The sequence below is a fragment of the Peptococcus simiae genome, from assembly GCF_046097595.1.
In the GTDB taxonomy this organism is placed as follows: Bacteria; Bacillota; Peptococcia; order Peptococcales; family Peptococcaceae; genus Peptococcus; species Peptococcus simiae.
Genome location: NZ_JBJUVG010000004.1, coordinates 1 through 115343 on the forward strand (window position 1 = coordinate 1; position 115343 = coordinate 115343).

At 53.7% G+C, this 115343-nt stretch carries 109 protein-coding genes, 3 tRNA genes and 1 CRISPR repeat array (1 of these 113 running past the window's edge); of the genes, 93 read left to right on the forward strand and 19 right to left on the reverse strand.

The genetic code is table 11. The annotated features are described in order from the left end of the window. The 8 genes from ACKQTC_RS03870 to ACKQTC_RS03905 form a co-directional block, all read left to right on the forward strand. A partial coding sequence (locus tag ACKQTC_RS03870; protein WP_408977118.1) for a copper amine oxidase N-terminal domain-containing protein occupies positions 1-936 on the forward strand: 936 nt, incomplete at its 5' end. A 257-nt stretch (positions 937-1193) separates the two neighbouring features. Next, positions 1194-1607, forward strand: coding sequence for a hypothetical protein (locus ACKQTC_RS03875; protein WP_408977119.1), 414 nt, complete (start codon positions 1194-1196; stop codon positions 1605-1607). Between the two features lie 101 nt (positions 1608-1708). Further along, the gene (locus ACKQTC_RS03880; RefSeq protein WP_408977120.1) at positions 1709-2077 is read left to right on the forward strand and encodes a hypothetical protein; all 369 of its coding nucleotides are present in this window, start codon (positions 1709-1711) and stop codon (positions 2075-2077) included. Between the two features lie 10 nt (positions 2078-2087). Continuing rightward, positions 2088-2819, forward strand: coding sequence for a LytR/AlgR family response regulator transcription factor (locus tag ACKQTC_RS03885; RefSeq protein ID WP_408977121.1), 732 nt, complete (start codon positions 2088-2090; stop codon positions 2817-2819). Continuing rightward, positions 2804-4087 carry a GHKL domain-containing protein gene (locus ACKQTC_RS03890; protein WP_408977122.1) on the forward strand — a complete coding sequence of 428 codons (1284 nt, stop codon included), beginning with the start codon at positions 2804-2806 and terminating at the stop codon, positions 4085-4087. Before ACKQTC_RS03885 ends, ACKQTC_RS03890 begins: the two co-directional genes overlap by 16 nt. A gap of 238 nt (positions 4088-4325) precedes the next feature. Next, positions 4326-4754 carry a hypothetical protein gene (locus tag ACKQTC_RS03895; protein ID WP_408977123.1) on the forward strand — a complete coding sequence of 143 codons (429 nt, stop codon included), beginning with the start codon at positions 4326-4328 and terminating at the stop codon, positions 4752-4754. A 331-nt stretch (positions 4755-5085) separates the two neighbouring features. After that, positions 5086-6324, forward strand: a complete 1239-nt coding sequence (locus ACKQTC_RS03900) for a WG repeat-containing protein (RefSeq protein WP_408977124.1) — start codon at positions 5086-5088, stop codon at positions 6322-6324. Between the two features lie 77 nt (positions 6325-6401). Next, complete coding sequence (locus ACKQTC_RS03905) at positions 6402-6944, forward strand: hypothetical protein (protein WP_408977125.1); 543 nt, start codon at positions 6402-6404, stop codon at positions 6942-6944. A gap of 139 nt (positions 6945-7083) precedes the next feature. Here the strand turns inward: ACKQTC_RS03905 and ACKQTC_RS03910 are convergent, their stop codons facing one another. Genes ACKQTC_RS03910 through ACKQTC_RS03925 form a run of 4 tightly spaced genes read right to left on the reverse strand, consistent with a single transcriptional unit; the run spans position 7084 to position 9970 of the window. Then, positions 7084-7599, reverse strand: a complete 516-nt coding sequence (locus ACKQTC_RS03910; RefSeq protein WP_408977126.1) for an NUDIX hydrolase — start codon at positions 7597-7599, stop codon at positions 7084-7086. 3 nt (positions 7600-7602) lie between these two features. Then, positions 7603-8856, reverse strand: a complete 1254-nt coding sequence (locus ACKQTC_RS03915; protein ID WP_408977127.1) for a DEAD/DEAH box helicase — start codon at positions 8854-8856, stop codon at positions 7603-7605. Next, a complete protein-coding gene (locus ACKQTC_RS03920; protein ID WP_408977128.1) occupies positions 8856-9689 on the reverse strand; it encodes an MBL fold metallo-hydrolase in 834 nt (277 codons plus the stop codon). Before ACKQTC_RS03920 ends, ACKQTC_RS03915 begins: the two co-directional genes overlap by 1 nt. Further along, a complete protein-coding gene (locus tag ACKQTC_RS03925) occupies positions 9677-9970 on the reverse strand; it encodes a hypothetical protein (RefSeq protein WP_408977129.1) in 294 nt (97 codons plus the stop codon). The genes ACKQTC_RS03920 and ACKQTC_RS03925 overlap by 13 nt, the downstream gene beginning before the upstream one ends. An 87-nt stretch (positions 9971-10057) precedes the next feature. Between ACKQTC_RS03925 and ACKQTC_RS03930 the strand changes: the two genes are divergently transcribed. Then, a complete protein-coding gene (locus tag ACKQTC_RS03930) occupies positions 10058-10783 on the forward strand; it encodes a class B sortase (protein WP_408977130.1) in 726 nt (241 codons plus the stop codon). 462 nt (positions 10784-11245) lie between these two features. Here the strand turns inward: ACKQTC_RS03930 and ACKQTC_RS03935 are convergent, their stop codons facing one another. Further along, complete coding sequence (locus ACKQTC_RS03935) at positions 11246-14080, reverse strand: heavy metal translocating P-type ATPase (protein WP_408977131.1); 2835 nt, start codon at positions 14078-14080, stop codon at positions 11246-11248. A gap of 190 nt (positions 14081-14270) precedes the next feature. On the opposite strand from ACKQTC_RS03935, the gene ACKQTC_RS03940 reads away from it, so the two are divergent. The 27 genes from ACKQTC_RS03940 to ACKQTC_RS04070 all read left to right on the forward strand — a co-directional run bounded on the left by ACKQTC_RS03940 (position 14271) and on the right by ACKQTC_RS04070 (position 42984). Continuing rightward, positions 14271-15050, forward strand: a complete 780-nt coding sequence (locus ACKQTC_RS03940; RefSeq protein ID WP_408977132.1) for a TrmH family RNA methyltransferase — start codon at positions 14271-14273, stop codon at positions 15048-15050. A 1-nt stretch (position 15051) separates the two neighbouring features. Beyond that, positions 15052-15435, forward strand: a complete 384-nt coding sequence (locus ACKQTC_RS03945; RefSeq protein WP_408977133.1) for a hypothetical protein — start codon at positions 15052-15054, stop codon at positions 15433-15435. A gap of 21 nt (positions 15436-15456) precedes the next feature. Beyond that, positions 15457-15867 (forward strand): hypothetical protein, encoded by a 411-nt coding sequence (locus ACKQTC_RS03950; RefSeq protein WP_408977134.1) that lies wholly within the window; start codon positions 15457-15459, stop codon positions 15865-15867. Between the two features lie 91 nt (positions 15868-15958). Beyond that, complete coding sequence (gene ade, locus ACKQTC_RS03955; protein WP_408977135.1) at positions 15959-17773, forward strand: adenine deaminase; 1815 nt, start codon at positions 15959-15961, stop codon at positions 17771-17773. Positions 17774-17918: 145 nt separating this feature from the next. Next, positions 17919-18230, forward strand: coding sequence for a 50S ribosomal protein L21 (gene rplU, locus ACKQTC_RS03960; protein WP_408977136.1), 312 nt, complete (start codon positions 17919-17921; stop codon positions 18228-18230). Next, positions 18230-18562 (forward strand): ribosomal-processing cysteine protease Prp, encoded by a 333-nt coding sequence (locus ACKQTC_RS03965; RefSeq protein ID WP_408977137.1) that lies wholly within the window; start codon positions 18230-18232, stop codon positions 18560-18562. The genes rplU and ACKQTC_RS03965 overlap by 1 nt, the downstream gene beginning before the upstream one ends. Before the next feature lie 12 nt (positions 18563-18574). Beyond that, complete coding sequence (rpmA, locus tag ACKQTC_RS03970; protein ID WP_408977138.1) at positions 18575-18853, forward strand: 50S ribosomal protein L27; 279 nt, start codon at positions 18575-18577, stop codon at positions 18851-18853. Positions 18854-18919: 66 nt separating this feature from the next. After that, positions 18920-20740 carry a MutS-related protein gene (locus ACKQTC_RS03975; RefSeq protein ID WP_408977139.1) on the forward strand — a complete coding sequence of 607 codons (1821 nt, stop codon included), beginning with the start codon at positions 18920-18922 and terminating at the stop codon, positions 20738-20740. Beyond that, a complete protein-coding gene (gene obgE, locus ACKQTC_RS03980) occupies positions 20730-22010 on the forward strand; it encodes a GTPase ObgE (RefSeq protein WP_408977140.1) in 1281 nt (426 codons plus the stop codon). Before ACKQTC_RS03975 ends, obgE begins: the two co-directional genes overlap by 11 nt. Further along, complete coding sequence (locus tag ACKQTC_RS03985) at positions 22007-22558, forward strand: hypothetical protein (protein ID WP_408977141.1); 552 nt, start codon at positions 22007-22009, stop codon at positions 22556-22558. The genes obgE and ACKQTC_RS03985 overlap by 4 nt, the downstream gene beginning before the upstream one ends. A gap of 130 nt (positions 22559-22688) precedes the next feature. Continuing rightward, positions 22689-23690, forward strand: a complete 1002-nt coding sequence (locus ACKQTC_RS03990) for a PhoH family protein (RefSeq protein WP_458295183.1) — start codon at positions 22689-22691, stop codon at positions 23688-23690. After that, the gene (locus ACKQTC_RS03995; RefSeq protein ID WP_408977143.1) at positions 23656-25803 is read left to right on the forward strand and encodes an HD family phosphohydrolase; all 2148 of its coding nucleotides are present in this window, start codon (positions 23656-23658) and stop codon (positions 25801-25803) included. The genes ACKQTC_RS03990 and ACKQTC_RS03995 overlap by 35 nt, the downstream gene beginning before the upstream one ends. Continuing rightward, positions 25803-26708, forward strand: coding sequence for an rRNA maturation RNase YbeY (ybeY, locus tag ACKQTC_RS04000; RefSeq protein WP_408977144.1), 906 nt, complete (start codon positions 25803-25805; stop codon positions 26706-26708). Before ACKQTC_RS03995 ends, ybeY begins: the two co-directional genes overlap by 1 nt. Then, the gene (gene era / locus ACKQTC_RS04005) at positions 26705-27595 is read left to right on the forward strand and encodes a GTPase Era (protein WP_408977145.1); all 891 of its coding nucleotides are present in this window, start codon (positions 26705-26707) and stop codon (positions 27593-27595) included. Before ybeY ends, era begins: the two co-directional genes overlap by 4 nt. 120 nt (positions 27596-27715) lie before the next feature. Further along, a complete protein-coding gene (gene mgtE, locus ACKQTC_RS04010) occupies positions 27716-29047 on the forward strand; it encodes a magnesium transporter (RefSeq protein WP_408977146.1) in 1332 nt (443 codons plus the stop codon). A gap of 60 nt (positions 29048-29107) precedes the next feature. Beyond that, positions 29108-29785 carry a CPBP family intramembrane glutamic endopeptidase gene (locus ACKQTC_RS04015; RefSeq protein WP_408977147.1) on the forward strand — a complete coding sequence of 226 codons (678 nt, stop codon included), beginning with the start codon at positions 29108-29110 and terminating at the stop codon, positions 29783-29785. A gap of 50 nt (positions 29786-29835) precedes the next feature. Further along, positions 29836-31158 carry a 23S rRNA (uracil(1939)-C(5))-methyltransferase RlmD gene (rlmD, locus tag ACKQTC_RS04020; RefSeq protein WP_408977148.1) on the forward strand — a complete coding sequence of 441 codons (1323 nt, stop codon included), beginning with the start codon at positions 29836-29838 and terminating at the stop codon, positions 31156-31158. Between the two features lie 862 nt (positions 31159-32020). After that, the gene (locus tag ACKQTC_RS04025) at positions 32021-32224 is read left to right on the forward strand and encodes a helix-turn-helix transcriptional regulator (protein ID WP_408977149.1); all 204 of its coding nucleotides are present in this window, start codon (positions 32021-32023) and stop codon (positions 32222-32224) included. An 11-nt stretch (positions 32225-32235) separates the two neighbouring features. Beyond that, positions 32236-32658, forward strand: coding sequence for a histidine kinase (locus ACKQTC_RS04030; protein WP_408977150.1), 423 nt, complete (start codon positions 32236-32238; stop codon positions 32656-32658). A gap of 207 nt (positions 32659-32865) precedes the next feature. Next, the gene (locus ACKQTC_RS04035) at positions 32866-33438 is read left to right on the forward strand and encodes a helix-turn-helix domain-containing protein (RefSeq protein WP_408977151.1); all 573 of its coding nucleotides are present in this window, start codon (positions 32866-32868) and stop codon (positions 33436-33438) included. A 147-nt stretch (positions 33439-33585) separates the two neighbouring features. Beyond that, positions 33586-34074, forward strand: a complete 489-nt coding sequence (locus ACKQTC_RS04040; protein WP_408977152.1) for a GNAT family N-acetyltransferase — start codon at positions 33586-33588, stop codon at positions 34072-34074. A gap of 281 nt (positions 34075-34355) precedes the next feature. Continuing rightward, positions 34356-35288 (forward strand): alpha/beta hydrolase, encoded by a 933-nt coding sequence (locus tag ACKQTC_RS04045; protein WP_408977153.1) that lies wholly within the window; start codon positions 34356-34358, stop codon positions 35286-35288. A 111-nt stretch (positions 35289-35399) separates the two neighbouring features. After that, positions 35400-35888, forward strand: coding sequence for an NAD(P)H-dependent oxidoreductase (locus tag ACKQTC_RS04050; RefSeq protein WP_408977154.1), 489 nt, complete (start codon positions 35400-35402; stop codon positions 35886-35888). Then, positions 35888-36640 carry a hypothetical protein gene (locus ACKQTC_RS04055; protein WP_408977155.1) on the forward strand — a complete coding sequence of 251 codons (753 nt, stop codon included), beginning with the start codon at positions 35888-35890 and terminating at the stop codon, positions 36638-36640. The genes ACKQTC_RS04050 and ACKQTC_RS04055 overlap by 1 nt, the downstream gene beginning before the upstream one ends. A 54-nt stretch (positions 36641-36694) precedes the next feature. Next, positions 36695-37417, forward strand: a complete 723-nt coding sequence (locus ACKQTC_RS04060) for a CPBP family intramembrane glutamic endopeptidase (protein WP_408977156.1) — start codon at positions 36695-36697, stop codon at positions 37415-37417. Positions 37418-37851: 434 nt separating this feature from the next. Continuing rightward, positions 37852-39030, forward strand: coding sequence for a hypothetical protein (locus tag ACKQTC_RS04065; protein ID WP_408977157.1), 1179 nt, complete (start codon positions 37852-37854; stop codon positions 39028-39030). Between the two features lie 288 nt (positions 39031-39318). Beyond that, on the forward strand, positions 39319-42984 hold the full coding sequence (locus ACKQTC_RS04070; protein WP_408977158.1) for an SHIRT domain-containing protein: 3666 nt from the start codon (positions 39319-39321) through the stop codon (positions 42982-42984). 112 nt (positions 42985-43096) lie between these two features. Here ACKQTC_RS04070 and ACKQTC_RS04075 read toward each other — a convergent pair whose 3' ends face one another. Genes ACKQTC_RS04075 through ACKQTC_RS04090 form a run of 4 tightly spaced genes read right to left on the reverse strand, consistent with a single transcriptional unit; the run spans position 43097 to position 46002 of the window. Then, positions 43097-43816 carry a dihydrofolate reductase family protein gene (locus tag ACKQTC_RS04075; protein WP_408977159.1) on the reverse strand — a complete coding sequence of 240 codons (720 nt, stop codon included), beginning with the start codon at positions 43814-43816 and terminating at the stop codon, positions 43097-43099. 54 nt (positions 43817-43870) lie between these two features. After that, positions 43871-44653: a carboxymuconolactone decarboxylase family protein gene (locus ACKQTC_RS04080; RefSeq protein ID WP_408977160.1), complete on the reverse strand. Its 783-nt coding sequence runs from the start codon at positions 44651-44653 to the stop codon at positions 43871-43873. 6 nt (positions 44654-44659) lie between these two features. Next, complete coding sequence (locus tag ACKQTC_RS04085; protein WP_408977161.1) at positions 44660-45130, reverse strand: flavodoxin; 471 nt, start codon at positions 45128-45130, stop codon at positions 44660-44662. A gap of 20 nt (positions 45131-45150) precedes the next feature. Beyond that, a complete protein-coding gene (locus ACKQTC_RS04090; protein ID WP_408977162.1) occupies positions 45151-46002 on the reverse strand; it encodes an aldo/keto reductase in 852 nt (283 codons plus the stop codon). A 124-nt stretch (positions 46003-46126) separates the two neighbouring features. On the opposite strand from ACKQTC_RS04090, the gene ACKQTC_RS04095 reads away from it, so the two are divergent. The 3 genes from ACKQTC_RS04095 to ACKQTC_RS04105 all read left to right on the forward strand — a co-directional run bounded on the left by ACKQTC_RS04095 (position 46127) and on the right by ACKQTC_RS04105 (position 49326). Beyond that, positions 46127-47017 (forward strand): LysR family transcriptional regulator, encoded by an 891-nt coding sequence (locus ACKQTC_RS04095; RefSeq protein WP_408977163.1) that lies wholly within the window; start codon positions 46127-46129, stop codon positions 47015-47017. Between the two features lie 51 nt (positions 47018-47068). After that, positions 47069-48622 (forward strand): hypothetical protein, encoded by a 1554-nt coding sequence (locus tag ACKQTC_RS04100; protein WP_408977164.1) that lies wholly within the window; start codon positions 47069-47071, stop codon positions 48620-48622. A gap of 65 nt (positions 48623-48687) precedes the next feature. Next, positions 48688-49326: a hypothetical protein gene (locus ACKQTC_RS04105; RefSeq protein ID WP_408977165.1), complete on the forward strand. Its 639-nt coding sequence runs from the start codon at positions 48688-48690 to the stop codon at positions 49324-49326. Between the two features lie 20 nt (positions 49327-49346). Here ACKQTC_RS04105 and ACKQTC_RS04110 read toward each other — a convergent pair whose 3' ends face one another. Together ACKQTC_RS04110 and ACKQTC_RS04115 are read right to left on the reverse strand one after the other, a co-directional pair. Next, complete coding sequence (locus ACKQTC_RS04110) at positions 49347-49685, reverse strand: hypothetical protein (protein ID WP_408977166.1); 339 nt, start codon at positions 49683-49685, stop codon at positions 49347-49349. 14 nt (positions 49686-49699) lie between these two features. Beyond that, a complete protein-coding gene (locus ACKQTC_RS04115; RefSeq protein ID WP_408977167.1) occupies positions 49700-50104 on the reverse strand; it encodes a helix-turn-helix domain-containing protein in 405 nt (134 codons plus the stop codon). A gap of 278 nt (positions 50105-50382) precedes the next feature. Here ACKQTC_RS04115 and ACKQTC_RS04120 point away from each other — a divergent pair, with 278 nt between their 5' ends. The 5 genes from ACKQTC_RS04120 to abc-f all read left to right on the forward strand — a co-directional run bounded on the left by ACKQTC_RS04120 (position 50383) and on the right by abc-f (position 54883). Continuing rightward, entirely contained in the window at positions 50383-50775 is a 393-nt protein-coding gene (locus tag ACKQTC_RS04120) for a GRAM domain-containing protein (RefSeq protein ID WP_408977168.1), read from the forward strand. A 173-nt stretch (positions 50776-50948) separates the two neighbouring features. After that, positions 50949-51629: a phosphoribosylaminoimidazolesuccinocarboxamide synthase gene (locus ACKQTC_RS04125; RefSeq protein WP_408977169.1), complete on the forward strand. Its 681-nt coding sequence runs from the start codon at positions 50949-50951 to the stop codon at positions 51627-51629. A gap of 202 nt (positions 51630-51831) precedes the next feature. Further along, a complete protein-coding gene (locus tag ACKQTC_RS04130; RefSeq protein ID WP_408977170.1) occupies positions 51832-52569 on the forward strand; it encodes an SDR family NAD(P)-dependent oxidoreductase in 738 nt (245 codons plus the stop codon). Between the two features lie 176 nt (positions 52570-52745). After that, complete coding sequence (locus ACKQTC_RS04135; RefSeq protein WP_408977171.1) at positions 52746-53099, forward strand: arsenate reductase family protein; 354 nt, start codon at positions 52746-52748, stop codon at positions 53097-53099. A 251-nt stretch (positions 53100-53350) separates the two neighbouring features. After that, on the forward strand, positions 53351-54883 hold the full coding sequence (gene abc-f, locus ACKQTC_RS04140) for a ribosomal protection-like ABC-F family protein (protein WP_408977172.1): 1533 nt from the start codon (positions 53351-53353) through the stop codon (positions 54881-54883). Between the two features lie 188 nt (positions 54884-55071). On the opposite strand, the gene ACKQTC_RS04145 is transcribed toward abc-f, so the two are convergent. Next, positions 55072-55144: transfer RNA gene (locus tag ACKQTC_RS04145), tRNA-Lys, on the reverse strand. An 82-nt stretch (positions 55145-55226) separates the two neighbouring features. Here ACKQTC_RS04145 and ACKQTC_RS04150 point away from each other — a divergent pair. Together ACKQTC_RS04150 and ACKQTC_RS04155 are read left to right on the forward strand one after the other, a co-directional pair. Then, positions 55227-56165: a LysR family transcriptional regulator gene (locus ACKQTC_RS04150; protein ID WP_408977173.1), complete on the forward strand. Its 939-nt coding sequence runs from the start codon at positions 55227-55229 to the stop codon at positions 56163-56165. Between the two features lie 122 nt (positions 56166-56287). Continuing rightward, entirely contained in the window at positions 56288-57454 is a 1167-nt protein-coding gene (locus ACKQTC_RS04155) for a cobalamin-independent methionine synthase II family protein (protein ID WP_408977174.1), read from the forward strand. Positions 57455-57511: 57 nt separating this feature from the next. Here ACKQTC_RS04155 and ACKQTC_RS04160 read toward each other — a convergent pair whose 3' ends face one another. After that, on the reverse strand, positions 57512-57952 hold the full coding sequence (locus ACKQTC_RS04160; protein ID WP_408977175.1) for a MaoC/PaaZ C-terminal domain-containing protein: 441 nt from the start codon (positions 57950-57952) through the stop codon (positions 57512-57514). A 270-nt stretch (positions 57953-58222) separates the two neighbouring features. Here ACKQTC_RS04160 and thiM point away from each other — a divergent pair, with 270 nt between their 5' ends. From thiM to ACKQTC_RS04225, 13 genes are all read left to right on the forward strand, one after another. Continuing rightward, positions 58223-59044, forward strand: a complete 822-nt coding sequence (thiM, locus tag ACKQTC_RS04165; protein ID WP_408977176.1) for a hydroxyethylthiazole kinase — start codon at positions 58223-58225, stop codon at positions 59042-59044. 40 nt (positions 59045-59084) lie between these two features. After that, positions 59085-59879 carry a bifunctional hydroxymethylpyrimidine kinase/phosphomethylpyrimidine kinase gene (gene thiD, locus ACKQTC_RS04170; RefSeq protein WP_408977177.1) on the forward strand — a complete coding sequence of 265 codons (795 nt, stop codon included), beginning with the start codon at positions 59085-59087 and terminating at the stop codon, positions 59877-59879. A 99-nt stretch (positions 59880-59978) separates the two neighbouring features. Then, positions 59979-61187: a cobalamin-independent methionine synthase II family protein gene (locus ACKQTC_RS04175; RefSeq protein ID WP_408977178.1), complete on the forward strand. Its 1209-nt coding sequence runs from the start codon at positions 59979-59981 to the stop codon at positions 61185-61187. A gap of 239 nt (positions 61188-61426) precedes the next feature. Further along, a complete protein-coding gene (gene cas3 / locus ACKQTC_RS04180) occupies positions 61427-64165 on the forward strand; it encodes a CRISPR-associated helicase Cas3' (protein WP_408977179.1) in 2739 nt (912 codons plus the stop codon). Between the two features lies 1 nt (position 64166). After that, positions 64167-65858: a type I-E CRISPR-associated protein Cse1/CasA gene (locus ACKQTC_RS04185; RefSeq protein WP_408977180.1), complete on the forward strand. Its 1692-nt coding sequence runs from the start codon at positions 64167-64169 to the stop codon at positions 65856-65858. A gap of 10 nt (positions 65859-65868) precedes the next feature. Further along, entirely contained in the window at positions 65869-66504 is a 636-nt protein-coding gene (gene casB, locus ACKQTC_RS04190) for a type I-E CRISPR-associated protein Cse2/CasB (protein WP_408977181.1), read from the forward strand. Continuing rightward, entirely contained in the window at positions 66497-67573 is a 1077-nt protein-coding gene (gene cas7e, locus ACKQTC_RS04195; protein ID WP_408977182.1) for a type I-E CRISPR-associated protein Cas7/Cse4/CasC, read from the forward strand. The genes casB and cas7e overlap by 8 nt, the downstream gene beginning before the upstream one ends. Positions 67574-67586: 13 nt before the next feature. Beyond that, positions 67587-68294: a type I-E CRISPR-associated protein Cas5/CasD gene (cas5e, locus tag ACKQTC_RS04200; RefSeq protein WP_408977183.1), complete on the forward strand. Its 708-nt coding sequence runs from the start codon at positions 67587-67589 to the stop codon at positions 68292-68294. Between the two features lies 1 nt (position 68295). After that, entirely contained in the window at positions 68296-68931 is a 636-nt protein-coding gene (gene cas6e / locus ACKQTC_RS04205) for a type I-E CRISPR-associated protein Cas6/Cse3/CasE (RefSeq protein WP_408977184.1), read from the forward strand. A 3-nt stretch (positions 68932-68934) separates the two neighbouring features. After that, positions 68935-69879, forward strand: a complete 945-nt coding sequence (cas1e, locus tag ACKQTC_RS04210; RefSeq protein ID WP_408977185.1) for a type I-E CRISPR-associated endonuclease Cas1e — start codon at positions 68935-68937, stop codon at positions 69877-69879. Further along, positions 69848-70783 carry a type I-E CRISPR-associated endoribonuclease Cas2e gene (cas2e, locus tag ACKQTC_RS04215; protein ID WP_408977186.1) on the forward strand — a complete coding sequence of 312 codons (936 nt, stop codon included), beginning with the start codon at positions 69848-69850 and terminating at the stop codon, positions 70781-70783. Before cas1e ends, cas2e begins: the two co-directional genes overlap by 32 nt. Before the next feature lie 29 nt (positions 70784-70812). Continuing rightward, positions 70813-73890: a CRISPR direct-repeat array (repeat unit 28 nt; unit sequence GTCTTTCCCGCACACGCGGGGGTGATCC). A 662-nt stretch (positions 73891-74552) separates the two neighbouring features. Continuing rightward, a complete protein-coding gene (locus ACKQTC_RS04220; protein WP_408977187.1) occupies positions 74553-74864 on the forward strand; it encodes a hypothetical protein in 312 nt (103 codons plus the stop codon). A gap of 842 nt (positions 74865-75706) precedes the next feature. Then, positions 75707-77053, forward strand: coding sequence for an MATE family efflux transporter (locus tag ACKQTC_RS04225; protein WP_408977188.1), 1347 nt, complete (start codon positions 75707-75709; stop codon positions 77051-77053). A gap of 23 nt (positions 77054-77076) precedes the next feature. Here ACKQTC_RS04225 and mprF read toward each other — a convergent pair whose 3' ends face one another. After that, entirely contained in the window at positions 77077-79707 is a 2631-nt protein-coding gene (gene mprF / locus ACKQTC_RS04230) for a bifunctional lysylphosphatidylglycerol flippase/synthetase MprF (RefSeq protein ID WP_408977189.1), read from the reverse strand. Between the two features lie 111 nt (positions 79708-79818). On the opposite strand from mprF, the gene ACKQTC_RS04235 reads away from it, so the two are divergent. Continuing rightward, positions 79819-80913 carry an iron-containing alcohol dehydrogenase family protein gene (locus ACKQTC_RS04235; RefSeq protein WP_408977190.1) on the forward strand — a complete coding sequence of 365 codons (1095 nt, stop codon included), beginning with the start codon at positions 79819-79821 and terminating at the stop codon, positions 80911-80913. A gap of 63 nt (positions 80914-80976) precedes the next feature. Here ACKQTC_RS04235 and ndk read toward each other — a convergent pair whose 3' ends face one another. The 3 genes from ndk to ACKQTC_RS04250 all read right to left on the reverse strand — a co-directional run bounded on the left by ndk (position 80977) and on the right by ACKQTC_RS04250 (position 83465). Next, positions 80977-81378, reverse strand: coding sequence for a nucleoside-diphosphate kinase (gene ndk / locus ACKQTC_RS04240; RefSeq protein WP_408977191.1), 402 nt, complete (start codon positions 81376-81378; stop codon positions 80977-80979). A gap of 202 nt (positions 81379-81580) precedes the next feature. Beyond that, complete coding sequence (gene upp, locus ACKQTC_RS04245) at positions 81581-82219, reverse strand: uracil phosphoribosyltransferase (protein WP_408977192.1); 639 nt, start codon at positions 82217-82219, stop codon at positions 81581-81583. Positions 82220-82229: 10 nt separating this feature from the next. Then, positions 82230-83465, reverse strand: coding sequence for a serine hydroxymethyltransferase (locus ACKQTC_RS04250; RefSeq protein ID WP_408977193.1), 1236 nt, complete (start codon positions 83463-83465; stop codon positions 82230-82232). 277 nt (positions 83466-83742) lie between these two features. Between ACKQTC_RS04250 and ACKQTC_RS04255 the strand changes: the two genes are divergently transcribed. The 14 genes from ACKQTC_RS04255 (at position 83743) to ACKQTC_RS04320 (ending at position 93642) form a co-directional block, all read left to right on the forward strand. Then, positions 83743-83815 (forward strand) — tRNA-Thr (locus tag ACKQTC_RS04255). A 4-nt stretch (positions 83816-83819) separates the two neighbouring features. Beyond that, positions 83820-83892 (forward strand) — tRNA-Thr (locus tag ACKQTC_RS04260). Positions 83893-84170: 278 nt separating this feature from the next. Beyond that, entirely contained in the window at positions 84171-84407 is a 237-nt protein-coding gene (locus tag ACKQTC_RS04265) for a helix-turn-helix domain-containing protein (protein WP_091791516.1), read from the forward strand. Between the two features lie 176 nt (positions 84408-84583). Next, positions 84584-85966 carry a DNA repair protein RadA gene (radA, locus tag ACKQTC_RS04270; RefSeq protein ID WP_408977194.1) on the forward strand — a complete coding sequence of 461 codons (1383 nt, stop codon included), beginning with the start codon at positions 84584-84586 and terminating at the stop codon, positions 85964-85966. Further along, positions 85963-87057, forward strand: coding sequence for a DNA integrity scanning diadenylate cyclase DisA (gene disA / locus ACKQTC_RS04275; RefSeq protein WP_408977195.1), 1095 nt, complete (start codon positions 85963-85965; stop codon positions 87055-87057). The genes radA and disA overlap by 4 nt, the downstream gene beginning before the upstream one ends. 225 nt (positions 87058-87282) lie before the next feature. Beyond that, positions 87283-88248, forward strand: coding sequence for a PIN/TRAM domain-containing protein (locus ACKQTC_RS04280; protein WP_408977196.1), 966 nt, complete (start codon positions 87283-87285; stop codon positions 88246-88248). Between the two features lies 1 nt (position 88249). After that, a complete protein-coding gene (ispD, locus tag ACKQTC_RS04285) occupies positions 88250-88951 on the forward strand; it encodes a 2-C-methyl-D-erythritol 4-phosphate cytidylyltransferase (protein ID WP_408977197.1) in 702 nt (233 codons plus the stop codon). Beyond that, on the forward strand, positions 88936-89415 hold the full coding sequence (gene ispF, locus ACKQTC_RS04290) for a 2-C-methyl-D-erythritol 2,4-cyclodiphosphate synthase (RefSeq protein ID WP_408977198.1): 480 nt from the start codon (positions 88936-88938) through the stop codon (positions 89413-89415). Before ispD ends, ispF begins: the two co-directional genes overlap by 16 nt. 4 nt (positions 89416-89419) lie before the next feature. Beyond that, positions 89420-89812 carry a Mini-ribonuclease 3 gene (locus ACKQTC_RS04295; protein ID WP_408977199.1) on the forward strand — a complete coding sequence of 131 codons (393 nt, stop codon included), beginning with the start codon at positions 89420-89422 and terminating at the stop codon, positions 89810-89812. After that, positions 89796-90626, forward strand: coding sequence for a thymidylate synthase (gene thyA, locus ACKQTC_RS04300; RefSeq protein ID WP_408977200.1), 831 nt, complete (start codon positions 89796-89798; stop codon positions 90624-90626). Before ACKQTC_RS04295 ends, thyA begins: the two co-directional genes overlap by 17 nt. An 8-nt stretch (positions 90627-90634) precedes the next feature. Beyond that, positions 90635-91123 carry a dihydrofolate reductase gene (locus tag ACKQTC_RS04305; RefSeq protein WP_408977201.1) on the forward strand — a complete coding sequence of 163 codons (489 nt, stop codon included), beginning with the start codon at positions 90635-90637 and terminating at the stop codon, positions 91121-91123. A 14-nt stretch (positions 91124-91137) separates the two neighbouring features. Beyond that, positions 91138-91872, forward strand: coding sequence for a 23S rRNA (guanosine(2251)-2'-O)-methyltransferase RlmB (rlmB, locus tag ACKQTC_RS04310; RefSeq protein WP_408977259.1), 735 nt, complete (start codon positions 91138-91140; stop codon positions 91870-91872). Next, complete coding sequence (locus ACKQTC_RS04315; RefSeq protein WP_408977202.1) at positions 91869-92387, forward strand: NYN domain-containing protein; 519 nt, start codon at positions 91869-91871, stop codon at positions 92385-92387. Before rlmB ends, ACKQTC_RS04315 begins: the two co-directional genes overlap by 4 nt. A gap of 13 nt (positions 92388-92400) precedes the next feature. After that, the gene (locus tag ACKQTC_RS04320; RefSeq protein WP_408977203.1) at positions 92401-93642 is read left to right on the forward strand and encodes a PAS domain-containing protein; all 1242 of its coding nucleotides are present in this window, start codon (positions 92401-92403) and stop codon (positions 93640-93642) included. Positions 93643-93685: 43 nt separating this feature from the next. Here ACKQTC_RS04320 and ACKQTC_RS04325 read toward each other — a convergent pair whose 3' ends face one another. Next, positions 93686-94033 (reverse strand): hypothetical protein, encoded by a 348-nt coding sequence (locus tag ACKQTC_RS04325; protein ID WP_408977204.1) that lies wholly within the window; start codon positions 94031-94033, stop codon positions 93686-93688. Positions 94034-94120: 87 nt separating this feature from the next. On the opposite strand from ACKQTC_RS04325, the gene ACKQTC_RS04330 reads away from it, so the two are divergent. The 19 genes from ACKQTC_RS04330 (at position 94121) to ilvD (ending at position 114131) form a co-directional block, all read left to right on the forward strand. Next, complete coding sequence (locus tag ACKQTC_RS04330) at positions 94121-94594, forward strand: RrF2 family transcriptional regulator (protein WP_408977205.1); 474 nt, start codon at positions 94121-94123, stop codon at positions 94592-94594. Further along, positions 94584-95861 (forward strand): HlyC/CorC family transporter, encoded by a 1278-nt coding sequence (locus ACKQTC_RS04335; RefSeq protein ID WP_408977206.1) that lies wholly within the window; start codon positions 94584-94586, stop codon positions 95859-95861. The genes ACKQTC_RS04330 and ACKQTC_RS04335 overlap by 11 nt, the downstream gene beginning before the upstream one ends. Positions 95862-95863: 2 nt before the next feature. Next, positions 95864-96265, forward strand: coding sequence for a metallopeptidase family protein (locus ACKQTC_RS04340; protein ID WP_408977207.1), 402 nt, complete (start codon positions 95864-95866; stop codon positions 96263-96265). Next, complete coding sequence (locus ACKQTC_RS04345; protein ID WP_408977208.1) at positions 96252-96962, forward strand: pseudouridine synthase; 711 nt, start codon at positions 96252-96254, stop codon at positions 96960-96962. The genes ACKQTC_RS04340 and ACKQTC_RS04345 overlap by 14 nt, the downstream gene beginning before the upstream one ends. Beyond that, positions 96959-97537: a haloacid dehalogenase-like hydrolase gene (locus tag ACKQTC_RS04350; RefSeq protein ID WP_408977209.1), complete on the forward strand. Its 579-nt coding sequence runs from the start codon at positions 96959-96961 to the stop codon at positions 97535-97537. Before ACKQTC_RS04345 ends, ACKQTC_RS04350 begins: the two co-directional genes overlap by 4 nt. Before the next feature lie 181 nt (positions 97538-97718). Next, the gene (locus ACKQTC_RS04355; RefSeq protein ID WP_408977210.1) at positions 97719-98702 is read left to right on the forward strand and encodes a CoA transferase subunit A; all 984 of its coding nucleotides are present in this window, start codon (positions 97719-97721) and stop codon (positions 98700-98702) included. Next, entirely contained in the window at positions 98699-99529 is an 831-nt protein-coding gene (locus ACKQTC_RS04360) for a CoA-transferase subunit beta (protein ID WP_408977211.1), read from the forward strand. Before ACKQTC_RS04355 ends, ACKQTC_RS04360 begins: the two co-directional genes overlap by 4 nt. A gap of 206 nt (positions 99530-99735) precedes the next feature. Beyond that, the gene (locus tag ACKQTC_RS04365; RefSeq protein WP_408977212.1) at positions 99736-99951 is read left to right on the forward strand and encodes a hypothetical protein; all 216 of its coding nucleotides are present in this window, start codon (positions 99736-99738) and stop codon (positions 99949-99951) included. 242 nt (positions 99952-100193) lie between these two features. Next, positions 100194-101960 (forward strand): sulfoacetaldehyde acetyltransferase, encoded by a 1767-nt coding sequence (gene xsc, locus ACKQTC_RS04370; protein WP_408977213.1) that lies wholly within the window; start codon positions 100194-100196, stop codon positions 101958-101960. Between the two features lie 104 nt (positions 101961-102064). Beyond that, positions 102065-102571: a hypothetical protein gene (locus ACKQTC_RS04375; RefSeq protein ID WP_408977214.1), complete on the forward strand. Its 507-nt coding sequence runs from the start codon at positions 102065-102067 to the stop codon at positions 102569-102571. Between the two features lie 106 nt (positions 102572-102677). Beyond that, positions 102678-104129, forward strand: coding sequence for an APC family permease (locus ACKQTC_RS04380; protein WP_408977215.1), 1452 nt, complete (start codon positions 102678-102680; stop codon positions 104127-104129). 63 nt (positions 104130-104192) lie between these two features. Beyond that, positions 104193-105560 (forward strand): aminotransferase class III-fold pyridoxal phosphate-dependent enzyme, encoded by a 1368-nt coding sequence (locus tag ACKQTC_RS04385; protein WP_408977216.1) that lies wholly within the window; start codon positions 104193-104195, stop codon positions 105558-105560. 259 nt (positions 105561-105819) lie between these two features. Beyond that, on the forward strand, positions 105820-107061 hold the full coding sequence (locus tag ACKQTC_RS04390) for a TrkH family potassium uptake protein (protein ID WP_408977217.1): 1242 nt from the start codon (positions 105820-105822) through the stop codon (positions 107059-107061). Positions 107062-107071: 10 nt separating this feature from the next. Then, entirely contained in the window at positions 107072-107719 is a 648-nt protein-coding gene (locus tag ACKQTC_RS04395; protein WP_408977218.1) for a potassium channel family protein, read from the forward strand. Between the two features lie 184 nt (positions 107720-107903). Further along, positions 107904-108899, forward strand: a complete 996-nt coding sequence (locus tag ACKQTC_RS04400; RefSeq protein WP_408977219.1) for an MsnO8 family LLM class oxidoreductase — start codon at positions 107904-107906, stop codon at positions 108897-108899. 350 nt (positions 108900-109249) lie between these two features. Further along, a complete protein-coding gene (gene ilvB, locus ACKQTC_RS04405) occupies positions 109250-110920 on the forward strand; it encodes a biosynthetic-type acetolactate synthase large subunit (RefSeq protein ID WP_408977220.1) in 1671 nt (556 codons plus the stop codon). A gap of 8 nt (positions 110921-110928) precedes the next feature. Next, positions 110929-111447, forward strand: coding sequence for an acetolactate synthase small subunit (gene ilvN / locus ACKQTC_RS04410; RefSeq protein ID WP_408977221.1), 519 nt, complete (start codon positions 110929-110931; stop codon positions 111445-111447). After that, positions 111447-112448 carry a ketol-acid reductoisomerase gene (ilvC, locus tag ACKQTC_RS04415; protein WP_408977260.1) on the forward strand — a complete coding sequence of 334 codons (1002 nt, stop codon included), beginning with the start codon at positions 111447-111449 and terminating at the stop codon, positions 112446-112448. Before ilvN ends, ilvC begins: the two co-directional genes overlap by 1 nt. A gap of 9 nt (positions 112449-112457) precedes the next feature. Then, positions 112458-114131 carry a dihydroxy-acid dehydratase gene (gene ilvD / locus ACKQTC_RS04420; RefSeq protein WP_408977222.1) on the forward strand — a complete coding sequence of 558 codons (1674 nt, stop codon included), beginning with the start codon at positions 112458-112460 and terminating at the stop codon, positions 114129-114131. A 149-nt stretch (positions 114132-114280) separates the two neighbouring features. Here the strand turns inward: ilvD and ACKQTC_RS04425 are convergent, their stop codons facing one another. After that, on the reverse strand, positions 114281-115343 hold the final stretch of the coding sequence (locus tag ACKQTC_RS04425; protein ID WP_408977223.1) for an FtsX-like permease family protein. The gene runs 3032 nt beyond the window's last position; the window shows 1063 of its 4095 coding nt (coding positions 3033-4095); the start codon falls outside the window, past its right edge; its stop codon occupies positions 114281-114283.

Genomic DNA, 115343 nt, shown 5'->3' on the forward strand with positions numbered 1-115343 from the left:
ATGAGTAAAAAAATACTAGCAACTTTTATGACAGCAGCGCTTTTGATGATGCCGGGTCTGGCCTTGGCAGATAGTACAGATGTTAACCTGATTGTTAATAATACCTCTGTTACTACAGATGAAAATATAGGCCAGGTTTATATCAATAACCAGGACCGGACCATGATCCCCCTCCGGGTCGTCAATGACGCCTTTGGCTACCAAACCGACTGGCAACCTGACGGCACCATCCACATCACCGGCGCCGCCGGCACCGTTGACGTCACCCTCACCGTCGGCCAGGCCGCCTACACCGCCAATGGCCAAGCCGGCCGCTTTGCCACCCTGCCCACCCTGACCAATAACCGGACCTACCTCCCGGCCAGAGACTTTGCCCAACTCTACGGCCACATCTACTGGGATAGCCCCAGCCGGACCGTCTGGGTCTACCAGGGGAAAGAACCCCTCTACCAAGTCATCGGGACCAAAGTCCTCCGGGGCAGTGACACCGGCATCCAAGAGCTAACCCTCCCCGCCGGCTACACCCCCTTAACCCAAACAGCCACCAACCCCCTCGTCTTAAAAGAGACCATCCAGGGCGTTACCTACCTAGGCCTGATGACCCAAGGCCAAGACTTTAGCCAAAAAGTCCCCCTCTTCCAAGTCAAAGACCAAGCCCTCATCTACCTGACCGACGTTTTCGGATCCAGCCACTTCTACGTTGACGGCAGCAAAGTCTACTACACCGACGGCACCGGCGCCGCCAGCTGGACCAACCCCATCCAGCCCAACCGCCTCTACATCGCCGATACCGCCAGCGGCCAAGTGACCAGCCACGACCTGGCCTTCCCCGTCAATACCAGCACCTTCTCCATGAAAGACGGCAAGCTCATCGCCACAGATCAGCAAGGCCGGGGCACAGCCCGGGAGATTGAGCTGACAAAGCTTGGGGCCTAGTTGCTTGGCAGAGAGCAAAGGGGTTAATACCCAATATTATTGACTTAAGAGTCTAGTAAAAAATAGATATTTCTCCTTTATATTCAGTATATAGATTAACCAACTGGTGGCTGTTTTGAAAGGGCGCCATCAGTTGAGGGTATAAGTAATGACAAGTTGGATATAGTGATGGTAGAAATACCATGCCCTGGGTGGTGGTGACCACCCAGGGTTATTTGCGTTTTTTCCAATCATTCGTTTTGGAAGGAGTTTTATACATGAAAAAGAATACGATCATAGCTTTAGCATGCCTTTTAGCCCTATCCCCGACCTGTATTTATGCCGGGCCGGTTGTTGAAAATGAAGACCCTCCGGCCGCTAGGGTGGTGTCGGAAGATATTGAGCTGAGGTCTGCTTATATATTTTCCGGTAATGTTAATAATCAAGCCTATTTTTCTAAACAAGCTTGGTTAAAGCCGGAAGAGGGCTCTTATGTAAATTATTGGATTAAGAATACCGGTGGTTCCCCAATTACGATCAATATCAACAACCAAATCTACCGGACCTTCTCCCCTGGCGAACAGGGGCATATTAGTGCTAATGTAACAATAAAACAGATGTATTACTTTAACGCTTATCCTACCTATGGCGGGATGCTGAATATGCAATGTGCTATTAGACAAAGGAAATAACTTCCATGAAAAGGGTATATTTTATTAATCTTGCTATAATCACTTCTTTATTACTAACAGGCTGTACTTTAGATAACCTGAATACCTTAAACCAACCCACCATGAAAGAGTTAAGCCAGGAGAGACCCCGGCAAGTGGATCCTGCCCTGGGCTATATTGCGGATATTTCAATGCCGGCAGAGACCCATCCTTACTTTTTTGGCCACCTGGCCAATGCCTACGCCTTTGACCGGAGAGAGATGCTTGACCCCCAGTTTGAGGGTCGGTATGTGACTTTTTCTGTGCGTAATAATATGGAAAGGGAAGTCTATATGTTTATTGATAACAACCGGGGGCCGACGGTCCAGCCCGGCAAATGGGGGCGGATGACCATCCCCCTGGGGGCGGTGCCCTCTTATTATTCATTTACAGCCGAAGCCAAGGACGGGGGCGAGGACCTGGATATTGACTTCCGGATAGACCAATGGTAGGAGGTGGCTTGTGCGTATTCTGCTGATTGAGGACCAGCCACCGGCCCGGGAGGCTCTTTTGACCCTGCTGGAGGACTGGGTCCTGGACCACAAGGTCCCCTTTGACCTGGCAGCCGGGGCTGACCTGGCTGACCTGGCGGCAGAGCTGACGGCGGACACGGCCCTGGCCATCCTGGACATCCGCTTGCCGGATGGGAATGGGGTAGAGGCGGTGGGGGACCTCCGTCGGCAGGGCTTTACCGGGGATGTTATCTTCATCACGGCCTACCCGGCCGGGACAGCGGCTGTGGCCAATACCCGGCCCTTCGGTTTTGTGGATAAGGGAGTCCCGGAAGAGACCTTTACAGACCAGCTGACCGGGCTCCTAGACCTCTGGCTGGAGACCTTGGACCGGCGCTATTACAGCTATTCCTTTAATAAGTCTACCTATACCGTGGCCCTTGACAATATCCTCTACTTTGAAAAGAAGGGCCGGATGGTCCGGCCCCACTTGCTGAAGGGGGAGAGTCCGGATTTTTACGGGAAGTTGGAAAAAATCAGCCAAGACCTGGATAGCCGGGTTTTTGCCATGGTCGGCACCATGTACCTGGTGAATATCCGCCATGTCCGCTACCTCCACCAAGGGAAGTTGATCTTTACCGGCGGTCAGGCGCTGACCTTTTCTATTCCCCTACAGAAACCCTTAGAAAAATTGCTCTTAGCCGGCTTTGAGGAGGTAGATGACGGATGGATGGATTCCTAACCCTGGCCTTGGGCCGCTGGCTCCTGCCGGTCTACGGGGTTAAGCTGGCCCTGCTGGTCCTGGCCCTGGTCGCCCTGCTCTATGCCCGGCCCTTTAAGGAGCGGCCCCGGGTCCCGGCCGGCCTGGCCCTCTTAGGGAGCCTGGCCTTGCTGAGCTGTGCCTATGAGCCGGCCTTCCCCTACCTGGGCCGGAATGGAGCCCTCTTTGCGGGGCTCTTGCTCTTGGCGGCCCTTAGCCGGGACCGGTGGCCGGTCAAGGCTCTAGAGGCCTTGATGCTGACGGCCCTCCTCATGCCGGCCCAGGCCCTTAGCTTTGAATTTTACGCCCAGGTGGTCATGCGGCCCCGGTATATCGGCTATAGCCCGGTCCAGTACCTGGCCTTCCACCTCTTTGACCTGGCCCTGGCCCTGGGGATGGTGGCTGCCTTCTATTACTTTCGCCGGGCCGGCCTGGTCCGGGAAATGGATAGGCGGACGGGCCTGGCCCTGGCCGCCGGGGCCGGCGGTGTCCTCCTGCTTTTTGACTACTATATCCGCCAGTATGGCCTGGTGGCTGCCCCCTTAAACCGGGTCCATGTCCTCATCCTGGGGTCCAGCATGGGCATCTTTTTGCTCTTTCTCCTGGCCGGCCTCTTTTTCCAGAATAGGCGGCTGGCCCGGTCCCTGGTCCTTGCCGAACAGGACTACAGCGGTCTTTTGAAAAAGGACCTCCAGGCCTACCACCGGTTGACCGAGCACTATTACGATGCCGAACACGACCGGATTAACCGGCTCAAGGCCCTCCACCGGCTCATCCTCTACCAGGAGAACCAGACCGCCCTGGAAAAAATGGAACAATGGCTGGCCTACAAGGGCCCCTTCCTGGAACGGGTCACCCCTCTGACAGGGGACCAGCTGGTGGACGCCGTCTTACGGGTTAAGCAGGAAGAAGCCGGCAATATCCCCCTGGATATGCAGGTGACCGGCTACTTTCCCAAGGGGGACCATGAGGACATGGCCATGGTCCTGGCCAACCTCCTGGATAATGCCCTTGAGGCCGCCCGGGCAGCAGACCGGCCCCAGGTCTCCCTAAACCTGATCATCAAGTATGGGATGATCAGGGCCACCTTAATCAATACCTGGGTCCCCCAGGACAATAAGCAACCCGGCCGCGGCCTCTCCATTGTCCGCCGGATCCTGGAAGCACAAAACGGCCGGATGACCATCCGGACCCGGGATGACTACTACCGGGTGGATATCTTCGCCTATCTTAATGTGGATCCGGACTAAGCTGACCCCGGTTGGTTTCCTCTAAAGGAAACCAACCGGTTTTTTATGGGCAGAGATAGAAATGACGGCTATGGCAAAAAATCCGACAAGGTAAAAATATAGCCGGAAAATTTTGTTATAATGGGCTTATAAATAGCGCTAAGTGGATATGAAAGTAGGCCTCGTCAGCCAGTAATGGTGAGAAGAGGGGCCTTGAGGCTTTTAAGGATAGGTTCAACCCCGTGGGAGGGGAAAAGATATGAAGCAGAAATATCTGGGCCTTTTAGGGGCCATCATAATGGGTCTGGGCCTGGCGGCCTTGCTGATGGTGATCTATTTACGCAATAGGCCCCTCTTAATGATCCAGTTCAACGAGGCTGTCGGGCCGGTGGCTGTAGGAGTGCCCGGCTTTCTCCTCTTTGTGAGCACCATTTGCCTGCCCCTCGGCCTGGCCCTGGTCTACAGGGCCCTAGGGACGAGGGGGCAAAGGACCTACCTCCTGGCCCTCCTCCTGGCAGATGTTTTTTTCCTTGGCCTGAGTATGACCGTTTTCTTCCTGCCACTTGGCCAAGGATTAGTCAGCTGGTTCTATACCGGCGGCTTTATCCTTTGGACCGCCCTCCAGGTCCCGGCCGGCCTCTTCTTAACCCGGGACCGACCTGCCCGGTCAGGGGAAGAAAAAACCTGACAGTAAAAGAGGAGGTTTGTACTTGGAAGAGGAGTATAGAACGGTTTTCTTCCATAAGCTAAAAAGGCTGCGAGTAAAGTGTAAAAAGACCTACTTGCTGCAAAAATAAAGAAAATATAAAGAAAACGACGGCTATGGCACAAAATCCGACAAGGTAAAAATATAGCTAGGGAATTTTGTTATAATGGGCTTACAAAATATCGTAAAGGTAGAAAGGAAAGGCAGGCGATTCCAATGGGCGAGTAGGCTTGTAGCTTGTCGCAAGTGTTAGGGGAAAGAGAGCTATCTCAAATCAGTAAAAATATATATCAGGGGAAAAGGAGATGATGGCATGAAATCGCTTAGCTCCATTATCCTGGCGGTGGCCTTAGGCCTTGGCCTAGTGGCCTGCGGTCAAGCAGACTTGGATCCTTCGTCGACTGAAGCGCCCCCTCAGACCAGTGAGGGCCGGGTCCTTGCGGCTCCCTTTGCCAAAGCGATCGGCCCTATAGATGACAAGGGGCGGACGGTGGTGTATAGTCCGGTAGATGCCAGTGGGGCGCTGACCGTTGAGAGTAAGGCCCGGCTGGTGGATGATATGGGCAAGACCCTTCTGGAAACGGACTATAGGGATATCTGGCCCCTCTATACCGGTGATTATTACAAGTTCCGGCTGGTTACCGATGGCCCCTGGGGCCTGATGGATGCCCAGGGACAAGTCTTACAAGACCCCTTTGCCGATGCCCTTGAACCCTTTACCGATAAAGACGGAAATCCTCGCTTTAGCTATCAAAAAGAGGGCCTGTGGGGCATTTACGACCCTCAAAGCCGGACCATGACCCCGGCCTTGAGTGAAAGCCTACCCCTGCCGGCCGGTGGTGGCTTTGTCTACAGTCAAAAGGATTTATTCGGACTGGCTGCCGGTGATGGTAGCCCCCTGGTCGAGCCGGTATTTGATTGGATTGGGCCCTTTGCTGAGAATGACCGGGCCTTATACCGGTCCGGTGATGAATACGGGATGATAAATGCCCAGGGGGATCGGGTGAAGACCCTTGACCTGCCCGGCCGGCTGGAAGCAACGAGTTTTTTAAACGGCCTACCGCTTGCTTATGAAAAGGATGGCCGCTGGGGGCTCTTGGATAGTGATTTCAAGGTCCTCCGTGAGCCCTTTGCCGATGCGGCCATTGCGATGATTTCAAGGGGCAGTCAGGATGACGGGTACGGCTTGTATGAAGAAAAAGGCCGGGTGGGCCTTTTAGACGCCAAGGGTAAGGTTTTGCGGAAGCCCTTTGCCGACCAGGTAGGCCCCTTTACCCCGGCCGGTCATGCCGTCTACCGGGATGGGTCCCAAGGAGGTATTATCGACCTAAAGGGAAAAGAAGTCACCCTTCCCGAAAACCAGGGCCTGGGGGACTTTAACGCTCTAGGCTATGTGCCCTTTAAGCAAGGAGGTAAATGGGGCGTGGTCAATGAAAAGGGCCGGGTCGTCGTCAAACCGACCTTGGCTGAATTGCGCCTGTTTACCAACGGGTCCCAGGCATGGTTTAGGGAAAAGGAAAATGGCCCCTGGGGGATTATTTCCTTGAACTAAGGCGATCAAAGGGCATTAAGAATACCTTATAGTGTGTGTAAAATTTGTAGAAAGCCGCTTCAGAAGGAGATGGTATCATGCGTAAGATAGTTTTATCGGCTTGTTGTGGTTTGGGCCTGGTCCTCTTGGTGACCGGCTGTGGTGGGTCGGAGGCGACGAGTGAGGGGGCTGCTTCTTCCGGGTCCGGCTCGGTGGTGGAGACCTCCCTTGCCGGGGAGACTTTGGAAGGTATTGTCGACCTGTCAGACCAGGAATATTTGGATAATGCCCAGTACAATTATGAGCTGATTAAGGGGGAAATCGACAAGGCGGACCCCAAGGCACCCGTCCGGGACCTGACCCTGCAGGCCTTAAAAGATCTCCAGCCCCAACTCAAGCAGACGGCCTGGGATACCTATGAACGGAGCCTGGTCAAGGCCCAGGATGATATCCTCGGCAAGGGGGCTGACCTCCGGAAGGCTTCAGAGGCAGACAAGGATAAAATCAATGCCCGCCTGGCCCAGGAAGTCCCCCGGGCTCAAAACATGGTCTTGACGAAGAAGAACTTTCAAGAAATTGAGCGGGCAGACGGGTCCCGGGTTCTCTTCAGTACAGACGGGAATGTTGAAATCCATTCCTAGGGAGCAGCTGGTTATCGGCTGCACTTGAATAAGACATCAGAAAAATAAAGTTTGCATACAAACAAGCAGCCCCTGACTGGGTGATAGGCTCAGTCAGGGGCTGCTTGGGCTATAGGTTCCGGTTTTGGGCCGGTGGTTCTTATAAGGCTGCCAGGGCCTCGTGTAGGTAGGGGCGGCAGGTTTGGTATTGGATGATCTCAGGCTCGGCAAAGCGGTTAGCGGCGATGAGGGCGTCGATTTCTTCCAGGCTGGCCCAGCGGTAGTTGACGGTTTCCCCCGGTTGGAGGCGGATACCGTCCTGGGGGATGTCGGTGTAGTTGATGTAGCAATTGGCAAAGACCTGGCCATTTTGGATGACGGCCAAGGGCTGGAGGGCTTCCGGGCTGGTGGCCAGGCCGGTTTCTTCCCGGAGCTCCCGGCTGGCGGCTTGGGCGGGGCTTTCGCCGGCAATGACTGAGCCGCCGGTGTTTTCCCACTTGCCGGGGCAGATGACCTTTTCCGGGGCCCGGAGGGTAATGAGTACCCGCTTTAGCCGGCGGTGGATGGTCCAGACGCCGATGATGGCGTGGAAGGTGCCCGGGGGCATGGCCTCGCCCCGGGGGTGGAGGTCGCCGGTGGGGCGGCCGGTATCATCCAATAGTTCCCAAAGTTCCATGGTTTAGCTCTTTTTCCTCTCTTGTTTTTTACGGGCGGCGTGCTTGGTGCTTTTTTTGACCTTCTTTTTCGGGCCGGTCTTGGGACCGGCCTTTTTCTTTTTCTTCTTTTTGGGGGCCTCGTCCCTATCCGGAGCCTGGCCCAAAAAGCAAAGCCCATCCTGGACGAACATGGGCTCAAAGCGGATGCCCAGTTCACGTTCGTAGACCCGCAAGGCGGCCTCGTCCCGGCCGGCCACCAAGACCACTGAGGCACCGGTGGCTTCCGGGCCCCGGGCGGTCCGGCCGGCCCGGTGGACGTAGGTTTGGGGGTCATTGGGGAAGTCCAGGTGGATGATCTGGTCTATAATGGGCAGGTCCAGGCCCCGGGCAGCCAGATCGCTGGACACGAGGATGGTGATTTCCCCTTGGCGGACGCCCTGCATGACGGCCTGGCGGGCATTTTTATGCATGCCGCTGTAGAGGCCGGCAGCGGGCAGGCCGATATGGGTCAGCCGGTCCACAATCCGGTCAATCTGGTCCAGGGCGTTGATAAAGACCAGGCTGGTGCCGCCGTCCTGGAGGGCGAAGAGGAGCCGGCGGAGCTGGTCGAACTTGCGCTTATCGCCGCAGGGGAGGGTCAGGTGGCGGATGCGGTCATTCAGCTTGCCTTCGCCGTCTAAGCGGAGGATGTCCCGGTTAAAGAAGAGGACCTGGTCATCGGTCAGGGAGGCGGAGGCTAAGACGGTTTGGACGTCCCGGAGGAGGCGCTTGTGGAGGTCGGCAATGTCGGCGGGCTTGCCGAGGAGGGCGTCGATTTCATCGTAGACGACGGCCCGGATGGTTTGGCCGTTGAGCTTGCGCCGGTTGAAGAGCTCCAGAAGGCGGCCGGGGGTCCCGATGACCACCGGGGGCTTGTGGGCCAGCCGGTCAATCTGGTAGCGGATATTGGCCCTGCCAAAGACGGAGGTGACGGCATCCGGGTAGCCCAGGGCCTTGGCATAGGCGGCGGCGACCCCTTCAATCTGCTTGCAGAGTTCGGCGGTGGGGGCCACGACCAGGAGGCGGTTTTCCCTGGCGCCGAGGAGGTCATCGGTGAGGAGGGGGAGGAGGTAGGCCAGGGTCTTGCCGCTCCCGGTCATATCGGCCAGGGCCACAGAACGGCCATCGGCAATGTAGGGGAAAGCCTTGGCCTGGATCAGGGTAGGGTCTGTGATGGCAAAGAGGTCGGCTAGGGCGGCCCGGCGGGCGTCGTCCAGGCCCAGGTCGGTAAAGTTCATCAATCTGTCTCCTTTGGCAGGTGGTCAAAAAATAGGCTGTCCATATCATTAGGGGCGGAAATAGGCCCCTTAAAGTAGTCGCGGGCGGTAGACATATAGGACTGGCGGCGGGCGGGGCCGGCGTCCAGGCCGGAATGGAAGAGGACCAGGTGCTTGGCCCCGGCGGCCCGGGCGTTTTCAGCGGCCTCCTGGACCGTTGAATGGCCGATGGATTTAGGGGCAAACCGGCCCTGGCCCGGCTGGGCGATGTAGGCCTCATGGATGAGGTAGTCTGCCCCTTGGGCATAGGGGAGGCCTGGTTCCCGGAGGGGTTCATCCCCCAGGTAAACCAGGTCTTCGCCGGTTTGCAGGCGGACCTGACAGCCATACTGTTCCACCTTCTGGGCACCGATGTCGAAAAAGGTCACCTGCCAGGGGCCGATGGGGTAGGTCCGGCCATCCTCGATAGGGATGAGTCGGATATGGCTGCCGACCAGGTCCAGGACAGCGCTGGGCAGGATGGGCCGGCAGATGGTCATCAGGGTTTCCAGGAGGGCCGGGGACCCGTAAATCCGCAGGGGCGGCCAGTCCGGGTGGCGCTGCCTGCCATGGCCGGATAGGCGCATGAGCCAGGGGGCCCCCAGGATATGGTCGGTGTGGTGGTGGGAAATAAAGACATCGGTAATGGCCTCGGCAGGCACCTGGGCCTGGCGAAAGCGGTGGAGGAGGCCGTTGCCCCCGCCGGTATCCATGAGGAAGTGGTGGCCGGCCAGGCCGTCACGTAAGAGGAGGGCGGTGGTAAAACAGTCGGTATTCATAGCGGCACCGGTGCCTAAAAAAATCAGTTCTTCCAAGGGGATGGCTCCTTTTTCTTAATAATGGTAAAGCGCAACTTGTGGCTACGCGGGAATTCTCTTTTGGCCAGTCGGCGGATTTCTTTCATGAGGGCCGGCTCAGTGGAAAAGTCGGCGGTCTTGTTTTGAAAACCGTCTTCGACCAGGGTGTAGCCGGCCGGGGTGCAGCTGACGGTAAAGCCCCGGTCGCCCTTCCAGGTCCGGACGGAAAGGGATTCATCCGGACCGAGCTTTTTCAGGGCCCGGCGGCATTCGGTTTCCAATTGGTTGATTGTAATCATGGTATCACCCCGTTTATTGTAGCATATTCATTAAGGATTGACAGGGGCCAAGCCAGCCGTTAAAGTGATAAAAACAGGAGGGGTTTTATGAAAAAATGGAAAGTGGCCCTCGGTCTTTGCTGCCTCTTAGTGGGCCTGGCCTTAATTATTAACCACCAGGTCGACTGGCGGGGCTATCTACATACCTGGCAGCACGTGCCCAAGGCCCCGGTGGCCGACCAAGCCCTGCCGGCACCGGCAAGCAACCCCTATGCCGGGGACATCAGCCGCTACCAGGCGGCCAATGCAGATGTCTGCGCCTGGCTGGACATGCCCGGCCTGGTCTCGACGCCGGTGGTCCAGGGGACAGATAATGACCACTATCTTACCCATGACGCCACCGGTAATTACAACCCCAACGGGGCCGCCTTTTTAGACTATGAAGAGCCGGTGGATACCGCTGACCACCTGGTCATCTATGGGCATAATATGGCCAATGGCCAGGTCTTTTCCAACCTGGACCGGCTGCTTAACCAAGAAAGCGCCGCAGCCCACCGGTCCTTCCGCCTGGCCAGCCTGGCCCAGGTCTGGGATTGCGAGATCATCGGCATTTATGATATGAACCTGGAAGACCCGGCCCAGTTTTTCAGCTACAACAGCTGGCTGGTTTGGGGTGGGGAAAAAGACGCCCTCAGCTACCTGGCCGGCCTGGCCCCCAGCGAGCGGGTCCGGCTGGATACACCGGTTCAGGCGACCGACCGGCTGGTCACCCTGTCCACCTGCGACAATGCCCAAAACGACGCCCGGATCCTCATCGTGGCCGTCCGTAAATAAGTTCATTTATTTTCATAACAACCGCTTCGGCGGTTTTTTTATGGGCAAAAGTAGCCAGCCGGCCAAAAAGGGCAGAAAAAAACCTGCCGCTTGTCGCAGCAGGTTGGGGCTAGGCCGGTCAATCCCCCCGGCTTTTATAAATTTGGTAGACCATGTAGTAGAGGCAGAAGACGGCCAGAACGGCCCCAAGGAAGAGCGCAAACAAGACTAAAGTAAGAAACATGCCCATGGTACATCAACCACCTAACAATAAGTTTTGGGTCTTATCCAAGATAAGATTTTTGGCACAAGATGACGGTTCTGCTTAGTTTAAGTATAGCACAGGGTAGCCTTGTTTTTCACCTGGTTTATACTTTTTGATAGCCTTTTTTTTATGCCGGTCACCTGCATCTATAGCTTTAGTAGGACCGGGTCTTTCCCGGTAATAAAAAACCTGCCGCTTGTCGCAGCAGGTTGAGGGCCTTAACCGAATAGGCCTTTCTTTTCGCTGATCCCGGTAACGGTGTAGCCGGCATCGCTGATGACTTTTTTGATGGCTTCATCTTTGACCTCGCCATCATAGCTGATGACCGCTTCTTTCTTTTCCAGGTTGACTTTCACCTTGCTGACGCCATCCAGGCCTTCCAGGGCCTTGCCGGCGGCGGCTTGGCAGTGGGCACAGTGCATGCCGTCAATACCGATGACTTTTTTCATATGCTCGTCTCCTTCTGATGATGGTGCGGGTGCCGGGTCGCTTTCCCCTGCCGGCGCGGCGGGGGAAAGGACCGGGGCCCCTTCCTCTAGGGCTGGGGTGACCGGGTAGCTGCCGGTGAAGGTCCGCAGGCGTAGGCCGTTGGTCACAACAAAGATAGAGGATAAACTCATTGCGGCAGCGGCAAACATTGGATTCAGGTGAATCCCAAGGGGTATATAGAGCAGCCCTGCCGCAATGGGGATACACAAGATGTTATAGAAAAAGGCCCAGAAGAGGTTCTGCTTGATGGTCCGGAGGGTGGCTGCCGAAAGCTCAAAGGCCCGGGCAATATCCAGGAGATCGCTCCGCATGAGAACCACATCCGCCGATTCGATGGCGATATCCGTCCCGGCGCCGATGGCCAGACCGGTATCGGCCCGGGCCAGGGCCGGGGCGTCGTTGATGCCATCGCCGACCATGGCAACCTTTTCCTGCTGGTCTTGGAGGGCCTGGATGGCCTTGTCCTTGTCCTGGGGGAGGACTTCGGCAATGACCTGGTCAATGCCCGTTTCCCGGGCAATGGCATCGGCGGTCAGCCGGGTGTCCCCGGTGAGCATCATGGCCTTGACGCCCAGGTCGTGGAGGGCGGCAACTGCCTGGGCCGATGAGGGCTTGACCGCATCCTGGACCGCCAGCATACCGAGCAGCTGGCTTTCATTGGCCAGGTAGAGGGGGGTCTTGCCTTCCTTGGCCAGGTTTTCGGCCTTTTTATCCGCTCCCCGGCAGTCCACCCGGAGTTCATCCATGAGGGACCGGTTGCCGGCGTAGATTTTTTCGCCGGCAACCCGGGCGCTGACCCCCTGGCCGCTGTGGCTCATAAAGTCCCGGGCGGTCAGGTCAGTGAGGGCCAGCCGGTCGGCGGCCTCGACAATGGCCTTGGCCACCGGGTGTTCGCTGGCGGCCTCCAGGGCATAGGCCTGGCGGAGCAAGAGGGCCTGGCCTTGGCCCTGGAAGGGGATGACATCGGTCAGTTCCGGCCGCCCTTCGGTGATGGTCCCGGTCTTGTCCATGACAACGGTGGTCGTGTAGTGGAGGTTCTCCAGGGCCTCAGCGCTCTTAAAGAGGATGCCCATCCGGGCCCCCTTGCCGGTGCCGACCATAATGGCCACCGGGGTGGCCAGGCCCAGGGCACAGGGGCAGGAGATGACCAGGACGGAAACGGCCGTCGATAGGGCAAATTCAGCCCCGTAGCCCAGGAGCAGCCAGACGGCGGCGGTGACCAGGGCAATGACCATGACCGCCGGGACAAAGATAGCCGACACCCGGTCGGCCAAGCGGGCGATGGGGGCCTTGCCGGCATTGGCATCGGCCACCAGGGCCACAATATGGGCCAGGGTGGTATCGGCCCCCACCCGGGTGACTTCCATCCGCAGGGCCCCGGTGGTATTAATGGTGGCCCCAGTGAGGCTGTCGCCCGGTCCCTTCTCGACCGGGAGGGGCTCGCCGGTTAGGGCGCTTTCGTCAACGGCGGACCGGCCGCTGTGGACCCGGCCGTCGACCGGGATCCGGCCGCCGGGGCGGACTTCTAAGATATCACCCACTTGGACCTGGGCGGTGGGGACGGTGCGGACCTGGCCGCTGGTTGGGTCCACCAGGAAGGCCTCTTCAGGGGCCAATTCCATGAGGCCGGTGATGGCATCGGTGGTCCGGCCCTTGGACCGGGCCTCCAGGTACTTGCCCACGCTGATGAGGGTCACAATCATGGCGGCAGATTCAAAGTAGAGCTGGTGACGGTAGCTATTCACCAGGGCCAGGTCGCCGGTCGCATAGCCCTGGCTGATCCGCCACATGGCAAAGAGACCGTAGAGGAAGGCCGCTGACGCCCCTATGGCCACCAGGCTGTCCATATTGGGCGCCAGGTGGCGGAGGCCCTTAAAGCCGTTGATGAAGAACTTGCGGTTAATGACGAGGACCGGGAGGGTTAAGAGGAGCTGGAGGCCGGCATAGCGGAGGGCCGCCGCCTCCCCGATGAGCCAGTCCGGTAGGGGCAGGCCGACCATGGGCCCCATGCTAACGGTCATCAGGGGGATTAAGAGGACCAGGGATAGGATGATCCGCCGTTTGATGGCTGCCGCCTCCTGGTGCTGGGCGGCCGAAGGGTCCTCGGTCAGGACGGCTTGCCGGTCCGCCGGGCTGGCGGCGTAGCCGGCCTGGTCCACAGCCTGAACGATGGCCTCTGCTGTTGCCGGCGCTTGGTAGGCCACCTCCATGGTCCCGGCCAGGAGGTTGACGGCGACGGCATGGACCCCGTCCAGTCGGTTAACGGCCTTTTCCACATTGGCCTGGCAGGCGGCACAGGTCATGCCGGTGACCTTAAAGACCTGCCCTTGGCCGGTCGAATGGGTCGGGGCCTCCTTATCCGTAATGGTATAGCCGGCTTTTTCGACGGCGGTGGCGATGGCTGCCGGGTCAGCCGGACCGGTAACAGTCATATCGCCGGTCAGGAGGTTCACTTTCACGTCGGTGACATCCGGGACCTGACGGACCCGGCGTTCCACCGTGGCCTGGCAGGCCGCACAGGACATCCCACCGACCTGGAAGCGGTGTTCTTGAGAGGGGGGCATAAGCATCTTCCTTTATATATAATAGAGTAATATAAGTGGCTACATACAAGTTTGAGCCCTCTAACTCCTACTTAACCAAAAGGACCGCCTTTAACACAGGGGACCGGTGGCATGGCCGGGCGAACTATGCTAAAATAACAAGTATAAAAGTAGCGGTATTTTTGCAGCAGACGGTTGAAAGAGGTTATCTATGAAGAAGATTGAGTCGGATAAAAATCAATGGATCAAGCGGATGCATGCCCTGGAAAAGCGGAAGTACCGGCTGGCCTTTGAACAGTTCGTTGCCGAGGGGCGGCGGTTTGTTGAAGAGGCTTTGGCCAGCGGGGCAGCGGTCCATGCCGTTTTAATTGCTGATGGCAGCGAAGATAAATATACGGAACTCTTAAAGGATTACGAGGGGCCCGTTCTCCTGGTCCCTGAACAAATCTTAAACCAGGCCATGGCCACGGTCAATCCCCAGGATATTGCCGCCATTGTCAGCTTCCCGGACTGGAGCGAAACCCCCTGGCCGGATATGCAGACGGTGGTCGTGGTAGACGGCGTCCAGGATCCGGGCAACCTGGGGACCATCATCCGGACCACCATGGCCAGCGGCGCCGATGCCGTCTTCTGCCTCAAGGGGACGGTGGACTTTACCAACCGGAAGGTCCTCCGGGCCACCATGGGGACGATTTTCTCCCTCCCGGTCTATATGATTGAGGACGTGGAGGAGGTCATCCATGTCCTGCGGAAGTATGGCTTCCACTTTGTGGTGGCCGATGCCGACGGGGTCCCCTATGATGAGGCCGACCTGCCCGATAAGATTGCCCTTATTCTGGGCAATGAAGGCAATGGCCCGGAACAGATCGAAGAATACGACCAGGTCATCTCCATTCCCCTGGAACGGGGCGTTGAATCCCTGAATGTGGCCGTCGCCGGCGGCATTTTAATGTACCATATCCGGTCCTTGCGCCGGCAGAAGGAGGGCTAAGATGGAAGCAGAAGCAAAGGCGGGTTTTTTACGCACCCTCTTTGAGGGGGCCGGGACTGGGCTCTACCTGGTCTGGCTCCTCTTGTACGCCGCTCTGGTCCAGGGCCTGCTGGAAGACTTTTCCGGCGGGACCGCCCTGCTCCTCCTGGTGATTTTAACCACCGTGCAAATCATGGCCTCCCTCCTCTACCAGGGGGGCGTTCGCCGCCGGCTCAGCTGGGTCTGGATGGTCAGCACCGGCCTGCAGACGGTCTACCTGGTCTATCTTTGGATTACCGTAGCCACCGGTTTTGGTCAGGGCCTATTTTGCCTTTATACCATTGCTGTGAATGCCCTGCTCTTCATTCCGGCAGGGTGGTTTGCCCGGCAAAAGGATGTTTTTTAATTAATTAGGAGGATGAATGATATGGAAAACAGGTTGCCCGGCAGCACAGGCCGTCAGCTTGGTCTGGAGCTTCTCTTTTTACTCTTGTTTTGCATTTGGTCCGGGGCTTACTTTTACCAGCAAATGACCGGGATTGCTATTTTTTATGAAATGACAGATTTTATCACCTTTATGCTGATGGCAGGGGTCTATGGCTTTTTTTCCCTCTTTCTCTTGGATTTTGCCCGGACCTGGCTTTATTATCCCTGGGGGGCCATTAACTTTTGCCTCCTGGCTTTCGCTGTTTACCGGCTGGTGGCCATGCTTGACCAAGGGCTCTTCTGCCTGGTCTTAAATGTGGTCCTGGTCCTGGTGCCGGCAGTTCTTTTCGGCATCATGTGCTTTCACTTAAGCCGGCGGGAGCGGCTGGCGGCTAAGGTATATCTGAGCTAAAAAAGGAGCACCGCCTTGGCGGTGCTTTTCACTTGGACGATAATGGAAAATCCCTGGACTGGTCAGGTAAGGCCGGAGTAGGAGGAAGATCATGTATAACAATCAAGCAACCAAACCCTTAAGCGAGATGACCAGGGACCTGGTCCAGGTGGCCCTCGGCCAAAGGCCGGCCGACCTGATCATTCAGAACTGCCGGTTGGTCAATGTTCTCACCCGGGAGATTTTACCGGGGACGGATGTGGCTGTCTTTGGCGGCCGCATTGCCCTGGTGGGCGATGCATCGGCCTGCATTGGCGACGGGACGAGGGTTTTTGACGCAGCAGGCAAGTACCTGACCCCGGGCTTTTTAGACGGTCACATCCACGTGGAAAGCTCCATGATGACGGTGGGCAACTATGCCCGGAGCGTCGTCCCCCGGGGCACCACCGGGATTTATATGGACCCCCACGAGATCGCCAATGTCCTCGGCGTAGCCGGCATTGAAATGATGCTGGCCGATGCCGCCGGGACCCCTCTCCGGACCATGCTGACCGTCCCCTCCTGTGTGCCGGCCGTACCGGGTTTTGAAGATACCGGGGCCGTCATCGATGCGGCCGATGTCCAGGCCCTGATGGCGGCGCCCCAGACGGTGGGCCTGGGTGAAATGATGAACTTTCCCGGGATTTTAGCCGGGGAGGACAATGCCCATGCAGAAGTGGCCGCCACCCTGGCCGCCGGCAAGGTGGTGACCGGCCATTATTCGGTGCCGGATACCGGCAGTGGCCTGAATGCCTACATTGCAGCCGGCGTCCGCTGCTGCCACGAGTCCAACCGGGCTGAGGACGCCATCGCTAAAATGCGGCTGGGTATGTATGCCCAGCTCCGAGAAGGGTCGGCCTGGCATGACCTGGCAGAGGTGAGCCGGGCCCTGACCGAGCGGACGGTCGATAGCCGCCTGGCCAACCTGATCTCTGACGACACCCACCCCCATACCCTGGTCGCAGATGGCCACCTGGACCACATCGTCCGCAAGGCGGTGGCCTATGGGATTCCCATCTTAGAAGCCCTCCAGATGGTGACCATCAATGTGGCAACCTGCTTCCGGATGGACCATGAACTGGGGTCTATCGCCCCGGGCAAGCTGGCTGACATGGTCCTCTTTGATAACCTGGAAGACCTGGTCGCTGAAAGGGTTTGGATTGGCGGCCAAGCAGTGGCCGAAGGGGGGCAGCTGACAGCTGACATCGCCCCCTACCGGTACCCGGACCAGGCCTACCGGTCCATCCAGCTGGACCCCTTGGCCGATACCAGCCCCTTCCGCATTCCTTCGGCCGCCGAGGAGACCACAGAGGTCCGGGCCATCCGGATTGTGCCGGAAAGGGTCTTTAATGAAGAAGTCCACCTGACCCTGCCCGTCCGGGACGGGGCCATTGAAGCCGACCCGGACCAGGACGTCCTCAAGGCCGCCGTCTTTGACCGACACACCGGGAGCGGGACCGTCGGTCAGGGCTTTGTCCAGGGCTTTGGCATCCGCCGGGGGGCCATGGCCTCCACAGTCGCCCATGATGCCCATAACCTCTTGGTCCTGGGCGCCAGTGACGATGACATGCGCCTGGCGGCCAATACCCTAATCGAATCCGGCGGCGGCATGTGTATCGTTGCCGATGGCCAGGTCCTGGGCCATGTGGCCCTGCCCATTGCCGGCCTCATGTGTGACCGGCCTGCCGCAGATATTGCCGCCGATGTGGCCGCCATGGAGGCCCAATGGCAGGCCCTGGGCGCAGACATGGCCTCACCCTTTATGACCATGGCCCTCATTTCCCTGGCCTGCCTGCCTGACTTACGGCTGACCAACCGGGGCCTGGTGGACTGCCACCGCTTTGCCTTCGTCCCCCTGGAAACGGCGGAAGACGACCGGTTCAATTAACACTAAAAAGTCTTGACAGGCCCCGGGTTATTCATTATAATATTACTCTGAGTGTAGATGTCTCTCGTCTCACTCCAACCGCATGTTTCAGGTTTTCAAGCCTAGCACCTGCGACAGCGAGTCTATAACCCAGGGAGGTGTATATATGTACGCTATTATTGAAACCGGTGGTAAGCAGTATAAGGTTGAAGAAGGCCAGGAACTGGTCATCGAAAAACTGGCTGCTGAAGCTGACGAAACCGTTACCGTAGACAAGGTTTTATTGGTCAATAAGGACGGGGCCATCACTGTTGGCAAGCCCTTCGTTGAAGGCGCTAAAGTAAGCCTGAAAGTGGTTGAAAACGGCAAAGCCCGTAAAATCACCGTCTTTAAGTATAAGCCTAAAAAGAACTATCGCCGTAAAAAAGGCCATCGTCAACCCTTTAGCCGGGTGGTCGTCGAATCCATCGTTGGCTAATGATTCGGATTGACTTGGTCCGGGGGACTAACGGTTGGTGTGGGTACACGGTCCAGGGCCATGCAGGCCTGGATGACTACGGCAAGGATATCCTTTGCGCAGCTGTATCCGCCCTGACCATTGCAACAGCCAATGGCCTGTCCGCCCAAGGTGTAGCCTTGGCGGAGTGCTCAGCGGAAGCTGACCGCATTTGCCTGCGCTTAGCGGATGACTTGTCTCCGGATGCCCAGGTCAAGGCACAGGCTATTTTAGAAACCTATGTGCTGGCTGTTGAGGCCCTTAATGAAGACTACGATGATGCATTCATACAGATACATCGGACAAACCGGTGAGGAGGTGGATTCATGCTTAAGATGAACTTACAATTTTTCGCTTCTAAAAAAGGGGTAGGGAGCACCAAGAACGGTCGTGACTCTCACTCCAAACGCCTCGGCGCCAAACGGGCCGACGGTCAGTTCGTGAAAGCGGGAAATATTATTTACCGTCAACGCGGAACCAAAATCCATCCTGGTATTAACGTAGGCAGAGGTGGCGATGATACGCTCTTCGCTACTGCCGACGGGGTGGTACGTTTTGAACGTAAAGGTAAAAGCAAAACTCAAGTCAGCGTTTATGCGGGCTAATTGCTTTGGTAAGAGGGGTGGCCATGCGGTCATCCCTCTTTTTCATCATTAGGAAAAGAGGTGCCCATGACTGGACAAGACATAAAAAACCGGCAAGCGGCCAATGAAAAACAGCGCCGTGACCTGGATGCGACCCTAAACCGCCTGAGTCACCTGCGCCTTATAACGGCCATCTTACTGGTACTGGGCCTGGTGGCCTACCTGCGCCAGGACCTCCTGGTCGGTGCCGGTCTGGCCGGGATCATGCTGGTGGCCTTTGTTGCCCTGGTTTACCGCTTTGGCAAGATCCAAAAGGAAATCGCCGGCCTCTCCCGGGTCAGCGGGGTCCTCAAGCGGTATGAGGACCGGCTGGTAGACGCCTGGCAGGACCTGCCCGAAACCGGTGACCAATACAAAAGTAAGGATAATACCCTCAGCACAGACCTGGATATCTTCGGTAAGGGGTCTCTTTTCCAATACCTGTCCGTGACCCACTCGGCCAGCGGCAGCGACGCCCTGGCCCGGCTTTTGACCAAGCCGGACCTCAACCATATCGCTGATCGGCAGGCCTCGGTCCGGGAGCTCCTGGCTGACGATGACTGGGCCATCCGCTTTGAGGCCCTGGCTTATGAGCCCAAGGCGACCAAGCGAAACCGGGAAAAGGCCGCCGAGCAAAAGCTCAAGGCCTATGCCCGGGGAGAAAATGTAGAAACCATCGACCAGGCCAACCTCATTGGCCTGGGCCTGCCCCTGGCCCTTGTGGTAACCATCGGCATGGCCCTGGCCGGGCTGGTGTCTTATCTGATCCCCCTGGCTGTTTTCTTTATGCAAATGGCCCTGGCCATTACCCTGGCCGGCCCGGTTAATAAATACAAGGAGACCGTCCTGGTCTTCCAAACCCGGCTGGAAGGGCTCAACGAACGCTTTCAAATGCTCTTGGACAGCCCCTTTGAAAGCGCCTACCTCCGGCAAATGAAGGCGGACCTGGCCCAGGCCCCGGAAGGGGTTGCGGCCTTAAACCGCCTGGTGGGCCTTTGGAATCTCCGGGAAAACTTCCTACTCTACTTCTTGCTTTGCGGCTGCCTGGCCTGGGACTTTAATATGATTGCCCGAATTGACCGCTGGCGCCGGCAATACGGCGAAAACTTCGTCCGCTGGCTGGACTGGGTCGGGGAAGTCGAGGCTCTATCCAGCCTCTGCACCGTCGGTCGGCTCCGGCCCAATGCCGGCCAGGCAGAAATTTTGGAGACGGATGTCCCCAGCCTGGAAATGACCGCTGCGACCCACCCCCTCCTGGCCCCGGCCACTGCCGTGGCCAATGACTACCGCCAGAGCGGGGAGACCACCATCATCACCGGGAGTAATATGAGCGGGAAAAGTACCTTTATGCGGACCATTGGCCTCAATGCTGTCCTGGCCTATGCCGGCGGCTATGTCTGTGCCGACCGCTTTGCCATTAGCCCCATGCGGATCTTTACCTCCATGCGGGTGACCGACGATGTCGGTGAAGGGATTTCTACCTTTTACGGGGAAATCCTCCGCATTAAGAAGATGGCTGACTATGCCGGCCAGCGTCGACCCATGCTGGTCCTGATTGATGAAATCTTCAAGGGAACCAACTCAGCCGACCGGATCATCGGCGCTGAGGCGGCCATAAAAAAACTCTCTCAACCCTGGATAATGACCCTGGTCACCACCCACGACTTTGAGCTCTGTGACCTGGTGGAAGACGCCGGGGTCAATGGCCGGAATATGCACTTCCAAGAGCATTATGAAGGCGACCAAATCCGTTTTGACTACACCATTCGCCCGGGCCGCTGCCAGACCACCAACGCCAAACACCTCATGCGGATGGCCGGTTTGTTGGATGCCCAGGATGCCAAGGGAGCTGATCAAGATGTTTTATGATTATGCAAAAGTAAATGTCCAGGGGGGCAATGGCGGCAATGGCATTGTTGCCTTCCGTCGCGAGAAATACGTCCCCAAGGGCGGCCCGGCCGGCGGTGACGGCGGCGATGGCGGGTCCATTATCCTCCGGGCTGATGAGGGGCTCCGCACCCTCATCGACTTCCGCTACCAGACCCACTACAAGGGGGAGCGGGGCCTGCACGGCCAAGGGTCCAAGCAGCACGGCAAGGGCGGTAAGGATATCATCCTCCGGGTCCCGGTCGGAACCCTGGTCAGGGATGCAGCCAATAACCGGCTCCTGGCCGACCTCCGGGTCCAGGGTCAGGAAGTGGTCGTAGCCAAGGGCGGCCGGGGCGGCCGGGGCAATGCCCGCTTTGTCAACTCCATCCACCGGGCCCCGGCCTATGCCGAAAATGGCGAACCGGGCGAGGAACGCTGGATTACCCTGGAATTAAAACTCCTGGCCGATGTAGGCCTGGTGGGCTTTCCCAATGTGGGCAAGTCCACCCTCATTGCTCAGGTATCGGCTGCCCGGCCCAAGATTGCCAACTACCCCTTCACCACCCTGGAACCGAACCTAGGGGTTGTCCGGGTAGATGCCGCCCACAGCTTTGTCCTGGCCGATGTACCGGGCCTGGTCAGCGGCGCAGCAGAAGGGGCCGGGCTGGGTCACCGCTTCCTCCGTCATGTAGAACGGTGCCGGGTCTTGGTCCATGTGGTGGATGCCTCGGGGCTGGAAGGCCGGGACCCGGTTGAGGACATCCGGGCCATCCAGCATGAACTGGAAGCCTATGCCCCCAAGCTGGCCCGGAAAAAGGCAGTGATCTTTGCCAATAAGACCGACCTTTTATCCGAGGAAGATAAGGCCGCTGTCCTTTCAGCCATTGAAGCAGCCTTCCCGGACCTGCCCCTCTTTGCCGGGTCGGCAGCGACCGGTGAAGGCAGCCAGGCCCTGGTCTACGCCTTAAAGGACCTCCTGGAGGCCCTCCCTCCGGTCAGCGAAGAAGAAGAGGAAGAAGCAGCACCGGTCATCCCGGAACCGGCCCAACGCCCCTTCTGGGTGGAAGCCCACGAGGGCAATGTCTGGGCTGTGGTCGGGCCGGAAATTGACGGCCTGGTCCAGCGGACCCAATTCGAACGGGATGAAGGGGTCGAACGGTTCATGGGGATCCTTGACGGGATGGGGGTAGAAAAGGCCCTCCGTAAGGCCGGTATCCAAGAAGGGGATACGGTCATCATCGGCCCCATGGAATTCGACTACTTTGAATGATGAGCCCGACCGGGATCCTTCTCTTGCGCTTGGCCGTCCTGGCCTTTGCCCTGGTCAACCGACTGGTCCTGTGGAAGAGCCAGAGCCGGCTTGTGCCTTACCTGGCCGCTGTTGCCCTTATGCTCGGTGACGGCCTGGTGGTGGCCTGGCTGACCATGCCACCGGGGCCGGACCTTAGGCGGGTGACCATCTGGCTCTTTGCCGTCGCCGGCCTGGCCCTGGCCGCTCACTATGCCCTGGAAACGACCTACTACTGGGTCCGGGGCTTTCGCTGGGGCAAGGTCGATTATGACGCCATGGCCAAGGCCTTTACCATCATTTTACAAAAGGCCGGGCGGTCGCCGGCAGACCTCCGCTTTTTCCCAAATGGGGTCCTGGCCATCCGCCGGGTGGACCAGAGGCTCCTGGGGGCCCTGGAGGAGGCCCTGACCGATATGGACAGGCCTGACGACCGCTGGCTCCTGGGTGTCCTGCTGGCCGGCTTTGTCTTCCTTTCTTTACTGGCCCTTATCACAGGATTGGCCTATCTTTTACCCATCTCATATTAGACTGCCTCGGTCGACCGGGGCAGTTTTCATTTTTTTAGCGGGGCTAACCTTTGGGCATATTATAGCTGGATTTTAGCCCTCCTTTCGTTTACAATGCAAGAAGAGTGAATGCTTGAAAGGAGACATGATTTTGGCAGTTATCCGAGAGACTGTACAATTAGATAATGACCGCACCGCCCAGGCTCTTTTTGGGCCCCAAGACCGCTACCTGGCTATCTTGGAAGAAGGCATTGATGCCCAGGTCGTGGCCCGGGGCACCGAAGTGACCCTTATTGGGGAAGAAGCCGCTGTCCGGCGGGGCAAGGCCATCCTGGCCCACCTGGTCAAGCTCATCGATAGCCGGGAAATCACCGAAAGCGATGTCCGCTATGCCTTTGCCATGCAGGCCCAAGGCCGGTCGGAAAAGGAAGTGGCCGGGCTCAAGGAGACCCTCCTCATCACCGCCCACGGCAAGCACATCCGACCCAAGACCATCGGCCAAGGGGTGTATATCCAACAAATCAAGGACCATACCATCACCTTCGGCATTGGCCCGGCCGGGACCGGGAAGACCTACCTGGCTGTGGTCATGGCTGTCCGCGCCCTGAAACGGCGAGAAGTCAGCCGGATTGTCCTGACCCGGCCGGCAGTTGAAGCCGGGGAAAAATTGGGCTTTTTGCCCGGTGACCTCCAGGACAAGGTCGACCCCTACCTCCGGCCCCTCTATGACGGCCTCTACGATACCCTGGGCCAGGAAGTGGCCCAGCGCTACCTGGACAAGGGGATTATTGAAATTGCCCCCTTGGCCTACATGCGGGGCCGGACCTTAGATGACAGTTTTATTATTCTCGATGAAGCCCAAAATGCGACCAAAGAGCAGATGAAGATGTTCTTAACCCGGATTGGCTTTGGCTCCCGGGCTGTGGTTACCGGGGACGTGACCCAAATTGACCTCCCCCGGACCAGCGCCTCCGGCCTGGTATCAGCTAAGGCCATCTTAGACGGGATTGAAGAAATCGCCTTTTCCTTTTTAGAGGCGGAAGACGTTGTGCGCCACCCGGTGGTGGCTAAAATCATCCGGGCCTATGAGCGCGACAGTGCAAAAAAGGAGCAAGTCCATGACCCAGTCTTCAACCAAAATCACTTGGCGTGACAGGCTGAAAACTTTTTCAACAGGTTTCAAACTAGCTATTGTAAGCAGTTTCATCCTCCTGTGGGCCCTGTTTTTCTGGCACCTCCTGCCTGACCAGGCCTCCTGGGAGGTGGGCGGGGTGGCCGAACAGGATGTCCACGCCGACCGGTCGGTGACCTATGAAGACAAGGAGGCCACCCGCCTGAAGGAAAAAGAGGCCCTGAAGGGCTTTGAAGAGGTCTACACCCTTAGCTTGGTGCGCTTTAACCAAATCAGCCTGGCGACCATTGACAACAACTTTGATGACCTGATGCGGATTATCGTCCAGCGCAAGGGCAGCAGCAAGGAAGGGGCCGCCGCGCCGGACCTGACCGAAGCAGACCAGAAAAAGGCCCTGGCAGAAGGCCTGGGCTTAAATCTTAGCGATACAGAAGTTAATGAATTGCTTAAGTATGATGAAGCCGCCCTGACCAGCCTGCACAAGAACATCGTCGCAGTTATGAGCGAGATCATGGGGGCCGGGGTCCGGGAGGACCAGGTGGGCGCCGCCCGCAAGCAGATTTTACAGAGCCTGGCCGGGGCCCCGGCCCTATCCGACCTGGATAAAAAGGTAGCGACTCAGCTCCTAACCCATGTGACCCTCTACCCGACCCAGGTCTATGACCAGCGGGCCACCCAGGCCAAAAAGGAGGACATCCTCAAGCAGGTGGAACCGGTCTGGCAGACCGTCCAAAAGGGCCAGCTCATTATTAGCCGGGGGGAAGTGATCACCGCCAGCCACTACGATGCCATGACTGCCCTGGGCTATACCACCGACCGGTCACCGGTTGGGATTGGACTGGGCATTGCCCTTTTACTCCTGGCTGTCTATGTGGCCCTGATCCGCTACCTTTTACGGTACTACCAGGCAGAGGACTTTGCCAAGCGGCTCAGGCTCAGCCTCTTAATTATTTTTATCAATTTCCTCCTCTTCATCCTGGCCTCTGCCATCCGGATCGGGGATAGTGACATGGCCCTGCGCCAGGTCTACTTCCTGGCCCCGGTGGCCACCGGCGTCCTCCTGGCGGCAGTTCTCATGGAAACCCGGGAAGCCCTGGCCATTTTAGCAGTGACAACCTTCTTATATGGCATGTACACCCAGGATGCCCTGGCCACCCTGGCCACCGTCATCGCCGGCCTGGTGGCGGTATCCCAGGTACGGCACCTGCAAAGACGGCTGGACCTGGGCCGGGCCGCAGTGGCCATTGGCCTGAGCCTGACGGTTCTGGCCCTGGGCCATGGGGCCTTCTGGGAGCTGAGTTTCCCGATTATCGCCCTGGCCATTGCCTTTTCCTTTGCCAATGGGGTTGCGGTGGTCATCATTACCCTGGGGATCCTCCCCTATATTGAATCGGCCTTTGACATGACCACCTCCATTAGCCTCTTGGAGCTGGGGGACCAGAGCAATACCCTCCTCAAGCGGCTCATGGTCGAGGCCCCGGGCACCTACCACCATTCCATGATGGTGGCCAACCTGGCTGAAGCCGCCGCCGATGCCATTGGTGCGGATGCCCTTTTGGCCCGGATTGGCGGCTATTACCACGATATTGGTAAGTTGCGCCGGCCGGTTTTCTTCTCGGAAAACCAGTTTGGCCAGAAGAACCCCCACGAAAAAATTTCCCCGGTCCTGTCGACCCTGATCATCACCGCCCACGTCAAAGACGGGGTGGCCATGGCCCGGGAAGCCCACCTGCCGGCCTCGGTAGTGGACCTCATTGCCCAGCACCATGGGAATACAGTCATCCGCTACTTCTATATGGAGGCTAAAAAACAGGACGAGGACCTCCAGGAAGATGACTTCCGCTACCCCCAGAAAAAGCCCCAGTCCCGGGAGGCGGCGGTCCTCATGTTGGCCGATAGCGTAGAAGCAGCCGTTCGCAGCGCCGCCGGTAAGCTGTCCGCCGGGCAAATCGAGGGCTTTGTCCATAAAATCATCCAACAAAAGCTGGCCGATGGCCAATTTGACGAATGTCCCCTGACCTACCGGGACTTAAACGAGGTAGGCGATGTCTTTAGCCGGATGCTCTGCGGCATTTACCACAAGCGGATTGAGTACCCGGATAGCAAAGAACTGAAGGAAGGAGGACAGGCCTAATGGCAATCATCCGAACCGCCGAAATCAAGACCAGCCTGCCCGCGCACTGGCAGGCCCTGGAAGATGCCATCTGGGCAGCCTATGTCGCCCGGGAAGGCCTTCCGGCTGATGGCGAACTGGACCTGACCCTGGTCGATGATGCGACCATCCAGGCGGTTAACCGGGACCACCGGCAGATTGATCAAGCGACAGATGTGCTCAGTTTTCCCATGTATGAGGACCGGGACGACCTGGCTGAGGACCTGGCCGCCGGTTTGCCCATTATCCTTGGGGATATCATGATATCCATCCCTACCGCCCGGCGGCAGGCCGAGGCCTATGGTCACTCCTTTAAGCGGGAGCTGGCCTACCTCCTGGTCCATGGCCTCCTCCATGTGGCCGGTTACGACCATATGACCGCAGCCGATAAAAAGGCCATGCGGATTGCCGAAGAAGCCATCCTGGCCCAGGTTGGCGTCCCCAGGGATACAGCCCCCTCCAAGGTCAAGACCCCGGTAGAGGATGAGGCCAGGGAGAGGTTGGTTGAGGCTGCCCGAAAGGCCCGGGAAGGGGCCTATGCTCCCTATTCCAACTACCGGGTCGGGGCCGCCCTCTTGGCCAGTGATGGCCGGATTTTTACCGGGGCCAATGTAGAAAACGCCAGCTACGGTGCCACCTGCTGTGCAGAACGGACCGCCCTTTTTGCAGCGGTGACCCAAGACGCCCGGGACTTTACCGCCCTGGCGGTGGCCACCGCTGGCGAGGCCCCGGCACCCCCCTGCGGGATTTGCCGCCAGGCCCTGGCCGAGTTTGCCCCCAACCTGACCCTCTACCTGGTGGGCCGGGACCGGGCCGACCTCCAGGAGACCAACCTGGCGGACCTCTTCCCCCAAGCCTTTAGCCTATCCCCAAAGGAGAAGTCATGAAAAGCGGATTTATTTCTATTATCGGCCGGCCCAATGCCGGCAAAAGCACCCTCCTGAATGAAATCCTTGACCGCAAGGTGGCCATTACCAGTGACAAGCCCCAAACCACCCGGGTCCGGATCACCGGCATCTACACAGATGAAGACGCCCAAATGGTCTTCATTGACACCCCCGGCATCCATAAGCCTAAGCACAAGCTGGGGAGCGTCATGGTGGATGTGGCCAAGGAAAGCATTTACGACGGTGATGTGGTATACTATATGGTGGACGCCTCCGTTCCCTTTGGCGGTGGCGAAGCCTATATCCTCAAGGCCCTGGAAAAGGTGGATATTCCGGTTTTCCTTCTCTTGAATAAAACCGATACCATGACCCGCGAACAGGTCCTGCAGACCATTGTCCAGTGGACCGAAAGACGGCCCTTTGCAGAAGTCTTTCCCCTGTCAGCCCTGACCGGGGATAATGTCCAGTCCCTCTTGGATGTCACCAAGGGTTATCTGGCGGACGGGGCTCCCTTTTACCCGATTGATGAAATCACCGACCAACCGGAAAAGGTCCTCATGGCCGAGCTCATCCGGGAGAAAATCCTCCGCCTGACCAATGAGGAAGTTCCCCACAGCGTGGCCGTGATGATTGAAAGGATGGAGCGCCGGGAGACAGACGGTAAACTGGTCGTCTACGCCCTAATCTATGTTGAGCGGTCCTCGCAGAAGCGGATCCTCATCGGCAAGCAGGGGCGGATGATGAAAAAAATCGGCATCCAGGCCCGGCGGGACATAGAGCACCTGCTGGATGAGGAAATTGACCTCAAGCTCTGGGTCAAGGTCAAAGAAGCCTGGCGCAACCACGACATGACCCTGAGAGACCTAGGCTTGGACCAACGTTTTTAATTTTATTTTTATTGCCGGAAAGGCTTTAGGAGGTGAATTGATGTATGTCAAACGACGATGGCAGACCGCGAGCGCAAGTGTTGTTGTATAGTCGGAAAAAAAGCATAAGGGAGGTCATCAATGATCACATATATCGATTTGCCGACCAACGAAGATGAAGAAACCCGCCTGCGGGAGTACCTGGAAGACGTCCAGCCGGAAGATATTGCAGAATACGTGTCCGGCCTGGAAGACCGGGAAGAACAAATTGCCTTAATCAAGTTCCTGGAACCGGAAGACGCCGCTATTGTCTTCTTTGAACTGGACGACTTCTCCCTGGTTTCCGATGTGCTCCTGTCCCTGCCCCGCTGGCAGGCCATGGCCATTGCTACAGAAATCCCCAATGACGATGCAGCCGACTTATTGGCCGATATGCCGGACAAGGCCCGGGGCCGGGTCCTGGCCCTCTTTGATGATGAGGCCCGGGCGGATATTATCGAACTTTTAGGCTACGAAGCCGACACCGCCGGCGGTTTGATGACCACCGAATTCGTTGTCGTGCCGGCCTTTGTTACGGCCCAGAAGGCCATCGAAATGATGCGGGCCTTTGCCCCGGATGCAGAAACCATCTACTACGTTTACGTCATTGACGGCAATAGCCACCTGGTCGGGATCCTGTCCCTCCGGGAACTGATTATCGCCGGTCCGGAAACGGCCATTGCCGATATTATGCAAACCAATGTCATGAGCGTGAACGTCCAGGATGACCAGGAAGAAATCGCCGACTTAATGACCAAGTACAACTTCCTGGCAGTCCCCGTTGTTGACGATGAAGAGCACATCATCGGGATTATCACCGTCGACGACATCGTCGACGTTATCCATGAAGAGGCCACCGAAGACATCTACCGGATGGCCGGTATCAACGAGTCTGAAGATGATGAAGAACCTAGCGTCAAGGGGGCCTACCTGGCCCGGATGCCCTGGCTCCTCATTACCATCTTTGGGGAATTGGGGAGTGGGATTGTCTTATCCGGCTTCCAGGCCCGGCTGGAACAGGTTGTGGCCCTGGCTATCTTTATCCCCCTCCTGACCGGGGTGGCCGGGAATGTCGGCACCCAGTCCTCCACGGTTACCGTCCGTGGCCTGGCCATGGGGACCCTGGAAAGCGGCCACGCCTTGCGGATTATCCTCAGGGAGACCACCATCGGCCTGGCCCTGGGGGTGTCTGTCGGCCTCATCGTCGGCGGCATCGGGTCTTTTTGGCAGTTTCCGGCCCTGGGCCTGGCTGTCGGCCTGACCCTGGTCTTGAATAACCTCATGGCCTCCTTTATGGGGACCCTGGTGCCCTTGACCTTTAAGCGGATCAATGTCGACCCGGCTGTCGCCTCGGCCCCTTTTATTACCACGGTGGTAGACATCACCGGCCTTTTAAACTATACGCTCATTGCAGCTGCTATTTTAAATATCTAAGACAGGTGCGCCTGTCTTTTTTTGCTTTTAGGCGCCTGGCGACAGGCATGAGGAGAAAGAATGGATAAAAAGCTTTCAGGAAAATGGATAGAAGCCCTATGTATACTAGCCCTAACCTATGTCTTGGTCTTTGCCCTGGCGGTGATTTTAGCCGGGCCCCTCGGCCTGGCCGACACGCCCTTATTTTTAATCACCACCTTTATCCAGCAGGGGATCCTGCTGGGGCTGGTGGCCTTTATGCTGCGTCGGTCCGGTCGGCACTGGGCGGATATCGGTCTCCGGCCTATTTCTGCCCGGAGCGCCATGCGGAGCATTGCCGCCGGCGGCCTGATTTTAATCGTCATGGCCGGCTTTATTCAGGTCATTAACCTTTTCTTACCGGAGGGCCTGCCGGCCCAGAATGTGGAAGTCTTCTTTCATATGGCCAGCCCCAAGGTGGCTTTTGCCATATCTTTTCTGCTCATGGTGGTGGCGGCCCCCCTTGTGGAAGAAATATTTTTCCGGGGTTACCTTTACCAGGCCTTTGCCGCTCGGTTGAGCCCCCAGGCGGCTATGCTGGTGACCAGCCTCATTTTTGGCCTGGTTCATGGGGACATCTACCGGCTCCTGCCCCTGGCCGTCGGTGGGTATTTCTTAAACCTGGTTGCCGTCCGGGAAAAGACCATCCTGGCCTCTATGTTCGCCCATGCCACCTGGAATGCCATCATGCTTTTGGTGGCCTTTGGCAGCTTATCCTAGGCCGGAGTGGGCCATGATGTATTGTTCGTAATCATTTGGGAGGAAAGAGAATGGAATTGGCAAGTGAAGCAAGCATCCGGATCACCGGCATCAGCCATGATGGGGAAGGCGTTGGCCGCCTCGATGACGGCCGGGTGGTCTTTGTCGCCGGGGCCTTACCCGGCGAGACAGTGGCCATAGAAAATATTCAAAAAGAGAAAAAACGCCTGGTGGCCAGCCTGAAAGCCATCCACCAGGCCCATCCGGAAAGGGTCCAGCCGCCCTGCCCGGTCTACGACCGCTGCGGCGGCTGCCAGCTCCAACACGCCTCCGCCGGCCTCCAGGGGGACCTCAAGACCCTACAAGTCCGGGATGCCGTCAGCCGGATTGGTCACCTGGATACCCCGGTCCTGCCGACCCTGACCATGGCCAATCCCTGGCGCTACCGGAACAAGGGTATCTTCCATGTGAATGAAGCCAGCGGCCAAGCCCGGCTGGGCTTTTACAGCGCCCGGAGCCACGACTTCGTCCCGGCCAGCGGCTGCCTGCTCTTTTCCAACCAGGTCAATACCCTGCTGGAAGACCTGGAAGAGCGGATCACCGCCACCGGCCGGGCCGGCCATATCCGCAAGGTCATGGTCCGGGAAAGCAAGGCCACTGGCGACCTCATGCTGGCCTTCATTACCGAAGACCAGGCCTTCCGTCTGCCCAAGCTCGTCGAGGGCCTGATTGCCGACTACCCGGCCCTGACCTCTGTCTGGCACAATGTCCTGACCAACCCTCGCCTGGCCACCGGCCGGGCTTGGCACCACCTGGCCGGTCGGGAAAACATCCAAGACGCCATCGGCCACCTGACCGTCAGCCTGTCCCCGGCCTCCTTTTTCCAGGTAAATAACCTCCAGGCCCAGGTCCTCTATGATGAAGTCCGGGCCCGGGCTGGACTGACCGGCCAGGACCATATCCTGGACCTCTACGGCGGCATCGGAACCATCGGTCTCTACCTGGCTGACCGGGCTGGCCGGCTCACCGGTGTCGAATCCGTCGGCGAAGCCAGCCGAGACGCCAAGGCCAACGCCCAAGCCCTGGGCCTTACCAATACCCACTTCGTCACCGCCAAAGCCGAAGCCTGGCTCCCCCGCTACCTCAAAGACCAGTCCCGGCCCGACCTCACCATCGTCGACCCCCCGCGCAAGGGCCTGGACCCCCGCCTGGTTGATACCCTCATCCAAGCCGCCATCCCCCGGATGATCTACGTCTCCTGTAACCCCGCCACCTTAGCCCGCGACCTCAAAAGCTTCCAAGCCCAAGGCTACCAGCCCGGCCCCATCCAACCCGTGGACCTCTTTTCCCAGACAGCCCATGTGGAGTGTGTCGTATTGATAACAAGGAAATAGAAGGAGCAGGAGGAAAGATTATGGCGATTGCAAATATTAAAGTTACATTGTTGTGTCCCACTGAAGAAGTATGGAACAAACCGTCATAATATATTTTAGCGAGCGAAAGTAGCCGAGGTACTTCTCCTTAAAGCGGCGAAATCGAGTCTTTTTTGTCATCAATTAGTTTGTTAAGGTTTGTTCAATAGATGTGACAGCGTAAATTTTAAAACATGACATAAAAGGATAACTCCAGCAAACACTTGAATCAAAAACGGAGAAATACTTGAAAAATCAACAGAACAAAGCACATAAGAATCAGGTTTTCTGGCATTCGCTGAATGTCGGGAAAGCTCATTTTTTTGTAGATGTTGACTTCTAAAGAGACAGTTTGGTACTATAAATGTAACCAAAGACGAGGACGGTTGGGTTAAGATTCCTGCTGTTATCTTTGCACGATGAAAGACTGGTGAATGGGTTGAAAAGAGCGTACATGTTGTATGGTTCAAGTTTTGTTTATTTTGCCTTATTGGTGGTCATGTTTTTCCTTGAAATACCTAACTGGATACCAGCTCTTCTAGGCCTAGGGATATTTATTCATATTACGATGGAATACCTTAAGATAAAGGTATACAGACACTTCAGGGGAAGTGCCGTTTTTGATTTTATAATCAGTGCCTGTATAGCTGGAGCGGTGCTATTTGTCTTAAGTGTCTTGCAAACTTATCTAATCGGATATGATACGACGAATGCATTAAATAATAAAGTTTTTAAGTTGTACTGTACCTTGAGTCTATTTGTTGTGAATACTTTATTGGTTAACTATCGGGCAAGGAAAAGTGAATGACGCATTTTGGCTTTTATAGAATGCAGAGGGGATTCTTTGGAAGTAGAAATTGAAAATAGGATTGCGGAATTCCGCAAGGCGCTGGGCCTATCTCAACATCGATTAGCCAAGGCCGTCGGTATGAAAAGGCGATCCATCATGGCCTATGAAAATAATACGATTAGTCCAACCCTTGAGACGGCCTACAAGATATGCAAGGTGCTGGATAAGGATATCAAGGAAGTCTTTATATTTAAGTAAGGAGATCATATATGGGGATTTTATTTAATGATAAGAATGAGATAGACGCAAAAATGAACCATGATTTTGGAGATGTTGAGAACCATCTCATTGCCCTCAAACATAATGATATAAAGTCAGGTTTTCTTAAACTGCTGATGAGTAACCTATACCATACCTTAGATTCGAATCGGACCTTTATAGTATACTTTTCCAGCAAGGGCTTACATGAAAAGGAAATAAGCCATTCCGTCAAAGGGGATTTTTTACTGGTGCCTTGGCATGAAATTGGTTCATTTGAATTAAAGATGAAAAATAACAAGGCTTTGATTGAGTTGAGTCATTTAGGCAAAAAGATCGGGTATGAAATACCTTTTACTGGCAAGCTTTTTGCCGAGAACAAAAAGAACTTAAAGCACTTACAAGACAAGGGTTGGTATAAGGTTGAAGAATGATAAAATGAAAAACAGGTTTTTTGCTAAGGCGTGAAGTCATCTTTGCCATCGGGGGGCTATCTATAAAGCCTTATTTTCCCCATTTCTAGCCTGTAAAATTATTTTGACAGGGCGCAAATAGCCCGAAAAATCGGTATGTACAGGATATTTGCTAGACAGAAACATCGTCCTTGGATTAAATTGAGCGTGAAAGGAGGTTATAGCAATATGGAACTGGGAAGTCAGATAAAAAAATATCGCACCGACCAGGCCTTATCCCAAGAGGCCCTAGCTGAGAAATTGTATGTATCTAGGCAAACCATTTCTAACTGGGAAAATGATAAGTCCTATCCGGATGCGAAGAGTCTCCTTCTTTTAAGTGAAGTATTACAAACCTCAATCGATCATTTAATCAAAGGAGATGTTGAAATCATGAAAGAGCGGGTAGCAGCAGAAGACCAAAGGAACTTCGAAAGGGCAGGGAAAATATATGGGGCCTTACTATTGATAACGGTTCTATCTATGATTCCCCTGATCCGCCTCCTAGGCGGCCTTGGCGAGGCGGTATGGTTGGTGTTGATGGCGGCCACCCTAGGTGCGGCCTTCCTCGTCGAGAAAAAGAAGAAGCAATATGACATTCAAACCTACAGGGAAGTGATTGCTTTTTCAGAGGGGACCAAGCTGGATGACCTGGAAAAAATGAAAGAGGCGGCGAAAAGACCCTACCAGAAATTTTTATTCGCCATCTTATCAGGCTTGCTTATTTTTGTTGTGCTTAGAGTAGTGGATTTGTTCTTTTAATATGAGGGGCCTTCATTCATACGGGAACAAGGCTCTTTGATTGCGAGAGATTGCTAGGGGCAGATAAGACGGCTTTACCGCTAGCTAAAGCCGAGTAAGGAACAGGTGTCAGCTAAGAAGTGATGGGCTGCAAAGTGAGGGATTAATATGGCTGTCAGCATCAAATTGGCTTATCAAGACAAGGATGACCTAGGTCAATTATTTAAGGAATATACGAACAGTATTTTAGCGCAAGGGGAAGAAGTGGCAGACTGCTTGGCCGCCCAGCATTATGATGATGAGATCAATGCATTAGAAGATAAGTACGGCCTACCGGAAGGCCGCTTATATATCGCCTGGCTGGACAACCAGGCCGCCGGTTGCATTGCCTTGCGGAAAATGGATGACGACTATTGCGAAATGAAACGGCTATATGTGCGGCCTGGCCACCGGGGCCGGCAAATAGGCAGGAACCTGGTGGACCAGGTGATTACGGATGCCAAAGGGATCGGCTATAAGCATATGCGGCTGGATACCTTTCCCTTTATGGACGCAGCCCTGGGCCTCTATAAGCAGTACGGCTTTTATGAGATTGACCGGTACTATGACAACCCCACAGCTACGGCGATTTTTATGCAGCTGGACTTACGTTCATAGATGCCTTGGCAGATAACCGTCGATTGGCGCTAAAAGAAGGCCTTTAAGTAGTTTGGGTCCTTACGATATAGGCAAGAAAACCGCCTCAACCCTGATTGGACCTTGGGGGGAGGCGGTTTTTATATGCAGCCTGGGGTGGTGCAAAAAACGTTCTAAGGGACCAAGCCGGGACGTGTCCCTCTGCCTGCCCAGATGCGGGCTGAAAATTTACATGAAATTCACATGCTTTTCACGATTTTGTCTTTATCACTTGCTATGATGGGCGAAAAGGGGAGGGGCCTGTGACAAAAAAAGTAAAAGGAATCATTATAACGACAGTTATCCTTGCCTTGGGCCTGGTGGTTGCGGTGACCGCTTACACCGGCTACCAGGTGACAGAGGGCGTCTATCATTTGGTGTCCAGAGAAGAGACGGTTAACTATTATAAGGACCACTACCAGGCGGATTTTGAGGCCTTTAAGGCCAGCCACCCACCGCAGGCCTTGAGCCTGCCATCTAGCCAGTTTGACCACCGGATTCCCCTGCTCTACTATGACCTGCCGGAAGACAAGGGGTTGGTGGTGATGGCGCCTGGTCTCGGGGCAGTGAAGGAGGAGACTTTTGCGGAAGCGGCCATTTTTATGGACCTGGGTTATGACTTCATGGTCCTGGACATGCGCAACGCCGGCGAAAATATGGCGGAATTGAACACTTTCGGCTACCTGGAAAGCCGGGACCTCCTAGATGTTCTCGCTTATAGCCGAACCCGCAACGATAAAAAGACCGTCCTCTATGGTCAGTCCATGGGCGGGTTGGCGGCGGCCCTTGCTGCCGGGCAAGAGCCGGGAAATATTGATTACCTGATTTTAGACTGCCCCGTGGGCAATGCCTATGAGATGATTGAGCCCCAGTTTGACAAAATAGCCCGGGAGGAAAAGATCCCAAAAGACTTCCTGCTCTTTGCCGGCAACCTGGTTTCCAAGCTCCGCTATGGATTTGACTTTCATGATTTTAACGGCCCGGCCCGGTTGGCCGATACCAAGCTGCCCGTACTTATTTTAAATGCCAAGGCGGACCAGGTGACCCCCTACCAGATGGGTGAGGACTACTTCAAGGCCCTGCAGACCGATCAAAAAGAATGGGTTGCCTTTGAAGGGGCCGGGCATACAGAGCTCTATAAAGAAGACCCGGCCTTATATAAGCAGACGATTGAGAAGTTTTTAGGCGATGCCTAGACGCTCGTCAAAGCGGCCCGGCAAGCCTTTGTTGGCGGCCGGGTCCCTAGTCTATGGATACCCGCTTCTTGCACCGGGAACGGTGCAGGGCCTTATTGAGGAGAATAAACGATGAGACTACTTATTCATGATCGGCCCCCAGCCTTTGACAGGCAAATGCAGGCAAAATTTGACCGGGTCATTTTTGCAGATGGCCACTATGCCCCCTGCCAGGGCTGCTTCCAGTGCTGGACCAAGACCCCGGCCAGCTGCAAGATGAAGGACCGGCTCCAGGAAATCAGCCGGGTCATCGGGCAGGCAGAGGACATTATCCTGGTCACGGAAAACTGCTATGGCGGCTTTAGTCCCGCCGTTAAGAATATCCTGGACCGGTCTATTGCCAGCTCCACCCCCATGAGCACCTATAGGGGCGGCCAGATGCACCACACCCTCCGCTACGGTCACCAGCGCCGCTGGTCAGTCTACGTCTATGGCGATACCAGTCCGGCGGAACGGCGTACCTGGGCCCTCCTCGTCGAGCGGAATGCCATTAATGAAGGCTTTCCATCCTACGACCTCTCCTTTATTGAGGACCTAAAAGACCTGGAGGATCTGGCCTAATGAAAACCCTAATGATCAACTGCAGCCCCAAGAAAAGGCTCAGCGCCTCGGCCTTTATCCTGGACCTGACCGGCCTCTTTATGCGTGGAAACCAGGTGAAAGACCGGCTCAGGACCGGGGCCGACCACCGGCGGCTCCTGGCTGAGATGGAGACAGCCGATAACGTCCTCTTTGCCATGCCCCTCTATGTCGATGGCGTGCCCGCCCATGTCCTTCCCTTTCTGCAAGCCATGGAGGCTCATTGCCGGGCCCGGGACCTAAAGAAAAACATCTATGTCATTGCTAACAATGGCTTTATTGAAGGCCGGCAAAATGAGCCCCTCTTCCAAATTATGGAAAACTTCAGCCGGCGCAGCGGCCTCAACTGGTGCGGGGGCCTGGGCATTGGCGGCGGCGTCATGATGAACGTCATGCGGATGATGGTCATGGTCTTTTTCGCCATCAGCCTGTTAAACCTTATCATTGGCGGCGTCCAAGATAGCCTCCTGCAAACAGAGGCCATCCGCAACCTCACCCGGCAGGTCCTCGTGCTCATCGTCTTGGGCAGCGGCATCCTGGCCTTTGATATCCGCCTGGCAACCTGCCTCAACCGGGGGAAGGCCTACGGTACCCACTACACCAGAATCCTGCTCCCGTCCTTTATTTTTATCCTTTGCGCCGATATTTTCTTCGTCATCATCTCCCTCTTCCAAGGCGGCCTCTTCCGGGGCTGGCTGGCCAAGAAAAAACCGACCGCCGGCAAGCCGGTATAGGGGCCCGGCCTATGAAAGAGAGTCACCCTGCATTTATGAGAAAAGAGGACCAGTATGTATCGTTTATACCAAAAGGATGAGGTCGCCTTTGCCCTGGTCTGGATTGCCATCTACTGCCTGGTATCCATCCCCATCCGCGGCCGGCTGGGCGACCAAAGCCCCTATATGCTCATTGCCCTGGCCCTGATTGCCGCTGGCCTGACAGTCTTTATCCGGAAGCATCGCTTGCAAGGCAGGTATGGCCTTGACCACTGGCCCCGGCATACTGCCCGCTTTCTTTACTTTATCCCGGTCTGGATCCTGGTTACCGGCAACCTCTGGGGCGGCATCAGCCTGGCCTACACCGGCCTCTACCAGGTCTGCGCCGTCCTGTCCATGCTCCTCATCGGCTATATTGAAGAAGTCATCTTTCGGGGCTTCCTCTTTAAGGGCATGCTGCCCAAGGATGGCCCTGGAAAATCCATCATCATCGTCGCCATTACCTTCGGCATCGGCCATATCGTCAACCTCTTCGCCGGCCAGGCCAACCTGGAAACCATCGCCCAAGTCTGCTTCGCCATTGCCTGGGGCTTTATTATGACCGTTACCTTTTACAAAAGCCAAAGCCTCCTGCCCTGCATCCTGGCCCACGGCCTCATCGACGCCTTCTCCACATTTTCCCGGGAAAACCCCGTCATGGAATGGGCCTACATCATCGCCACCATCTTCATTGCCCTCGTCTACTGCAGCTACCTCCTAAGGCTCCCCGATACCGGCAAGGCCCTGCCCGAGAAATAATAGCAGGGGAGGAGGGAACTGGAAAAATCAGCTCAAGACAGCCAAGCTCATCCTCTTCAAACAAATAAGCTGCGGTGACGTTTCCGGACGCCACCGCTTTTATGATGGGAAAAGTGAACCAAGGGAGTAGCCCATAAGCTGTATACAGGCAGAAAAATTTTCAAAACCGATGATAAGGGCAGATAAAAACCTAAAAAATCGCTATAATGGTCTATAGCAAACGGTAAAAATTAGGAACAGCTTAGGTTCATTGAAGAGGCTAAAATTCACTGTGCCAGAGGGCACTTTAAGGCAATCGGTCATAACCAAGTGGTTTATGATGTGGTTGACAGCTATAAGTCTCTCCTGGATATTGTGACCAAGTAAGGGCTATGTACGCGAATAGGTTTATCTAAGCTAAAGGTTTATCTAATCAAACCATCTGGAGGATGCTTATGGATGAAAAAGTCGGTAGAAATGAATTAGAAGAGCTTACGGAGGAGGTCCTTGCGGAGGCCAGGGCCTCTATTCAGACCAGTAAGGATGTGAGCCTTCCAATTGCAGCCTTATCTTCCCTGGGTGGGGGTGTATCTTCGCTGGTGCCGGCCTTTCATACAGTAACGGAGACCACAACCTTTACTGCGCCGGAGGGGCTTTACCGCATTATCAATGCAAGACCGGGAGATGTTCTAAAAAAGGACAAAGATGGAGACCTATTGGGATTTTTAAAACCGCCTACCGGTCAATCAATCCAGGCACGGTTTAAGGAAGTGGATCATTTACCCATTAGGACAGAAACCGTGACGGCCTTTAACCCGGCGACGATTATGATGGCAGCGGCCCTTTATTCTATTGAAAAGGACTTGTCTGAGATAGCGGCGACGCAAAAGGCAATCCTCAGCTTCCTTGAGCTGGAAAATGAATCCCAGGCTGAGGCGGATGTTGAATCGCTGATGGAGATGGTCAATAATTATAAGTACAGTTGGGATAATGAGCGGTCGGTAGCGAGCAACCATAAGCTGGTCCTGGATATTCGAAACCGGGCGCGCAAGAATATGATTGCTTACCAGAAAAAGGTGGCGGAGATGCTTTCATCCAAGCAGCTGCTTGTAGGCCAGGGGAAAATGAAGTTGACTCTGGCTGACCTGGAAAAGAAGTTCAAGTATTACCGGTTATCCCTATATACTTTCGCTCTGGCCTCCTTCATGGAAATCATGCTCAGCGAGAACTTTAAGGAAGAATACATCTGCAAGGTGAATGAAGAGATCCGGGCCTTGTCGGATGCCTATAGAGAACAATTTGAAAGGGCCTCTTTGTACTTGGAAAAACTTGGGCGGGCCGGTGTAGAGGCCAATCTTATAAAGGGGATAGGTGCAGCAGGTAAAACCGTTGGGAACCTGGTTGCCGGCATCCCTATTGTTAAGAAGGGGCCTGTTGATGAATTTTTGCAAGACAGCGGCACCCATCTACAGATGAACGCTGCAGATATAGGTATGAAAGCGGTCAATGCTTTTGCAAAAATGGCCAACCCGGGCACCAGGGTGATTATAGAAAAAATGGAAGATCTGACGCAAATCTACAACCATACATCACAGATCTGTTGCGATAAGGAAAAAATATATTTCCTGGCCTGAGCCCTTGAGGTTCTTGAGGGTTATAAAAACTATCATGTGCTTAGTAGACCAAGAATAGAAATTAGAGCTTCTGGACCTTTTACCTGGTTCCAGAAGCTCTTTTTAGCATGGCTATGGGTATAGCGTGTAGAGGTATTGCTCTGAACGGAGAGGGTAATACAAAAAAATTAAATGACTCAGTGTACTTTAATTTTTGTAAGAAAAAGAAAAACAAAATTAGCAGACAGCTGGTGAAAGGGTATGCTATACTGGTGAAAAGTGAGAAAATTATGTGAAGGAGGATATGAAATGGCAGAAATTTCCAAACTTAGCAGAGCGGTTATTGTCATTATGGTTAGCTTATTGCTGTTTGTCGGTATGCCTAGTTATGTTTTTGCACAAACGACAACTCTCGATGGGCCGGAGGAAATTAGCAATTTTAATGGTACAGACGCTAGCCTAACGGGGGCCGGCCCCGCCTGGAATCAACCAGCTAACCTAGGAAAGTCTTTAACAGAGGTTATTTTGAACCTGCCTGCAAATGGAAAATCTACCCGTCAGAGCGGCTATACGGCGACCGATATATCTCAGCAAAAATACAAGGTGAGCTATGAATTCAAAAGTGGCACACCAGGCAAAGAATTGACATCCGACTTCAACAAGCATAAACCAACAGATAATACAGCATATGCAGACGGAACGCTGGTTCAGGCAAAATCCCCCTTGACAGCCTCTTACCAGATAGAAAATGGCATCTGGACCTTCCGAGGTTGGGACGCCCAAGAAAAGACGATTGCAGGTAGGGATATTACCTTTATTGGCACTTGGACCTGGCGGCCGGCCTTTACGATTAGTAAAACCGTCGATAAGGCCCATTACAGCGAAGTTGGAGAGGTTTTAAAGTATACCGTTACTGTAAAGAATATTGGTACCACAACAATAACCGGGCTGACCCTAGAAGATCCTTTGGTTTCGCTTAAGGAAGGGTTCTTTAGATTAGAGCCCAAGGCAGAAAAGACTTTTACCTACCGATACATCGTTCAGCAAAGAGACCTTGATAAAAAAAGCATCGTCAATACAGCTACAGTTAAAAAGACAAGCAGTGGGATAGAGAAAGCAGCTACATCATCTACAGCAACATCCACTTATCTTGAATATCGCGTAGTGTATGAATTCACCAGCGGCACAACAGGCAAAGGCCTGCCGGATGCAGTGGAAGCTTTACTGCCGATAGACAACAAGACCTATGTCACTGGAATAAGCGTTACTGCACAAAATCTAAGTAAAAGCGAAGTAGCAGTAGAGGATGGCAAGTGGACTTTCGAGGGCTGGGACAAGGCCTCCAAGGAAGTCAAGGATAGCAACATCACCTTCACCGGCAGCTGGACCTTTACGCCAACACTTAAATATGGCGTGGTGTATGAATTCAGCAGTGGCACTACGGATAAGCCATTGCCGAAAACAGTGACGAGCCTTTTGCCAAAAGACGATAGTAAATATGTCAGTGGAGCAAGTATAACGGCAAAAGAGCCAAGCAAGACTGAAGTAGCAGTAGACGATGGCAAGTGGACCTTTGATGGCTGGAAAGAGAGCACCAAGGAAGTTAAGGACAGCAACATCACCTTCGTCGGCACCTGGACCTTTACGCCCACGCCTAAATATGGCGTGGTGTATGAGTTTGCCAGCGGCACAACAGGTAAAGACCTGCCGGATGCAGTGAAAGCTTTACTGCCGATAGACAACAAGACCTATGTTACTGGAACGACCGTTACTGCACAAAATCTAAGTAAAAGCGAAGTAGCAGTAGACGATGGCAAGTGGGCCTTTGATGGCTGGAAAGAGAGCACCAAGGAAGTTAAGGACAGCAACATCACCTTCGTCGGCACCTGGACCTTTACGCCCACGCCTAAATATGGCGTGGTGTATGAGTTTGCCAGCGGCACAACAGGTAAAGACCTACCGGATGCAGTGATTCAACTGCTACCGATAGACGCCAACAAGTATAAGAATGGAACGACCGTTACTGCAAAAGAGCCAATCAAGACTGAAGTTGGCGTAGAAGACGGCAAGTGGACCTTTGATGTCTGGAAAGAAAGTCCTAAGGAAGTCAGGGACAGTGACATTACCTTCACTGGCGCCTGGACCTTTACGCCAACGCCTAAATACGGCGTGGTGTATGAATTCAGCAGTGGCACTACGGATAAGCCGTTGCCGGAAGCAGTGACGAATCTTTTACCGAAAGACGATGGTCAATATATCAGTGGCGCGACCGTTACTGCCAAAGATCCACGTCAGACCGAAGTAGCAGTAGAAGATGGCAAGTGGACCTTTGCCGGCTGGAAGGAAAGTCCTCAGGAAGTTGAGGATAGCAATATCACCTTTACCGGTGCCTGGACCTTTACGCCAACACCGAAGTATGGTGTAGCATATGAGTTCACCAGCGGCACAACAGGCAAAGACTTACCGGAGACAGTGCCCCAATTGTTACCGAAAGATGACGGCCAATATATCAGTGGCGCGACCCTTACTGCCAAAGATCCACGTCAGACCGAAGTTAGCGTAGAGGATGGTAAATGGACCTTTGCCGGCTGGAAGGAAAGTCCTCAGGAAGTTAAGGATAGCGATATCACCTTTACCGGCAGCTGGACCTTTACGCCAACACCGAAGTACGGTGTAGCGTATGAATTCACCAGTGCCACTGCAGATAAGACACTGCCGGCAGCAGTGCCCCAATTGCTACCGAAAGATGACGGCCAATATATCAGTGGTGCGACCGTTACTGCCAAAGATCCACATCAGACCGAAGTAGTGGTAGAGGACGGCAAGTGGAATTTCGAGGGCTGGGACAAGGCGTCCAAGGAAGTCAAGGATGGCAACATCACCTTCACCGCCACCTGGATCTTCACGCCTAATCCGCCGGCAACGACAGATGTCACCATCAGCAAAACCGTCGATAAGACCCACTACAGTCAGGTCGGTGAGGTCTTGACTTATACGGTTACGGTAAAGAATACCGGTGACAAGTCCCTGGAGGCCTTGACCCTTTCTGATACGCTGGTTACCCTTTCGGAGGGCGCCTTTGATTTAGCGGCCGGGAAAGAAAAAATCTTTAGCTATCAGTACACCATTAGGCAGGCCGATATTGACCGGGCGACAGTTGAGAACACAGCAATCCTGGCCTACGGTGACCAATCTAAAAAAGCTACCGCTACGGCCAGCTATCAGCCTGTCGATAAACCGCCGGTTGATACGCCATCTAGGGGTGGGACGGTGATAATCAGCTCCGAGGCCAAGAGGGACTTGTCAAATAAGGAAGACCACTGGGCCTATATGTTTGGCTATCCGGATGGAACCTTCCGTCCGAACAGGGGGATGACCCGGGCAGAAGTGACAGCCATGTTTGCCAGACTTTTAAAAACCTATCCCCAGGTCAGAGTGACCTACCAGCTGCCCTATTCGGATGTGACGCAGGATGACTGGTATTATGAGGCGGTAGGCTTTATGACAGAAAACAAGATGATTGTCGGCTATGAGGATGGCACCTTCAGGCCCAATGCCTTTATCACCAGGGCGGAATTTGTCGCTATGGCTTCCAGATTAGGTGCTCTTCTGGATAGGGACGGAAATAACTTTACGGATGTAGCAGGTCACTGGGCCATCAAGAGTATTAACTCAGCAGCGGCCCACGGCTGGGTAGCCGGCTATGAAGACGGCAGCTTCAAGCCGGACCAATACATCACGCGGGCGGAAGTCGTGACAGTAACCAATAGAATGCTCAACCGGTACGCTGACCAGGACTTTGTCAGAAAGCATAAGGCACAAGGCCTTGATTTTAAAGACCTGGACGAAAGCCACTGGGCCTATTTCAATATCATGGAAGCCACTCATGGCTCTGGATCCGCAAAGCAGGCCAATGGAAATTGGAAGACTGGCTCCGGCTCCTCCCCACAAGCGTTCAATAAAATAACGACCTAAAAAAGCCAGTCCCGGACAAAGCCGGGGCTGGCTCTTTTTTTGCAGCTGGTCTGATAAGGGGCCGGTCTTTAGCAGGCGGGGCATGTATGACAAGCAGTCCAGGGCCATTGGTCTAGCCCTGCAGCTTATAGCGGAGCCACAGGATACCGGCCTCTTTTTCTTCGACCTGTTCCAGTTGAAAGCCGATGGCCTTATTGGCAGACAGGCCCTCTTTCGCCTGAAATAAGGAGGGGGTGTCTCTAGACCCGTCGGCCACTGGGGCCAGGACCAGGCTCAATTCATCGCACATGCCGGCCTGGATAAAGGACCAGTTGAGGATGCCGCCACCGCCCAACATGAGGGTCTCAATGCCGAAAAGGTCTTTTAATTTTTCCAGGGCCAGGCCATAATCGAGCTGGTCCTCTCCGGCGATGATGTAAGAGATGCCCAGCCGGCGCAGGAGGTCCTTATAGGCATTATCGGCCCTTTCGGTGAGGACTTCAATGACCTTGGCCCTGGTGTCGCCATAGACCAGGTCGCTGGACTGCCAGCCCAGCTTGCCTGAAGGGTCAATGGAAACATAGTAGATATCCGCCAGGTCAGCGATATAGTCCCCTTCCGGTACCGGGTCTGCGGCTTCATTGATGGCCGGTTTTTCGTAAAAGGTAAAGTTATCATCTGTGGTCACCCGGCCGGATAGCCAGCCCTGGTGCTTGTAATAGGGGGCCTGGCCAAAGGCGATCCGGTAAAAAACCTCGCTTGCTGCCTCGGTTTCGGGGCGGTCCATATAGGGGCCCATGATCTTGCCGTTGAGGGAGGTCAGCATGTGACAGAAAATATAGGGTCGTTTCATTTGTTCCTCCTGTGGTGATGGATTGCTTGGGCGGCGTCCTTGACTAAAGGGGTTTTAGGATGAGGCGGCCTGGTTGGCTTTTTCGTAGACCTCATCAGAGACCGGCTCCAGCCATTCAGTAGCCGGATCCATTCCGGGTACTTCGATGGCTAAATGGGAGAACCAGTCTTCCTTTTTAGCCCCATGCCAATGCTTGACGCCGGCCTTGATATGGACCACATCGCCTGGTTTCAAGGCGATAGGCGTTTGTTGCCATTCCTGATAGAGACCGGCGCCGGCCAGACAGATGAGCACCTGACCACCGCCGGCAGAGGCCTGGTGGATATGCCAATTATTCCGGCAAGCCGGCTCAAAGGTTACGTTATGAACGGCCACTTGCCTCTGGGAGACAGGGGCCAGGTAGCTTTTGCCGGTAAAATAGGCCGCATAGGTATCGTTGGCCTGGCCGATAGGGAAGAGCATGGACCGGGCATGGGCCCGCATGGCCGCATCTTCATAGGGCGCATCTCCCTCGCCAGGGGCCCAAATCTCTTTTGCCAGGTGGAAGACGGCCCAGGCCTTTGGCCAGCCGACATAAAAGCCGACATGAGTGATGATGGCGGCGACCTCCTTTTGGCTGAGGCCATGGGCTTTGGCATTTTGGAGGTGGTAGGTCAGCGAGCTGTCAGTAATGCCTGAAGACATGAGGGCCACCAGGGTGACGATACACCTGGTCTTGATATCAATATCCAGGTTGTTCCAATTTTCCCCAAAAAGGATGTCATCATTAAAGTGGGCAAAATCATCTGCAAATCCCGCCAGCGCATCCCGGCCGGCAGTCTGTACGATTTTTTCCATGGTTCCTCAAATCCTCTCAATATATTTTTTGAGCGCGTCCTCCGTATACTGGTTGATGATCCCTTGGCGTAAGCGGGCCCCTTCCGCTGATGGCTGGAGCATCTCCAGGGTATGGCCAAAGTCACTTCCACCGGAGCTGGCAAATAAGGAAATCTCCTTACCTTTTAAGTCATAGCTTTCTAAAAAGGCATTGATAATCTTGGGGGCCTGGTACCACCAAATGGGAAAACCCAATAAAATTTTGTCGTACTGGTCCATCTTGATGTTTTGGCTGGAAGCAGCCAATTCCACCGGAAGGGCATTGTCCCTTTCAAGGCTTGTCCGGGAATGGGCGTCCTGCCAGTTTAAGTCTGCCGAGCTGTATGCCTTGCTGGGTTTGATTTCAACAAGGTCAAAGGCTCCGAGGTCGGCTATTTTTTCAGCCAAGTCCTTCGTTGTACCTGTCGCACTAAAATAAGCTACTAGGACCTTACTCATTTGTTATGTCTCCTAAACCCTTACTCGTGAATTTTAAAATCTTTTAAAAAGAGGACCGTATCCTCTTGGTCAAAGTCGATAATAGAGCTTTTGCCCTTATCCAGGGCCCTTATTTTCTCCAAGTCTTCCGCATCCAGCTTGAAATCCCAAATGGCATAATTTTCCTCAATCCGATCCTTATGGACGGATTTAGGGATGGTCACCGAGCCGGTATCCAGGTTCCATCTGAGCATTACCTGGGCCGGGGTCTTACCGTATTTGGCGCCGATTTCTTTCAGCACCGGCTGGTTAAAGATATCGTCCTGGCCCTCTGCAAAAGGCCCCCAGGCCATCAATTGGATATCGTACTTGGCTAAAAGGTCCTTTAAGGCCTTTTGCTGAAAGATAGGATTATATTCAACTTGGACAACCTGCGGTTTTATCTTGTTGTAGGCGATTAAATCAACCACCTGCCTGGGGCTGAAATTACAAACGCCAATAGCCTTGATCCGCCCTTCTTCGTAGAGGTCTTCCATGGCCCGCCAGGCGCCATAATAATCATTATAGGCTTGGTGGATTAAGTATAGGTCGAGATAATCGGTTTGGAGCTTTTCCAGAGACTTGTCAAAGGCCTCCTTTGTTTTTTCGTACCCGTAATCCTGGATCCACACCTTGCTGACCAAAAAGAGGTCCTCCCGAGCTAGGCCTGACTTTTTAATGGCCCTGCCGACAGCCGCCTCATTAAAGTAGGCAGCCGCTGTGTCAATCATCCTGTAGCCGCTATTCAGCGCATGCAAGGTTGAGGCCTCACATAAGGCCAGATCGTCAATCTGGTAGACACCATAACCTAATTGGGGCATTTCCAGACTATTATTTAATGTTATCTTTTTCATTCTTCCCATCCCTTTCGGTGAACCCTAAGCATTATTATCCTGACTTAATGATATAATAGAAAAATAAAGGGTAGAATCTCAAAAATGTTATAATGGCATTAACTTCAGGTTAATGGAGGTTCCTATGTATAGCCGAAAATTAAACATTTTTATAGAAGTTGCCAAGGCCGGGTCATTTAATAAGGCGGCCCGGATACTCTATATCAGCCCGACGGCTGTTATGAAGCAAATAGACCAGTTGGAAGATCTCCTGGACTTTCCCCTCTTTACCCGGACCAGCCAAGGCGTGGCCCTGACGGAAGCAGGGAGGTCTCTGTATCAAGATGGGCTGGCCATTATGGCCCAAACAGACCAAGCTATTAGTAGGGCCAGGCATATCGCCAATCGGTCGCCCTTTACCATCCGGCTGGGCAGGTCTTTTTTGAATAATGGGGCAGACTTTTTCCATCTTTGGAACCGGTTTACACAAGTCCATCCGGGGTTCAGCCTGGAAATTGTGCCCTTTGAAGATGACCATCTCCGGATCTTAAATACCATCCAGCAGCTCGGGAAGGATTTTGATATTATTTTTGGCCCCTGTGATTCGGAGGAATGGCTCCGGTACGTTCGGGTCTTGGAAAAGGGGCAGGCCAGGCTGACCTGTGCCGTATCTAAGACCCACCCCTTGAGCCGGCGCAAGGTTATCGACTTAGACGACTTGGCCAACCAAAAGCTTGTCATGGTCAAAGCAGGCCACAGTGCCAGCAATGATGCCCTCCGGGCCCACATCAACAAGACCCACCCTGCAATCACTATCTTAGACGCAGAGGATTACTATGATTTAGACGTTTTTAATAAATGCAACCAAGCCGAAGTCGTCCTCCTCAGCCTGGACATTTGGTCTAATATCCACCCCTCTCTCATCAATATCCCTCTCAACTGGCAAGGCCCCGGCGTCCCCTACGGCCTTATCTATGCCAAGCAGCCCCGGGAAGAGGTCCTTCAATTTATAGATGATTTTTCTAAGCTGGTTTGATCTTTAGGCTGGCGAGCGACAAGGTATTCATTCAGGATGGAGGTGGCCAGGATGGCCTATTGGCAGGAGGTATATGATTTTGCCGGTCAATGGCGGGATAGGTTTCGGGATTACCGGATGAACCAGCGGGACTTAGCCGGTCAGGCGCTGGGGGAGGCTTGTGCGGCCCTTGGCTTTGAGATGGACGGTGGTCAGGCTTTTTATGCGGCCTATGGCGAGGCGGCGACGAGCTATGGGGCACTGGAGGGGGTTATTGATGAGGTTGTAGATATCTCCCTCTTGGGGGCTGCTATTTATGCCCGCTGGCAGTATTTCAACCAATTGGCAGATGACCCGGCAGCTATTGAACTACCCCAGAACCGGGCCTGGTTTATCCTGGCCCTGGGTCGGTTGCTTACCCTTGCCGGCGGGCAACCGGCCCCCTTCCGGGGCCATCTGAAAGAGATGCGCCTGGTCTCTAATAGAGTGGCTTATGGCCTCCTGCCCGGCTCATGCGAAGAAGTGGAACAAGTGGTGACCGTTGACCATGAAGGCGGGGTGTCCTTTGCCGGCTATAGCTATGGCCACGGCCCAGGCAGCTACGAAAAAGCCCGCAGCCGGGATTTTGTCATTCAACAGGCGCTGACGGATGCCCTGCTTTGTGCCATGGCGGCCTATTTCAAAAGGGACCCTGAAGGGGTCTTCCTGACAGATTCCGGCAGCTGGGACCTGACCTTGACCAATACAGAGGACAGGGTTTATCTCTTTAAGGGGTCCCTGGGTGCAGATTTGGTCTATAAAGAAATCTCGCTGTCTGACCTCCTCCGGAAGGTCCTGGATATGGATGACTTATATGCCTTTGATGGCCGGGGCAAGCCGGATTTGATCACCAGGATTGCCCTGGACTATCATCGGACCAGGCGGCTCAAGGCAATCGCCTTCCCTAGGGATCGGTCTGAAAAGTCCCTCTTGCAAGAGGAAACCGCTTCGCTTGTGATTGACAAGGCAAGCGGTAGCCTCATTTTTAATCAGCAGACAGAAGGGGGCAGACTTTCTTATCGTTATGAAGAGGGCGATGCCGTTAGCCGACTGCTGGAATCTTTTGAGGCAGAGCGCCTATTTACAGCTATAGAAGGAAATCCCGCTGATGTTATTGATGACCCAGATGACAGCAAGACTTATGCAATAACCCTTGATTATCAAAAAAAGCCCCGGCGGGTCATCCGGGGCAGCTATGATAAAAGGGGGCTGCCGGTCGACTTTGCCGGCTTCGCCAATTGCGTCTCGGCCTTTATAAGGAGGCAGGGCCTGGGAGATATTTTTGACCCTGCCGTTTATGGTAAAGTCAGGCGCCGCCGGTCAGACTATATTTTCTGCAGTGTCTCTTTCAATTACATTGGCAAGGATTACTATTATTTGACAGACGATGACAGCATCGAAGCGGGCGACCTTGTTATTGTCCCTGCCGGCGAAGACAACACCAAGACCCTGGCAGAGGTCCAGGCGGTTGAGTACTTTAGCGCAGAAGAGGCCCCCTTTCCGCTGGAAAAAACCAAGCGAATTATCCGCAAGTGCACCGATGAAGAGATTGACCGCTATCTGGAATGGGACGGTGAGGAAGAATAGGGGTCTGTCTATTCAACGGATATTATATCCTTGCTGTAGCCTTTGCGGGTAGATAAGGAGACGCTATGATTCATCTTTTGGATGAAAAAGTAAAAACCATTTTAAGAGATGGCGAAAAGTTACTTAACTTTTATGTTTCACAGAAAGCGAAGTCGTCATACTTTATTATCATAAGGAGCGAAAATGAATTTATTACCTTCCGGGTGAGTAATCATCCTACAAGTGCCTTCTACTCAAATAGAACTTTTGATAGTAGAAAAGACCTAGACCTTTTGCTAAAAGATATCAGAGCGTATATGGATAAGAGCTCTTGGTACGTATTTAAATATGAAGACTACTTTAGCCTTAAGGCGCTTTCCCAAATTCCCTTTAAAAGAATTCAATTCTACATTGATAATTCCATGGGTATTTTTGATTATTTTTTAGGGGGGCTAGTATTTTATCAGAGCAGAAAGTTTGGAAGAAACCATAAAGAGTTTAATATCGTCTCCGAATCTTTTCAAGCAGAACTCAGGAAGCTTTTTTCTGTAGGCTTAATTAGTGAGTATAGGAAAGATAAAGATAATATCCTGGTTTATATTAATCGCTCCAGCCGATTTATGATGACCTACATGGAAGAAAGATACCTGGATCAATTTAAAAAAGATGAGAAAGAGATTGATTATAGGTATATTGAGCTGCCGGAAGCCCGCTGCTCATCTTAGAAGCTTTTTTCAGCAGGCCTTCAGTTGATATAGTTGATCAGGCAAATCGCAAATACTAGTCCTGCAACCAGGTGAAAACCCATAGCCAGCAGAGCCTTCTTTTTATAGAGGTTCAAGGCTATTTTTTTGTCTTTTGGGAGCGATTTTACCGGGAATTGTCGACGACGAATCAGGTATAGGAGTATGAAGCCATTCCCATTATTGCCTGCTGCATTTAAGAGTCCCCAAGCCTTTGGCTTTTGAATTCCCCTCGCTTCGGCATCAATGATGGTCATCTGATAGATGTTATAGGCTAGCATAACTCCGCCAACAAAAGTAACGGCTCCGGATATAGCCATGAGTGGTAAAAAATAATTCATTATTTCACCTTCCTTTAAAAACGGCGTATGATTTGCCTATATAGGATGCCGGCTAAGATGGTTGACAGGGTAAAGACAACAATTAATGTGACTTTCTCGGGAAACCACTGAGTTAAGAGAAGAGTAGCGATCATAGTAAAAAGGGTTGCGACTATTAACACAAAAAGTTTTTGGTTGCTTTTGACAATATTTGTACTTTCGTTTAAATGTTTCATGTAGCTATCACTCCCTTTTAGTAACTGGTCAAGGCTTATTTCATATAGGTCGCTTAGGTGGATAACACTCATGATATCCGGATAGTTTTTTTCATTCTCCCAATTTGAAATAGACTGACGTGAAACAAAAATTTTCTCAGCGACCTGTTCCTGGGTCATCTGGGCCTCGATGCGCGCTTGTTTGAGTTGTTGGCCGATTGACAAAGGGGTTCCTCCTTTCTGAGATCAGTATACATATGTTTTATGCTAAAAGCTGTCTAATGTCTTTGGCAGCTTTATTTTATCATGACAAAAGTATTTGACAAAGGCTCTATAAAGGGCTTTTTAGCCCTCATCTACAGCTAACCGGCCCTTTTCCCAACCATACCAAAATTTGACCGGACCTTTTCCAAGCCTTGAACTAAAATCCATGCCGGCCTGGTAAAATAATTGTAAGATAAGATTATTTGGCAGGATAGCCGGAACAGGTGAGGAGGATGGTCATGAGTCATGAGGTCGATGAAGGCCGGGAGGCGGGGGAGAGGACCCTGCGCAAGGGCTTTGCCAACCGTTATACCCGGGTCCACAATAATAAGGATTCTTTCCTGGTAGGGGTGGCGGATGTCCTCTTATCGGATGCACAAAAGCGGGAGACGGCCAGCGGGGGATTTCTGGAGCTGACGGACCGAAAGCTTTATTTCAGGCCCCACAGTGTGAACTTTGATATCTCTAGCTATACGATTCCCCTGGACACGATTACCAATGTCTACCAGTCCCGCAACCTCTTGATCAGCCAGCACATTATCGTGGATACCCTGGATGAGAGCCATAAATTTGTTGTCTACCGGGGGAAGGCCTGGGTGGCGGCCATTAAAGCGGCGGCCGGCCTGGCCTAGGGCCGGTTGTACCCGGTCGCTTGGATTAAATAGGACAATCCCGGCTGGCGAATTTTCACTAAATAAGTAAAAAAACAAGTAAAAGCTTATGGAAAGAATGTCCGGGTCTTTTCAAGGGTTCTTTTTAGGCGTATAATTTACATGATGTTATTCATCTTAATGAGGAGGCAATCATGGAAAAAATTAAATCAGGTAAGACAAAAGATGTCTTTCGCTTAGAATCCGGCCATATCCTTTTAAAATTTAAGGATGATGTTACCGGTAAGGACGGGGTTTTTGACCCGGGTGCCAATGAAGTTGGCTTAAGCATTGAAGGCAGCGGCGACGCAGCCCTGCGGATGACCCGGTACTTCTTTGAGCTCTTCAAAGAAAAAGGAATCCCGACCCACTATGTGACCAGTAACATTGAAGAAAAAACCATGGAAGTGCTTCCGGCGGAAGTCTTTGGCCAGGGTTTAGAATGCATTTGCCGCTACCGGGCTGTAGGGAGCTTTTTCCGTCGCTACCATTCCTGCGTTGAAGAAGGCAAGGACCTGGACGGCCTTGTTGAATTCACCCTCAAGGATGACGCTGCCGGCGACCCCCTGATTAACCAAGATGCAATGATTATGCTGGGGATTGCCAGTGCTGAAGAATATGACCTTTTGCATAAATGGACCCGGGAAATTTCCGATGTGATTAAGGCTGTTCTGGCGAAAAAAGGCTTAGAGCTTTATGATATCAAACTGGAATTCGGTAAAGACGCCGAAGGTCGAGTTATGCTCATTGACGAAGTATCCGGTGGGAATATGCGGGTCTACAAGGGCGACGAATACGTCCAACCTCTGGACCTTCCGGGTCTTATCCTCGAATAAATGAATGGCAGATGACGCTTGCATAAGTGCGCCTGCCGGGCTGCTGGTGCTGGCCCGGCAGGTGCTTTTGTTTTTCCTGTTCAGTGACCAGGGCTTTAAAAAGGCAGAATAGTCGTGATATTAAGAAAAATAATAGCCGGATAGCTGACAAATTGAGAAAAACTGGCTATAATAGAAACAAATATTTAAGGAGGGGATATTTATGCTAAAAGATAAAGTATGTGTTGTTACCGGCGGTACCCGGGGGATTGGGCACGCCATCGTTCGCGAATTCTTAGCCCAGGGGGCCAAGGTCATCCTTTTCGGATCCCGGGAAGAAACGGTCAACAAGGCCCTGAAAGACTTTGAAGGGGAGTATGACCAGGTCGAAGGGGCTTGGCCGGACCTCATGGATGAAGCCGCCCTCAAGGCCGAAATGGACCGGATCATCGACCAGTATGGCCGGATTGACGTCCTCGTCAACAATGCCGGCGTGGCAGACGATGTATCTGTTTATGACTATGACGCTGCAAAGTTTTCAAAAATCCTGGACCTAAACATTAAAGGGGTCTTCAACACCATCCTGTCCGTCCTTCCCCAAATGAAAAAACAGGGCGGCGGGTCCATTATTTCCACCAGCTCCATGGTCAGTAAATATGGCCAAACCCGTGGGGTCGCTTACCCGACCAGTAAATTTGCTGTGAATGGGTTAACCATCTCCCTGGCCCGGGAACTGGGCCCGGACCATATCCGGGTCAATGCCGTTGCCCCGGGGATTACCAATACTGATATGGTTAAAAACCTGCCGGAAGAAATGATCCAGCCCCTCATCAATAACATTCCCATGCGGCGGATTGGTGAACCGGAAGATATCGCCAAGGCCTGCGCCTTCCTGGTCAGTGACAATGCCTCCTACATTTCAGGGGAAATCCTCCATGTGGATGGCGCCATGCTGGTTTAATACAAGGCTATCAGCTCCTGCTCGGGCAGGGGCTTTTTTATTGGCTTTAACCAGGCGGGCCCCGGGTAAAGAAGGGCAAAAGGGGTATATAGGTGTCAGAGTCTAACAGGAAAAATCAGCCGGCAGCCCCTGCCAAGGTGACAGGACCGGGCCGGTATAGCCATAAGGAGGCAGGTATGTTATTTATCGCTTATCCAAAATGCTCCACTTGCAAAAAGGCACAAAAGTGGTTGGATGACCATGGCATCCAGTATACCGCCCGGCACATTGTTGAAGACAACCCAACCTATGACGAATTAAAGGCCTGGCAGGCCAAGAGCGACCTCCCCTTGAAACGGTTCTTTAATACCAGCGGTATGGTTTACAGAGACCTCCAGCTCAAGGACAAGCTCCCCGACATGTCTGAAGATGACCAATTAAAGCTCTTAGCCAGCGACGGCATGCTGGTCAAGCGGCCCTTGGTTGTCACTGAAGATACTGTCTTGCTCGGCTTTAAAGAAGCGGAATGGGCGGAGAAGCTCCTCGATTAGGGGTGAAGGTGACGGGGCTCGGATGTTCTTATCGGGGCTGGTCAATTAATAAAGGACGGATTATAATATAAGTAATCTTGAGAAAGTTGAGGATTAAGGACATGGTTACTTTTAACGATTAGGGCTAAGATGACTTCCCACTAGGGAGTGGTATGCTCTGCGCCATGGTTAAAAGGACCATGTCTTTTTGTGTACCCATTTTTAGCCCATACTGATGGCCGTGATGGAAGTCAAGGGAAAAGGAGCTAAGAATGGAAGTTCTCAAGTGTTCAAATATCGTTAAGGCCTTTGATGGCCAAGTCCTCTTTCAGGCGCCGGAGTTGATTGTCAACCAAGGCGATTGGATTGGTTTGGTGGGTAGCAATGGGTCAGGCAAGTCCACACTCTTGAAAATGATTGTAGGTGAGGATAGGGATTACAGGGGTCGCATCACTCGTAAAAAGACCTTTGCCTATGTGCCCCAGTTAAAGGAGCCCTCTAAGGCCTCCGGTGGGGAAGAAGCCTTTGGAGCGATTCGTGAAGCACTTAGCTGGCCGGTGGACCTGCTTATTTTGGATGAGCCCACTTCCAACTTGGACGCCGGACACCTAGCCCGTTTGTTGGAAGCCTTATCCCAATTCCCCGGGGCGGTTATCCTGGTTTCCCATGACCGGGCTTTTTTAGATCAAACAGTCCAGCAAATATGGGCCATTGACCAAGGACAGATATCCATTTACCCGGGCAATTACAGCAAGTATAAGGCGGAAAAGCAAAAAGAAGTTGAACGACAGGCTGCGGCCTACGCTGGTTACAAAAATAAGCTTGACCGGTTAGAGAAGGAGGCCCAAGGGCGGATGGAGCGGGCCAAGCACTTTAAAAAGAAGAAGAAAGGGGTCAGTGACGCTGATTTTAAGGTGAAGGGCTACACCGGTAGGTATGACGGCCAACAAAAAGCCCTGGCCAGGTCGGCCAAGGCCCTGGAAAAGCGGATAGACCGGCTGGAAAAGCCTCCAGTGCCCCAAGAGGACCGCTCCTTTCAGTTTAAAGAGCTGGGGCCAGTGGCCAAAGGGGGAGCCAGAACCCTGGTCAACTTGCAGGCCGGGTCGGTTCAAGCCGGGGGTAGGCCCTTGTTTGCCTTTTCAGGCTTCCGCATTCAAGCAGGAGACAAGGTGTCTGTAACCGGCCCGAACAAGGCAGGGAAAACCACCTTTTTGCGGCAAATCATTAACCATGATCTGGCGGGCTATTATGCCGATGATTTAAGGATCGGCTATTTTGCCCAAGATTTTACGGTGTTGGATGGGAAGAAAAGTATTCGGGATAATATTGGCTTGGTGGAGCAGCCGGAGACGGTGGTCCGGACTCTTTTAGCAGCCTTGGGCTTTAAGGGCTATAAGATGAAGACGCCGGTCGCCCAGCTGTCAGGAGGGGAGCGGGTTCGCCTGTCTATTGCCAAGGTTCTCTTGGGCAGCTACCACCTGCTTATTTTAGATGAGCCCACCAACTACCTGGATATTCCAACGCGAGAAGCCCTTGAGCATTTTATTCAGGGCTATCCGGGTGCAGTTATCCTGGTATCCCACGACCATGCCTTTGTTCAAGCAACGACAGACCGGCACTATTTTATTGACCGGGAAAGGTTGGTATCCTCTGCCTACCTGGGGAAAAAGAAAAGGGCCCGGGAGGACCAGGTGCTGCTTTTGCAATTTCAACTGGACCGGCTGATGATGGATGAAAGGGCCAGCCTGGCGGCCATTCGACAGGTTCAGCGGGAGCTTGATGACTTGAAAAAGATGGATGGATAGGTGTAGAAAAATGAATTGGCAAAGGAAGGAGCCACTACACATATAATAGAGGAACGGCCCCTTTTTGCTTAGACGCAGATTGACCGGTTTCGTTGGCTAAATAATGACTAGGATACCGGCAGACAAGGTGCAGGGGTTGCTTATAGAGGAAGCCATAAAAAAACCGCCCTCTGCGAGGACGGTTGTGCTGCGCTATAAAGGACTCGAACCTTTGACACCCTGATTAAAAGTCAGATGCTCTACCACCTGAGCTAATAGCGCAAAATAGCTGTTGCTTTCTTATGCAACGGAAATTATTATACCTAGGATAGGTAAAGATGTCAAGAAAAAATTGGGAGGCCATATGACCATTCAACAGTTGAGATACTTTGTCGCCATTGTCAAGGCGGGCTCTATTAATAAGGCGGCGGATAACTTATATATTTCCCAGCCCAGCCTTTCGGCGGCCTTGCGGGAGATTGAGCGGGAGGTGGGATGCACCCTTTTTACCCGGACGGCCCGGGGGATGGCCTTGACGCCGGATGGTCAGTCATTTTTAGGCTATGCCCACCAGGTCATTGAGCAGATGGAGCTTTTAGAGGCCCGTTGGCTAGAGGACCGGCCCACCCGGCAACAGTGCGCCATTTCCACCCAGCATTATGCCTTTGTGGTGAATGCCTTTGTCAATATGGTCAAGGCCACCAAGACGGAAGAGTATGCCTACACCCTCCGGGAGGCCCGGACCTATGAACTGGTCGAGGACGTCCAGGAGTTGCGCAGTGAGCTGGGGGTCCTTTACCTCAATTCCTACAACCGGGAGGTGATTACCCGGCTCTTGCGGGAACGGGGCCTGGTCTTTCACCCGCTTTTTATTGCCAAGCCGCATATTTTTATCGGCAAGGATAATCCCCTAGCCCAGCGGGAATCGGTGACCCTGGCAGACTTGGAGGATTACCCCCGCCTGTCATATGAGCAGGGCAAGGAGAACTCTTTTTACTTTTCTGAGGAGATTCTCAGTACAGAATTCGTGAAAAAGGATATTTATGTCGGCGACCGGGCCACGATTTTTAACCTGATGATTGGCCTCAATGGCTATACCATTGCCACCGGCCTGGTCAGTGCCGACCTGAATGGGGACAACATTGTCGCCGTTCCCCTGGAAGTGGAGGATGAAATCGAGGTAGGCTGGATTGTTCGGAAGGATATTACCATGAGCCGGCTGGCTAAACGCTTCGTCGAAGAGCTGAAAAACGTGGTCCGGGGCTATGGGGTAGAGGTCCTCCCGGATGAAGTAATAGGCTAAAACTATAACTGAATATATAAAATAGCTTGTGGCTATAACTGACCATCGGTGTTATACTCTCTTCACGTTAAACAACAAGTTGACGCAATACAATCCATGAGGATATATGGGAGGAATATACGATGAGTAAACGTTTTGAATTAGTAGGTAGCCTTTTACGACCGGCAGACTTGCTGGCTTACAAGCATAAGATTGAACACCGGGATGATATCACCTATCCCTTTTATGATGACTTCGAAGGCTATGAAGCCTGCGAAGCCGCCGCAACTAAGGATGTCGTTGAAAAGCAGATTGCCCATGGCATCCATATCCTGACCGATGGGGAAGTTTCCAAGTCCCTCTGGCACCTGGACTTTGTTTGGGGCCTAGAGGGGACGGAACGTTTTATCGCTGACCATGGTTACTTCTTCCAAGACCATGACGGTAACCACGGCTATGAAACCCGGAAGGACATCGGTATCCGGATTGTAAAACCCCTTTCCGGCAAGATCCACAACTTTATTAAGGTCTACCAACGGCTGCAAGACCTGGCCGGTAACCAAAATCTCAAGCTGACGGTGCCTTCACCCTCTCACATTTACGGGGAACTCTGTCTTCTGGGTATTGACCAGGTCATTGGTGAAGGGGAAGTCTACAAGACCCCTGAAGACCTGAAAAAGGACCTGGCTAAGTCTTACAAGGAATTTATCGATGACTATGTCGCCGTTGGTGGGAAGATCATCCAGTTTGACGACTGCCTCTGGCAGCTCTTCTCTTCAGATAATTCCAGCTCCCCCTTCTCAGCTGACAAGGTTAACCATGAAGAGCTGGCCCACCTGGCTCAAGAATTCATTGACCTCAATAATGACGTCATTGACTATGGCCACAGTAAGGGGCTCCTGGTTTGGACCCACAACTGCCGCGGCAACTACGATAGCCACCACATGAGCGATGGCTCTTATGAAACCATTGCCAATATCTTCCTGGAAAAACAAAACTACGATCGCTTCTTCCTTGAATGGGACGATGACCGGGCCGGCTCTGTTTCCGCCTTATCCGTCTTAAAAGACCAACCGCAAAAAGAAGTGGTCCTGGGCGTCTTATCCAGTAAGACCCGGACCCTGGACGATGAAGACCGATGCCTGGCCCTTTTAAATGAGGCAGCAGCTATTATCCCTAAAGACCGGCTCTACCTGTCCCACCAATGTGGCTTCGCCTCCTGCGACTGCGGTAATGACTTAACGGAAGAGGAACAGTGGGCAAAAATTGACCAAGGTCAACGTCTGGCCCAATCCTTCTGGGGCGAATAATCTCTTCTCCTTTATTAGATAAGGGCCGGGCCATCTATCCGCCTGCCGGCGCCGCCTTTAGGCCTCGGACCGGCAGGCGACTAAGACCAGGACCTCCATAGAGAGTACCGGTTCACCGGCCTGGTTGTAGCTTTCATAGCTGCCGTAAACCGTACCGGACCGGCCATGGTGGGAAAGCTTCTTATCCCGGATGGTCAGCCGCGAGCTGAGCCTATCCCCGGGATAGACCGGGGCCAGCCAGCGCAGGCGGTCGATCCCGACCCCGCAAATGGTCCCGTCCTTATTTTCCGGAGACTTGACCCAGGCACCCCAGGCGGCTGAAAGGGTGTGGAGGCCGGAGGCAATGAGGCCACCAAAGCGGGTGGTCCGGCCTGCCTCATGGGACAGGTGGAAGGGGCGGGGGTCAAAGGTTTCTGCAAAGCTGATGATGTCCTCCTCTGAAAGGCTAATAGGGGCCACATCAAAGGCCTGACCAACCTGGTAATCTTCAAAATACAAACAATCATCTCCTGAATAACAGACAGTGCATAGCGGCTTCCTTGAGTGTAACATAAAGGGCTGGCTTCCGGTACAGGCTTCTCCTTGACGGAGGCGGGCTGACGTGGTACATTTGACAGAAGAGAAGGGGGCCTGCCAAAGCAGGCTAAGCCTGGGATTTTCCCGGCCCCTAGAGCCTGATGTGGTGCCTGCCAACGTAGGCATTGACCACATGCTAAGCTGTTTTGCCTTGGTGCAAGGCAGCTTTTTTTGTACCGGAAAGGGGCAGCTATGTTCGGAAAATATTTACTGCAAGTGCGTGACCGGCACCCGATGGTGCACAGTATTACTAATTTTGTTACGGTGAATGATGTGGCCAATGCCCAGTTGGCCTGTGGCGCCGGCCCCTGTATGGCCGATAATCCCCTGGAAGCGGCCGATATGACCGCCATTGCCCAGGCCCTGAATATGAACATGGGCAACCCTTCAGGCCATGTCCTGGAGGCCATGATCGCCGCCGGCCGCCGGGCCAACGAACTGGGCCACCCCGTTGTCTTTGACCCGGTGGCCGTTGGCACCACACCCTACCGCAATTTTGTGGCCGAGAATATCCTCCGCCAGGTCCAGGTGACCACCATTAAGGGCAACGCCTCTGAAATGCGGGCCCTCATGGGCCTGGGCGGACATACCGGCGGGGTGGACGCCCTGGATGCGGATAAGCCCAACGAGGATAACCTCGCTGCCTTTACCGACCAGCTAAAGGCCTTTGCCCGGCGCCACCAGTGTGTGGCTGCCGTGAGCGGCCCCATTGACATCGTCACAGATGGCCAGCGGGCCTTTGCCATCCGCAACGGTCACCCTAAAATGGAAGAAGTGACCGGCACCGGCTGCATGCTGTCCGGCCTGGTGGCCGCCTTTTTAGGGGCCAGCCCTGACCAGCCCCTGGAAGCGACCGCTGCAGCAGTGGCCGCCTTAGGCGTGGCCGGCCAGGTCGCCTGGACCAACTTGCAACCCAATGAAGGTAATGCCAGTTACCGCAACCGCCTGATTGATGCCCTGAACCTGCTCCAAGCGGACGAGCTGGATGCCCGCCTGCAATGTGAAAGCTACTAGGCAGCATCCGGGCAGCCTGTCTGATATAAGGAGAACAAGCATGAAAAGAGTACTAACCATTGCCGGTAGCGACTCAAGTGGTGGCGCCGGCCTACAAGCAGACCTCAAAACCTTTGCCGCCTACGGCCTTTACGGGATGAGCGTCATCACCGCCCTCACCGCCCAGAATACCACCGGCGTCCAGGATGTCCTGGATACCCCGCCGGACTTTGTCGCCGCTCAAATGGCATCCGTCTTTGAAGACATCCGGCCGGACGCTGTAAAAATCGGCATGCTGTCTTCACCGGTCATCGTTGAAGTAATCGCTGAAAACCTGAAAAAATATGGCGCCGAAAACATCGTCCTGGACCCGGTTATGGGGGCCACCAGCGGGTCCAGCCTCATTAAAAGCGAGGCTGTAGAAGCTATGGAAGAAGCCCTCTTCCCCCTGGCCACCGTCATCACCCCCAACCTGAAAGAAGCCGAAGTCCTGGCCAAGCGGCCCCTACCCGATAAAGACGCCATGGTTGAAGCCGCCCGGGAAATCGGGCAGGCCTTCCCCTGCGCTGTCCTCATCAAGCGGGCCGAAGGGGCTGCAGATGCCGATGACTACCTCTTCCATGACGGCCAGGGCCAATGGATCTGCGGCGACCGCATCCCCAACCCCAATACCCACGGCACCGGCTGCACCCTATCCAGCGCCATTGCCGCCGGCCTGGCCTTGGGCTACGACCTGGACAAGGCCGTCCATGAAGCCAAGGCCTACATCGATGGGGCCATCCGCGCCGGCTTGGATCTGGGCCAAGGACGCGGCCCTCTCCACCACGGCTACCGGCAATTTCCCTTAAATCAATAAAGACTAAAAAATAACCCATATGTCTGCATCCAGGCATATCTTACCCAGTCAGACTATATCCTTATGATATAATGACCCTATATTAAGGAGGACTTTAATATGGCAAATAAAATTTTAACCACCCACGTCGGTTCACTCCCGAGAACCCCTGAATTATTAGAAGCTAATACCGCTCGGGCCAATAACGCCATCTCTGAAGAAAAATTCAACGAAATCATCGCCCAATCCGTCGATAAAGTCGTCAAAAAACAGCACGACATCGGCATTGACCAAGTCAACGACGGTGAATACGGCCACATCACCTCAGGGGCCATTGACTACGGTGCCTGGTGGAACTACTCCTTTTACCGGCTTGGAGGCCTGGAAATGACCGACGAAGACCGCTGGGGCCGGACTGAAAAAGTCCGCTCTACCCCCGGTAACGTCAAACTGACCAGCTTCCAAGACCGCCGGGACCGGGAAAAATTCCAAGCCGCCTATGAAGACCCCGATAGCGGCGTTTTAGGCAGACGGAATAAAGTCGCCAACCCGGTTTTTGCCGGCCCTGTCACCTACGTTGGCCAGGACCAGGTCAACCGTGACGTCAGCCTGCTCACTGAAGCCATGAAAAAATACGGCGTCCAACAAGGCTTCATGGCCGCCATCTCCCCGGGCTCTGCCGCCCGCTTGGAAGACCGTCACTACCATGACGACAAGGCCCTTCTAGACGCCGTCGCAGACGCCCTGCATGAAGAATACAAAGCCATCACCGACGCCGGCCTCATCGTTCAGCTCGACGCCCCGGACCTGGCCGAAGCCTGGGACCAAATCAACCCCGAACCGACCGTCGAAGACTTCCAAGCCTGGCTCCAACTCCGGGTAGATGCCGCCAACCGCGCCCTGGAAGGGATTGACCCCTCCCTGGTCCGTCTGCACATCTGCTGGGGTTCCTGGCATGGTCCCCATACCACTGACATCCCCTTTGAACACATCGTCGACCAATGCCTGCAAATCAAGGCCGGCAGCTTCTCCTTCGAAGCCTCCAGTCCCCGCCATGCCCATGAATGGAAAGTCTGGCAGAATAAAGACCGCCTCGGCGCTGGCCGCCAAATCGTTCCCGGCCTGGTATCCCACTCCACCAATGCCGTCGAACACCCCGAACTTATCGCCGACCGCATCGTCCGCTTCGCCGAACTCGTCGGCCCGGAAAACGTCATCGCCTCCACCGACTGCGGCCTAGGCGGCCGGATTCACGAACAAATCGCCTGGGCAAAACTCGAATCCCTGGTAGAAGGCGCCGCTCTCGCCAGCAAACGCCTCTTCGGCTAAACCCAACTGCGTCAAATAAAGGATTAAAGCAACCGGCAGCTTGCATGAAGAAAACCTTCATGCAAGCTGCCGGTTTTTTATGTGGGGGAGGGTGCTATCTATTTGCCTTAATTTGCCGCAGCTTACTAAAACACAGCTTGCTTTTCATCAAGCTATTGTAGAATAATAAATCCAATGATATATTAATTGTAACGCTACAAATGTTTACAAGAGGAGAACAGACTGGAAAAGGAGCTCTTATGAATGCGACCGATGCCCTATGGGCTAAGAAAAATGATACCAATGGCGCTTTTAGCTGGTTATCTCTGCCACAGCATTTAAAGGATACAGAGGGGGTAGCCGGCCTGCTGTGGACGCATTGGCTAAGCCCCGGCCAGCGCCTTTACCTGGCCAGGGCTTTATCCGATCCGTCAGAAGAGGCAGCCTACCGGCTGATCCGCTTCCTCGGAGCGGTCCATGATTTGGGCAAGGCCACTCCGTCCTTTCAAATCCTACAGGGTTTCCAGTATTCGCCGGACTTGGATAGAGCCTTACTGGAAAAACTTGAACAGGTGGGTTTCAGTGGCATTAGCAGTTTAGACTTGCCAAGTCGGTCTCGGACGCCACATGCCTTAGCCGGTCAAGTTCTTCTGGATTGTTTCGGCCTCAAGGAAGACCTTGCTTGTATTGTTGGTGCCCACCATGGCCAGCCCTTGAATGATCCTATAGGCTGTGCCCATTGCCGTAGTTATGATAATAACTACAAGCAGGTCACTGACCCTGCGGATCCTATCCACCAACTTTGGACTAGGACCCAAAAGGCTATTTTGGAAACGGCCCTGGCCACTAATGGCTATTCATCTGTCGATGACCTCCCGCGCGTCACTCAGCCTGGGCAAGCGCTCTTATCTGGCCTTTTAATTATGGCTGACTGGATTGCCAGTAATGAAAGCTACTTTCCCTTGCTTCCTCTGGTCAGAACTGCAGCTGACAACCAGGAAGACCGGCTCATCGCTGGTTGGTCAAAATGGATAAAAAGTGACCTTTGGACGCCCCAGCCTCTATTCGATTTGACGGCGACCTATGAAGATCGCTTTCACTTTTCGCCGAACCCTATCCAAACGGGCTTGGCGGATATCATTGAAGGCGCAGAAGCCCCGGGGTTAATCATCCTGGAAGCCCCCATGGGGATTGGCAAAACCGAAGCGGCCTTGATTAGTGCGGAGCAAGTAGCTGAACGGACAGGGCGGAGCGGCTTGTTTTTTGCCTTGCCGACTCAAGCCACCTCAAATGGAATTTTCCCGCGGATAAAAGATTGGTTGGATCATCTGGCCGAGGAGGCAGACCAGGCTGTTTCCTTACGCCTGCTTCATGGTAAGGCAGCCCTTAATCCGGATTTTTCGGCCTTGGCCCGACAGGTCAACTTAGACAGTGAAGATGAGCATATCTTAGTGAACGAATGGTTTTCCGGTCGGAAGACAGCCTCCTTAGATGATTTTATCGTAGGAACTGTAGACCAGGTCTTGCTTTTGGCCTTGAAGCAAAAGCACCTGGCCTTACGCCACTTAGGGCTGAGCAAAAAAGTCGTGGTCATTGATGAAGTTCATGCCTATGATGCCTATATGAGCCAGTACCTTGAAGAAGCCTTGACTTGGTTGGCAACCTACGGGGTACCGGTCATCTTATTATCCGCCACCCTGCCTGCAGGACAGCGGCGCAAGCTGGTCCAAGCCTACTTAAAAGGCAAGGGGGCTAAATCAGCCCTCCCTGATTCTGCTTTTACGAGCCGGGCCGATGCCTATCCCCTGATTACCTATACGGATGGGGACAGCGTTCTGCAAAAAGATGACCTGGCTGTTGCCAGCAAACATGAGGTTTTAGTCCGGCGCATCGAGGAGGAAGACCTCATTCCTACCATCAAAAAACTAATGGACGCAGGGGGCAATATAGGGGTCGTGGTCAATACCGTCAAACGGGCCCAGGCCCTAGCCCGAACCTGTAGAGACCTTTTTGCAGAAGATGAGGTCTTGGTCCTTCATTCCGCTTTTATTGCGACGGGCCGGATGGCCAAAGAGCAAGACCTATTGGCGCGTATTGGCAAAGGCGCTGATCGACCTAGCCGCCAACTTGTGATTGGCACCCAGGTGATTGAGCAGTCTTTGGATATCGACTTTGATGTGATGATTACAGACCTAGCCCCAATAGACCTTCTTCTTCAACGGCTTGGCCGGCTCCACCGACATCATATCGACCGACCGGCGGCCTATAGAGATCCCACCCTCTATGTAGTCGGCACCAGTGACAGATTTGATTTCGAACCGGGTGCAAGTGCCGTATATGGGGACTACCTTCTTATTCGCAGCCAGTACTTTTTGCCGGAAAGGATACAGATACCGGAAGATATTTCTTCCTTGGTACAAAAAGTGTACGGTGAGGAAGACGTAGAGATAGAAGAAATTTTAATTAATAAATATGTTGACAAAAAAGAAAAACATGGTAATATTATAGACAAGAAGTCTGAAAAAGCAAAAGGCTTCCGGATTCAAGACCCAGTTTTGAAGCCGACCAGACGTCGGTCAGCCAGCTTAATCGGCTGGGTAAAAAATGCCCTGCCGAATGATAATGAGGTACGAGCCCAGGCCCAGGTCAGAGATAGCGATGAAAGCATTGAAGTCATTGCTGTGAAAGGCCTAGGCGGTGGCTATGGTCTATTTTCGGAAAATCAAGATATTTCAGGCCTGATTGACGATCCGAAAGTAGCAAAAAGGTTGGCGGTCAATACCCTCCGCTTACCCCGTGCCTTATGCTATCCGGGTCTTATCGACAAAACCATTGAAGAATTGGAGGCGTATAATCGAACTTATTTACCAGATTGGCAAAAGACAGCTTGGCTAAAAGGAGCCCTGGGCTTGGTCTTTGATGATAAGGGGCAGGTTGAACTGAGTGGTTACCGCTTGACCTATAGCGAAGACCTGGGGCTCGAATATGAAAGGATGTGAGATGTTGAAACGCTTTAACTTAATTGATGAGGGATGGATCCGCGTCCTGGTCGATGACCAGGGCCATACCCGGGAAGTATCCCTCAAAGACCTGTTTGCCCACGCCCATGAATATAAGGGGCTGGCCGGCGACATGAAAACGCAAGACTTTGCTGTCTTGCGGATGCTTTTAGCCCTTTTGCACACGGTCTTTTCCCGGGTTGATGCCCAAGGAAATCCCTACGAAGGCCTTCAGCTGGATGACCGCTACCTGCCTACAAACCAGGGCCCTGTAGATGACCCCGAGGCCTATGCAGAGGCGCTTTTGGATACTTGGTTTGACTTATGGGATCAAGGCTCTTTCCCGGAAGTCCTGGCCGATTATTTAAATGCCTGGCATGACCGCTTTTACCTCTTTGACGAGGAATATCCCTTTTTCCAGGTGTCCCAAGATGTCGTCGCAGCGGATAAGCTCAGCAAAAGTGCCCCGAGTTTAGTTTCCGGGAAGAATATCAACCGACTTATTTCTGAAAGCGGCAATAAAATAGCCCTATTCTCTCCAAAATATGTCCGAGATAAGAATAAGGAAATCCTAACGTCTCCGGAAGTCATTCGCTGGCTCCTGACCTTCCAAGGTTACTCGGGGCTGTCAGATAAGGTTATTTTTGGCAAAGACAAGTATAAGGCCTCCAAGGGCTGGCTTTTTGACCTGGGTGGGACGACCCTGGCTGGAGATAACTTATTTCAAACCCTTATGCTCAATTTTGTAGCCCTACACCCGGACCGGGATGATTATTCCCTTCACTTGCAGCGCCCTTGCTGGGAGTACCACAGTTCGGAAGTCGTCAGCCGCCTGATGAGTGGAGAGCCCATTAATAACCTGGCAGAACTTTATACCACTTGGAGCCGGGCCATTTATATTGATCCGGCCTGTGACCTAGAAGAGCCCTTTGCCTTTGGGATTGTTAAATTGCCGGACCTAGACCACCAAAATGCCTTCCTGGAGCCCATGACCCTCTGGCAGTTCAATAAGCAGGGGGATAATAAGGATACCTTTACCCCACGGAAACACCGTTACCACCAGGCCCTGTGGCGGTCTTTTGGCTTGTTGACCTTGACCGACCTATCCAACCAAGACCAGGCGAAGAGAAAACCGGGGATTATTGACTGGTACAATTACCTGAGCCAACACACGGCTATTGATAGCCTGGAACTAGAAGCCATTAGCATGCAGGATGATGGTAACGCTACCTCCTGGGTACCTGTCAATGAAATTTATGACAGCCTGCGGGTCAAGGACTTTATCTTGACTGATTTGGAAGAGGCCGGCTGGGTAGACCGCATTAATAATGAAGTAGACCTGATTAAAACCATTATTGACGGTATTTACCGGGGCTTTCTTAAGGAAATTACGGCGATTCGCAATACGAGCTCTTCCGGCTACCTGGATCAAAAGGTAGAACAGTTCTACTTCCTGGTAGATGCCCCCTTTAGGGACTGGCTCGGTGGCCTATCTGCCCATGAAGATAAGGATAGACAAATAGCCAGCTGGCGGGAGCAAGTCAAACAACTGGCCTTTAGGGAAGCAGAGCAAATCCTGAAGGAAGCAGGCCCCAGAGACTACAAGGGCCTTGTCAGTGAAGAGGGCAAGGTCAGCAACATCGCCATTGCCTATAATAAATTCTCAGCCTCAATTCATAAACGTTTACAGTAAAGGAGGAACCATGAGCGAAGCAAAGAAACAATTGCCAAGTGTAGCCGGGGTAACAGCTGCTATCTTACATGAAATCAGCTCAAGCTTAGGCAGTTCAGCCACCAAGGCCACCCTAGCCGCTCTTCGGCACTCTATTGGTAAAGAGGCCAGTGCCAGTATTGATATTTGGCCCCTGCTTTTCGAAAAGCTACCGGAAGCCTATATTGGCCGGGGACGGGCCCTCTCTCATGAGGAACGGACAATTTTAAACACCCTCCAGCTTTATGCCCTCCATCAGCAGGGCAATGACCAGTCTGTATGGCTGGAACAAGAGACCAAAGACCGGGAAAACACTGGTCACGGAAAGGGAAAAAAGCAACGCAATAATATAGGTGATGCCCTAAAACTTTTACGCCGGGGTGATGATTCCCTAGCGGTCGACCGGCGCTTTAATGCCCTGGTAACGTCCACAGACTATGATGAACTCATCCATCATTTGCGGCAAATGGTTAAACTGCTCCGGGCAAAGAAAGATGGAAAAATTGACTATCCGGCCTTGGCATCAGACCTTTACTGGTTTAGCAGGGGGTACGAAGAATCGGTCCGGCTCAACTGGTCTCGCCATTATTACCGTTTTGAAACGAAAGGACAGGAAAACAATGACTAATACAAAACGCTTATTTTTAGATATCCACGCCCTGCAAACCCTTCCGCCCTCTAATGTCAACCGGGATGATACCGGCAGCCCGAAAACAGCCCAATACGGCGGCGTCAGACGGGCCCGGGTCAGCTCCCAAAGCTGGAAAAGAGCCATCCGTCTCTATTTCAAAGAATTTGGGGATACAGCCAATGTTGGTGTCCGGACCCTGGATATTGTCAACTACTTAGCGGATAAAATCATAGCCCTCAGCCCTTCTAAAAGTCGGGAAGAGGCCATGACCCTAGCTGAAGCCACTTTTAAATCAGCCGGCGTCAGCACCAAAGATCAACGAGCCAAAGCCTTGTTCTTTTTAGGCGACAAGCAGGCTGAACAGCTGGCCCAGGCTGCCCTAGCCGGTGAAAGCGATAAAAAGGCCCTCCAGGCCATCTTATCTATGAATCCGGCCATCGATATCGCCCTCTTTGGCCGCATGGTTGCCGATGACCCCTCCCTGAATGAAGACGCCTCTGCCCAGGTGGCCCATGCCATCTCCACCCATGGCATCCAAAGCGAATTTGACTTCTTCACCGGGGTAGATGACCGCCAAAAAGAAGATAACGCCGGGGCCGGCATGCTGGGAACCATTGAATTCAACTCTTCTACCCTCTACCGGTATGCCAATGTAGCTGTCCATGAATTTATTCAGCAAATAGGTGACCAGGAAGCAGCAGCCAAGGCCTTAAATCTATTCATCGAAGCCTTTGTTAAGAGCATGCCCACCGGTAAAGCCAATACCTTTGCCAATCAAACCCTGCCCCAGGCCGTTGTCGTTACCCTGCGTACTGATCGGCCGGTGAACCTGGTCAGTGCCTTTGAAAAACCGGTCCGGTCCGGAGAAGGCTTTGCCCAGGCCTCTGCCCACAAGTTAGAAGAAGAATTTAAAAAAGTGGAAAGCTTTGTCCAACCGCCCTTGGCCAGTATGTATGTAGCGCCCGGGCTGGAAGAAGAACTTGCCGATTTAGGGCAGGGAGAAGAAAGCCTAACAAAACTTCAGGATGAGGTTTATAACCAAGTCATGCAAGTCTCTTTTGAGTAACAGGTGATGCCTTGTGAAAACCATATTACTAAAGTGCGCCGGCCCCTTGCAGGCCTGGGGTACCGCTTCTTACTTTGAAAGCCGGATGACGGACCTTTACCCCTCGAAAAGTGCCATCATCGGTCTTTTGGCTGCCTGCTGCGGTTTTAGGCGGGATGAGGATGCTGAAATCCAGAAACTGAATGACCTGAATTTTGCCGTCCGGGTTGACCGGCAGGGGACCCTCTTGCGGGACTACCATATCGCCCAAAAATATAAAAATAGTGGAGCATTCGATCGTACCTACGTGACGAACAGGTACTACCTGCAAGACGCCATCTTTATTGTTTCCCTAGCCCATGATGACGAACATTTGCTGGACCGGCTGGTCGAGGCAATTAAGGCTCCCTATTTTCAACCCTTTATGGGTCGTCGGTCCTTGCCGGTGCCTGCAGACTTCCTGATAGGGACTTTTGAGGGAAGCCCCTTGGAAGTCTTAGAGACCTATCCGGCCCAGGGTCTTGTCTCTGTCGCTGGCGAAACCCATAAAACGCTCACTGTTTATGCAGATGCTCAGCTATGCGCCGATCAGCATGGCCACCAGTGGCGCCAGGATGTTCCCCTGTCCTTTAACCAGAAAAATAGACAGTTCGGTTATCGGTTGGAAGGGAAAACCCGTCTTACCGTCCCTATCCGGCAGGCGGCTACTGAGCATGACGCCTTTGGGGCGATTGGAGGTTAGCATGTACCTATCGCGTGTTGAAATTGATCTGAATAATCGCCAAAAAATGCGGGACTTGACCCACCTGGGCGCTTACCACAACTGGGTTGAAGAGAGCTTCCCTGCCGAAATGGCTAGTGGAGACCGGTCACGTAAACTGTGGCGAGTAGATACCTTAAATGACCGCCAGTATTTACTATTGGTTAGCCAAACAGCGCCGGACTTACAGGCCTTGGAGAAATACGGCCTGCCGGGTACGGCGGAAACAAAATCCTATGATGATTTTTTAGCCAGTCTAAAAGCCGGCCAACGAGCCCGCTTTCGTGTTACCTTAAACCCGGTGATGTCAAAGAGCAACCGGGCTCAAGGCCGGGGACGAGTTATGCCCCATGTCACCGCAGACCAACAAGCGGCCTTCTTATTGGCTCGGGCAGAAAAGAATGGCTTTAACTTGGAACAGGATGCCTTTACCATCGTTGAGCGGGGCTACGGCCTTTTGCGTAAAAAACATGAACGGCCCCTTCGCCTGATAAAAACCGTCTATGAAGGCGTGCTCACCATCACAGATGCCGACCAATTTCGCCAAACCCTTACAGAGGGCTTTGGTAAGAAAAAGGCCTATGGTTTTGGCATGATGACCATCATTCCCCTGGACTGACCCATGGATAAAAAATTCGGGGCAAAAAAGACAGACTTACCGGAGCTCCCCCGGATTGGGGACCGGGTTAGCTTCATTTATGTCGAACACGCTAAGATTAACCGTCAAGATAGCGCCATTACCGTATTGGACGCCCGGGGAACCATCCGGATTCCCGTCGCTATTATAGGTGTTCTTCTCCTCGGCCCCGGGACAGATATTAGTCACCGGGCCGTGGAGCTGATTGGGGATGCCGGGACCAGCCTGATCTGGGTTGGCGAACGAGGCGTCCGCTACTATGCCCATGGGCGGTCTCTAGCCCATTCCACCCGATTTTTAGAAAAACAAGCAGCTCTGGTTTCTAATACCCGGTCGCGCCTGGCTGTAGCACGGAAGATGTACCAGATGCGGTTTCCAAATGAAGACGTATCCCAGCTGACCATGCAGCAGCTACGCGGTAGGGAAGGGGCTCGGGTACGTCGTGTTTATCGCGAGCAGGCAAAAACCTGGCAAGTCCACTGGGATAAACGGGAATATAATCCGGATGACTATGATGCCAGTACCCCGGTGAATAAAGCCCTATCTTCTGCTAATGTAGCCTTGTATGGCGTTGTTCATAGCATTATCGTTGCCTTAGGCTGCTCTCCCGGCTTAGGATTTGTCCATACCGGCCATGATAAATCCCTCGTATATGATATAGCCGACCTTTATAAAGCAGAACTGACCATACCCATTGCCTTCCAGGCCGCTGCTGAGTGCGGAGAAGAAGATGACATTGGCCGGATGGTTCGCCTGCGTGTTCGTGATGCAGTCGCTGACGGCAAACTGATGATGCGTATCGTCCATGATATTCAGTACCTTCTGGATGTTGCACCTACAGACGAAATTGATATTGACATCATTCACCTCTGGGATGATAAAGAAGAACTTGTTAGGTATGGCATCAATTACTCTGAAAGGAATGATTAACCTGCCTCTGACGGTTATTACTCTAACCAATCCCCCGGCATCCCTGCGTGGTGACCTGTCCAAATGGATGCAGGAAATTGCTACTGGTGTATATGTTGGTAATTTTAATGCCCGGATCCGTGAAAAAATCTGGGCTAGAGTTATCGAGAACATCGGCAAAGGGGAAGCAACACTCAGTTACAGCTGTCGGAATGAAATAGGTTACCGCTTTGACACCTGGCAAACCAATCGCTCCGTCATTGACTGTGATGGTATCCCTTTAGTTCTGTTACCCCAAAAGGCCGAAGGCCGGACAAGTGACGATGCATTGGCCCCGGGATTTAGTACAGCCTCCAAGTATCATAAAGCAGTGCGGTTCAGTTCATCCGGGAAAAATAAGGCGACGAGCAATCAGTCTTATGTAGTCATTGACCTGGAAACCAGTGGCCTAGATTATAGAAAACATGCTATTATTGAAATAGCCGCTATAAAAGTTGAAAATAATAGCTGCCTTGAGTATTCTGTCTTGGTAGATCCTGAACTAAAACTACCTGATGATATTGTCCAGCTGACAGGTATTGATGATGACCTGCTCCAGCGTGAAGGGAAACCTTTATGTGAGGTTTTAAAGCAGTTCAATACATTTGTTGAGGACCTGCCTCTAGTGGGCTATAATGTAAAGTTTGACATCCAATTTTTGCAAGCCGCTTTGAAAAAATGTGATCTGCCCATATTGAATAATAAGAGCATAGACGTCCAAAAATATGTAAAAAAAGAAAAACCGCTATTAAGTCGGTATACCCTACAAAGTGCCCTTCTCGCTTATGACCTAAAGGAAACAGTGAAACACCGGGCTTTAGATGACGCACGCATGACCTACCAACTAGCGACTAAAGTGAATGGATTTAGGGATCAAGTAAAATAAAAAAGGCTATAGACTGGGATCTTTTAACTGTCTTTCCCGCACACGCGGGGGTGATCCTAAAGCTAAGCAAATTACTAGATTTTAGTCTAAGTCTTTCCCGCACACGCGGGGGTGATCCTATTTTAGCATACATCAGGAAATAGATTTAACGGTCTTTCCCGCACACGCGGGGGTGATCCTTGGGCATTAAAGGCCGTCTTTAGGACAGTATCGTCTTTCCCGCACACGCGGGGGTGATCCCTTCCAGTTGTAACAATAAAAAAATAGCCCCCAGTCTTTCCCGCACACGCGGGGGTGATCCCCCCTGCCACCTTATAGGCGGCCTGAATTTTGGGTCTTTCCCGCACACGCGGGGGTGATCCCGGATTAAGGGCTTCCTATCCAAGACGGAAGACGTCTTTCCCGCACACGCGGGGGTGATCCTGTGATCATGACGTTTGCCCAGCAGCCCGAGTAGTCTTTCCCGCACACGCGGGGGTGATCCTGTTAATTTTTTGATTGAGATGCAATCGTGCGAGTCTTTCCCGCACACGCGGGGGTGATCCCGGGCAGGTTGACCCCCCGACAGGCAGAAGTGCGTCTTTCCCGCACACGCGGGGGTGATCCCCAGTCCTCGTCGCCATCTGCTGCGTCTCCGTCGTCTTTCCCGCACACGCGGGGGTGATCCTCGGTATTTACCGAGCTAGAGGCCGACCGGGACGTCTTTCCCGCACACGCGGGGGTGATCCCCCGGCCGCTGAACAAAGCCGGCCATCCGGCGAGTCTTTCCCGCACACGCGGGGGTGATCCCGGGCTATCAACCCGGCTAACGCCGACTATAGCGTCTTTCCCGCACACGCGGGGGTGATCCTTTTAGCCCTTTTTAGGGCTATTTTAGGCGGTCGTCTTTCCCGCACACGCGGGGGTGATCCCCACGATGGGCTGCGTGTATCCATCCTCCTCGAGTCTTTCCCGCACACGCGGGGGTGATCCTACCACTTGCATTTTGGTCACCTCGCTTTCATGGTCTTTCCCGCACACGCGGGGGTGATCCCGTCATGGTGACATTCTACCCCTACGATACCGCGTCTTTCCCGCACACGCGGGGGTGATCCTCCAAGATGTTGGGACAGTGATTACGAAACAGTGTCTTTCCCGCACACGCGGGGGTGATCCTGCGACCCCGCTGCACCCTCTTAATCGTTCCCCGTCTTTCCCGCACACGCGGGGGTGATCCTGCCCCTTGGTCCGATGTGGACAGGCCGTGCTGGTCTTTCCCGCACACGCGGGGGTGATCCCCCACCCGCCTTTTGCAGATCAGCTCCAGGTAGGTCTTTCCCGCACACGCGGGGGTGATCCCCGTGTCCTTGTCCGCCTCCCCTTCAACCGGCGGTCTTTCCCGCACACGCGGGGGTGATCCTCTCCCAGCCGTTTTCCAGCTCCTCGCTAATGCGTCTTTCCCGCACACGCGGGGGTGATCCCACCTTCTACTTATGCTATTGTTAAATAGGACAGTCTTTCCCGCACACGCGGGGGTGATCCCTTTAATCAAGCAGTTAATGGTTTCTTTTTGCCGTCTTTCCCGCACACGCGGGGGTGATCCTTGCATGGCCGCTTCTTCGGCCACCATGTCTGTGTCTTTCCCGCACACGCGGGGGTGATCCTGAAATCAAGATAGAGATAGGGAAACAAATCAAGTCTTTCCCGCACACGCGGGGGTGATCCCTCCTTTCTTATCTGCCTCTTCCGCTTCTTTATGTCTTTCCCGCACACGCGGGGGTGATCCCTTAATCGAGCAATACGACTTAAGGCAATATGAGTCTTTCCCGCACACGCGGGGGTGATCCCTCTCCTTGTTCCTCAGGCAGCTGATAATCCGCGTCTTTCCCGCACACGCGGGGGTGATCCCCACGATGGGCTGCGTGTATCCATCCTCCTCGAGTCTTTCCCGCACACGCGGGGGTGATCCCCATGAGTTTTCCCGCAGCTGGGAGGAATTTGAGTCTTTCCCGCACACGCGGGGGTGATCCTTGTCGCTGGCATAAGGGGCCAGGATTTCAAGTGTCTTTCCCGCACACGCGGGGGTGATCCTCATACTAGCCGGATGGCTTGACGGGTGGGTGTGTCTTTCCCGCACACGCGGGGGTGATCCCTATGAAGTTAGTAGGAATTGCAGACTTTTTAGGTCTTTCCCGCACACGCGGGGGTGATCCCAAATTCCCTTTTGTGTCAACCCCATGAAGCGTGTCTTTCCCGCACACGCGGGGGTGATCCTTCGACATATGGGATTATGAAAGACCCTAATAAGTCTTTCCCGCACACGCGGGGGTGATCCCTATCTTTAGCATTCTTCAGCAACGACCTAAAGGTCTTTCCCGCACACGCGGGGGTGATCCCTAGACGTGAAACGTCCCAATGGTGGCAAGAAAGTCTTTCCCGCACACGCGGGGGTGATCCCCACAGAGACGGCCAGGGCCAAGGAAAACGCAGGTCTTTCCCGCACACGCGGGGGTGATCCTTTGCGTATGCGCTCAGCATCTCGCTCGGTGATGTCTTTCCCGCACACGCGGGGGTGATCCTCACAACCCCCAGGGCCGCCACAATGAGAAGGAGTCTTTCCCGCACACGCGGGGGTGATCCCTCTTCATCAAGCATGGGGTAAACTGACACATTGTCTTTCCCGCACACGCGGGGGTGATCCTAGGTCCCGCTTCACCTTGAAGACCCTGGCCTGGTCTTTCCCGCACACGCGGGGGTGATCCCTGTTAAAGGGGAGCTCCTCATCTGCAGAACTAGTCTTTCCCGCACACGCGGGGGTGATCCTATCTCTCAAATGGCTGGTGAGCTGGGTTTAAAGTCTTTCCCGCACACGCGGGGGTGATCCTAAGCAACGAGCCAAAGAAAAATACACCCCGAAGTCTTTCCCGCACACGCGGGGGTGATCCTGGTCAAGTATCGGTTAGGCATATCCAGCTTATGTCTTTCCCGCACACGCGGGGGTGATCCTAGACATGAGTCTAAAGTATCCGCATCCGATGAGTCTTTCCCGCACACGCGGGGGTGATCCCGGACCGCTTGGCCGTCATTGTAGAGGTGGAGTGTCTTTCCCGCACACGCGGGGGTGATCCACCATCGGTATGGTAGAAAGGATATATCTGGCCGAAAGATATTAACAGTTTCAGAAAGACGGTATATTGCAAATCTAATAGAGCACGCAGATTAAAACTAAGTAAGGGGCTTTCAAAATGGATAAGGTTCCTGGAGTGGATGATTATGAGCGGATGAGGAAAGGTAAGGAAGCAACTTGTTGACGGTGCGGCAAGGGGACTTATGAAGCTTATAACAGATCTCCTGATAAGACTCATCTTTATATATGTAATAATTGTGGAGATTGTGCCATGATTGAAGCCACAGATTTGGTTGAGCAACAGGTTGGCGAGGATGCTCAAAGAAGTAGCAAGCTTTAAATACGAATCGGTTAATTAAATTCTCTTAAATGCTGTCATTGCTCGTACTTCCAGAATTCAGGATTAACGAAGGAGTAGGATAGCAAGAATGTATTTATATAGGTGAAAAATAGGGGAATTTTATACAAAAAAATGAGCATATAAAAGGGTATAATCTCTGCAAGCTATCCCAAGGATGATGGATGGCATAGAGGAATTGTCAAAAATCTTGCAAGAAAATAAAGTATCTGCTCATTATTTAAGTAAGAAAAATAAGCTAAACAACTTATCCGCTAGACTTAATATGAACTAGGGAGATGTGAACTTAGGAAAAGAGTGATGATATGCGGGATTTCGAAGTACTAGAGAAGTTTTGCTTGGATATGAATTATAAGTTTATTTACAACGATTACACAGGCGAAGTTGTTATTAGAACGATTAATGATAGCTGGAAAGTTGAGCAGGTATACGATTTTAATTGTAAGAGAAAATATAGACTTTATCACATGGGCGATTTGGGAAAGCCGAGATGGCATAGACAGTTAAAGGATAAACTTCGTGTTCAGCAGATTTGCTGCTATATTCAAAAGCACGATACCAAGTATTTTCGCCAAGGTGGTATTACCTATACGAAGGTTGTAGAGGTAGGAGGGTGATGTTCCCTAGGCTGGTCATGATTGGATTTGCCGGTTCCTTTAGCCGTAATGCATAATGGGTTATAAATAATCTTTTTGTCGTACTGTTGCTTTGTCATACAAAAGCCATATAGTCAAAGGCCCGCTTTCTTGTTATTAAGAAAGCGGGCCTTTGATGTTTGCAGATAAGCAGGTGATAAGCAGATATTGAGGTGGTCTTAAGTTAGGCTAGAATGGAAAGGCACCGCGGAAGATTATTTTTTATATAAAATTTCAAAATTGGATCACATAAAAGTTGCCGTCGGCTTGATTGACAAGCAGCCAGCTCGCAGACAAAACCGTCCCTCATCCGGTTAAGCCGGATTAGGGTGACTCCAAAAGTTGGGCTAGAGAGATAAGCATATCTTTTATACTTGTCTCTCTTTTTATTTGCCTAAGGGGTAGTCCTTAGGCCACCTGTTTTTTACGATATTCTAGGGAAGCCTTCTACACCTAAAGTTTTGTAAGCGTTCATCCAAGTTCTTGCTGGATTTGAAATGATATTTTTTAGCTAATCGATCCACCCAATCGTGCCGGAAAGATATTCTGTGGCGACTTTTATTTTAAATTCCAAACTATATTTTTGCCATGCAAATACTCTCTAAAGTTAGATTTTTTGATCCAACTTGGGGGCAGTTCAGGAGGAAGTTTTTTGGGGCAGTTTTTTAGTGATGCTTTAGCCGGCGGGTCGGGATAAGGAGCGGAGTCCTTTACGGGCACTTTACTTGACAAGGAAAAAAATCCCCTTTAAGATGAAAGCACAACAGTGGCTGCCCTTTTTGTCGTAAGTGGCGGTTTTATTTTTTTGCTTGAGGAGGGATTCGGTGGAAGTCAAGGGGCTGAGACGGGACTTTACTCATTATGTCAGTTTGAATGCCATTGCCATGCTGGGCTTTTCTTTTTATGTATTGGCAGACACTTTTTTCATTGCCTATTACATCGGGGCGGATGGCCTGGCGGCCCTGTCCCTGGCCCTGCCGGTTTTTTACATTGCCATCAATGGGCCGGGGATTTTACTGGGGATAGGGTCAGCGGCACTTTTTTCTATTTCTATTGGCAAGCGGCAATTCAAGCGGGCCAGCCAGTACAGCCAAACGGCTCTGGCCACTGGGGTGATTTATGCCCTGGCCCTGACGGCCTTGTTCTGGCTCTTCCGGGATGAGGTCTGCCGGCTCATGGGGGCCGAGGGGCAAATTTTCTACTATGTGCGGGACTACCTCTCCTACCTGGTGACCTTTACCCTGGCCTTTGTCCTCTTCCAGGTGTTCCTGGCCACCCTCCGCAATGACGGGAGCCCCCGGATTGCCATGGTGGCTATGCTGGTGGGGAACCTGGTGAATACGGTTTTTGACTGGTTTCTGATGGGCCCTCTGGATATGGGCCTGGACGGGGCGGCCTTGGCCACCGGGGCCTCGCCCTTGAGTTCGCTTTTGGTGGTGGTCATCCACTTTTTCAAGGATGACCGCTACCTGTCCCTGCGGCCCTTTAAGCCGGATTTCAGCCTCTTGCCGGCCATTGCCCGGACGGGCCTGCCGGCCTTTATAACCGATGCCTCGAATGGGGTATCGACCTATGCCTTTAACCGGATGATCCTCTTTATTGCCAATGCCCTGGCGGTTTCGGCTTACAGCATTATTTTGAATACGGCCTTGGTCATCGTTTATATCCTGACGGGGATTGCCCAGGGGGTCCAGCCGCTCCTGTCCCTTTACTTTGGCCGCGGCGAGCCGGATGCTGTCCGGCGGTTATGGCAGTGGGCCATCCGGACCATGCTGGTAGCTTCCGTTTGTATTGTCGTCGTGGGTGAGGTCTTTGCACCGGCGATTGTATCCCTCTTTAATACCCAGGGGGATGCGGCCCTCCAGGCCCTGGCGACGCCGGGGATGCGCTATTACTACCTGGCCTTTATTCCTATGGCCTTGAATATTTTAGCGGTCAATGCCCTGGCGGCAGTGACCGATGCCAGGTCCTCGGTGATTCTTTCCCTTTGCCGGGCCCTGGTCTTCCCCATTCCTGTGGTGATTATTTTAGGCAATGCCTTCCACCTCACCGGGGTCTGGTTAACGATTCCTTTAGCAGAAGGCCTGACCTTCCTGGTCTTCCTGGTTTTGTACCGGCACAGCCGGTTGGCCCAAGGCAAAAGCGTGCCCGTCACTCAGTCCTTAGAGTGAGGGGCACGCTTTTTTGTGTGCTTTTATGAGGCGAAGGGGTCTGTCGGGGTGTCGCCCAGGGCACGGGACTGGAAGCCTTCGGTTTGGTCGGTTGTTGAGCTGTAGTTGATGAGCAGGACCAGGTAGAGGAGGATGGTGGCCAGCTGGGCACTGTCCGGGTAAACCAGGAAGACCGGGGTCCAGTTGGGGCGAAATTTACTCTTGTACCGGTGGAGGCCGCTAAAGGAGTAAATGCTGGTACTGAACTGGTAGGCGGTCCGGATGAGTTTGTCCCGGCGGCCTGAATAGCGGCCGGTGCCGACATTGGCCAGGGGGGAGCTGCCCAGGTCGAAGGACCGGTAGCCGGCCTCCTTGGCCCATTCGAAGAGGCCGATGAAGAGCATGTCCATGACCCCATCAGCGGCTGTCTTGCTATAGCGCATGAGATCGATGGAGAGGGTGCCATCGCCATAGTCCGGGACCTCGCTGGCAAAGGCTTGGACCCGGCCGCTGGCGTCACAGAGTTCGAAGATGGCGCTCTTTTGGAGGTAGGCCGGGTCGAAGCTGCCCAGGGAAAAGTGTAATTCATGGCGGCTGCCCAGCCATTCATCGGAAATTTTCTGCCAGAGGGCCAGTTGCTCCAGGCTGTGGGGCGGGGTGGTCCGGCGGAGGTAGAAGCCTTCCTTTTCCATGACCGACCGGGTATGGCGGAGGCCCCGGTTCTTTTTCCCGGATAGGGTAAAGCTGGTCAGGTCGACGGTCGCATTTTCACCCAGCTTTAAGAAGCGGAAGCCTTCATTAATGTATTCGGTCAGGTAGCGGGCTCCGGTACTGTAGAAGGAGACCATCATGCCCAGGTCATCGGCCTGGAGGATGAGCTCGGAAATGGCGTCGTCTACATCCGCCGGTTCGCCGATGGGGTCGCCCAGGACAAAGATATGGTTCTTGTAGGGCCGGTAGAGCATACAGACGGTGCCGCTTGAGGCAAAAAAGACCATGGTGTCCCTCATATAGAAGAGGTGGCCGAAGGGGCCGGCCCCATATTGGTCCACCAGGGCCTCAAAGCGGGCCTGGTCGTCCGGGCCTGGGGGCGTAAAGGTCAAATACCGCCGGCGGGTCGCCAGGGTGGCCAGGGTAATGGCCAATAGCAGGAGGAAGAAAATCACTGCCCCGGGCACAAAGGCGCCTTCATAGAGGAGGCTATTGATAAAGGGCCGGTGGAGGACCTGCTCCCAGATGACCATAAAGAGGGTGTAGCTGGCCATGACCAGGATGAGCCCCACGCTCAGCTTGATGATCAGAGGCCTGCTGACCGGAATAGAGGGTTGGGTAAAGAGGGGCCGGGCCAGGATCAGGACCACAATAAAGAAGAGGAGGATGGCGGCCAGAATAATGTCCAGCCCCACCAGGAGGCTGGTCACCATCCCGAAGAGCAGGACCCAGATGGCGACGGTATTGGCGTGTCGCAGGCGGAGGTCAATGCCCCGGGCCACAATAATGAGCAGGATGCCCAGGAGGATGGTTGCCCCCCGGGAGAAGAGGGCCAGGCTGAGGGGCATCAATTGGGCCAGGACATGGATCCGCCAAAAAAGCGTCGGCAAGACCGCCGAAAAGAGGAGGAGAAGGCCACAAAAGGCAATCCCCACACTGAGCATTCGCGGCAGGATGTCCAGGACCCGTAAGAAGAGGGCCGGGTTCAGCCGGTTGGTCAGGACCTGGATAATGAGGGTGAAGAGGGCGATGAGCCAGGGCAGGAGGGTGTAAATGAGTCTTTCTGCCAAGAGGGCCATGACCACTTCGGAAGGGCTGTGGCCCAGGCCGGCAAAAAGGGCCAGGACTGTGGCGTCAAAAGTGCCCAGGCCCCCGGGGACCATGGAGAGGATCCCGATAATGGTTGCCACCGTATAGACCAGGATGCCCTGGCTGACCGGAATAGACCTGGCAAAATAGTGGAGGACAAAGGAAAAGTAGAGGCTGGCAACCAGCCATTCCCCGGCAGAGAGGAGGAGGGTCTCCAGCCGCATCTTCCGGGAGAGAAAGGCCAGGGGGGACCGGTTATGGCGTAAAACCGGCAGCTGGTCCCCAAATAAGTAGAGGGGGCAGAGGGCGAATAAAATCAGGCAAAAGGGCAGGTAGGTGATTTTACCCAGACTGACCAGGGCAAAGGAGGCCGGCAGGGCCATCATAAAAAGGCCCAGGAGGGTAGAGGCCAGGATGCCGGCCGATAACTGGTAGGCCTGGTCTTCGTCGGCGCCGGCAGCGGTATAGAGCTTGAGCCGCAAGGCCCCGCCGGTCAGGCCGGCAAAGCCGACAAAGTTATTAAAGCTCTGGGCAATCCAGCCAATGGAAAAGATCCGCCACTTGGCCAGGTCCAGCTTAAAGTAGCGGGCAAAGAGCAGGTCATAGAGGGCGCAGCAGCTAAAGGCTGCCAGGCCGCCGGCAATGAGGACCAGCCAATCCCTAAAGGCCAGCCGGCTGACCATGTGCTCAATATCCCGCATATTGATTTGCTTTATTTCATCCTTTAAGGTAAAAAAAATCACGACCATAAAAAATAAGGCTAGGGCGATTTGTAGGGGTGTTCTGTATTTATTTAAGAAGTCTTTCAAATTTTTTATCCATATTTGTCTAGGCAAAACATTTCCTCCTTTTTTCATATTATACAAGCTAGCCATCAAATTATAAATCACAGATTTTGTAACAAAACTTGTCAGATAATTCCATCTGATGTATAGTAAAAATAGGTTGATGGATACAGAAGATGAAGGCGTATAGGAGGCCTAAGTATGGAAACAACGAGTGTATTTTTACCAAACTTCACAATCGGTGGTGCTGATGTCTATAAAAAGGTACCGGAGATTGCCGGTCCTTATGGGAAAAAGGCAACGCTCATTGGCGGGAAAACCGCTTTGGAAAAGGCGGAAAAGGCCATTGGCGAGGCCCTGGCAGGCAGCCCTATAGAGGTCCTCGGTTCCCTTTGGTATGGGGGTGAGGCCACAGAGGCCCATGTGGAAAGGCTCATGGCAGAGCCCCTGGTCAAGGAGGCAGATATGCTCTTTGCCGTTGGCGGCGGTCGGGCCATGGATACCGTCAAGGTCGTCGGTGACCGTTTAGGGAAGCCGGTCTTTACCTTCCCAACCATTGCTTCCAACTGTGCCCCGGTGACCAAGGTCTGCGTCTTTTATCACGATGACCACACCATGCAGGGCCTGATTTTTGTCCAGACCCCGCCCAAGCATACCTTTATCAATACCCAGATCATCGCTGAAGCGCCAAATAAATATATTTGGGCCGGCATTGGCGATGCACTGTCCAAGCAATACGAATCCTCCTTCTCTTCCCGGGGCCTGACCCTGGCCCATTCTGACCAGGTGGGGGTAGACATCGGCCATAACTGTGCCGGCCCCCTGCTCAAGTATGGGAAGGAGGCCATGGATGATGCCAAGGCCAGTCGGACCAGCCAGGCCCTGGCAGAAGTGGTCTTGAATATCATTGTGACCACCGGGTTGGTCTCCGTCTTTGTTAAAAATGATTTTAACTCGGCCGTAGCCCATGCCATCTACTACGGGGCCACCTTCTTACCGGCCCCGGCCAATGGTCAGGTCCGTCTCCATGGCCAGCTGGTGGCCTATGGGACACTAATCCAGCTCCTGGTGGACCAAGACCGGGAAAACTTCGAAAAGGTCTATGCCTTAAACCGGTCCATTGACCTGCCGGTTTGCCTGGCTGATATCTGGGTGGATACACCGGAAATGAAAGAGCAGATGATTGACCATGCCCTGGAACAAAATGACCTTAAGGTGGTCCCCTTTGAAGTGACCCGGGACCTCTTGAGCCAGGCTATCGATGACCTGGAAGCCTACCATAAAAGCCAGGCTTAAGACGGATATATGCCATACAAAAGGCCCTTTCTATCTTGGGATAGAGAGGGCCTTTTGTCGGCTTTAGAGGGTGAATATATTGGCAATTTCCCGGTCGGCATTTTCAGGGCTGTCCGCCCCGTGAATGATATTTTCAGAAACCGTCAGGCCGTAGTCGCCGCGGATGGTGCCCGGAGCGGCTTTAAGGGGGTCAGTGGCCCCGATTAAGGCCCGGCTGGCTGCGACCGCATTGGGCCCTTCTAAAATCATGGGGACCACCGGGCCTGATGTGATGAACTGGATTAGGTCGTCATAAAAGTCCTTGCCCTGGTGCTCTGCATAATGCCTTGCTGCCTGGTCGGCGGTCAGGGTCACCAGCTTTAGGTCTACCAGCCGGAGGCCCTTGCACTCAAAACGGCTGATGATGTCCCCAATGCAGCCCCGCCGGACCCCGTCCGGTTTAACCATACAAAATGTGCGTTCCATACCATCATCCTTTCCTGGATAATTATCCGGGCCTTGGCCGGACCTACTTAGGCCGAGCCGTACCCTTCTTATTTTGTATCATAGCTAAAGGCTGCCGATCCTGCAAGAGGGCGCTTGCAGGACCGGCACCTTAGCGGCTACAAACAAGCCCCTCTTGCTGGTTGATCCAACAAAAGGGGCAGGTATACTTGTCTATTGCGGCTTAGTCGGCGTCTACGGTGCCAAAGATGCGGTCGCCAGCATCGCCCAAACCGGGTACGATGTAGCCATGCTCATTGAGCACCGGATCTTTTTCGGCCAGATAAACCCGGACATCCGGATGGGCCTCATGAACTTTTTGCAGGCCTTGGTCGGTACCTAGGATAGCGGCAAAGGTAATATCTGTAGCGCCCTGGCTTTTTAAGAAGTCAATGGCATTACAGGCTGAGCCGCCGGTGGCCAGCATGGGGTCCAAAACAATGACATGAGCCTCGGTAACATGTCCCGGTAGTTTATGGTAATAGGGCTCAGGCTCTAGGGTCTCTTCATTACGGGCCATGCCGATATGGCCGACAGAGGCGCTCGGCAGCACAAACTGGAAACCCTCCAGCATGCCCAGCCCGGCCCGTAAAATAGGCACCAGAACCACTGACCGTTCAGCCAGGCGTTTACACTCGGTGGTGGCCAGGGGGGTCTCAACGGTGGTTGTGACCAGAGGAAAGTCCCGGCTGATTTCATAGGCCATTAGCATGGCAATTTCGTTAACGATTTGACGAAATTGGGGGGTAGAGGTAGTCTTATCCCGTAAGAAAGAGATTTTGTGGTGAATCAGGGGGTGGTCAAAAATATGTGTGAAGCCCATCAAATCCTCCTTAGTTATATAAGGGGAAGCGGTCCGTTAGGTCTTTTACCAGGCGTTCTGCTGCCGCATCATCTTTGTCAATCAGTGCTAGTTTCATAATTTCGGCAATCTGTTCCATTTCTTTTTCACCCATGCCGCGGGTGGTAACAGCCGGGGTCCCAATGCGTAAACCGCTGGTAACCATGGGCTTTTCAGTATCGAAGGGGATGCCGTTTTTATTGGTGGTGACGCCCAGGTTGTCTAAGATGGCCTCAGCTTCCTTACCGGTCATACCGACAGCCTTGGTGTCAATTAACATGAGGTGGGTATCGGTGCCGCCGGAAACCAGGCGGAAGCCTTTTTCGGTTAAAGACTTGGCCAGGGTTTGGGCATTATCAACCACCTGTTGCATGTAGGTTTTGAATTCCGGTTTCAGTGCTTCGCCGAAAGCAGCAGCCTTGGCTGCAATCACGTGCATTAAGGGGCCGCCCTGTAAGCCGGGGAAAATAGCCTTGTCAATGGCCTTGGCCAGTTCTTCCTTGCAGAGGATTAAACCGCCACGGGGCCCGCGTAAGGTTTTGTGGGTGGTAGAGGTGACGACATCCGCATAGGGGACCGGGCTTTGGTGTAAGCCGCAGGCCACCAGGCCGGCAATGTGGGCCATGTCGACCATGAATAGGGCGTCGACTTCTTTGGCCACCTTGCTGATTCGTTCAAAGTCAATTTCCCGGGGATAAGCGGAAGCACCGGCAACGATGAGTTTCGGTTTCACTTCTTTAGCCACTTTTTCCAGGGCATCATAGTCAATACATTCGGTTTCCTTATCGACGCCGTATTCGGCAAAGTTAAAGTAGGTCCCGCTGATATTGACAGGGCTCCCGTGGGTTAAGTGACCGCCGTGGGCCAGGTTCATCCCAAGCACTTGGTCGCCCGGTTTTAAGAGGGCAAAGTAGACGCCTAGGTTAGCGTTGGCCCCACTGTGGGGTTGGACATTGGCATGTTCAGCGCCGAAGAGTTCTTTCAACCGGTCACGGGCCAGGTCCTCAACGACGTCCACGTGCTCACAACCGCCATAGTAGCGCTTGCCGGGGTAACCTTCAGCGTACTTGTTGGTCAGGACAGAGCCTTGGGCAGCCATAACCGCCCGACTGGTGAAGTTTTCGGAGGCGATTAGCTCAATCTTGTTCTGTTGACGCTTTTCTTCCGCGTCAATGGCATCTGCCAGGGCAGGGTCTGCCGGACGCACATACTTATCAATATAATCCATGTGTAATCCCCCTCTTTTCAATGTGAGTAGTTTCATGTAAAACTGGCAATATTATATCTGATTTAAGAAGTTATTGCAATAGTCTAATAATGGAAGTAAGGGCAGACAATCTTTATTTTTTGGTCTGGCTGCGGGCGGCTCTTCCGAACCCTTTTTAGACCGGTGCTTTTAGCCGTTTTTGGCGGATTTGAGAGGGGTTCTTAATTGAAAAGATTATATAAAATTTACGTCATTTTAGCTTGCAAAAAATAGGGCCTTTTGCTATACTGAGTCGTACGCCGATATAGCTCAATTGGTAGAGCAGCTGATTTGTAATCAGCAGGTTGCGGGTTCGAGTCCCATTGTCGGCTTAGTGCTGATGTGGCTCAGTTGGTAGAGCAGCTGATTCGTAATCAGCAGGTCGCCGGTTCAAGTCCGGCCATCAGCTTTAGGCCTCGGTCGAGAGGCCTATTTCTTATGTTTAAAAATAATTGATTGAATTTATGCAATTATTTATAACATTAGGTATGAAATAAGGATATTTTTAGATAATAAATGAAAATTTTGAGAGTTTGGTATTATATATAGCGCTTGAATAGTACTTGACGATATCTAATTGATGGGGCATAATATTCAAATGAGAACATAAAGAACGACCTTCAAACCCACAGCAAACCATCTCTATGGGGCTGTAAAAATAATAAGAATACTTAGGGGGAATAGACCATGACTAATGAATCCATCTATGAAACCAAGCAAGCGCTGGTACACGAGATTTTGAAAACCAGACGCGAGCGCAATATGACTCAGAAGAATATTGAGGCGGCTTGTGGTGTCAAACAGCCGGTCATTGCACGCATGGAGCGCGGCTTAACCGACCCCCAACTAACGACCATCTTAAAGGTATTGGCCCCGCTAGGTAAAACTTTGGCTATTGTCCCCCTGGATGTTGACGAGGACTAATTCATATCTTTATACTATTATTACAATCGCGGACCATGGTGTCTGCGATTTTTTTATAGCTATTTATAGTTAAAATCTTTGTGGGCATTCATTGACGAAAAGCCCGTCGGCGTTGTGTTTGAGGCCCATATCTATTACAATAGTTAAAGGACTATTCAGACTTAAGGAGGGGTCAGATGGCAAAACGAAAATCGATATATGTCTGCCAGGAATGTGGCCATCACTCCCCTCAATGGCTGGGGAAGTGTCCGGGCTGTGGCGCCTGGGATAGCCTGGTGGAAGAAGTGCCGGTGGCTGCACCGACCAAAAACCAGGCTGCCCGGTTGACCCCACCCGGCCTGGGGACCGACCGGGCCCCGCAGGCAGAGCCCCTATCGGCTATTGACAGTAGCCAGCTGGCCCGGATTGGGACCGGGTCCCAGGAATTGGACCGGGTCTTAGGCGGTGGTCTGGTGCCGGGGGCCCTCATCCTCTTGGCCGGGGACCCGGGGATTGGGAAATCGACGCTTACCATGCAGCTCATGGCCGGCGTCCACCTGGATGGGCCGGTGCTCTACATCTCCGGGGAAGAGTCCCGGGGACAGATCAAGTCTCGGGCCAATCGGCTGGGGGCTGACGGGGATAAGATCTACCTCCTGACGGCCAACCAGATGGACCTCATTGAGGATTATATCGACCGGATCCAGCCAAAGCTGATTGTTTTGGACTCGGTTCAGACGGTCTATGACCCGGAATTGACATCAGCCCTCGGGACCGTTAGTCAGCTCCGTCAGGTGGCCACCCGGAGCATGGGCTGGGCTAAGGGGCGGGGGATCCCGACGGTTTTAATCGGCCATGTGACCAAGGACGGTAGTGTTGCCGGGCCCCGGGTCATGGAGCATATGGTCGATGCGGTTCTCTATTTTGAAGGGGACCGTCACTCCCAGTACCGGATCCTCCGGGCCTTCAAGAACCGGTTCGGGGCCAGCCATGAAATTGGCCTTTTTGATATGACCCGGGCCGGTCTGGCCGAGGTGCCCAACCCCTCGGCGGCCTTTTTGGCTGAGCGGCCGAAAAATGCAGCCGGCTCGGCGGTGACCGCCACCATGGAGGGTAACCGGCCGATTTTATTAGAGGTTCAGGCCCTGGTGGCCTCGACGGTCTTCGGCTATCCCCAGCGGAAGACCACCGGGGTGGATAATGCCCGAGCCCTGATGCTCATGGCTGTCCTGGAAAAGCGGCTGGGCCTGGCCTTAAGTAAGGAAGATGTCTACCTGAATGTCGTTGGTGGCCTGCGGATTGGGGAACCGGCTGCAGACCTGGGCATTGCCCTGGCCATCGTATCCGCCTTTGACAACCGCCCCCTGCCGGAAGATGTGCTTTTCCTCGCTGAGGTCGGCCTGACAGGTGAACTGCGGCGGGTCAGCCAGCTTTCCCGGCGGCTCCAGGAGGCGGCCCAAATGGGCTTTCGGCGGGCTGTCGTTGCAGCCGGCAGCCGGGTAGACGATGTGGATATAGAACTCATCAGTTGTAATAAACTATCCCAAGCGGTAGAAAAAGTATGGGGGGTGCTTATATGACCAAACAGAGTAATATTAGCGAAATCCTGGAAATGGTTCGCATAACGGCCCCGGGTACCCGGCTCCGGGAGGGGCTGGATAACGTTTTACGGGCCAATACCGGGGGGCTCATTATTGTCGGAGACTATGAAAAGGTATCGGCCCTGGCGGAAGGCGGCTTTCACATCAATGCCCCCTATACGCCGGCCCACCTCTATGAGCTGGCCAAGATGGACGGGGCCATCCTGCTGTCCAAGGACTGCACCAAAATCTTCAGTGCCAACTGCCACTTAAATCCGGACCCGGGTACGCCTTCGTCAGAAACGGGGATTCGCCACCGGACCGCCGAGCAGACCGCCCGGCAGACCGGGGAGCTGGTTATTTCCATTTCTCAGCGGCGGCAGCTGATTACCCTCTATCGAGGCAGCCAGCGCTATGTCCTCCGGGAGAGTGCCAGCCTCTTGAATACGGCCACCCAGGCGATTGAGGCCCTGGAAAAATACAAGAATGCTCTGGATGAGGCCTTTGTCCGCCTGTCCCTGGAAGAATTTGACGATATGGTCAGCCTGGCCGATGTGGTTCAGGTGGTCCAACGGGCCGAGATGCTGAAGCGGGTTGACAATGAGCTGACCCTCTACATTGCCGAGCTGGGTACCGAAGGCCGGTTGGTCAGCATGCAGGCCGAAGAGCTCATGAGCAATGTGGACTTTGACGAGCGGATGGCTCTGAGAGACTACCTGGTTTTTGATGAAGACAGCCCGGAGGCAGACCAGGTCAACACAGCCCTGGAAAGACTGGGCCGCCTGTCCAGCGAAGACCTCTTAGACGGCGACCGGTTGGCGGGTATCTTAGGCTATACCGGCTACAGCGACAAGGAACGGCGAAACCAGCTCTATTCCCGGGGCTACCGGATGCTGCATAAGATTCCCCGGCTGCCCTCATCGATTATCGATAATGTAGTGGAAACCTTCCTGAACCTGAACCGGATCACCAAGGCCAGCATCGAGGACTTAGATGAAGTTGAAGGCATTGGACCGGCCCGGGCCCAGCAGATTTCTACCGGTTTGGACCGGCTGCGGACCCAGACCATTATGGACAGCCACTGGTTCTAGGCTCAGGCCGGTTACCGGTGGATTCCCTTGTATTCCATTGAAAGGAGGTGAAAAAAGATGCCATTAAAAATAGTGCGCGGATTTCTCATGTTATTTGGGGCGGTGAGTGGCTACTTTCTCGGATCAGTCGGCTACCGGCAATTGATCGAACCGCTTAATTTGAGCGTTTTACCGTCACTCTCTTTCATGCCGATTATCGCAGGACTTATTTTTTCTTTATTATTTATGCTGATAAGCTTCGCCATAGCCCAGCCCTTGATCAATGCTTTTGTACATGGGACCCGTTTCTTGGAAGCCCGTCTTTCTGATGTGCCCTTAAGGGGGTTGGTTTCCGGTACCCTGGGCCTGATGGCCGGGCTGGTGGTCTCCCTGCTGATTATTCCGGCTGTGAAGACCCTGCCCTTGATTGGGGCCTATATGCCCCTCTTTATCATGCTGGTTTTAGGCTACCTGGGGGCCTCTATGGGTTACCGCTGGCGGGATGCCCTGGTGGCCCTGCCGGATACCCTGATTGCCCATATGAGCAAGCGGCCTGAGCGAAAACCGCGGAAGGAGGTCGCTAAGGGGGCCGGGGATCTGGCCGCTGATTTCCTGCCGGGAACCCGGCCCAAGGTCCTGGATACTTCGGTCATCATTGATGGCCGGATTGTAGACATTGCCCGGTCCGGCTTTTTAGAAGGGCCCCTCATTATAACCCCTTATGTTTTAGATGAGTTGCGGCATATTGCCGATTCGGCCGATGCCCTAAAACGGAACCGGGGCCGGCGGGGCCTGGATGTCTTAAATGACTTGCGGGAATGCGGTGTCCAGGTGGTCACCTTAAATAAGGACTATCCGGAAATTGTGGAAGTGGATGCCAAATTGGTCATGCTGGCCAAGGACTTACAGGGTTGTGTCGTGACCAATGACTACAACCTCAATAAGGTTGCGTCCTTTCAAAATGTTGAAGTGCTCAATGTCAATGAGCTGGCCGGCGCCATTAAGACAGTGGTCCTCCCGGGCGAAACCATGCGGGTTGAAGTGGTTGGCCGGGGGAAAGGGGCCCACCAGGGCGTGGGTTACCTGGATGACGGGACCATGATTGTGGTAGAAGGTGGGCGCGACCGGGTCGGGGAAACCCTGGATGTGGTCGTGACCTCGGTCATCCAGACCAATGCGGGCCGGATGATTTTTGTGCGATTGGAGGACTAAGGTGTTAGGTATAGTGGTTTTGGCTGCCGGCCGCGGCAAGCGGATGGGGGCAGAAGGCAATAAATTATTTTTGCCCCTGGGCGGGCAGTCGGTTTTAAGCCTAACCCTTTGCCATATTAGGGCCGGGGCGCCGGCCTGTCCCCTGATGGTCGTTTACCGGCCTGGAGAGAAGGCTATTGTCCAGGCAGCTATTAACGAGGCGGGCCTGGCCCCTGACCGGGTCCTTTTAATTGAAGGGGGCGCCGAGCGGCAGGACTCTGTCCGCCTGGCCTTGGCGGCCCTCCCGGCGGACTGGGACCGGGTTCTCATCCATGATGGGGCCCGGCCCATCTTACGAGCCGACCTCATGGCCCGGCTGGTCCGGGGACTTGACCAGGCTGCAGCGGTCATCCCGGTCCTGCCGGTGACTGATACCGTCAAGATGGTCGATGCCGCCGGCTATGTCCTTAAAACCGTTGACCGGGCCAGCCTTTACCGGGTCCAGACCCCTCAAGCCTTTCAAGTGGCTCCCCTGCGGGCCTACCATCAGCAAGCCCTGCAAGCGGGTCTGACGGTAACCGATGACGCGGCCCTCATGGAGGCCTATGGGGAAGGGGTCCTTACTGTGGCCGGTGACCCCTATAATATTAAGGTCACTGTGCCGGCAGACCTCCCTCTGGCAGCACTTTATTTAAAGGAGAGCGGACTATGCGAATCGGATTAGGTACAGATATTCACGCTTTTGCAGACGACCGGCCCCTTATCCTGGGGGGTGTGACCATCCCCTATGACCGGGGCCTGGCCGGCCATTCAGATGCTGATGTCCTGGCCCATGCCCTGACGGACGCCCTTCTGGGGGCGGCCGGTCTGGGTGATATCGGCCGCCACTTTCCGGATACCGACCCGGCCTATAAGGGGGCCGATAGCCTGGTCCTCTTAAAGGAGGCCTACCGGCTGGTCCGGCAGGCCGGTTACCGGCTTGGCAATGCCGACTGTGTCATTATGGCCCAGGCCCCCAAGCTGGCCCCCTATATTGACCAGATGAGCCGGCAGCTGGCTGGAGCCCTTGATGAAAGGCCCGGCCAGGTGCATATCAAGGCCACCACAACGGAGAAGCTGGGTTTTGTCGGTCGCCAAGAAGGCATTGCCGCCCAGGCGGTGGTCCTGTTGACGGTGGATAGTGAGTGATTTGATGACAGAAAAAGAAGCCTTTAATTTATCCGCCCTTACCCTGGCCTGGGTCGGGGATGCAGTTTATGAGTTGCACCTGCGCACAGCCCTTTTGGCAGAGAGCCACAAGGCCTCTACCCTGAGCCGCTTGTGTGTGGGTTTTGTTAACCATGGGGCCCAGTCCAGGGTACTTTCAGCCCTTGAGCCCCTCCTTACCGAGAAGGAGGCCCAGGTCTTGCGGCGGGGTCGCAATGCCAACGGGTCTGTTCCCCGGGGTGGTAACCCCGGCGATTACCGGCGGGCCACCGGCCTGGAGGCCCTGGTGGGCTACCTCTACCTAAGTGGCGAGGCCGACCGGTTGCAAGAGCTCTTTTTGATCGTAGACAAGGAGTGCGGAATTGAGTCGAGCAGATAATATTTTTATAGACAACTGTCGGGAAATTTTGACCAAGGGCGTGTGGGACAAGGACTACCCTGTCCGGCCCCGGTGGGCAGATGGGACCCCGGCCCATACCATCAAGGCCTTCGGACTCGTGAACCGCTACAATTTGGCGGAAGAATTCCCGGTCTTAACCCTACGCCGGACTTATTATAAAAATGCCGTTGACGAGCTCTTATGGATTTGGCAAAAGAAATCCAACCGGGTGGCTGATTTGAAAAGCCGGATTTGGGATGCTTGGGAGCGGCCAGATGGGACTATCGGCAAGGCCTACGGCTACCAGCTGGGCGTGGTCCACCATTACCCGGAAGGGGACTTTGACCAGGTGGATAAACTGCTCTATGACCTGGTTCATACCCCCCATAGCCGGCGGCTCATGACCAATATGTACAACCATGCCGATCTCCACGACATGGCCCTCTACCCCTGTGCCTACTCCATGACCTTTAATGTAACAGGTAACAAGCTCAACGCCATTTTGAACCAGCGGAGCCAGGACATGCTGACGGCCAACAATTGGAATGTGGTCCAGTATGCCGTCCTGGTTCATATGCTGGCCCAGGTGACCGGCCTTGAGGTGGGGGAATTTGTTCATGTCATTGCCGATGCCCATATTTATGACCGGCATGTGGATATGGTTCGCGAGTTACTTGACCGGGAGCCCCGGCCGGCGCCGGTTCTCCGGCTCAACCCGGCAGTGACCGATTTTTACGATTTTACAGTGGATGATGTGGCCCTAGAGGGCTATGCGCCCCATGAATTTAACCATAAAATTCCGGTAGCAGAGTAGGTGATCATATGGAATTTATCGTAGCTGTTGACCGAGGCTGGGGTATTGGCCAAAAGGGGCAAATGCTCTTTCATGTACCGGCAGACCTGGCCTTTTTTAAGGAAACGACCATGGGTGGGGCCCTGCTTATGGGCCGGAAAACCTTTGAGAGCCTGCCCGGGGTTTTGCCCGGCCGGCTGAACCTGGTCCTGACCCGGCAAGCGGGGTACGACGCCGGCGAGGCCCAGGTGGTCCATTCGGTAGAAGAGGCCCTGGCTGCTGCCGGTGACCGACGCTTATTTTTAATTGGCGGAGGCGACCTCTACCGGGCCCTCCTGGACCAATGTGAGGCCGGGTATGTAACCCGGATTGATGCAGAAGCCCCGGCGGATACTTATTTTCCGGATATGGGGGCAGAGGCCGGCTGGCTGCCGCCGGAAGTTATTCGAGAAGGGACCGATAACGGCTATGCCTTCCGGATTGAACGCTACCGGCGGGACCAGGCGGCACAAGAATAGAGGAGGCAGTTACCATAGCTGATTTATACGGAAGAAACGCTGTACGGGAAGCCCTGAAAAGTGAGGCCGACCTCCAGCATATTAGCTTAGCAAAAGGGGCTAGACATGGTGTCATTGAGGACATTAGACGGCTGGCCAAAACGGCCGGCGTACCGGTGCGGGAAGTTGACCGCCGGGTCCTGGACCGGCGGTTTCCGGGTAAAAACCACCAAGGGGTGGCAGCCACCCTGGCGGAATTGGCCTATGTTGAATGGGAAGACATCGTTCGCCGGGCCAAGGCCAAGGGGGAGGCCCCGCTCATCCTGCTCCTGGATGATATTGAAGACCCCCAAAACTTGGGGGCCATAATGCGGTCGGTAGATGCCTTTGGTGCCCACGGCATTATTATCCCTAAAAGACGGGCAGCCGGTTTAACAGAAGGGACCATGAAGGCAGCCTGCGGGGCCGGTGAACACGTTCCGGTGGCCCGGGTGGCCAACCTGGTCAATACCCTGAAGGCCCTGAAAAAAGAAGGCTTTTGGGTCTGCGGCAGCGCTGCCGATGGGACGGATATGTATGACACCGACCTGACCGGGCCCCTGGTCCTGGTTATCGGCAACGAAGGTAAGGGGATGGGCCGGTTGGTCACGGAGACCTGTGACTTTATCGCCAGCATTCCCATTGGCGGCCAGGTAGGCTCCTTGAATGCCTCGGTGGCCTGCGGCATCCTGTTGGCTGAAATCAGCCGGCAGCGGAGGCTCAAGAGGTGACCACCTGGCTGATTGTCGATGGCTATAATATGATCGGCCAGTGGCCGGCCCTGAGCGGGGATGGGTCCCGGAGTCTGGAAGAGGCCCGGGACGACCTGAACGCCCGCCTGGATGAATACGGGGCCTTGAGCGGCTGGCGGGTCCTGGTGGTCTATGATGGTTACCGGGTCAAGGGCAATGCCGGCACCACCCGCCGCTTTCCCTACCTGGAAATCATCTACACCCCTGAAGGGGTCACCGCTGATATGGCTATCGAACGGCTGGCAGCCCAACTGCCCAAGCGGAGTCACTTTTATGTTGCCTCCGGGGACCGGTTAATCCAGGAAACGGTCCTCTCGCTAGGAGGCCTCCGCATGACCGGAACCGAACTCAGACAAGCTATTGCCGATGCGCGGGTCAAGGCGCACCGGCTGATACATAAAGAAGTGCCGCGATCAACCCTTGACGGCCGGATTGACCCTGAGGTGCGTAGTCAGTTAGAAAAATTAATTAAGGAAGACGACAGACCGTCGTGAGAGGAGACCGGGTATGCATTACACCGATATTCTTGACGTGGATAAGAAAAACGTGCAGAAGGCACGCAAGTACAGCTTGTCCATTATGGATGAAGAGATGAGCGTTGAAGAAGTGATCCGCGCCCTACATGAAAAAAATATCAGCGTAGAGCCCGAAGAATACTTCTATGCCCTACAGGTAATCAGTGAAAACACTGACAATGAAGAAACCCTTATTAATGCATTTCCGGGGATGTTCAAAGCCTTTGAGGCTCACTTAAAACCAGAACCGCCAAGAAAATTTTCCAAGGACCACCCCCTACGCCTATACCGGCAGGAAAACGAAGCCATGTATGATTACTTTGATGATGGCGTTCACATGCTCCGCTATGAATTTGACCAGGCGGCCTGGATCCGCTATGCCAAAGAGGCCCAGGTCTATAAAACCCACCTGGCCCGCAAGCAAAACCAGCTCTACCCCCGGCTGGGGGATAAGGGGATTACCGGCCCCTTGCGGATTTTATGGTCCTATGATGATGATGTTAAAAATGCTCTGACCGAGTTTGAAAAGGCCGCCTTAGACGGGAATGAGAAGGCGATCCAATCAGCCTTTTATACCGTTTATGACGTGACCGCCTTTTTGATGCGAATTGAAGAAAAACTTCTGTATCCGGCAGCCTTCAAGCTTTTAACCCTAAATGAATTTATCAAGATGGAAGTCGGCGATGACGAGATCGGCTATGCCTTTATTGAACCACCGGCCCACAGCCAGAAAGAGCGACAAATGATGCGGGGGCTGGAAATCCTCATGCTCCACCATGACGGGAGCGACCTGTCCGGCGACACGATTTTGAACCTGTCCACCGGGCGGATGAGCCTCAGACAGCTCAACCTCATGCTGGGCCACCTGCCCTTTGACCTGACCTTTATCGATGAAAATGACCTGGTCCGCTTCTATAATTCCCGGGCCGACCGGCTTTTTCCCCGGTCAGCGGGGGTCATCGGCCGGGATGTAAAAAATTGCCATCCCCGGGAGAGCCTGGCCAAGGTGGAAGCCCTGATTGAAGATTTGCGGACAGGCCAGCGGGCCTACGCAGACTTTTGGTACCCCAGAGGGGAAGAGATGATCTTAGTCCGTTACATTGCCGTCCGGGATAGCTCGGATGTTTTCCGGGGCATCCTGGAAATGGCCATGGACCTGGCCCCCTTCCAAAAAATCGAAGGCGTCCACCGCCTGGCGGATGAATACGGGCAACGAAAAAAAGCCGGAGAGTGATTCTCCGGCCCTTTCTAGCATAGGGTAAAATAAGAGGGGTTGCTTAGCTGTCAGCCTCGCCATCTTCACCAATTAAGGGCACGAAGGCCGGCACCGGTGTCCAGACCGGCCGCATGGCAATGAGGGCCAGGGACCGGGCCTTTTCTAAAATAGGGGCAATGGCCTCTTCAGGGCCCTCAATGACCAGGTAGTCATTGGCCTGGCCGACACTGGCCATCCATTCGTTGATTTCCGTGACGGTTTCTTCGGATAGGGGGCCCTTGTCCACCTGCTTCCAGGGCATCCGGAGGGTAACCGGCAGCTTGAGCAGACGGTCACCTCCCATCGTTGCTAAAGAGTTATAATGTAAGTCATCTAACCGTGTATTGGTTAATAAAAGTGCTTGTGTCATTTACTGCCGCTCCTTTCTACCCCCATCATACAGGGGGGCAGGCCGGCTTGCAAGTATTCCAATCAACCATTAAGACAGGAGGCGCCTATGAAAATATCCACCAAAGGCCGGTACGGACTACGGGTCCTCATTGATTTAGCCGAACATTCATCTGAAGACCAGCGCGAAACCCTAAGGGCTATCTCCGACCGGCAGAAAATCACGATTAAATATTTAGAGCAAATTATGGTTCCCCTCCTGCAAGATGGCTACATCAAGAGCTTTCGTGGCCACTCAGGCGGCTATGTTCTGAGCCGGCGGCCGGCAGACATCCGGATCGGTGATGTGGTCCGGACCATGGAAGGGTCCCTGGCCCCGGTGGCCTGTCTGGAATCAGATGCCGACCACTGCCCCATGGCCGCTGACTGTCCCACCCTGGCCCTGTGGCAGGGCCTGGAGGCCATTATCGAGGCCTATCTGGATCAAATTTCTCTGGCGGATCTTATCAATGATACGGTAGAAGACTTTGTCCTGATCCGTCGTGCAGACTACCTAAAGGAAGGGAGTGCCCATGAGTCCTAGTGGATATATCTTAGCCATCGTAATCCTTTTGTGCGGATCGGCCTTCTTTTCTGCTTCAGAAACGGCCTTCACCTCTTTGAATATCATTCGGATGAAAAAAATGGCCGCCGATGGGAACAAGAAGGCGGAAAGGGTCTTGGCCATGGCCGAGAACTATGAGCGCTTATTGAGCTCCATTTTGATTGGAAACAATATTGTTAACATCACCTGTGCCTCCCTGGCCACGGTCTTGTTCGTGGACCTGATGGGGGCCCGGGGGGTAACCATTTCCACTATTGTCATTACCATTGCCACCCTGACCTTTGGTGAGATTACCCCTAAAACCATTGCAAAGGAGCGGGCAGAGGCCATCAGCCTAGCCTTCAGCGGCCCCCTGCACGCCATTATGGTGATTTTTAAACCCCTGACGGCTATTTTCGGTCTCTTGCAAACCGGTCTGGGCCGGTTTTTTGGCGGCGATGATGATGCCGGCATTACCGAAGATGAGCTAATGACCATTGTCGATGAGGCGGAAGAATTCGGCAATATTGAAGCCGACGAACGGGAACTCATCCGGAGCGCCATGCAATTCGATGACCGGATTGTCGGGGATATTTATACCCCCCGGGTCCACGTCGTTGCCGTTGATGAAACTGCAGAGATTGAAGAAGTCATCGACCTCTTTAAGAGCAGCGGCTATTCCCGCCTGCCGGTCTACCGGGAAACCATCGATAATATTATCGGGGTTATCCACGTGAAAGACTTTTACGGGATGCTCCTACAGCAGAAGCAGGTCCCCCTTCAGGAATTGGCCAAGCCGGTGGGCTTTATTATGGAAAACAGAGACCTGGCCCGGCTGATGACCGCCCTGCAGCAGGATAAGTCCCACATGGTTGTCGTGACCGATGAGTACGGGGGCACCGTCGGCATTGTCACCATGGAAGACCTCATCGAAGAATTGGTTGGGGACATCTGGGATGAGTACGATAAAGTAGAAGCCCACCTGCATAAGGTGGCCCCGGGCAACTACCTGGTCAGTGGCCAGGCGGAAGTGGATGACATCCTGCCCCGCTTTAATGTCAAAACAGATGACATTGAGGCCAATACCGTCGGCGGTTGGCTGACTGATATCCTGGGCCGGATTCCCCGCAAGGGAGATGAGCTGACCCTCCAGGACTTTAGCGTCCGGGTCGAAAAGGCCAACCCCAGGTTTGTCGAGGAACTGCGCTTTACCCTTCGGACGCCGGGGGCAGACAAGTCCCCGGGCCTGCAGGATGAGGAGGCTTAAAGATGGCTTTTCCAACAATCGATGAAGTCCAGGAGATGCTGGAGGCGGCCTGCGAGGAAATCCCTGAGGCCTTTTATGACGAGCTGAACTTGGGCATTCATTTAGAGTCGGAGGCCCTGCTCCATCCCGAAGGGCATGGGGACCTCTATATCCTGGGTCAATACTCTGTCGACCTGATTGGCTGCCAGATCAGTATTTTTTACGGGTCCTTTAAGGCGGTCTTTGCAGATGCCGACCGGGATGCGGTGAGCCGGCAGGTCAAGGAGACCCTCCTGCATGAATTTCGCCACCACATGGAACGCCGGGCCGGTGAACGGGGGCTGGAAATTGAAGATGAAGAGGAATTGGCGAGCTACCACCATGAGTATGCTCTGCGGGTAGGAGGAAAAGATGCGTCTGGATAAATTTTTACATGACATGGGCCTAGGGTCTCGGAAAGAACTGGGCCAAGCCATTCGGCGGGGCCGGGTCACTGTTGACGGCCAGACGGTTGACCGGCGGGATTTTCAAGTTGGCGCAGAGGCCCTGGTGACCTTTGATGGGGTCCCCCTCAGCTACCAGGATGCCCAATACCTGATGCTCCATAAGCCGGCCGGGGTGGTCACTGCAATGAAAGATGGCCGGGACCAGACGGTTATGGACCTTTTGTTTGACCAGTCGAAAAACCTGCGGCCCGTTGGCCGTCTGGATAAGAATACCACCGGCCTTTTGCTCCTCACTACAGATGGCCAGCTGGCCCACCGGCTGTCTTCGCCCAAGTATGACATCCCCAAGACCTATTGGTTTACCTATAGCGGGGACTTCCCCCTGGATGCTGTGGACCAGGTGGCCCGAGGCCTTGACCTGTCCGATGGGCCGACCCGGCCGGCCAAGTTAGACCTGACCGGCCCCGGCCAAGCCCAACTGACCCTTTCCGAAGGCCGAACCCACCAGGTCAAGCGGATGTGCCATGCCCTGGGCGGCGAGGTCCTGACCCTTCACCGGGTCCAACTGGGCCCCCTGTGGCTGGACGACTTGCCTGAAGGCCAGTGGCGGAGCCTCAGCCCGGAAGAAATCGCTGCCCTCTATGCTGCTTGCGGTTTAAACAAGGAGGCACCATGAGAGTATACGACTTTGACGAGACCATCTATGATGGCGATAGCACCGCCCATTTCTTTTTCTTTCTACTCCGACGTCACCCCGGCCTGGTCCGCTTCCTGCCTGAAGGGGGCCTGGCCTTTTTACGCTACAAGTTTGGCAGCTGGACCAAGACCCAGTTTAAAGAAAGGCTCTACCGCTTGTTTCAGGGGGTAGAGGATATTGAGGCTGAGGTGGCCGCCTTTTGGGCGGCCCACCGGACGGGCATTAAGGACTTTTACCTGGCCCAGCAGGCGGCAGACGACCTGGTTATTTCGGCCTCACCCCGTTTTCTTTTAGCCCCGATTTGTGCTGACTTGGGCATTCACCACCTGTTGGCCTCAGAGGTGGACCCTCAAACCGGTTTCTACCGGGGGCTCAACTGTTGGGGGGATGAAAAGGTCCGCCGCTACCTGGAGGCCGGCTATCGGCTGGAGAATATGACGGACTTTTATTCGGACTCCTTTTCCGATGTCCCCCTGGCTGTCCGGGCCAAGCGGGCCTGGCTGGTCACAGGGATGGACATCCAACCCTGGCCCGGCCACCCTATGGAGGCTTAGGCCCTTCAGTAAAGAGGGCTTTTCTGCCTATGATCCTTATCAGTTTAAGACCTGGTGCCGGGCTGGCGGCAGGTCTTTTTTCTTGCGCACTTGTTTGTAAAGGCAAATTGACAGGACCTCATCCATGAAGTATGATTTTAATATGGGAAATTTCTGCCAATTTAGAGAGGAGAGACATGCCATGGAAGACATAAGAAAAAGGCAAACCGTTGCAGACCTGGCAGCGGCCATCCCGGATGGGGCCTGTTTGACCTTTAGCGGCTTTACCATTTGGCGGCGGCCAATGGCTCTGGTCTATGAGCTGGTCCGGCAAAAGAAAAGACACCTGCACCTGATTGAGGTCAATGGGGGCACCCATTCGGATATCCTGGCCGGGGCAGGCTGCGTGGATATTTGGGAATCCTGCTTTATCGGCCACGAGCTTTATGGCAAGCTGGGCAATAACATGGCCAGACGGATCCAGGCCGGGGAAACCATCTGCGAAGACTACAGTCACTATCAAATCTTACTCCGCCTGGCTGCCGGCGCTGCCGGGATGCCCTTTATGGCCACCACAGCTGCCAAGGGGACGGATATTATGAACCCGGCCTATGATATGCTGGGGCGGGCCGGCCTGCGGGATGGCAGCCGGCCAAAAATTCCCAAGAAAAAATTTGACTATGCCAAAGACCCCTTCTACGGTGGCACAGAGTACATTCTCCTGCCGGCCGCCCAGCCGGATATTTGCGTGGCCCATGTCCACCAGATTGGGGACCAGGGGACCATCCGGGTGGAAGGGCAACGCTACAGCGATGTCGAGGCCATGAAGGCAGCAGACCGGCTCTTTGTTATTGCTGAAGAGGTCGTTCCGGAAGCATACTTGCGGCAAGAGCCGGCGGCCAATATCATTCCCCACTACATGGTAGAACGCTATGCGGAAATGCCCTATGGGGCCCATCCGACCGGCTGCTACAACCGGTATGAAATAGACGGTGACTTTATCCGGGCCTATTACAAACAGACCAAGACCCAGGAGGGTTTTGATGCCTGGGCCGACGAATGGATTTTTAGCCTGCCCAACTTCGAGGCCTACCTGGAAAAACTGGGCTTTGGCCGCCTGCAGAATCTGACAGCCAACCGGGCCATCCATTACAGTACAACCATTAAGCGAGGTGCGAAAAAATGAGTAAGTGGGAGACCTATAAAGATAACTTTGACCACGCTCAGGTAGGGGAGTATGAAGTTATTGACCTCTTAGCGGTTGCCGGGGCCCGGGAAGTCCGGGACGGTGAAACGGTTTTTGCCGGTACGGGCCTACCCATGCTTTCCGTTACCCTGGCCCAACGGACCGGGGCCGGCCATGCCTCTATTATTTATGAAGCCGGTTCGATTGACGGCCGGCCGGAAAGCCTGCCCTCATCTGTTGGCGATGCCCGGTGCGAGCAACAGGCCTCTGTGGTCAGTGGCCTGGCAGATGTCTTCGGCCAGCTGGAGCGGGGCCGGATTGACCTGGCCTTCCTGGGCGGGGCGGAAATCGACCGCTATGGCAATGTCAATACAACGGTGGCCGGCGACTACTTAGACCCCGACCGCCGCTTGGCCGGCAGTGGGGGCAACCCGGATATCAACGCCTTTGCGGGCCGGACCATCTTTACCATGGTCCAGGAAAAGCGCCGCTTTAAGGAAAAGGTGGACTATATCACCTCCCCCGGCTGGCGGTTACCGGACTGGCAGGATGGGGGTCAGGTCAAGAGTCGGCAGGAAATCTTTGGCGATGCCTTCCGAGGCGGGCCCCAGGTGGTCATTACCAATATGGCTGTTTTCCGCTTTGATGACCAGTCCGGCGAGATGTACCTGGATACGGTGCACCCGGGCTACACGGTAGAGGATATTCAACAATTGGTGGGATGGGATTTGGACGTGTCTCGAGTCTCCGGCGAAACCAAGCCGCCGACTTACCATGAGCTCTACCTGCTTTACGAAGAAATCGATCCGGAAGGCTTATTTTTATAAAGCTTCCGCCAGCGGTCAGAGATGGATTTTGTAAAAATATAAGTTATAATTTGTTTTTATGGAATAGACAAATCGGGCTTATAAGCAAATCCTACAAGCGTTTGGCTGATGCAAGGAATGCTTGTAATCGATTAGCTATTAATAAATAAGGTATTTGGGTATATATTAATATAAAGCTTGTATTACTATTTAGGAGGTCGTTCAAGATGGAAGTCGATTTAAGAAATATTGGGAACGAAGAAGACTGTGAAAATATGAAGAAGGTTGCTTCAAGAGCGGGCGTTCAAGTGGTTTGCTCTGATGAAGACGAGAAAGAATTGGAACGGGAAGGGGCCCTTGATCTTTCCGACGCTGAAGACTGCGAAAACATGAAAACCGTAGCATCCAAGGTTGGGATGCAGGTTGTTTGTGACGACGAATAAGGAAAAACCATAATCTATGAGTTATAAAATGAGTCCACTCAAGGCGGACTCATTTTTTATTGCTGTCATAAGTATTGCAAATGAGTTTCCGGTCGTTTATGATTGACTTAACAGCAAAGGAGTGCTCACTCAGGAAACCACTTGAGCATTCCGCCTGCATCACTGAATTTTATTTTTAAGCTGCATGGTGTCGCTGAACAAAATTTATTTTTTGACGTTTTTATTCAAAGGAGGAATTTTTAATGGCAGAAAAACAAAAAATGACGCCGTCCGAAGCTATCGTTGAACAGCTTCGCGCAGAAGGTGTCGAGTATTGTGCCGGTATCGTCGGCTCCGCATTTATGGACATGTTGGACCTTTTCCCGGATGCAGGGATCCGCTTTATCCCTTGCCGTGATGAACACACCGCTGGCCACATGATGGACGCTTACAACCGCATCAGCGGTAAAATCGGTGTCTGCACCGGTCAGAATGGCCCTGGGATCACCAACTTAATTACTTCTATTGCTACCGCTTACCAAGCACACAGCCCGGTTCTCGTTATCGGTCCTTCCGCTGGTTCCGCTTCCGTTGGTTGGGACGGTTTCCAGGAAGTTGAACAAACCCCGATGTTCAAGCCCATCACCAAAAAGGCTTTCGCTATTCCTCATCCCAGCCGTGCTGCTGACTGCGTTCGTACCGCTTTCCGCATCATGTATGCTGAACGGGGCCCGGTTTACCTCGATGTTCCCCGTGACTACTTCTACGGCGAACTGGAAGACTTCATCCTGCCCCCTGAAGAATATCGCAGCACCTCCGGTTTAATCCCCGATGCTGAAACCATGAAACGGGCTGCAGAAGTCATCGCTAACGCTAAACGCCCTGTCATCATCAGCGGCCGTGGTGTTGTTGACTCTGACGCTTTAGACTATGTTGAAAAAATCGCTGAATACCTGAGCTGCCCGGTTGCTACCACCTACCTCCACAACGATGCTTATCGTTTCAGTGATCCCCACTGGGTAGGGCCTATCGGTTACATGGGCTCCAAGGCTGCTATGTACTCCGTCCGCGACGCTGACGTTATCTTAGCTATCGGCTGCCGCCTGTCCTATTTCGGGACCCTTCCCCAATACGACATCAAATACTTCAAACAAGACGGCACCCAAGATATCGTCCAAATCGATGTTCAAGCGAAACAAATCGCTCGGACCCACCCGGTTAAAGTTGGTATCGTCGGTGATGCCCGCGTTACCGCTGAAGGCCTCTTGAAACTTCTCCAAGAAAAAGGCGACCGTAAACCGGATCAAGCCCGTTTAGACGAAATCAAAGCCCTCCGCGAAGACTGGGATAAAGAAATCAAAGACCTGGCTATGGAAGAACCTGCTGAAGGCACCATCCACCCGCGTCGTCTCCTTTATGAAATGATGCTGGCTAAACCGGAAGACTGCATTGTTACCACTGACATCGGTAACGTTTCTTCCACCGCCAACAGCTATCTCCGTTTCAACAACCCCCGCTTACACGTTGCCTGCTTAACCAACGGGAACACTGGCTTCGCTTTCCAAGCTGCACTTGGGGCTAAACTGGCTGCTCCGGATCAACCGGTTATGTCTTTAGCTGGTGACGGGGCTTGGGGCATGAGCTTCTATGAAGTCATGACCGCTGTTCAAGAAAACCTGCCGGTTGTTGCTGTGGTCTTCCGTAACAACGCATGGTGCGCTGAGAAGAAAAACCAAGTTGACTTCTACAATGACCGCTATGTTGGTTGCGAAATCGAAGCACCGAGCTGGGCTGAAGTGGCTCGCGTCATGGGCGCTGAAGGTATCTATGTTGACAAGGCTGAAGATTTGGCCGGCGCCTTCAAGAAAGCTTTTGACCTGACCATGAATGAGAAGAAGACCGTTGTCTTAGAAGTCCGCGTTGACGGCACCAAGCTGGCACCGCCCTTCCGTAAAGACGCTCTGAAACTCCCGGTTCGCTTCCTTGACCGCTATAAACACCTCGACTACAGAGAATGGAAAAAAGACTGAGCAACCACTCAATTTCATAGGAAATGTAGCATCATGATTGGCTGATGCCTTGCCGCCACATTCGCCATTATGAATGTGGCGGCTTTGCATTGGGGGGCCAATTTATGAAACAAGAGGGAAAGAGGAGCCTTACAGAGGCTCGGATCAATTCTAAGCCAGCGACCATAGCGCCATCTCCGCGTTTATTCCGCCTAAAGGATGGCAGCTGTGTATGGGATATCCTCGGTGCAGAGCCGGCGGGAGAAGAAATCCCCGCCCGCACAGCCGATGACCAGACACGCTATAAGATTCACTACGCCTTTGTCGGCGGTAAGCGCCACCACTGCGTAGCCTTACAGGTAGAAGACCGGACAGAGGGGCCACATGATATTGAATGGCTCTATGTACGCTCCTATACCGGCGGACAGATTCGCTTCATTAAAGAGGGCGATGCACCGGAAGCGCTTTTGGCTATGGCTGAAGATGATGCCTATATGTTTTGTCAGAATGATCCTTGTATTGAATGTGCTTTTGCATGTAAGGTGGGCTTTGAATTTTACGCCTACTCAACATCCGAAGGGCTCATTAAGGATGAGGCTAAGATTATTTACAGCAGAGACAGGTTGAAGTAAACTTAGCACAGGTGTGGACGCATGAATAAAGCTGGCGTGGCACCCATAGAGGGGTTAAGACCGTATCACTGTCATGAAAAATGACACGTCCAGAAAGAGTTGATTTATGAACGACAAGAAGACCATTCAACCGACAGAAGAAGTTAAATTTGAAAAAGCCTTATCGCCACTTTCCATTTGGGGGTTGGCACTCGGCGCAATGATCGGCTGGGGCTGCTTTGTTCTCCCCGGTAATGAATTCTTGCCTAAGGGCGGACCGCTCGGCTCGACCATCGGGCTGATTATCGGTGCCCTAATGATTATTATCATTAGCTTCAGTTATTCCTACCTTATCAGTAAATTTCCGGTGGCCGGTGGCGAATTTGTCTACGCCTATGCGGCCTTTGGGAAAATCCCGGCCTTCTTATGCGGCTGGTTTATCGCCATTGCCTACTGGGCCCTGATTCCCATGAACGGGACTGCGGTCGGCCTGATTGGCCGGTATATTTTCCCGGGGATTTTACAGCATAAGGTCCTGTATACAGTTGCCGGCTGGGAAGTATACGACGGTGAAATCATTGTCAGTGTCCTGGCCATCCTGATTGTCGGGCTTATTAATATGAGAGGGGTTAAGGCTGCCGGCTGGTTCCAGACGGCTGTTGCCCTAGGGCTGGTTGGGGCCATCCTTTTGGTCACCGCCGGGGTTCTGATTTCAGACCCGTCCCTTGATGACTTAAAACCCTACTTCCCGACAGGCTCCAGCCCCATCAAGGGGATTTTCGCTATCGCAGCTATGGCACCCTGGGCCTTTGTAGGTTTTGACTGTATTCCCCAGGCATCAGAAGAATACGCTTTTTCAAATAAGAAAACGAAAAAACTGCTCATTTCATCCATTGCTATTGCCTGCTTAATGTATGCACTGATGAACTTAGTGACAGGCATTGTTTTACCCTGGGAACAATTTTTAGCAGAAGGTCATTTCTGGCCTACAGGTTTTGCTGTTGAAATGGTAGTCGGTAAAATTGGCTTACTCTTTTTAGGGATTGCTATGTTCTGCGGGATTGTTAGTGGGCTTAATGCCTTTTACTTAGCCGGCAGTCGCTTGCTCTACTCTATGAGTTTAGCCGGTGCCCTTCCAGACCCCTTCAAAAAACTGGATTCTGTATACAAAGTGCCCCGCATGGCCATTATTTTTATGATGGTTTTAGCGATGATTGCCCCCTTCTTTGGCCGCCAGGTCCTGTCTTGGCTGGTTGATATGACATCAGTGGGCGCGGCAATGGGCTTTGCCTTTACGACAGCATCTGCTTCCCGGTTTGCGCATAAGCACGGCAACCGGTCGCAGTTTATCGTCAGCCTCATTGGCCTGACCTTTGCGCTGATTTTCCTTTCCTTACTGTTGTTACCCTTTACGCCGGGCACCCTATCTATGGAAGCCTGGGTCTGCTTAATCATCTGGATTGCGATCGGCGCTGTCTTTTACTTCATTAAACGCAAGGACTATGCAGAGTCTACTCAATTGGAAGAATCCATTAAAGACTTAAGTGATGAAGCAGACCACGATCATTTAGCTTTTTAAAGCATTTATAAGTTCGGTTGAATATAAGACTGTTGCCCGTTGCTCAAGGAAATCATTGAAAGGATGAAAAAAATGACCTACCAATTACCAAAATTCACCCGTGAAGAAGTCCTGGAAATGGACCGTAAGTACAATGTCCACTCCTGGTCTGCACAAAATGCCCTGAAAAATATTATTCCCGTTGAAAAATCTGAAGGGATTTACTTCTGGGATTATAATGGCAAACGTTATGCCGATATGTGTTCTCAGCTGGTTAACATGAACCTAGGTCATGGCAACCAACAAATCATCGATGCCATTAAACAACAGGCTGAAGACCTCTGCTTCATCGCACCGGGTCAGGCTGTCGGCATCCGGGCTGCCCTGGCTAAAAAAATCATTGAACATGCTCCGGAAGGTATGACCCGGGTTTTCTTCACCAATGGTGGGGCTGACTCCAATGAAAATGCCATTAAAATGGCCCGTCAAGCTTCCGGTAAGCAAAAAGTCCTTTCCATGTACCGGTCCTACCACGGGGCTACCATCACCGCCGGGAACGTATCCGGTGACAGCCGCCGGTTTGCTGCTGAAATCGGTGGGAGCGCACCTGGGGTGGTCCACTTCTTTGGCCCCTTCCCCTATCGTGAAGAAATCGAATTCGAAAGCGAAGAAGCCTTAACCGAATTCTACCTGAAGATGCTCCGCAAGCAGATCATTGCTGAAGGCCATAACAACATCGCTGCCATCATCTTAGAAACCGTTATCGGGGCCAATGGGGTTATCTTACCGCCTAAGGGTTACCTAGCCGGTATCCGGGCCCTCTGCGATGAATATGACATCTTCATGATTTGCGACGAAGTTATGGCTGGCTTTGGCCGGACCGGCACTTGGTTCGCTGTTGACAACTGGAACGTGTCTCCGGACATGATTACCTTTGCTAAAGGGGTTAACTCCGGTTATGTCCAACTCGGTGGGGTTATTATGAATGAGAAAGTGGCTTCCCACTTTGATGACAATGCCCTCCAGTGCGGTTTAACCTACCAGGGTCATCCTCTGGCTTGCGCTTCTGCTTATGCTTCTATTGAATACTTTGAACAAAACAATGTTTTGGATAACGTTCAAAAAGTAGGCAAGGTCCTGGGCGAATGCCTGGAAGAACTGGCTAAAAAACACGCTTGCGTCGGTGAAGTCCGCTACATTGGCCTCTTCAGTGCCATCGACCTGGTTAAGAACAAAGAAACCAAGGAACCGATTGCTGAATACGCCATTGATACTACCGGCAACCAGAAGAAAGTCGTTGCCAAGTGTAAAGAACTCGGTTTCTACACCTATGGCCGTGACAACTGCATCCAAATTTGCCCGCCCCTCATCATCACTGAAGAAGAATTGCGTGAACAAATGAAAGTTCTGGATGAAGTCCTGACCTGGGCTGACAACGAATTCTGCAAATAAACCGGCTTGACGGCCCTTGTTAAGCTAAAAAAAGCATCCTGGGAATTTTTCCCAGGGTGCTTTTTTGTATTGACAGCCGGCTGGGAAAGGAATAGATTAAGGCTAATTCATCTGGACCGGTTTGCGCTCGAGCGACGCGCCAAGAAGGGGTCCGATTATAGGAAGGATAGGTATGGCTCTTATATGTAAGCGGTTCAGTACATCGCAGATGATTATTTTTGGGTATGCCGGTGTGATATTTTTGGGGACAGTCCTGTTGATGCTGCCATTTGCTACAGCGGATGGCCAAGGCGCCCCCTTCCTAACGGCGCTTTTTACGGCCACGTCGGCCCTGTCAGTGACGGGGCTGGTGGTGGAAAATACGGCGACCTACTGGTCTTTCTTTGGCCAAGGGGTAATTATCTCTCTCATCCAAATAGGGGGGATGGGGGTGATTACCGTGGCCATTGGCTTTTCCCTCCTGAGGAGGCAGCGGATTGGCCTCAAGCAGCGCCGGGTTATCCAGGATGCCCTGGCGGCTCCCCGGGTAGGCGGCATCATCCGCCTGACCCGGGTCATTATCTGCCGGGTGGCCCTGGTGGAGGCCCTTGGCGCCCTCATCCTTTTGCCTGGCTTTGTCGACCGCTTTGGCCTGGCCAGGGGGCTTTGGTATAGTGGTTTCCATGCGATTTCGGCCTTCTGCAACGCCGGCTTTGACCTCTTCGGCCTCCAGACACCCTATGCCTCCCTGACGGCCTTTGTCGCCAGCCCGGTGGTTAACCTGGTCATTATGGCCCTGATCATCATTGGGGGTCTGGGCTTTTTAACCTGGGAGGATATCCTGACCCAGCGGTTCAAAGTCCGGCGGTATAAGATGCAGACCAAGGTTATCTTATTCATGACCGGGGTCCTGGTTTTTTTGCCGGCGGTCTACTTCTATATGTATGAACTGGCCGACCTGCCCTTTAAGGAACGCTTACTGGCCGCCCTTTTTCAATCGGTGACCACCCGGACAGCCGGCTTTAACACCATTGACCTGGGCCTCTTTAGCGGTGGTGGCCTCATGATGATGACCCTCCTCATGCTGGTGGGCGGCGGGCCGGGGTCCACCGCCGGGGGAATGAAGGTCACCACACCGGCCGTCCTTTACGGGATGTCCCGGGCGGTTTTTAAGCGGGAACGGGCCGCTCACCTTTTTGGCCGGCGGATACCGGTGACAGCCATCCATATGGCCGTGGCCATCTTTTGCCTATACACAGGGGTCTGCCTTCTGGGGGGCTTTTTCATGTTCTATTTTGAAAACCTGCCCCTGCTCAAGTGTCTCTTTGAATGTGCCTCAGCCATTGGCACTGTCGGCCTGACCCTGGGGCTGACCCCGGACTTAACCTGGGTCTCCCATGTCATTTTGATTGTGCTCATGTTCATTGGTCGGGTCGGAGCTATGACCTTTATGTTCGCAACCTTTTCCCAGACCAGGGACCGGAGCCAGGCCATGCCGGAAGAAAAAATTAGTATTGGTTAGGAGGATTGGCATGAAAAACATCTTACTCATTGGCCTCGGCCGGTTCGGTCGCCATATGGCCCGGCAATTTTATACCATGGGCCACGAGGTCATGGCTGTAGACCGGCAGGAGGAACGGGTCAACCGGGTCCTTTCTTTTGTCACAGATGCCCAGATTGGGGATAGCACCGATGGGGCCTTCCTGGCCAGCCTGGGGGTGGGCAATTACGACCTCTGTGTCGTCGCCATCGGGGATAGCTTCGAAAATTCCCTGGTTACCACTTCCCTTTTGAAGGAATTGGGGGCCGGTCGGGTTATTGCCCGGGCCTCCCGGGGGATCCAGGAGCGGCTCCTCCTCCGCAATGGGGCCGATGAGGTCGTTTACCCGGAAAAGCAACTGGCCCGGTGGACGGCCATCCGCTATTCCTCCGACCATATCCTGGAGTACTGGGCTCTGGACCAGGGCTACGCCGTTTACGAGCTGGATGTGCCGGCAGCCTGGCTGGGGCGGAGCCTGGACCAGCTGGATTTAAGGCAAAAGTATGGCTTCAATATTTTAGGCGTGCGGTATGCCGGCCAGCTAGATATGGACGTTCGTCCCCAAACCATCCTGGAAGCAGGGGCCTCGGTCCTGGTCCTGGGCCCGGAAACCCTCATTAGAAAATGCTTTGATATTTAAAAATAATGTCTCCCAACTAAGGTCGGAGGGCTCGGTTGGGAGATTTTTTTGTGCTCATAAACCGGGGCGCCAGGGGGCTTTTCGGGCCCTCGGCAGGGGCTGGGTCCGTTTACGGGCAAGGAAAAATGTGTATATGGATAACTAGTAGCTATCAGGTGATATATTTAGGAAAGGACGATGCAGCATGGCTGACACAAAAATTTCCATTCTTAATTTAATCCCTAAATATCAGGATGAGACGCAGAAGGAAGCCTTTGACCGGGCGCTAGACCTAGCCCGTTTTGCAGAAGAAAATTATTTTAGCCGCTACTGGGTAGCGGAGCACCATAATACCCGGGCCGTCCTGGGCTCGGCAACAGACGTAGTCTTGGGTTATCTTTTAGCCAATACCGACCGCCTGCGGGTCGGGGCCGGCGGGGTCATGTTGCCCAACCATACCCCCTTCCAGGTCGCGGAGCGCTACGGCACCCTTGAAGCCCTCTACCCGGGCCGGGTGGACCTGGGGGTCGGCCGGGCACCGGGGACTGACCGGGCAACGGCCCGGCTCATTTATCGGGACCACTATGACCAGGCGTCATTTGCCGCTGCTTTAAGCCAGTTGCAGGCCTATATGAGCGATGATGCTGACCAGCTTCCCGTTTCTCCGACACCGGGGATTGGGGCCAAGGTGCCGATTTACGTCCTGGGCAGTTCAGATGCCTCGGCCTATGTGGCCGCTGAACTGGGCCTACCCTATTCCTTTGCAGGTCACTTCTCGCCGAATTCCATTGGCCATGCCCTGGACATCTACCGGAAGCGGTTCCGCCCCTCTGAGGTCCTACAAGAACCCTATGTCATCCTGGGCCTAACGACCAATATTGCCGAAACAGAAGAAGCTGCTGAAGAACTGGCCTTCCACGCCTCCCAGGTCTTCTTACACCTCATCCACCGCCAAAGCAAGGATGAATTCCTGAAGATGGACCCGGACCAGGCCCCTGAACTCACTTCCATTGAGAAATTCTTCCTGCGGGCCCACCGGGGCTTATCCATTAGCGGGAGTGTTGATGAAGCGAGAGACCAGTATAAGGCTGTCATGCGCCAATACGCCCCGGATGAAGTCATCGGGGCCACCTATATTTCCGACCGCACAGCCCTAAAAGATAACTTCCGCCTCCTGGCTGACATCGTCCGTAACGACTAAGCCAGCGGCTTTACAAGCAAATAAGACCCGCCGTCCAGTTCAGCTGGGCGGCGGGTCTTTTCATCTATTTATGTCAGTGAGGCGGTAGGGAAGCGGGGGAGGAATAAAAAAGAACGAAAGTCCAATGAAAGAGGACTATCTGTTATATAAATTATTTTGAGAAAATTATTTAATTATAAAATAATAATTATGAAATCAAATGGAATCCGTCAACTGGGCCATTTTCGTTGATTTTTTAAAAATAAAAAATAAAAAAAGATGATATATAACAGTTGACAAGATTGCCGTAAGTGTGTATGATGTGGACTAATCACTATTTACTTAATGGAGAGAAAAAAGAGGTGTTATTTATGAGATGTTCCGGTTCTGAAGTTTTAATCAATGTACTCATAGAGCGTGGCGTCGAGACCATTTTCGGCTACCCAGGTGGAGCGGTCCTAAACATTTATGACGCCCTTTATGACTATACCGATCAGATTCGGCACATCCTCACTGTAGATGAGCAGGGTGCCTGTTATGCAGCAGACGGTTATGCTCGGGCGACCGGCAAAACCGGGGTGGTCTTAGCCACCAGCGGCCCTGGGGCCACCAACTTGGTGACAGGGATTGCCAATGCCTACATGGACAGCATCCCTATGGTGGCCATTACCGGTAACGTGGCCCAGAATTTAATTGGGAAAGACTCTTTCCAGGAAATTTACATTACCGGCTGCACCATGCCGATTACCAAACACAACTTTGTCGTCCGGGATATTGAAGACCTGGCGCCTATTTTACACCAGGCCTTTGATATTGCCAATTCCGGCCGGAAGGGGCCGGTCCTGGTGGATATCCCCAAGGATATCACCGCTGCCATGACCGACTACTCCCCCTTGCCTAAGGAAGACCAGGGGCCCAAAGCGCCGCCTGAAATTCCCCAGGCTGAACTGGAACTTTTGGCCAAGCTCATTGAAAATGCAGAACGGCCTTTAATCTATGCCGGCGGGGGCATTATTTCTGGGGAGGCCGAAGGTCCCCTGGCCCAACTGATGGAGAAGGCCCATATTCCGGCCTGTCATACCATTATGGGGATTGGGGCCATCCCTGATGAGCACCCCTTGAATTTAGGCATGGTGGGCATGCATGGCCGGACCAGCTGCAATTTAGCCATAGAGCATTGTGACCTGCTCTTGGCCTTGGGCGTCCGTTTTTCCGACCGGGTGGCCCTGAACTTTAAAAAGTTTGCTCCTCAAGCCAGCCTGGTCCATGTGGATATCGACCCTTCCGAGCATCATAAGAATGTGCCGGTCGACCTGGCCATTGCTGCTGATGTAGGCGACTTACTGGAAGCCATCCTGCCCCATGTGAGCGCACAAGACCACGATAGCTGGTGGGCTGACCTTAATCGGTTCCGGCAAGAGGACTGGCAGGCCCCGGCGGCCAATGGTGAATTAGACCCGACTGCCATGGTCCAGGTCATCACCGACCGCTTGGGCAAGGAAGGCACTTTGGTCACAGATGTCGGCCAGCACCAAATGTGGGCGGCCCAAGGCGCCCGCCGGGCCAAGCCCCGGACCTTTATCACCTCCGGCGGCTTAGGGGCCATGGGATATGGTTATGGTGCGGCCATGGGGGCGGCAGTGGCCCATCCGGATGAGCACATCGTCCACATTACCGGCGACGGGTCCTTCCATATGAATATGAATGAACTGGCCACTGCGGTCCACTATCAGATGCCCATCGTCACCGTTATTTTTGACAACCAGGCCCTGGGGATGCCCCGCCAATGGCAGCACTACATGTACGATGACCGGTATGCCATGAGCGACTTCTTCCGGACCACCGACTATGTGGCCCTGGCCGAAGCTATGGGGGCCAGAGGCGTCCGGCCGGAGAATTTGCAGGCCTTTGACCAGGCCATGGAAGAGGCCCTGGCCCATCCCGGTCCTACCGTGATTTGGTGCAATATCGACCGCCACGCCCAAGTGCTGCCGATGATCCCTGCCGGGGGGACGGTTGCAGACAGCATAAGGACAGAATAGGAGGCCGTATGAAAAAACCAATGAAGCAGGAAGTTATTTGCATTTTAGCGGAAAATAATTACGGCGTCTGCGCCCGGATTGCCAGCCTGTTTGGCCGGAAGGGCTACAGTATTGATACCTTTACGGCTTCGACTACGTCAGATACCGACCTTTCCCGGATTACCCTCACCCTGTCCGGGGAGGAAGATGAAATCAAGCAAATTATGGCCCAGTGTGAAAAGCTGGAAGAGGTCCGGAAGGTGGCCCTCTTATCTGTACAAAATTCCGTCCTCCGGGAAATCCTCCTGGTTAAGCTGGCCTTAGACCCCAATGATGGGACCCAGCTCTCCCGGATTATGGAGATTTGCAACATCTATAAGGCTGCTGTGGTCAGCCTGTCAACGGATATTATGATCCTGGAATTAACTGGGAAACCAGTCAAAATAGATGCTTTTGAGGAATTAATCCAGCAGTTTGAAATTGTAGAAATGTCACGGTCCGGTGCCACTGCAATGGCCCGCAAAGAGGTTCTTGGAAAGGAAGACTAATCATGAAAAAATATTACGACAAAGATTGCAACATGTCCCTTTTAGAAGGCAAAAAGGTAGCTGTTATCGGCTATGGCAGCCAGGGACACGCCCATGCCCTGAACTTACACGACAGCGGGGTTTCTGTTGTTGTCGGCCTGGCCCCGACCAGTAAAAGTCGGGCCAAGGCAGAGGCAGCCGGCCTTGAAGTGGCTGATGTCTGCGATGCCGTCAAGGCAGCTGATATTGTCATGATGCTGGTCCCCGATGAAGTGGCCGCTGACCTTTATGAAGCTGAAGTGGCCCCCAACTTAAAGGAGGGGGCAGTCCTCATGTTCGCCCACGGCTTCAATATTCATTACGGCTTAATCTGCCCGGCCGAAGGCGTTGACGTTGCCATGGTAGCCCCCAAGGGCCCTGGCCACACCGTCCGCAGCCAGTACCAGGAAGGCCGCGGGGTTCCCTCCCTGGTCGCTGTTTACCAAGATGCCAGCGGTAAAGCCAAGGACATCGCCCTGGCCTATGCATCCGGCATTGGTGCCGGCCGGGCTGGGATCCTGGAAACCAGTTTTAAAGAAGAAACCGAAACCGACCTCTTTGGTGAACAGGCCGTTCTCTGCGGTGGGGTCACCGAGCTGATGAAAGCCGGGTTTGAAACCCTGGTTGAAGCCGGCTATGAACCGGAAATGGCTTATTTCGAATGTATCCACGAAATGAAGCTCATCATCGACCTGATCATCGAGGGTGGCTTCTCCCGGATGCGGTATTCCATCTCCAATACAGCCGAATACGGTGACTACATCAGTGGCGAAAAGGTTATCTCCGAGGATACCCGCCGGGCCATGAAAGGCATCTTGAAAGATATCCAAAACGGGACCTTTGCTTCTGACTTCATGACCGAATTCTCCTCCGGCCGTAAGGCACGCTTCTTAGCCAGCCGCCGCTTAGGTGCAGAGCACCAGCTGGAAGAAGTGGGCGGTGAATTACGCAGCATGATGAGCTGGCTCAAAGAAGACAAGTAAGGAGGACCTATGGCAGGACAAGAACCTTCTCGTACGGTGCTAGAGGGCCCCGAACGGGCCCCGAACCGCAGTCTCTTTTATGCCATGGGCTATACGGAAGAGGAACTGAACCGGCCCCTGGTTGGGGTGGTCAGTGCCTACAGTGAAATTGTCCCCGGCCATCAACACTTGGATAAATTGGCGCAAGCGGTGATGGATGGGGTCCGCTTGGCCGGTGGCACACCGATTTTGGTGCCGGCTATTGGCGTCTGCGACGGCATTACCATGGGGCATGCCGGCATGCGCTACTCCCTACCCAGCCGGGAGCTCATTGCCGACTCTGTTGAAACAATGGCCCTGGCCCATGGCTTTGACGGCCTGGTCCTGGTGCCCAATTGCGATAAAATTGTTCCCGGTATGGCCATGGGGGCCGTCCGGATCAACCTACCGACCGTCGTCCTCTCCGGTGGGCCCATGCTGGCCGGCCGGGTAAAGGACCAGGATGTATCCCTGTCCCTGCTCTTTGAGGCCGTCGGCAAGAATAAGAGTGGGGCCCTCAGTGATGAAGAACTGGAGGAAATGAGCCAGGACGCCTGCCCGGGCTGTGGCTCTTGTGCCGGTATGTATACCGCCAATTCCATGAACTGCCTGATGGAAGCCCTGGGGCTGGGTCTGCCCGGTAACGGGACCATTCCGGCCGTATCAGCTGCCCGCCGCCGCTTGGCTAAAACAGCCGGCATGCGGATTATGGCGCTCATTAAGGAAGGGGTTCGGGCCCGGGATATCGTCAGCCAGGAAGCCCTCTTTGACGCCCTGGCCTGTGACATGGCTCTGGGCTGCTCTTCCAACTCGGTCCTCCACCTCTTAGCCATTGCCAATGAGGCGGACCTGGCCATTGACCTGAAAGACTTTAACGCCGTTAGTGAAAAAGTCCCCAACCTTTGCCACCTGGCCCCTGCCGGCCCGGCTCATATCGAAGAGCTGGACGCCGCCGGCGGCATCCAGGCCGTCTTAAGGGAACTGGTCCAAACCGGCCTCCTGCACCTAGACCGGCCCATGGCCTCCGGTAAAAGCCTCGGCGAGCAAATTGAAGGGGCTGTCAATAAGAACCCGGCCATTATCCGGCCCTTTGAAGACCCTTATTCCAAAACCGGTGGCCTGGCCATCCTCTTTGGCAACATTGCTCCGAATGGGGCCGTGGTCAAACGGAGTGCTGTGGCTCAGGAAATGCTGGTTCACACCGGCCCGGCCCGGGTCTTTGATGGCGAAGAAGAGGCCATCCAGGCCATCTATGGGGGTAAGATTGTTCCCGGTGACGTCGTGGTTATCCGCTATGAAGGGCCGACCGGCGGCCCGGGCATGCGGGAAATGCTCAACCCCACCAGCGCCCTGGCTGGGATGGGGCTGGATAGTTCTGTGGCCCTGATTACCGACGGCCGCTTCTCCGGGGCCTCCCGGGGCGCCTCTGTTGGCCATGCCAGTCCTGAAGCCGCCCAAGGCGGCCCGATTGCCCTGGTGGAAGAAGGGGACCGGATTACCCTGGATATCCCGGCCTACCGGATTCACCTGGAGGTATCCGATGAAGAATTGGAGACCCGCCGGCAAGCCTGGCAGGCTCCACCCCTCAGAGTCCAGAACGGCTGGCTCAGCCGCTACGCCCGCTTAGTCTCGGGTGCCGACCAAGGCGCTGTCCTGAAGGGGTAGGTTTACAACTGAATTATAAGCAATCGCCCTGTGCCCTGGTTTTCAGGGGCAGGGCGATTTTTTATGGTCTTTTGTGGCCTGGCAACTCGGCTTGCATACATAAAAAGCCTGCACCGGCAAGTACCGGGGCAGGCTTTTTATAGATGCAGTTATTCAACGCCCTTTAAGGCCTCGACCATATCGACCTTACGGAGCTTCCGGTGCATGAGGACCATGACCAGGAGGCTGACCAGGAGGGTAAAGAGGCTGGCCATGAGGAAGGTGGTCGGTAGGATCTGGGGGTCCATCATGACGTCGGCCGGGGCCAGGACGGCGATGATATTGAAGTGCATGGCCTTGCCCAGAGGGAGGCCGATGAGGATCCCCAGGAGGGTGAGAAAGCCGGTCTCCCGGTAGATGTAGGCGGTCACTTCTTCCGGGTAGAAGCCCAGCACCTTAATGGTGGACAGTTCCCGCATCCGTTCTTCAACATTGATATTGGTCAGGTTGTAGAGGACCACCAGGGCCAGGCTCATACTGACGCTAACGATGATGATGATCATGACCCCGAGGGAGTCCAGGAGCTGGTCCATATTGGCGGTGGTGTCACTGGTCCTGGAGGTGGCCAGGACGATATCGTTTTTCAAAATATCCCGGACGATGGGCTGGTCATCGCTGCCGGCCTTGAGGCTGACCATGTCGGCATTGACCTGGGGCGGGTAGCCCCGGACCTGGCTATAGGTGGCCGGGTCCATATAGAGGGTATTGCCCACGTAGGCCTCGCATAAGGCGGTGATGGGGACCCGTCGTTCAATCCCGAAGGCATCGGTATAGACCAGGTCATCGCCGACGCCGATTTTCATATGCCGGGCGGTCTGTTCGGTGAGGATAGCGCCATCGGCCAGGTCAAGAGGCTGGCCGGTCCGGCGGTCCCGTAAGATGATTCGGTCGGTAAAGGCCTGGGGATCGGCGGGGACCATGACGGTCAGGGTGATGTTGATGCCCTTGTCGGTGGTCATGTGGCCTTCGTCGATGCGGAGGGCCTGGCGGTCTGTCAGCCGGCCTTCGGTGGCGGTCAGCAGGTCTTCTTCATAGGCGGCCTTGTCCTTTTCCGAGGCATTGCTGTCATAGGTGACCAGAAGGTCATAGTGGCTGAGCTGGTCAAACTGCATGGGGAAGATATTGGCCACAGCGTGGTGGAGGCCAAAGCCCATGGTCAGGAGGGCCGTGCAG

Bases quoted from the DNA above. Each gene is read 5' to 3' on its own strand.
- ACKQTC_RS03875 (WP_408977119.1), top strand. From the start codon at position 1,194: ATGAAAAAGAATACGATCATAGCTTTAGCATGCCTTTTAGCCCTATCC.
- ACKQTC_RS03880 (WP_408977120.1), top strand. From the start codon at position 1,709: ATGAAAGAGTTAAGCCAGGAGAGACCCCGGCAAGTGGATCCTGCCCTG.
- ACKQTC_RS03890 (WP_408977122.1), top strand. From the start codon at position 2,804: ATGGATGGATTCCTAACCCTGGCCTTGGGCCGCTGGCTCCTGCCGGTC.
- ACKQTC_RS03895 (WP_408977123.1), top strand. From the start codon at position 4,326: ATGAAGCAGAAATATCTGGGCCTTTTAGGGGCCATCATAATGGGTCTG.
- ACKQTC_RS03900 (WP_408977124.1), top strand. From the start codon at position 5,086: ATGAAATCGCTTAGCTCCATTATCCTGGCGGTGGCCTTAGGCCTTGGC.
- ACKQTC_RS03905 (WP_408977125.1), top strand. From the start codon at position 6,402: ATGCGTAAGATAGTTTTATCGGCTTGTTGTGGTTTGGGCCTGGTCCTC.
- ACKQTC_RS03910 (WP_408977126.1), bottom strand. From the start codon at position 7,599: ATGGAACTTTGGGAACTATTGGATGATACCGGCCGCCCCACCGGCGAC.
- ACKQTC_RS03915 (WP_408977127.1), bottom strand. From the start codon at position 8,856: ATGAACTTTACCGACCTGGGCCTGGACGACGCCCGCCGGGCCGCCCTA.
- ACKQTC_RS03925 (WP_408977129.1), bottom strand. From the start codon at position 9,970: ATGATTACAATCAACCAATTGGAAACCGAATGCCGCCGGGCCCTGAAA.
- ACKQTC_RS03930 (WP_408977130.1), top strand. From the start codon at position 10,058: ATGAAAAAATGGAAAGTGGCCCTCGGTCTTTGCTGCCTCTTAGTGGGC.
- ACKQTC_RS03935 (WP_408977131.1), bottom strand. From the start codon at position 14,080: ATGCCCCCCTCTCAAGAACACCGCTTCCAGGTCGGTGGGATGTCCTGT.
- ACKQTC_RS03940 (WP_408977132.1), top strand. From the start codon at position 14,271: ATGAAGAAGATTGAGTCGGATAAAAATCAATGGATCAAGCGGATGCAT.
- ACKQTC_RS03945 (WP_408977133.1), top strand. From the start codon at position 15,052: ATGGAAGCAGAAGCAAAGGCGGGTTTTTTACGCACCCTCTTTGAGGGG.
- ACKQTC_RS03950 (WP_408977134.1), top strand. From the start codon at position 15,457: ATGGAAAACAGGTTGCCCGGCAGCACAGGCCGTCAGCTTGGTCTGGAG.
- ade (WP_408977135.1), top strand. From the start codon at position 15,959: ATGTATAACAATCAAGCAACCAAACCCTTAAGCGAGATGACCAGGGAC.
- rplU (WP_408977136.1), top strand. From the start codon at position 17,919: ATGTACGCTATTATTGAAACCGGTGGTAAGCAGTATAAGGTTGAAGAA.
- ACKQTC_RS03965 (WP_408977137.1), top strand. From the start codon at position 18,230: ATGATTCGGATTGACTTGGTCCGGGGGACTAACGGTTGGTGTGGGTAC.
- rpmA (WP_408977138.1), top strand. From the start codon at position 18,575: ATGCTTAAGATGAACTTACAATTTTTCGCTTCTAAAAAAGGGGTAGGG.
- ACKQTC_RS03975 (WP_408977139.1), top strand. From the start codon at position 18,920: ATGACTGGACAAGACATAAAAAACCGGCAAGCGGCCAATGAAAAACAG.
- obgE (WP_408977140.1), top strand. From the start codon at position 20,730: ATGTTTTATGATTATGCAAAAGTAAATGTCCAGGGGGGCAATGGCGGC.
- ACKQTC_RS03985 (WP_408977141.1), top strand. From the start codon at position 22,007: ATGATGAGCCCGACCGGGATCCTTCTCTTGCGCTTGGCCGTCCTGGCC.
- ACKQTC_RS03995 (WP_408977143.1), top strand. From the start codon at position 23,656: ATGACCCAGTCTTCAACCAAAATCACTTGGCGTGACAGGCTGAAAACT.
- ybeY (WP_408977144.1), top strand. From the start codon at position 25,803: ATGGCAATCATCCGAACCGCCGAAATCAAGACCAGCCTGCCCGCGCAC.
- era (WP_408977145.1), top strand. From the start codon at position 26,705: ATGAAAAGCGGATTTATTTCTATTATCGGCCGGCCCAATGCCGGCAAA.
- mgtE (WP_408977146.1), top strand. From the start codon at position 27,716: ATGATCACATATATCGATTTGCCGACCAACGAAGATGAAGAAACCCGC.
- ACKQTC_RS04015 (WP_408977147.1), top strand. From the start codon at position 29,108: ATGGATAAAAAGCTTTCAGGAAAATGGATAGAAGCCCTATGTATACTA.
- rlmD (WP_408977148.1), top strand. From the start codon at position 29,836: ATGGAATTGGCAAGTGAAGCAAGCATCCGGATCACCGGCATCAGCCAT.
- ACKQTC_RS04030 (WP_408977150.1), top strand. From the start codon at position 32,236: ATGGGGATTTTATTTAATGATAAGAATGAGATAGACGCAAAAATGAAC.
- ACKQTC_RS04035 (WP_408977151.1), top strand. From the start codon at position 32,866: ATGGAACTGGGAAGTCAGATAAAAAAATATCGCACCGACCAGGCCTTA.
- ACKQTC_RS04040 (WP_408977152.1), top strand. From the start codon at position 33,586: ATGGCTGTCAGCATCAAATTGGCTTATCAAGACAAGGATGACCTAGGT.
- ACKQTC_RS04050 (WP_408977154.1), top strand. From the start codon at position 35,400: ATGAGACTACTTATTCATGATCGGCCCCCAGCCTTTGACAGGCAAATG.
- ACKQTC_RS04055 (WP_408977155.1), top strand. From the start codon at position 35,888: ATGAAAACCCTAATGATCAACTGCAGCCCCAAGAAAAGGCTCAGCGCC.
- ACKQTC_RS04060 (WP_408977156.1), top strand. From the start codon at position 36,695: ATGTATCGTTTATACCAAAAGGATGAGGTCGCCTTTGCCCTGGTCTGG.
- ACKQTC_RS04065 (WP_408977157.1), top strand. From the start codon at position 37,852: ATGGATGAAAAAGTCGGTAGAAATGAATTAGAAGAGCTTACGGAGGAG.
- ACKQTC_RS04070 (WP_408977158.1), top strand. From the start codon at position 39,319: ATGGCAGAAATTTCCAAACTTAGCAGAGCGGTTATTGTCATTATGGTT.
- ACKQTC_RS04075 (WP_408977159.1), bottom strand. From the start codon at position 43,816: ATGAAACGACCCTATATTTTCTGTCACATGCTGACCTCCCTCAACGGC.
- ACKQTC_RS04080 (WP_408977160.1), bottom strand. From the start codon at position 44,653: ATGGAAAAAATCGTACAGACTGCCGGCCGGGATGCGCTGGCGGGATTT.
- ACKQTC_RS04085 (WP_408977161.1), bottom strand. From the start codon at position 45,130: ATGAGTAAGGTCCTAGTAGCTTATTTTAGTGCGACAGGTACAACGAAG.
- ACKQTC_RS04090 (WP_408977162.1), bottom strand. From the start codon at position 46,002: ATGAAAAAGATAACATTAAATAATAGTCTGGAAATGCCCCAATTAGGT.
- ACKQTC_RS04095 (WP_408977163.1), top strand. From the start codon at position 46,127: ATGTATAGCCGAAAATTAAACATTTTTATAGAAGTTGCCAAGGCCGGG.
- ACKQTC_RS04100 (WP_408977164.1), top strand. From the start codon at position 47,069: ATGGCCTATTGGCAGGAGGTATATGATTTTGCCGGTCAATGGCGGGAT.
- ACKQTC_RS04105 (WP_408977165.1), top strand. From the start codon at position 48,688: ATGATTCATCTTTTGGATGAAAAAGTAAAAACCATTTTAAGAGATGGC.
- ACKQTC_RS04110 (WP_408977166.1), bottom strand. From the start codon at position 49,685: ATGAATTATTTTTTACCACTCATGGCTATATCCGGAGCCGTTACTTTT.
- ACKQTC_RS04120 (WP_408977168.1), top strand. From the start codon at position 50,383: ATGAGTCATGAGGTCGATGAAGGCCGGGAGGCGGGGGAGAGGACCCTG.
- ACKQTC_RS04125 (WP_408977169.1), top strand. From the start codon at position 50,949: ATGGAAAAAATTAAATCAGGTAAGACAAAAGATGTCTTTCGCTTAGAA.
- ACKQTC_RS04130 (WP_408977170.1), top strand. From the start codon at position 51,832: ATGCTAAAAGATAAAGTATGTGTTGTTACCGGCGGTACCCGGGGGATT.
- ACKQTC_RS04135 (WP_408977171.1), top strand. From the start codon at position 52,746: ATGTTATTTATCGCTTATCCAAAATGCTCCACTTGCAAAAAGGCACAA.
- abc-f (WP_408977172.1), top strand. From the start codon at position 53,351: ATGGAAGTTCTCAAGTGTTCAAATATCGTTAAGGCCTTTGATGGCCAA.
- ACKQTC_RS04150 (WP_408977173.1), top strand. From the start codon at position 55,227: ATGACCATTCAACAGTTGAGATACTTTGTCGCCATTGTCAAGGCGGGC.
- ACKQTC_RS04155 (WP_408977174.1), top strand. From the start codon at position 56,288: ATGAGTAAACGTTTTGAATTAGTAGGTAGCCTTTTACGACCGGCAGAC.
- thiM (WP_408977176.1), top strand. From the start codon at position 58,223: ATGTTCGGAAAATATTTACTGCAAGTGCGTGACCGGCACCCGATGGTG.
- thiD (WP_408977177.1), top strand. From the start codon at position 59,085: ATGAAAAGAGTACTAACCATTGCCGGTAGCGACTCAAGTGGTGGCGCC.
- ACKQTC_RS04175 (WP_408977178.1), top strand. From the start codon at position 59,979: ATGGCAAATAAAATTTTAACCACCCACGTCGGTTCACTCCCGAGAACC.
- cas3 (WP_408977179.1), top strand. From the start codon at position 61,427: ATGAATGCGACCGATGCCCTATGGGCTAAGAAAAATGATACCAATGGC.
- ACKQTC_RS04185 (WP_408977180.1), top strand. From the start codon at position 64,167: ATGTTGAAACGCTTTAACTTAATTGATGAGGGATGGATCCGCGTCCTG.
- casB (WP_408977181.1), top strand. From the start codon at position 65,869: ATGAGCGAAGCAAAGAAACAATTGCCAAGTGTAGCCGGGGTAACAGCT.
- cas7e (WP_408977182.1), top strand. From the start codon at position 66,497: ATGACTAATACAAAACGCTTATTTTTAGATATCCACGCCCTGCAAACC.
- cas6e (WP_408977184.1), top strand. From the start codon at position 68,296: ATGTACCTATCGCGTGTTGAAATTGATCTGAATAATCGCCAAAAAATG.
- cas1e (WP_408977185.1), top strand. From the start codon at position 68,935: ATGGATAAAAAATTCGGGGCAAAAAAGACAGACTTACCGGAGCTCCCC.
- cas2e (WP_408977186.1), top strand. From the start codon at position 69,848: ATGGCATCAATTACTCTGAAAGGAATGATTAACCTGCCTCTGACGGTT.
- ACKQTC_RS04220 (WP_408977187.1), top strand. From the start codon at position 74,553: ATGCGGGATTTCGAAGTACTAGAGAAGTTTTGCTTGGATATGAATTAT.
- mprF (WP_408977189.1), bottom strand. From the start codon at position 79,707: ATGGCTAGCTTGTATAATATGAAAAAAGGAGGAAATGTTTTGCCTAGA.
- ACKQTC_RS04235 (WP_408977190.1), top strand. From the start codon at position 79,819: ATGGAAACAACGAGTGTATTTTTACCAAACTTCACAATCGGTGGTGCT.
- ndk (WP_408977191.1), bottom strand. From the start codon at position 81,378: ATGGAACGCACATTTTGTATGGTTAAACCGGACGGGGTCCGGCGGGGC.
- upp (WP_408977192.1), bottom strand. From the start codon at position 82,219: ATGGGCTTCACACATATTTTTGACCACCCCCTGATTCACCACAAAATC.
- ACKQTC_RS04250 (WP_408977193.1), bottom strand. From the start codon at position 83,465: ATGGATTATATTGATAAGTATGTGCGTCCGGCAGACCCTGCCCTGGCA.
- ACKQTC_RS04265 (WP_091791516.1), top strand. From the start codon at position 84,171: ATGACTAATGAATCCATCTATGAAACCAAGCAAGCGCTGGTACACGAG.
- radA (WP_408977194.1), top strand. From the start codon at position 84,584: ATGGCAAAACGAAAATCGATATATGTCTGCCAGGAATGTGGCCATCAC.
- disA (WP_408977195.1), top strand. From the start codon at position 85,963: ATGACCAAACAGAGTAATATTAGCGAAATCCTGGAAATGGTTCGCATA.
- ACKQTC_RS04280 (WP_408977196.1), top strand. From the start codon at position 87,283: ATGCTGATAAGCTTCGCCATAGCCCAGCCCTTGATCAATGCTTTTGTA.
- ispF (WP_408977198.1), top strand. From the start codon at position 88,936: ATGCGAATCGGATTAGGTACAGATATTCACGCTTTTGCAGACGACCGG.
- ACKQTC_RS04295 (WP_408977199.1), top strand. From the start codon at position 89,420: ATGACAGAAAAAGAAGCCTTTAATTTATCCGCCCTTACCCTGGCCTGG.
- ACKQTC_RS04305 (WP_408977201.1), top strand. From the start codon at position 90,635: ATGGAATTTATCGTAGCTGTTGACCGAGGCTGGGGTATTGGCCAAAAG.
- ACKQTC_RS04320 (WP_408977203.1), top strand. From the start codon at position 92,401: ATGCATTACACCGATATTCTTGACGTGGATAAGAAAAACGTGCAGAAG.
- ACKQTC_RS04325 (WP_408977204.1), bottom strand. From the start codon at position 94,033: ATGACACAAGCACTTTTATTAACCAATACACGGTTAGATGACTTACAT.
- ACKQTC_RS04330 (WP_408977205.1), top strand. From the start codon at position 94,121: ATGAAAATATCCACCAAAGGCCGGTACGGACTACGGGTCCTCATTGAT.
- ACKQTC_RS04335 (WP_408977206.1), top strand. From the start codon at position 94,584: ATGAGTCCTAGTGGATATATCTTAGCCATCGTAATCCTTTTGTGCGGA.
- ACKQTC_RS04340 (WP_408977207.1), top strand. From the start codon at position 95,864: ATGGCTTTTCCAACAATCGATGAAGTCCAGGAGATGCTGGAGGCGGCC.
- ACKQTC_RS04345 (WP_408977208.1), top strand. From the start codon at position 96,252: ATGCGTCTGGATAAATTTTTACATGACATGGGCCTAGGGTCTCGGAAA.
- ACKQTC_RS04350 (WP_408977209.1), top strand. From the start codon at position 96,959: ATGAGAGTATACGACTTTGACGAGACCATCTATGATGGCGATAGCACC.
- ACKQTC_RS04355 (WP_408977210.1), top strand. From the start codon at position 97,719: ATGGAAGACATAAGAAAAAGGCAAACCGTTGCAGACCTGGCAGCGGCC.
- ACKQTC_RS04360 (WP_408977211.1), top strand. From the start codon at position 98,699: ATGAGTAAGTGGGAGACCTATAAAGATAACTTTGACCACGCTCAGGTA.
- ACKQTC_RS04365 (WP_408977212.1), top strand. From the start codon at position 99,736: ATGGAAGTCGATTTAAGAAATATTGGGAACGAAGAAGACTGTGAAAAT.
- xsc (WP_408977213.1), top strand. From the start codon at position 100,194: ATGGCAGAAAAACAAAAAATGACGCCGTCCGAAGCTATCGTTGAACAG.
- ACKQTC_RS04375 (WP_408977214.1), top strand. From the start codon at position 102,065: ATGAAACAAGAGGGAAAGAGGAGCCTTACAGAGGCTCGGATCAATTCT.
- ACKQTC_RS04380 (WP_408977215.1), top strand. From the start codon at position 102,678: ATGAACGACAAGAAGACCATTCAACCGACAGAAGAAGTTAAATTTGAA.
- ACKQTC_RS04385 (WP_408977216.1), top strand. From the start codon at position 104,193: ATGAAAAAAATGACCTACCAATTACCAAAATTCACCCGTGAAGAAGTC.
- ACKQTC_RS04390 (WP_408977217.1), top strand. From the start codon at position 105,820: ATGCTGCCATTTGCTACAGCGGATGGCCAAGGCGCCCCCTTCCTAACG.
- ACKQTC_RS04395 (WP_408977218.1), top strand. From the start codon at position 107,072: ATGAAAAACATCTTACTCATTGGCCTCGGCCGGTTCGGTCGCCATATG.
- ACKQTC_RS04400 (WP_408977219.1), top strand. From the start codon at position 107,904: ATGGCTGACACAAAAATTTCCATTCTTAATTTAATCCCTAAATATCAG.
- ilvB (WP_408977220.1), top strand. From the start codon at position 109,250: ATGAGATGTTCCGGTTCTGAAGTTTTAATCAATGTACTCATAGAGCGT.
- ilvN (WP_408977221.1), top strand. From the start codon at position 110,929: ATGAAAAAACCAATGAAGCAGGAAGTTATTTGCATTTTAGCGGAAAAT.
- ilvD (WP_408977222.1), top strand. From the start codon at position 112,458: ATGGCAGGACAAGAACCTTCTCGTACGGTGCTAGAGGGCCCCGAACGG.